The 111,521-nt window shown below is 74.4% G+C and carries 104 protein-coding genes and 5 pseudogenes (1 of these 109 running past the window's edge); 48 read left to right on the forward strand and 61 right to left on the reverse strand.

The annotated features are described in order from the left end of the window. Positions 1 to 238 precede the first annotated feature (238 nt). The 11 genes from AB0946_RS34620 to AB0946_RS34670 all read right to left on the reverse strand — a co-directional run bounded on the left by AB0946_RS34620 (position 239) and on the right by AB0946_RS34670 (position 12,354). Positions 239 to 1,180: a glycosyltransferase gene (locus tag AB0946_RS34620; protein WP_366764661.1), complete on the reverse strand. Its 942-nt coding sequence runs from the start codon at positions 1,178 to 1,180 to the stop codon at positions 239 to 241. Then, the gene (locus AB0946_RS34625; protein WP_366764662.1) at positions 1,170 to 2,174 is read right to left on the reverse strand and encodes a glycosyltransferase family 9 protein; all 1,005 of its coding nucleotides are present in this window, start codon (positions 2,172 to 2,174) and stop codon (positions 1,170 to 1,172) included. The genes AB0946_RS34620 and AB0946_RS34625 overlap by 11 nt, the downstream gene beginning before the upstream one ends. Positions 2,175 to 2,422: 248 nt before the next feature. Further along, positions 2,423 to 3,844 (reverse strand): D-glycero-beta-D-manno-heptose 1-phosphate adenylyltransferase, encoded by a 1,422-nt coding sequence (gene rfaE2 / locus AB0946_RS34630; protein WP_366764663.1) that lies wholly within the window; start codon positions 3,842 to 3,844, stop codon positions 2,423 to 2,425. After that, complete coding sequence (locus tag AB0946_RS34635; RefSeq protein ID WP_366764664.1) at positions 3,841 to 4,686, reverse strand: SIS domain-containing protein; 846 nt, start codon at positions 4,684 to 4,686, stop codon at positions 3,841 to 3,843. The genes rfaE2 and AB0946_RS34635 overlap by 4 nt, the downstream gene beginning before the upstream one ends. Next, positions 4,683 to 5,915 carry a glycosyltransferase gene (locus tag AB0946_RS34640; RefSeq protein WP_366764665.1) on the reverse strand — a complete coding sequence of 411 codons (1,233 nt, stop codon included), beginning with the start codon at positions 5,913 to 5,915 and terminating at the stop codon, positions 4,683 to 4,685. Before AB0946_RS34640 ends, AB0946_RS34635 begins: the two co-directional genes overlap by 4 nt. Continuing rightward, positions 5,912 to 6,874 carry a glycosyltransferase gene (locus AB0946_RS34645; protein WP_366764666.1) on the reverse strand — a complete coding sequence of 321 codons (963 nt, stop codon included), beginning with the start codon at positions 6,872 to 6,874 and terminating at the stop codon, positions 5,912 to 5,914. Before AB0946_RS34645 ends, AB0946_RS34640 begins: the two co-directional genes overlap by 4 nt. After that, positions 6,871 to 7,881, reverse strand: a complete 1,011-nt coding sequence (locus AB0946_RS34650; protein ID WP_366764667.1) for a glycosyltransferase family 9 protein — start codon at positions 7,879 to 7,881, stop codon at positions 6,871 to 6,873. Before AB0946_RS34650 ends, AB0946_RS34645 begins: the two co-directional genes overlap by 4 nt. Beyond that, positions 7,878 to 8,684 (reverse strand): HAD-IIIA family hydrolase, encoded by an 807-nt coding sequence (locus AB0946_RS34655; RefSeq protein ID WP_366764668.1) that lies wholly within the window; start codon positions 8,682 to 8,684, stop codon positions 7,878 to 7,880. The genes AB0946_RS34650 and AB0946_RS34655 overlap by 4 nt, the downstream gene beginning before the upstream one ends. Next, positions 8,681 to 9,676 carry a glycosyltransferase gene (locus AB0946_RS34660; RefSeq protein WP_366764669.1) on the reverse strand — a complete coding sequence of 332 codons (996 nt, stop codon included), beginning with the start codon at positions 9,674 to 9,676 and terminating at the stop codon, positions 8,681 to 8,683. Before AB0946_RS34660 ends, AB0946_RS34655 begins: the two co-directional genes overlap by 4 nt. Beyond that, entirely contained in the window at positions 9,673 to 11,307 is a 1,635-nt protein-coding gene (locus tag AB0946_RS34665) for a carbamoyltransferase C-terminal domain-containing protein (protein ID WP_366764670.1), read from the reverse strand. The genes AB0946_RS34660 and AB0946_RS34665 overlap by 4 nt, the downstream gene beginning before the upstream one ends. Positions 11,308 to 11,340: 33 nt before the next feature. Then, positions 11,341 to 12,354, reverse strand: a complete 1,014-nt coding sequence (locus tag AB0946_RS34670) for an NAD-dependent epimerase/dehydratase family protein (protein WP_366764671.1) — start codon at positions 12,352 to 12,354, stop codon at positions 11,341 to 11,343. 283 nt (positions 12,355 to 12,637) lie between these two features. Between AB0946_RS34670 and AB0946_RS34675 the strand changes: the two genes are divergently transcribed. After that, on the forward strand, positions 12,638 to 13,531 hold the full coding sequence (locus tag AB0946_RS34675) for a polysaccharide pyruvyl transferase family protein (protein ID WP_366764672.1): 894 nt from the start codon (positions 12,638 to 12,640) through the stop codon (positions 13,529 to 13,531). A gap of 101 nt (positions 13,532 to 13,632) precedes the next feature. Then, positions 13,633 to 14,196, forward strand: coding sequence for a hemerythrin domain-containing protein (locus AB0946_RS34680; RefSeq protein ID WP_366764673.1), 564 nt, complete (start codon positions 13,633 to 13,635; stop codon positions 14,194 to 14,196). Between the two features lie 192 nt (positions 14,197 to 14,388). On the opposite strand, the gene AB0946_RS34685 is transcribed toward AB0946_RS34680, so the two are convergent. Then, positions 14,389 to 14,739, reverse strand: a complete 351-nt coding sequence (locus tag AB0946_RS34685; protein ID WP_366764674.1) for a DUF3040 domain-containing protein — start codon at positions 14,737 to 14,739, stop codon at positions 14,389 to 14,391. Positions 14,740 to 14,987: 248 nt separating this feature from the next. Between AB0946_RS34685 and AB0946_RS34690 the strand changes: the two genes are divergently transcribed. The 7 genes from AB0946_RS34690 to AB0946_RS34720 all read left to right on the forward strand — a co-directional run bounded on the left by AB0946_RS34690 (position 14,988) and on the right by AB0946_RS34720 (position 22,213). Beyond that, a complete protein-coding gene (locus tag AB0946_RS34690; protein WP_366764675.1) occupies positions 14,988 to 15,143 on the forward strand; it encodes a hypothetical protein in 156 nt (51 codons plus the stop codon). A gap of 211 nt (positions 15,144 to 15,354) precedes the next feature. Next, positions 15,355 to 16,569 (forward strand): cytochrome P450, encoded by a 1,215-nt coding sequence (locus tag AB0946_RS34695; protein WP_366764676.1) that lies wholly within the window; start codon positions 15,355 to 15,357, stop codon positions 16,567 to 16,569. A 135-nt stretch (positions 16,570 to 16,704) separates the two neighbouring features. Next, the gene (locus AB0946_RS34700) at positions 16,705 to 17,448 is read left to right on the forward strand and encodes a beta-phosphoglucomutase family hydrolase (RefSeq protein ID WP_366764677.1); all 744 of its coding nucleotides are present in this window, start codon (positions 16,705 to 16,707) and stop codon (positions 17,446 to 17,448) included. Further along, positions 17,445 to 19,841, forward strand: a complete 2,397-nt coding sequence (locus AB0946_RS34705; RefSeq protein ID WP_366764678.1) for a glycoside hydrolase family 65 protein — start codon at positions 17,445 to 17,447, stop codon at positions 19,839 to 19,841. The genes AB0946_RS34700 and AB0946_RS34705 overlap by 4 nt, the downstream gene beginning before the upstream one ends. A 299-nt stretch (positions 19,842 to 20,140) precedes the next feature. Next, positions 20,141 to 21,133, forward strand: a complete 993-nt coding sequence (gene dhaK, locus AB0946_RS34710; protein ID WP_171158897.1) for a dihydroxyacetone kinase subunit DhaK — start codon at positions 20,141 to 20,143, stop codon at positions 21,131 to 21,133. 67 nt (positions 21,134 to 21,200) lie between these two features. Next, positions 21,201 to 21,806 carry a dihydroxyacetone kinase subunit DhaL gene (gene dhaL, locus AB0946_RS34715; protein WP_366764679.1) on the forward strand — a complete coding sequence of 202 codons (606 nt, stop codon included), beginning with the start codon at positions 21,201 to 21,203 and terminating at the stop codon, positions 21,804 to 21,806. Further along, positions 21,803 to 22,213, forward strand: a complete 411-nt coding sequence (locus tag AB0946_RS34720) for a PTS fructose transporter subunit IIA (RefSeq protein WP_366764680.1) — start codon at positions 21,803 to 21,805, stop codon at positions 22,211 to 22,213. The genes dhaL and AB0946_RS34720 overlap by 4 nt, the downstream gene beginning before the upstream one ends. A 40-nt stretch (positions 22,214 to 22,253) precedes the next feature. Here AB0946_RS34720 and AB0946_RS34725 read toward each other — a convergent pair whose 3' ends face one another. Further along, a complete protein-coding gene (locus AB0946_RS34725; RefSeq protein ID WP_366764755.1) occupies positions 22,254 to 23,027 on the reverse strand; it encodes a glycoside hydrolase family 75 protein in 774 nt (257 codons plus the stop codon). A 420-nt stretch (positions 23,028 to 23,447) separates the two neighbouring features. Here AB0946_RS34725 and AB0946_RS34730 point away from each other — a divergent pair, with 420 nt between their 5' ends. Both AB0946_RS34730 and AB0946_RS34735 read left to right on the forward strand, forming a co-directional pair. Next, a complete protein-coding gene (locus AB0946_RS34730) occupies positions 23,448 to 24,425 on the forward strand; it encodes a fibronectin type III domain-containing protein (RefSeq protein WP_366764681.1) in 978 nt (325 codons plus the stop codon). Between the two features lie 219 nt (positions 24,426 to 24,644). Continuing rightward, the gene (locus AB0946_RS34735; RefSeq protein WP_366764682.1) at positions 24,645 to 25,259 is read left to right on the forward strand and encodes a hypothetical protein; all 615 of its coding nucleotides are present in this window, start codon (positions 24,645 to 24,647) and stop codon (positions 25,257 to 25,259) included. 35 nt (positions 25,260 to 25,294) lie between these two features. On the opposite strand, the gene AB0946_RS34740 is transcribed toward AB0946_RS34735, so the two are convergent. The 4 genes from AB0946_RS34740 to AB0946_RS34755 all read right to left on the reverse strand — a co-directional run bounded on the left by AB0946_RS34740 (position 25,295) and on the right by AB0946_RS34755 (position 29,401). Continuing rightward, entirely contained in the window at positions 25,295 to 25,840 is a 546-nt protein-coding gene (locus tag AB0946_RS34740; protein ID WP_366764683.1) for a PadR family transcriptional regulator, read from the reverse strand. A gap of 31 nt (positions 25,841 to 25,871) precedes the next feature. Further along, complete coding sequence (locus AB0946_RS34745; RefSeq protein ID WP_366764684.1) at positions 25,872 to 27,887, reverse strand: NADPH-dependent 2,4-dienoyl-CoA reductase; 2,016 nt, start codon at positions 27,885 to 27,887, stop codon at positions 25,872 to 25,874. A 163-nt stretch (positions 27,888 to 28,050) separates the two neighbouring features. Next, the gene (locus AB0946_RS34750; protein ID WP_366764685.1) at positions 28,051 to 28,425 is read right to left on the reverse strand and encodes a hypothetical protein; all 375 of its coding nucleotides are present in this window, start codon (positions 28,423 to 28,425) and stop codon (positions 28,051 to 28,053) included. 94 nt (positions 28,426 to 28,519) lie between these two features. Beyond that, a complete protein-coding gene (locus AB0946_RS34755) occupies positions 28,520 to 29,401 on the reverse strand; it encodes a hypothetical protein (protein ID WP_366764686.1) in 882 nt (293 codons plus the stop codon). A 336-nt stretch (positions 29,402 to 29,737) separates the two neighbouring features. Between AB0946_RS34755 and AB0946_RS34760 the strand changes: the two genes are divergently transcribed. Then, positions 29,738 to 31,816 (forward strand): SpoIIE family protein phosphatase, encoded by a 2,079-nt coding sequence (locus tag AB0946_RS34760; protein WP_366764687.1) that lies wholly within the window; start codon positions 29,738 to 29,740, stop codon positions 31,814 to 31,816. A gap of 128 nt (positions 31,817 to 31,944) precedes the next feature. On the opposite strand, the gene AB0946_RS34765 is transcribed toward AB0946_RS34760, so the two are convergent. Next, a complete protein-coding gene (locus AB0946_RS34765) occupies positions 31,945 to 32,742 on the reverse strand; it encodes a putative protein N(5)-glutamine methyltransferase (RefSeq protein ID WP_366764688.1) in 798 nt (265 codons plus the stop codon). 208 nt (positions 32,743 to 32,950) lie between these two features. Next, positions 32,951 to 34,032 (reverse strand): annotated as a pseudogene (locus AB0946_RS34770) (hypothetical protein). A gap of 126 nt (positions 34,033 to 34,158) precedes the next feature. Between AB0946_RS34770 and AB0946_RS34775 the strand changes: the two are divergent. Continuing rightward, complete coding sequence (locus AB0946_RS34775) at positions 34,159 to 34,557, forward strand: MarR family winged helix-turn-helix transcriptional regulator (protein WP_366764756.1); 399 nt, start codon at positions 34,159 to 34,161, stop codon at positions 34,555 to 34,557. Positions 34,558 to 34,593: 36 nt separating this feature from the next. On the opposite strand, the gene AB0946_RS34780 is transcribed toward AB0946_RS34775, so the two are convergent. Next, a complete protein-coding gene (locus tag AB0946_RS34780; protein ID WP_366764689.1) occupies positions 34,594 to 35,355 on the reverse strand; it encodes a GNAT family N-acetyltransferase in 762 nt (253 codons plus the stop codon). A gap of 277 nt (positions 35,356 to 35,632) precedes the next feature. On the opposite strand from AB0946_RS34780, the gene AB0946_RS34785 reads away from it, so the two are divergent. The 6 genes from AB0946_RS34785 (at position 35,633) to AB0946_RS34810 (ending at position 41,343) form a co-directional block, all read left to right on the forward strand. Next, a complete protein-coding gene (locus tag AB0946_RS34785) occupies positions 35,633 to 36,238 on the forward strand; it encodes a sulfite oxidase-like oxidoreductase (protein ID WP_366764690.1) in 606 nt (201 codons plus the stop codon). Positions 36,239 to 36,275: 37 nt separating this feature from the next. Further along, on the forward strand, positions 36,276 to 36,995 hold the full coding sequence (locus AB0946_RS34790) for a ferredoxin reductase (RefSeq protein WP_366764757.1): 720 nt from the start codon (positions 36,276 to 36,278) through the stop codon (positions 36,993 to 36,995). 331 nt (positions 36,996 to 37,326) lie between these two features. Beyond that, positions 37,327 to 37,911: a hypothetical protein gene (locus AB0946_RS34795; protein WP_366764691.1), complete on the forward strand. Its 585-nt coding sequence runs from the start codon at positions 37,327 to 37,329 to the stop codon at positions 37,909 to 37,911. 257 nt (positions 37,912 to 38,168) lie between these two features. Continuing rightward, positions 38,169 to 39,137 (forward strand): acetylxylan esterase, encoded by a 969-nt coding sequence (locus AB0946_RS34800; protein ID WP_366764692.1) that lies wholly within the window; start codon positions 38,169 to 38,171, stop codon positions 39,135 to 39,137. Positions 39,138 to 39,246: 109 nt separating this feature from the next. Further along, a complete protein-coding gene (locus AB0946_RS34805; RefSeq protein WP_366764694.1) occupies positions 39,247 to 40,446 on the forward strand; it encodes a serine hydrolase domain-containing protein in 1,200 nt (399 codons plus the stop codon). 153 nt (positions 40,447 to 40,599) lie between these two features. After that, positions 40,600 to 41,343, forward strand: coding sequence for a GntR family transcriptional regulator (locus tag AB0946_RS34810; protein WP_366764695.1), 744 nt, complete (start codon positions 40,600 to 40,602; stop codon positions 41,341 to 41,343). Here AB0946_RS34810 and AB0946_RS34815 read toward each other — a convergent pair. The 3 genes from AB0946_RS34815 to AB0946_RS34825 all read right to left on the reverse strand — a co-directional run bounded on the left by AB0946_RS34815 (position 41,313) and on the right by AB0946_RS34825 (position 43,283). Then, positions 41,313 to 42,086 (reverse strand): class I SAM-dependent methyltransferase, encoded by a 774-nt coding sequence (locus tag AB0946_RS34815; RefSeq protein WP_366764696.1) that lies wholly within the window; start codon positions 42,084 to 42,086, stop codon positions 41,313 to 41,315. The two genes, AB0946_RS34810 and AB0946_RS34815, sit on opposite strands and share 31 nt — an antisense overlap. 90 nt (positions 42,087 to 42,176) lie before the next feature. Next, positions 42,177 to 42,641: a hypothetical protein gene (locus AB0946_RS34820; protein WP_366764697.1), complete on the reverse strand. Its 465-nt coding sequence runs from the start codon at positions 42,639 to 42,641 to the stop codon at positions 42,177 to 42,179. Between the two features lie 27 nt (positions 42,642 to 42,668). Further along, positions 42,669 to 43,283 carry a PadR family transcriptional regulator gene (locus tag AB0946_RS34825; RefSeq protein WP_366764698.1) on the reverse strand — a complete coding sequence of 205 codons (615 nt, stop codon included), beginning with the start codon at positions 43,281 to 43,283 and terminating at the stop codon, positions 42,669 to 42,671. Between the two features lie 75 nt (positions 43,284 to 43,358). Here AB0946_RS34825 and AB0946_RS34830 point away from each other — a divergent pair, with 75 nt between their 5' ends. After that, complete coding sequence (locus tag AB0946_RS34830; RefSeq protein ID WP_366764699.1) at positions 43,359 to 43,757, forward strand: nuclear transport factor 2 family protein; 399 nt, start codon at positions 43,359 to 43,361, stop codon at positions 43,755 to 43,757. A 30-nt stretch (positions 43,758 to 43,787) separates the two neighbouring features. On the opposite strand, the gene AB0946_RS34835 is transcribed toward AB0946_RS34830, so the two are convergent. Beyond that, positions 43,788 to 44,660 carry a hypothetical protein gene (locus AB0946_RS34835; protein ID WP_366764700.1) on the reverse strand — a complete coding sequence of 291 codons (873 nt, stop codon included), beginning with the start codon at positions 44,658 to 44,660 and terminating at the stop codon, positions 43,788 to 43,790. A gap of 117 nt (positions 44,661 to 44,777) precedes the next feature. After that, positions 44,778 to 46,028 carry a cytochrome P450 gene (locus AB0946_RS34840; protein WP_366764758.1) on the reverse strand — a complete coding sequence of 417 codons (1,251 nt, stop codon included), beginning with the start codon at positions 46,026 to 46,028 and terminating at the stop codon, positions 44,778 to 44,780. Between the two features lie 382 nt (positions 46,029 to 46,410). Between AB0946_RS34840 and rho the strand changes: the two genes are divergently transcribed. Together rho and AB0946_RS34850 are read left to right on the forward strand one after the other, a co-directional pair. Continuing rightward, the gene (gene rho, locus AB0946_RS34845; protein ID WP_366764701.1) at positions 46,411 to 47,559 is read left to right on the forward strand and encodes a transcription termination factor Rho; all 1,149 of its coding nucleotides are present in this window, start codon (positions 46,411 to 46,413) and stop codon (positions 47,557 to 47,559) included. A gap of 101 nt (positions 47,560 to 47,660) precedes the next feature. Further along, positions 47,661 to 48,554 (forward strand): annotated as a pseudogene (locus AB0946_RS34850) (serine hydrolase); the annotation flags it as partial. Between the two features lie 11 nt (positions 48,555 to 48,565). Here the strand turns inward: AB0946_RS34850 and AB0946_RS34855 are convergent. The 12 genes and pseudogenes from AB0946_RS34855 to AB0946_RS34910 form a co-directional block, all read right to left on the reverse strand. Further along, a complete protein-coding gene (locus tag AB0946_RS34855; protein WP_366764702.1) occupies positions 48,566 to 49,957 on the reverse strand; it encodes a glycosyltransferase family 87 protein in 1,392 nt (463 codons plus the stop codon). Then, entirely contained in the window at positions 49,954 to 51,357 is a 1,404-nt protein-coding gene (gene mptB, locus AB0946_RS34860) for a polyprenol phosphomannose-dependent alpha 1,6 mannosyltransferase MptB (RefSeq protein ID WP_366764759.1), read from the reverse strand. Before mptB ends, AB0946_RS34855 begins: the two co-directional genes overlap by 4 nt. Positions 51,358 to 51,461: 104 nt before the next feature. Then, positions 51,462 to 52,388 (reverse strand): glutaminase, encoded by a 927-nt coding sequence (locus AB0946_RS34865; protein ID WP_366764760.1) that lies wholly within the window; start codon positions 52,386 to 52,388, stop codon positions 51,462 to 51,464. Positions 52,389 to 52,535: 147 nt separating this feature from the next. Beyond that, the gene (gene aspA, locus AB0946_RS34870; protein WP_366764703.1) at positions 52,536 to 53,948 is read right to left on the reverse strand and encodes an aspartate ammonia-lyase; all 1,413 of its coding nucleotides are present in this window, start codon (positions 53,946 to 53,948) and stop codon (positions 52,536 to 52,538) included. A 114-nt stretch (positions 53,949 to 54,062) separates the two neighbouring features. After that, positions 54,063 to 55,079: an asparaginase gene (locus tag AB0946_RS34875; protein WP_366764761.1), complete on the reverse strand. Its 1,017-nt coding sequence runs from the start codon at positions 55,077 to 55,079 to the stop codon at positions 54,063 to 54,065. A 41-nt stretch (positions 55,080 to 55,120) separates the two neighbouring features. Beyond that, positions 55,121 to 56,560 carry an amino acid permease gene (locus AB0946_RS34880; RefSeq protein WP_366764704.1) on the reverse strand — a complete coding sequence of 480 codons (1,440 nt, stop codon included), beginning with the start codon at positions 56,558 to 56,560 and terminating at the stop codon, positions 55,121 to 55,123. Next, on the reverse strand, positions 56,557 to 57,288 hold the full coding sequence (locus AB0946_RS34885; RefSeq protein WP_366764705.1) for a FadR/GntR family transcriptional regulator: 732 nt from the start codon (positions 57,286 to 57,288) through the stop codon (positions 56,557 to 56,559). The genes AB0946_RS34880 and AB0946_RS34885 overlap by 4 nt, the downstream gene beginning before the upstream one ends. 131 nt (positions 57,289 to 57,419) lie before the next feature. Beyond that, on the reverse strand, positions 57,420 to 58,256 hold the full coding sequence (locus tag AB0946_RS34890; protein WP_366764706.1) for an undecaprenyl-diphosphate phosphatase: 837 nt from the start codon (positions 58,254 to 58,256) through the stop codon (positions 57,420 to 57,422). Between the two features lie 602 nt (positions 58,257 to 58,858). Further along, complete coding sequence (locus AB0946_RS34895) at positions 58,859 to 59,818, reverse strand: SMP-30/gluconolactonase/LRE family protein (RefSeq protein WP_366764707.1); 960 nt, start codon at positions 59,816 to 59,818, stop codon at positions 58,859 to 58,861. 54 nt (positions 59,819 to 59,872) lie between these two features. Next, positions 59,873 to 60,160 carry a helix-turn-helix domain-containing protein gene (locus AB0946_RS34900; RefSeq protein ID WP_366764708.1) on the reverse strand — a complete coding sequence of 96 codons (288 nt, stop codon included), beginning with the start codon at positions 60,158 to 60,160 and terminating at the stop codon, positions 59,873 to 59,875. Positions 60,161 to 60,347: 187 nt separating this feature from the next. Further along, positions 60,348 to 60,935, reverse strand: a pseudogene (locus AB0946_RS34905) (glycosyl hydrolase 53 family protein); the annotation flags it as partial. A 10-nt stretch (positions 60,936 to 60,945) separates the two neighbouring features. After that, a pseudogene (locus AB0946_RS34910) lies at positions 60,946 to 61,133 on the reverse strand (hypothetical protein); the annotation flags it as partial. 301 nt (positions 61,134 to 61,434) lie between these two features. Between AB0946_RS34910 and AB0946_RS34915 the strand changes: the two are divergent. Both AB0946_RS34915 and AB0946_RS34920 read left to right on the forward strand, forming a co-directional pair. Continuing rightward, positions 61,435 to 61,785 (forward strand): VOC family protein, encoded by a 351-nt coding sequence (locus AB0946_RS34915; protein ID WP_366752873.1) that lies wholly within the window; start codon positions 61,435 to 61,437, stop codon positions 61,783 to 61,785. Between the two features lie 74 nt (positions 61,786 to 61,859). Continuing rightward, positions 61,860 to 62,294: a MarR family transcriptional regulator gene (locus AB0946_RS34920; protein WP_366764709.1), complete on the forward strand. Its 435-nt coding sequence runs from the start codon at positions 61,860 to 61,862 to the stop codon at positions 62,292 to 62,294. A gap of 76 nt (positions 62,295 to 62,370) precedes the next feature. Here the strand turns inward: AB0946_RS34920 and pqqB are convergent, their stop codons facing one another. The 5 genes from pqqB to AB0946_RS34945 form a co-directional block, all read right to left on the reverse strand. After that, positions 62,371 to 63,267: a pyrroloquinoline quinone biosynthesis protein PqqB gene (gene pqqB / locus AB0946_RS34925; protein ID WP_366764710.1), complete on the reverse strand. Its 897-nt coding sequence runs from the start codon at positions 63,265 to 63,267 to the stop codon at positions 62,371 to 62,373. A 179-nt stretch (positions 63,268 to 63,446) separates the two neighbouring features. Next, entirely contained in the window at positions 63,447 to 63,845 is a 399-nt protein-coding gene (locus AB0946_RS34930) for an SseB family protein (RefSeq protein WP_366764711.1), read from the reverse strand. 597 nt (positions 63,846 to 64,442) lie between these two features. After that, entirely contained in the window at positions 64,443 to 65,996 is a 1,554-nt protein-coding gene (locus AB0946_RS34935) for a cytosine permease (RefSeq protein WP_366764713.1), read from the reverse strand. 88 nt (positions 65,997 to 66,084) lie between these two features. Beyond that, positions 66,085 to 66,408 carry a DUF2795 domain-containing protein gene (locus AB0946_RS34940; protein ID WP_366764714.1) on the reverse strand — a complete coding sequence of 108 codons (324 nt, stop codon included), beginning with the start codon at positions 66,406 to 66,408 and terminating at the stop codon, positions 66,085 to 66,087. A 9-nt stretch (positions 66,409 to 66,417) separates the two neighbouring features. After that, the gene (locus tag AB0946_RS34945; RefSeq protein WP_366764715.1) at positions 66,418 to 66,573 is read right to left on the reverse strand and encodes a hypothetical protein; all 156 of its coding nucleotides are present in this window, start codon (positions 66,571 to 66,573) and stop codon (positions 66,418 to 66,420) included. Positions 66,574 to 66,755: 182 nt separating this feature from the next. On the opposite strand from AB0946_RS34945, the gene AB0946_RS34950 reads away from it, so the two are divergent. Then, positions 66,756 to 66,950: a DUF2795 domain-containing protein gene (locus AB0946_RS34950; protein WP_366752867.1), complete on the forward strand. Its 195-nt coding sequence runs from the start codon at positions 66,756 to 66,758 to the stop codon at positions 66,948 to 66,950. A 518-nt stretch (positions 66,951 to 67,468) separates the two neighbouring features. Continuing rightward, complete coding sequence (locus AB0946_RS34955) at positions 67,469 to 68,326, forward strand: CAP domain-containing protein (protein ID WP_366764716.1); 858 nt, start codon at positions 67,469 to 67,471, stop codon at positions 68,324 to 68,326. Positions 68,327 to 68,416: 90 nt separating this feature from the next. Here AB0946_RS34955 and AB0946_RS34960 read toward each other — a convergent pair whose 3' ends face one another. Both AB0946_RS34960 and AB0946_RS34965 read right to left on the reverse strand, forming a co-directional pair. After that, on the reverse strand, positions 68,417 to 70,420 hold the full coding sequence (locus AB0946_RS34960) for a sigma-70 family RNA polymerase sigma factor (RefSeq protein WP_366764717.1): 2,004 nt from the start codon (positions 70,418 to 70,420) through the stop codon (positions 68,417 to 68,419). A 139-nt stretch (positions 70,421 to 70,559) separates the two neighbouring features. After that, positions 70,560 to 70,943 (reverse strand): helix-turn-helix domain-containing protein, encoded by a 384-nt coding sequence (locus AB0946_RS34965; RefSeq protein ID WP_366764762.1) that lies wholly within the window; start codon positions 70,941 to 70,943, stop codon positions 70,560 to 70,562. On the opposite strand from AB0946_RS34965, the gene AB0946_RS34970 reads away from it, so the two are divergent. Continuing rightward, positions 70,850 to 71,812 (forward strand): alpha/beta hydrolase, encoded by a 963-nt coding sequence (locus AB0946_RS34970; protein WP_366764718.1) that lies wholly within the window; start codon positions 70,850 to 70,852, stop codon positions 71,810 to 71,812. The genes AB0946_RS34965 and AB0946_RS34970 overlap by 94 nt on opposite strands. Here AB0946_RS34970 and AB0946_RS34975 read toward each other — a convergent pair. Continuing rightward, positions 71,775 to 72,356 (reverse strand): DUF4232 domain-containing protein, encoded by a 582-nt coding sequence (locus AB0946_RS34975; protein ID WP_366764719.1) that lies wholly within the window; start codon positions 72,354 to 72,356, stop codon positions 71,775 to 71,777. The genes AB0946_RS34970 and AB0946_RS34975 overlap by 38 nt on opposite strands. A gap of 383 nt (positions 72,357 to 72,739) precedes the next feature. Here AB0946_RS34975 and AB0946_RS34980 point away from each other — a divergent pair, with 383 nt between their 5' ends. Continuing rightward, positions 72,740 to 73,813, forward strand: a complete 1,074-nt coding sequence (locus tag AB0946_RS34980) for an NAD(+)/NADH kinase (protein WP_366764720.1) — start codon at positions 72,740 to 72,742, stop codon at positions 73,811 to 73,813. A gap of 121 nt (positions 73,814 to 73,934) precedes the next feature. Continuing rightward, positions 73,935 to 74,435 (forward strand): peptidylprolyl isomerase, encoded by a 501-nt coding sequence (locus tag AB0946_RS34985; protein WP_366764721.1) that lies wholly within the window; start codon positions 73,935 to 73,937, stop codon positions 74,433 to 74,435. Positions 74,436 to 74,507: 72 nt separating this feature from the next. Here AB0946_RS34985 and AB0946_RS34990 read toward each other — a convergent pair whose 3' ends face one another. Beyond that, entirely contained in the window at positions 74,508 to 75,287 is a 780-nt protein-coding gene (locus AB0946_RS34990) for an alpha/beta fold hydrolase (protein ID WP_366764722.1), read from the reverse strand. 137 nt (positions 75,288 to 75,424) lie between these two features. Here AB0946_RS34990 and AB0946_RS34995 point away from each other — a divergent pair, with 137 nt between their 5' ends. From AB0946_RS34995 to AB0946_RS35005, 3 genes are all read left to right on the forward strand, one after another. Further along, on the forward strand, positions 75,425 to 76,087 hold the full coding sequence (locus AB0946_RS34995) for a PAS domain-containing protein (protein WP_366764763.1): 663 nt from the start codon (positions 75,425 to 75,427) through the stop codon (positions 76,085 to 76,087). Between the two features lie 14 nt (positions 76,088 to 76,101). Then, positions 76,102 to 77,301: an alanine racemase gene (locus AB0946_RS35000; protein ID WP_366764723.1), complete on the forward strand. Its 1,200-nt coding sequence runs from the start codon at positions 76,102 to 76,104 to the stop codon at positions 77,299 to 77,301. A gap of 77 nt (positions 77,302 to 77,378) precedes the next feature. After that, a complete protein-coding gene (locus tag AB0946_RS35005) occupies positions 77,379 to 78,362 on the forward strand; it encodes a threo-3-hydroxy-L-aspartate ammonia-lyase (protein ID WP_366764724.1) in 984 nt (327 codons plus the stop codon). Positions 78,363 to 78,537: 175 nt separating this feature from the next. Here AB0946_RS35005 and AB0946_RS35010 read toward each other — a convergent pair whose 3' ends face one another. Next, entirely contained in the window at positions 78,538 to 79,044 is a 507-nt protein-coding gene (locus tag AB0946_RS35010) for an NUDIX hydrolase (protein ID WP_366764725.1), read from the reverse strand. 321 nt (positions 79,045 to 79,365) lie between these two features. Here AB0946_RS35010 and AB0946_RS35015 point away from each other — a divergent pair, with 321 nt between their 5' ends. Further along, entirely contained in the window at positions 79,366 to 80,385 is a 1,020-nt protein-coding gene (locus AB0946_RS35015; protein WP_366764726.1) for a sigma-70 family RNA polymerase sigma factor, read from the forward strand. Positions 80,386 to 80,389: 4 nt separating this feature from the next. Here AB0946_RS35015 and AB0946_RS35020 read toward each other — a convergent pair whose 3' ends face one another. Together AB0946_RS35020 and AB0946_RS35025 are read right to left on the reverse strand one after the other, a co-directional pair. Further along, positions 80,390 to 82,462: a SpoIIE family protein phosphatase gene (locus tag AB0946_RS35020; protein WP_366764727.1), complete on the reverse strand. Its 2,073-nt coding sequence runs from the start codon at positions 82,460 to 82,462 to the stop codon at positions 80,390 to 80,392. An 88-nt stretch (positions 82,463 to 82,550) separates the two neighbouring features. After that, positions 82,551 to 82,976: an ATP-binding protein gene (locus AB0946_RS35025; RefSeq protein ID WP_366764728.1), complete on the reverse strand. Its 426-nt coding sequence runs from the start codon at positions 82,974 to 82,976 to the stop codon at positions 82,551 to 82,553. 641 nt (positions 82,977 to 83,617) lie between these two features. Between AB0946_RS35025 and AB0946_RS35030 the strand changes: the two genes are divergently transcribed. Then, the gene (locus tag AB0946_RS35030) at positions 83,618 to 84,505 is read left to right on the forward strand and encodes an endonuclease/exonuclease/phosphatase family protein (RefSeq protein WP_366764729.1); all 888 of its coding nucleotides are present in this window, start codon (positions 83,618 to 83,620) and stop codon (positions 84,503 to 84,505) included. Between the two features lie 16 nt (positions 84,506 to 84,521). Here the strand turns inward: AB0946_RS35030 and AB0946_RS35035 are convergent, their stop codons facing one another. Beyond that, complete coding sequence (locus tag AB0946_RS35035; protein ID WP_366764730.1) at positions 84,522 to 85,778, reverse strand: MFS transporter; 1,257 nt, start codon at positions 85,776 to 85,778, stop codon at positions 84,522 to 84,524. Positions 85,779 to 85,932: 154 nt separating this feature from the next. On the opposite strand from AB0946_RS35035, the gene AB0946_RS35040 reads away from it, so the two are divergent. After that, positions 85,933 to 86,514, forward strand: a complete 582-nt coding sequence (locus AB0946_RS35040; RefSeq protein ID WP_366764731.1) for a histidine phosphatase family protein — start codon at positions 85,933 to 85,935, stop codon at positions 86,512 to 86,514. A gap of 334 nt (positions 86,515 to 86,848) precedes the next feature. Here AB0946_RS35040 and AB0946_RS35045 read toward each other — a convergent pair whose 3' ends face one another. Next, positions 86,849 to 87,247 carry a hypothetical protein gene (locus tag AB0946_RS35045; RefSeq protein ID WP_366764732.1) on the reverse strand — a complete coding sequence of 133 codons (399 nt, stop codon included), beginning with the start codon at positions 87,245 to 87,247 and terminating at the stop codon, positions 86,849 to 86,851. Between the two features lie 265 nt (positions 87,248 to 87,512). Between AB0946_RS35045 and AB0946_RS35050 the strand changes: the two genes are divergently transcribed. The 4 genes from AB0946_RS35050 to AB0946_RS35065 are packed head-to-tail and all read left to right on the forward strand — an operon-like array spanning position 87,513 to position 91,046. After that, positions 87,513 to 87,851, forward strand: a complete 339-nt coding sequence (locus tag AB0946_RS35050) for an antibiotic biosynthesis monooxygenase family protein (RefSeq protein WP_366764733.1) — start codon at positions 87,513 to 87,515, stop codon at positions 87,849 to 87,851. Beyond that, on the forward strand, positions 87,848 to 88,735 hold the full coding sequence (locus AB0946_RS35055; RefSeq protein ID WP_366764734.1) for an NAD(P)-dependent oxidoreductase: 888 nt from the start codon (positions 87,848 to 87,850) through the stop codon (positions 88,733 to 88,735). Before AB0946_RS35050 ends, AB0946_RS35055 begins: the two co-directional genes overlap by 4 nt. Then, the gene (locus tag AB0946_RS35060; protein ID WP_366764735.1) at positions 88,732 to 89,808 is read left to right on the forward strand and encodes an amidohydrolase family protein; all 1,077 of its coding nucleotides are present in this window, start codon (positions 88,732 to 88,734) and stop codon (positions 89,806 to 89,808) included. Before AB0946_RS35055 ends, AB0946_RS35060 begins: the two co-directional genes overlap by 4 nt. Continuing rightward, positions 89,805 to 91,046, forward strand: coding sequence for a cytochrome P450 (locus AB0946_RS35065; RefSeq protein WP_366764736.1), 1,242 nt, complete (start codon positions 89,805 to 89,807; stop codon positions 91,044 to 91,046). The genes AB0946_RS35060 and AB0946_RS35065 overlap by 4 nt, the downstream gene beginning before the upstream one ends. A 105-nt stretch (positions 91,047 to 91,151) precedes the next feature. On the opposite strand, the gene AB0946_RS35070 is transcribed toward AB0946_RS35065, so the two are convergent. After that, entirely contained in the window at positions 91,152 to 92,099 is a 948-nt protein-coding gene (locus AB0946_RS35070) for a LysR family transcriptional regulator (protein WP_366764737.1), read from the reverse strand. Between the two features lie 95 nt (positions 92,100 to 92,194). Between AB0946_RS35070 and mdlC the strand changes: the two genes are divergently transcribed. From mdlC to AB0946_RS35085, 3 genes are all read left to right on the forward strand, one after another. Further along, a complete protein-coding gene (gene mdlC / locus AB0946_RS35075; RefSeq protein ID WP_366764738.1) occupies positions 92,195 to 93,775 on the forward strand; it encodes a benzoylformate decarboxylase in 1,581 nt (526 codons plus the stop codon). 52 nt (positions 93,776 to 93,827) lie between these two features. Then, positions 93,828 to 95,282 (forward strand): aldehyde dehydrogenase family protein, encoded by a 1,455-nt coding sequence (locus AB0946_RS35080; protein ID WP_366764739.1) that lies wholly within the window; start codon positions 93,828 to 93,830, stop codon positions 95,280 to 95,282. Positions 95,283 to 95,363: 81 nt separating this feature from the next. Further along, positions 95,364 to 96,611 (forward strand): aromatic acid/H+ symport family MFS transporter, encoded by a 1,248-nt coding sequence (locus AB0946_RS35085; RefSeq protein WP_366764740.1) that lies wholly within the window; start codon positions 95,364 to 95,366, stop codon positions 96,609 to 96,611. Between the two features lie 15 nt (positions 96,612 to 96,626). On the opposite strand, the gene AB0946_RS35090 is transcribed toward AB0946_RS35085, so the two are convergent. From AB0946_RS35090 to AB0946_RS35105, 4 genes are all read right to left on the reverse strand, one after another. Continuing rightward, positions 96,627 to 97,271 (reverse strand): TMEM175 family protein, encoded by a 645-nt coding sequence (locus AB0946_RS35090; protein WP_366764741.1) that lies wholly within the window; start codon positions 97,269 to 97,271, stop codon positions 96,627 to 96,629. Positions 97,272 to 97,331: 60 nt separating this feature from the next. After that, positions 97,332 to 97,973 (reverse strand): DUF4232 domain-containing protein, encoded by a 642-nt coding sequence (locus AB0946_RS35095; RefSeq protein WP_366764742.1) that lies wholly within the window; start codon positions 97,971 to 97,973, stop codon positions 97,332 to 97,334. 94 nt (positions 97,974 to 98,067) lie between these two features. Beyond that, positions 98,068 to 98,916, reverse strand: a complete 849-nt coding sequence (locus AB0946_RS35100; RefSeq protein WP_366764743.1) for an alpha/beta hydrolase — start codon at positions 98,914 to 98,916, stop codon at positions 98,068 to 98,070. Between the two features lie 41 nt (positions 98,917 to 98,957). Next, positions 98,958 to 99,683, reverse strand: a complete 726-nt coding sequence (locus AB0946_RS35105; RefSeq protein ID WP_366764744.1) for an alpha/beta hydrolase family protein — start codon at positions 99,681 to 99,683, stop codon at positions 98,958 to 98,960. A gap of 454 nt (positions 99,684 to 100,137) precedes the next feature. Between AB0946_RS35105 and AB0946_RS35110 the strand changes: the two genes are divergently transcribed. Next, positions 100,138 to 100,734: an AraC family transcriptional regulator gene (locus AB0946_RS35110; RefSeq protein WP_366764745.1), complete on the forward strand. Its 597-nt coding sequence runs from the start codon at positions 100,138 to 100,140 to the stop codon at positions 100,732 to 100,734. A 41-nt stretch (positions 100,735 to 100,775) separates the two neighbouring features. On the opposite strand, the gene AB0946_RS35115 is transcribed toward AB0946_RS35110, so the two are convergent. Next, a complete protein-coding gene (locus tag AB0946_RS35115; RefSeq protein ID WP_366764746.1) occupies positions 100,776 to 101,753 on the reverse strand; it encodes an alpha/beta hydrolase in 978 nt (325 codons plus the stop codon). Between the two features lie 201 nt (positions 101,754 to 101,954). Further along, positions 101,955 to 102,080, reverse strand: a pseudogene (locus AB0946_RS35120) (AraC family transcriptional regulator); the annotation flags it as partial. A 334-nt stretch (positions 102,081 to 102,414) separates the two neighbouring features. Here AB0946_RS35120 and AB0946_RS35125 point away from each other — a divergent pair. The 3 genes from AB0946_RS35125 (at position 102,415) to AB0946_RS35135 (ending at position 105,750) form a co-directional block, all read left to right on the forward strand. After that, positions 102,415 to 103,653, forward strand: a complete 1,239-nt coding sequence (locus AB0946_RS35125; RefSeq protein ID WP_366764747.1) for an MFS transporter — start codon at positions 102,415 to 102,417, stop codon at positions 103,651 to 103,653. 134 nt (positions 103,654 to 103,787) lie between these two features. Then, positions 103,788 to 104,657 (forward strand): LysR family transcriptional regulator, encoded by an 870-nt coding sequence (locus AB0946_RS35130; RefSeq protein ID WP_366764748.1) that lies wholly within the window; start codon positions 103,788 to 103,790, stop codon positions 104,655 to 104,657. A 91-nt stretch (positions 104,658 to 104,748) separates the two neighbouring features. Continuing rightward, complete coding sequence (locus AB0946_RS35135; RefSeq protein WP_366764749.1) at positions 104,749 to 105,750, forward strand: helix-turn-helix domain-containing protein; 1,002 nt, start codon at positions 104,749 to 104,751, stop codon at positions 105,748 to 105,750. Here the strand turns inward: AB0946_RS35135 and AB0946_RS35140 are convergent. Further along, positions 105,743 to 108,067 carry a helix-turn-helix domain-containing protein gene (locus AB0946_RS35140; RefSeq protein WP_366764750.1) on the reverse strand — a complete coding sequence of 775 codons (2,325 nt, stop codon included), beginning with the start codon at positions 108,065 to 108,067 and terminating at the stop codon, positions 105,743 to 105,745. The genes AB0946_RS35135 and AB0946_RS35140 overlap by 8 nt on opposite strands. Positions 108,068 to 108,266: 199 nt before the next feature. On the opposite strand from AB0946_RS35140, the gene AB0946_RS35145 reads away from it, so the two are divergent. Next, positions 108,267 to 109,643: an alkaline phosphatase PhoX gene (locus AB0946_RS35145; RefSeq protein ID WP_366764751.1), complete on the forward strand. Its 1,377-nt coding sequence runs from the start codon at positions 108,267 to 108,269 to the stop codon at positions 109,641 to 109,643. A gap of 195 nt (positions 109,644 to 109,838) precedes the next feature. Beyond that, the gene (locus AB0946_RS35150) at positions 109,839 to 110,696 is read left to right on the forward strand and encodes an HAD family hydrolase (protein ID WP_366764752.1); all 858 of its coding nucleotides are present in this window, start codon (positions 109,839 to 109,841) and stop codon (positions 110,694 to 110,696) included. Between the two features lie 95 nt (positions 110,697 to 110,791). Here the strand turns inward: AB0946_RS35150 and AB0946_RS35155 are convergent, their stop codons facing one another. Further along, complete coding sequence (locus AB0946_RS35155) at positions 110,792 to 111,223, reverse strand: tetratricopeptide repeat protein (protein WP_366764753.1); 432 nt, start codon at positions 111,221 to 111,223, stop codon at positions 110,792 to 110,794. A gap of 45 nt (positions 111,224 to 111,268) precedes the next feature. Further along, on the reverse strand, positions 111,269 to 111,521 hold part of the coding region annotated (locus AB0946_RS35160) for an LLM class flavin-dependent oxidoreductase (protein ID WP_366764754.1) (this coding region is incomplete at its 5' end). Its footprint extends 333 nt past the window's final position; 253 of 586 annotated nt are visible.

Consider the following 111,521-nt stretch of genomic DNA (forward strand, 5'->3'; position numbering starts at 1 on the left):
GCCTGGGGGGCCGGCAACGGTCTCCCCCCGCCCGGGGGGGGGGGGCGGGGTTCGGGGGGCCCGGCGGCCCCCCCCCCCCCGGGGGGGGGGGCGGGGGGGGGGGGGGGCCGCCACCCCGGCGCCTTCCGCCGGGGTGGCGGCAGGTCGAGGGGGGCCCGCCGTCCGGCGCGAGGCCGGGGTGGCCCTCGTCCGGTCCCTGCCCGCGGGTCCCGGGTACGGGTGCCGGGATCGTCCCGGGTCATGGTCCGGTGCCTTCCGGGGGGTGGCCGGGCGGGTCGCGGTCGAGCAGGCGGGCGGCGTGCTCGACGCGCGGGGGCAGGGGCCGGCGGCGGGCGAGGGCGGCCGGGAACCGGACGACGGTCTCCTTCAGGGCGCGGCGCGCTCCGGGCCGGCCGGCCGCGGCGGCCAGTGCGAGGTCGGTGCCGGCGCGCAGGACGACCGGCCAGGGGCGGCGCAGGCAGGTGGTCAGCACGTGGTTGCGCCGGACCAGGAAGGAGCGGCCGGTGCGCTCGTGGTCGTCGGGGTGGTGGCGCGCGCGCAGGGAGGGTTCGTAGACGACACCCCAGCCCGCGGCGGCCAGGTCGTAGGCGAGCAGGGTCTCCTCGCCGCCGAAGAAGAGCAACGGGTGGTAGCCGCCGGCGCCGAGGAAGGCCTCGCGGCGGACCACGCAGGCGCAGCCGAGGAACCCGAGCACCGGGCGGCCCGGCAGATCCGGTTCCAGCGGCAGCGGAGAGGCCGCGAGCACCGCGTTGAGGGGGTCCTCTGCGGCCTCGTCCCCGACCAGGGTGCGGGCGGCGAGCAGGCCCAGCCGGGGGTGTGCGTCGAGGAGGCCGGCGGCGCGGGCGAGGCTCCCCGGCTCCCACCACGAGTCGTCGTCGCTGAAGGCCACGTAGGGGGTGTCGGCGTGCCGGACGGCCAGGTTGCGGCCGAGGGCACCGGTGTTGGCGGTGGGCCGCAGCAGCCGGGCGATGGCCGGGTGGCCGGCCACGGCGCGGCGGGTGGTGTCGTCGCGGGAGTTGTCCACGACGACGACCGGTGGCCGCTCGGGCAGCGCCGCCAGCGCGTCCAGGGTGCGCACGAGGCTGGCGCTGCGGTCGCGGGTGATGACGGCGACCGTGACGCGCGGGTCGCCGGGGGCCGTGGGCCCGTGCACGCGGGCCGGGGCCTGCTCAGTGGACATGCGACACCTCCGGTCCCGTCCGCCGCTGCCGGCCGCGCACGTCCCGCAGGAGCGTCAGACAGGCAGCGGCGACCTCACCGGCGCGGATGGACAGCAGCCGGGCGTCGGGGGTGCGGCCGTGCGGGTCGCCGGGCGGGCCGGGCTTCCACAGGGCGAGGTGGTCCGGGCTCGCGGGCGGCCCCCACAGCCGCGGCGAGACCGGTCCGAACAGGGTGACGGAACGGGTCCCGTGGGCCACGGCGAGGTGGGCGAGGCCGGTGTCGCCGCTGAGGACCAGGGACGCCCCGGCGACCAGCGCGGACAGCTCCTCGAACGGCAGGCCGCCGGTCAGCACGTCGCTGCCGCGCGCCCCGCCGCGTTCGGCGACCGAGCGGACCAGGGCGTCCTCGCCGGGGCCGCCGGTGAGGACCACGTGGTGGCCGGCGGCGCGCAGGGACCGTACGACGGCGGCGAACCGCTCCGCCGGCCAGCGGCGGGAGCCCGAGGCCGCGCCGGGGTGCACGACGACCGCGCCCGGCGCCGGGGACGGTGCGGTGGGCCGGGGCAGCCGCAGGTCCAAGGGGTCGGCCGCGATGCCGTAGTGGTGCAGGAAGGCGCACCAGCGGTCCCGTTCGTTCGCCCGGTCCGGCCACGGCGGGCCGTCCGGGCAGGCGTGGGCGAGCAGCCGGCGCGGGCGCAGGGCGGCCAGGGCGTCGCGGCTCTCGGGGCCGTTGCCGTGCAGGTCGACCGCCACGTCGGGGGGCGGGCCGGGCCAGTGGCCGAGGTCCGGCACCGCGCGCCCCGGCGCCTCGGCCGGGAACACGGCGTCGACCGCGCCGGTCTCCAGGGCGGGTCCGGTGAGCCCCGGCGGCTGGGCGAGGACGACCCGGTGGCCGGGGAAGGCCCGCCGGACGCCCCGCAGCGCGGGCACGCCGGCCAGCAGATCGCCCAGGCCCAGGGCGCGCAGGACCAGGACGGCCGGAAGGTCCGGAGCAGGGATCGGGGTGGGGGTCACCGAGTGGCTCCTCCGTTGTGTGCGGAAGCCGGGGACGGGCGGCGGGCCGGGCTCCGTGCGCCCGCACCGCCCACCCGGGCGGACGGGACGCCTCGGCCAGTGGTGCGGAGCGCGGAGGGGACGGTCGGACGGGGGCCGGGCCGGCGGCCGGTTCCGGCCGTGGGTACGGGGGCACGTCCCGGACGTCACCCCGCCTCCCGGCCCGAGACCCGCAGCGGACGCCCGGCGCCGAGGGGGTCGTGCCGTGCTCACCTGGTGTCCCCGCCCGCGGACGCCGGGGCCAGGGCCGCGCGGCGGGCGAGGCCGGTGGTGGAGCGGCCGTCGAGGTAGGGCAGCAGGAGGACCTGGCCGCCCCAGCTCTCCACGAGGGGCTGTTCGGGCAGCCGGGTCCGGGCGTAGTCGCCGCCCTTGGCCCAGATGTGCGGGCGCAGTTCGGCGAGGATGCGTTCGGGGGTGTCCTCGTCGAACACGGCCACGGCGTCCACGCACTCCAGGGCCCGCAGCACCCGCACCCGGTCCGCGGCCGGGACCAGCGGGCGGCTGTCGCCCTTGCGGCGGCGGACCGAGTCGTCCGAGTTGACGCACACGACGAGGCAGTCCCCGGCCCGGCGGGCGGCCTGGAGCAGGGTGACGTGCCCGGCGTGCAGCAGGTCGAAGCAGCCGCCCGCGGCGACCACGGTGCCGCCCGCCGCCCGCACCCGCGCGGCCGTGCGCACCGCGTCCGCCGTGGTGTCGCCGTCACCCGGCGCCTCCTCGGCCGTCTCCGGGCCGTCCGGGACGGCGACCGCGCGGGCGCCGCCCTCGGCGACGTAGCGGGTGGCGGCGTGGACGGCACCCTGTACGGCGGCCTCGGTGAGGGCGCCGTCGGCGAGCAGGCCGGCGGCGGCCGCGGCGAACCGGTCACCCGCCCCGCAGGGGTCGCCGGTGGCGGCGGCCGGCGTCGGCACGAGCAGCGGAGTCTCGCCGTGGGAGAGGAGGGCGCCGCGTTCGCCGAGGGTCACCGCGACGGCCTGGGCACCCCAGGCGCGCACGAGGGCGCGGGCGTCCCGGGCGGCGGTGCGCAGCCCGGCCGCGTCGCCGGGCTCGGCGTCCTCCAGCTGCCGGGCGAAGGCGCGGGCCTCCTGGGCCGAGGGCGTGGCCAGGCGGACGCCGGGGACCGGGGGCCGGCCGCGCACGTGCGGGTCCCAGACGACGGGGGCCGCCGTGTGCGTGAGGGCGTCCCGGAGGACGTCGGCGGTACCGCGGCCGTAGTCGGCGACGAGGACGCCCCCGGCCGCCGCGATCGTCGACACCGCCTCCTGCGTCGCCTCGCGGGCGCGGCCCTCGCCGTCGTCGAGGCGGAGCAGCGGCCTGTCCCCGGCCAGCACGCGGGTCTTGCTGCTCAGGGTGCCGTCCAGCGGCACCTCGACCAGGCCGACCCGGCCCGCCAGCAGTTCCCGGAGGGTGTCGCTGGCGGTGTCGGCGCCGAGGGCGGTGACCAGGGTGACGGGCCGTCCGTCGGCCGCCGCGAGGCAGGCGGCGAGGGCGGCGCCGCCCGGCCGGGAGCTGCGCCGGGTGCCGTGGACGACGGGGACGGGCGCGTCCGGGGCCAGCCGCTCGGCACGGCCGCACAGGTCGTGGTCGAGCAGGGCGTCGCCCACGACGACCAGGGGGGTCTGCGAGGCGGTCATGTCTGTCCCTTCCTGGGTGCCACGGGCGCGCCGGGTGCGGCCCGGCCGACGGTGCGGGCGCGGCCCACGAGCCGCCCCACGACACCGGGTCTGCCGTCGGCACCCGGTTCGCCCTCGGCATCCGGCTGGCCGTCGCGGCCCCGTCGGCCGTCGACGGCGCGCGCGTCCCCGGCGTGCGCGCGGCCGTCGGTGCCGGTGCCCGTCGCCCCGTGGTCGGCCTCCCCCCGCTCGACGGCCTGGTCGAAGGCCTCGCAGAGCATGTGGACGGCGACCAGGTGCAGTTCCTGGACGGTGGCGCCGAGGGGGGCGTCGACGCAGAGCGTGTCGTCCGCGCCGAGCTGCAACGGGTTGGGGGCCCGTCCGGTCAGCGCCCACACCGTCATGCCGAGCCGGTGGGCGCGGTCGGCGGCGGCCAGCAGGTTGGCGCTGGCGCCGCTGGTGGACATCAGGAGGAGCACGTCGCCGGGGCGGCCGTGCGCGGCGGTCTGCCGGGCGAACACCTCCTGGACACCGTAGTCGTTGGCGATCGCCGTGGTGGAGGAGGTGTCGGCGTGCAGGGCGACCGCGGAGAACGGCGGCCGGTCGTCGCGGTAGCGGCCGACGAGTTCGGCGGTGAGGTGCTGGGCCTGGGCCGCGCTGCCGCCGTTGCCCGCGACGAGCAGCCGGGCGCCCGCGCCCAGCCGCCGGGCGAGTTCGGTGCCCCAGCGCTCGATGAGCGGGCCGTGCTCGCGGAACGCCTCCAGGGCCTTGGCGAGGTCGTCGCAGTGCGCGGTGGCGGTGGCGGTGTCCCCGTGCGCCGTGCCGGTGACGGTCTTCGCCGGCCCCTTCGTCGGACTCTTCATCGGACGACTCCCGAGAGCGAGTGGATGGCGGACACCGCGCCGTACACCCCGGCCACGCCGTCGGCCACCCGGTCCCAGGTGTAGTGGCCGAGCACCCGGGCGCGGCCGGCGGCTCCGTACCGGGCGAGCCGGTCGGGGTCGGCGAGGAGGGCGCGGACGACCGCGCCGAGGTCGTGGTCGTCGTCGGCCGGGACCAGGACGCCCGTGATGCCGTCCACGACGGTGTCGAGCTGGCCGCCGACGGCGGTGGCGACGACCGGCGTGGCGCAGGCCATGGCCTCCAGCGGGACGATGCCGAACGGCTCGTACCGGGGCAGCGACAGCACCAGGTCGGCGCTGGACATCAGCCGGGGCATACGGGCCCTGCTGACCCCGCCGAGCAGGGTGACCCGGTCCTGGACGCCGTACTCGCCGGCGATGCCGTAGAGGCGTTCCGCCTCGGGTTCGGCGCCGAGCAGGTCGGCCTCGGGGCCGCCGGCGACGAGGAGTTCGGCGTCGGGCACGCCGGCCAGGGCGCGGATGGCGCGGTCGAAGCCCTTGCGGGGCACGAGGCGGCCGACGGCCAGCAGCCGCCTGCGGGCGCCGGACGGGCGGGGGCCGGCGACGGGGGCGAACTGGTCGGGGTCGACCCCGCACGGCACGACGCTGATCCGGTCCTCCGGCAGCCCCATGGCCTTCAGTTCGGCCACCTCGTCGCTGCACGTGGCGATGATCCGGGCGCACTCGTGGCCGATGGCCTCCTCGATGGCGAGGCGCTGCGGGGGGCTGGTGTCGGCGGTGCCCTGGTAGCGCCTCTTGACCGTCCCCAGCGCGTGGTAGGTCTGCACCACCGGGATGCCGAGGTCGCGGGCGCCTGCCAGGGCGGCCAGGCCGGACATCCAGAAGTGGGCGTGCACCACGTCGGGCGGGCTCTTGGCCCACTGCCGGGCCAGGAAGTTCCCGAAGTCGGTCATGTGGGGCAGGAGTTCGTCCTTGGGGACGGGTGCGGGCGGTCCGGCGGGCACGTGCACCACCTGGACGCCGTCGATGAGGGTCACCCGGTCCGGCAGGCCCGCCGAGTCCCGCCGGGTGTACACCGTGACGCGGTATCCCTTTCTGGCGAGCTGCCGGGCGACCTGCGCCACGTACACGTTCTGGCCGCCCGCGTCCGGCCCGCCGAGCGCGGCCAGCGGGCTGGCGTGCTCGGAGACCATGGCGACGCGCCCGGCGGTGTGCGGAATGCGGCTCATCGGGTGACCTCCTTGATCAGGCGCTCCCAGTCGTCCAGGAAGCGCCGCTCTCCGTAGCGGGCCTGGGCCGCGGCCCGGGCGGCGGCGCCGGTGCGGCGCGCCAGCCCGGGGTCGGCGAGGAAGGCGCGTACGGCGTCCTCCAGGACGTCGAGGCGGTTCGAGACCACCCCGGCGCCCCCGGGTATCGCCTCACGGGCCTCCGTGGTGTCCAGGGCGACCACGGGCATGCCGAGGAACATGGCCTCCAGCAGGGACAGACCGAGCGAGGTCCAGCGCACGGGGTGCAGGTAGACCCGGCAGCGGGCCATCTCCCGGTGCAGTTCGTGCTGCGGCAGGTCCCGGGTGCGGCAGCGCCCGGGCGGCAGGCCGAGGTGGCCGGCGAGTCCCTCGGTGCGCATGCCGAAGACGTCGAGGGGCGCGGAGCGGGCGAACCGGGGCAGCAGGTCGGTGCCGGTGGTACGGCCCCTGCGCACGGGCTCGTTGACCACGACGGCCGCGCGCCGCTCGGTGCCCGTGTAGAGGGGGCCGGGGTCGATGATGCCGTGCTCGACGACCTCGGTGGGGGCCCGGCCGTTGTCCCACATCAGCCGGTTGAAGTGGGTGACGTGCACGACGGGGATCCCGGACTGTCCGGCCAGCGGGTGGAGCTGGCGCTCCGGTGACTCGTCGGGGCTGTTGTGCTCGACGTACACGGCGGGCACGTCCACGCCGGGCCGGCGGCCGGTCCAGCGCTGGGCGAGGTCGAGTTCGTGCGGGCGTTGCAGGACCATCAGGTCGATGTCGCAGTCCCGCAGTTCCTCCGGTGTGCGTTCCCGGACGCTGTGGGGCCAGTCCCAGGTGACGGCGCGGCCGAGCCCGTCGGGTCCGCGGTCGCCGGTGACCGGGACGAGGTAGGTGTGCGGGCCCTGCACGAAGGCGGTGAGCCAGGATCCGTGCACGTGCCAGACGAGGATGTTCATGACTGCCGCTCCTGGATGAGCTTGTGCGCCGCGCGCACCACGTCCTGTCCGGTGACCTCGTCCAGACAGGGGTGGCCGGGCACCGGGCAGGTCAGGGCCCGGGTGTCCGCGCAGGGCGCCGACTGGTCGCCGAGCAGGATGACGGGGACGCCGTACGGCGCCCAGCGCCCGGCCGGTACGACGGGTGCGAACAGCGAGACGACCGGGGTGCCGACGGCGGCGGCGAGGTGGGCGGGGCCGGTGTTGGCGCTGATCACGACGTCGGCCATGCGCAGCACGCCGGCGAGGACGCGCGGGGAGGTCCGGCCGCCGAGGTCCACGGCCGTGTCCCCGCTGACCCGCCGGGTGAGCCCGGTCTCCTCCGGGCCCCCGGTGACGACCACGCGGTGGCCGGCGTCGGCGAGCAGCGCGACCGCCTCGGCGCAGCGGTGCGGGCTCCAGGCGCGGGCGGGGGCGCTGGCGCCGGGGTGCAGGACGACGTAGGGGCCGTGGCCGGTGAGGCTGCCGGTGTCGGGGGGCGGGAGGACGCGCAGCCGCCCGTCGTCGCCGGGCGGGGGCGGGAAGCCCAGGGCGGCGGCGGTGTCGGAGGCCGCCTCGGCCTCGTGCCGGCCCTCGCGCCGCCGGTGGCGTACGTCGAGGAGCCGGCCGGGGTGGTCGACGCTGTCGGCGCCGATCCGGCCGACGCCGGCCAGCCGGAGCAGCAGGGCGGTGGGGAGCGGGCTCTGGTGGAAGGAGGTGAGCACCAGCGCGGTGTCGTAGGCCCCGGCACGCAGCCGTGCCACCAGGGCGTCGACGTCCGCGGCGCTGACCGGCGGCGGGTCGAACCCCTCCCAGGGAGCCTCCCACACCAGTACCTCGTCCACCCCGGGCAGCATCCGGGCGGCGTCCGCGCCGCGCGGGCCGCACAACAGGGTGACGTGCGAGGACCGGGCGGCGACGGCACGCACGGCGGGGCCGGCGAGCAGGACGTCACCGAAACTGTCGAGCCGGACGACGAGCGACTTCACGCCGGCCACCTCCCGAACGCCCGGACCCCTCCCGGGGGCACGGCGCCCGACACGGACGAGCCGGTCGTCTCCCCCGGCGCGGACGACCGCCGGGTGTCGAAGACCAGGGGGGCGCGGTCGGACGGCGGTCGCGTCCCGGCAGGGCTCGCCGCGTTCCGCACGGAGGACCAGCGGCCTTCGGAGACCACCGCGCTGCCCTCGCGGGACCACCACATCCCGCCGGCGGCCGGTGCGGTCCGTGCGGGCGGGGTGTGCGGGGGTCGCCTCGGCGGGACGAGGCCCGCCTCCGTCAGGGCCGCGCGGACCGCGGTGAGGGGGTCGGGGGCGCTCTCCGTGGCGAAACGTTCCACCTCCGCCGGCGCGGTGGCCGTGTTCGGCACCAGGACGCCCCGCGCACCGGCCGCGCGGGCGGCCAGCACGTCCGCGGCGATGTCGCCGATCACCAGGCACTCGGCCGGCGGTACGCCCAGCCGGGCGGCGGCGGTGCGGATCAGGCCGGGGCGGGGCTTGCGGCAGGCGCAGCCGGCGTCGGGGCCGTGCGGGCAGAACACCCAGGTGTCCAAGCCGCCCAGCAGTTCGTCGGCGCGCTCGTTGACGCGGACCACCTGGTCCACGGTGAGCAGCCCGCGGCCGATGGCCGACTGGTTGCTGACCACCCCGGTCGGCAGCCCGGCGGACCGGGCCAGCGCCACGGCCGCGGCGGCGCACGGCATCAGCCGCACCCGGTCGGGGTCGCCGTTGTAGGGGACGTCCACGACGAGGGTGCCGTCACGGTCGAACAGGACGGCGGACAGCCTGTTCACCCGGCACCCCCCAGAGGCTCGGCGTGCCGGTGACGGACGGCCCCGCGCAGCCAGTGCCGGACGGCGAGCGGCGGGATGAGCACGCTGGTGCCGAGCATCCCGGCGATCTCGCGGGCGGTGCGCGGCCCGGGCAGGATGCGGGCGAGGGCGAACTCGGTGGTGCCGAGCGTCCACAGGGCGGCGCAGGCGGCCGCGGCCCGGCGCCGTCCGGCAAGGGCGCAGCCGGCGGCGGCGAGGGCGGCGCCGGTGACCGCCAGGTGGCGGGGCAGCCGGCCGCGCGGCGCCTGCGCGCGGTCCCACCAGTCGCGGCCGTGCAGCCGGTTCATCAGGGCGTCGTCGGCGTTGCCGCGCTGCGCGGGCAGCGAGGCCCACCAGTGGGCGGGGCGGACCGGGTGCCGGGTGACCCGGGTGCCCCGGATCAGGGACCAGCCCGCCCGCTGCACGCGCAGGGCGAGGTCGGCGTCCTCGCGGAAGGCCCGCGGGAAGCGTTCGTCGAAGCCGCCGGTCCGCTTCAGCGCCTCGGTGCGGTAGGCCATGTCGGCGGTGGCCCAGGCGGCGTTCTCCAGGCCCTTGGTGGTGCGTTCCCAGTCGGTGGGCCGGCGGTCCGGGGGCAGGGGGACACGCAGCCGCCCCTGGACACCGCCGACGTCGGGGCCGGCCTGCCGCAGGTCGTCGGCGAGCCGCCGGGACCAGTCCGGCAGTACCTGGACGTCGTCGTCCAGGAACACCGTCCACGGCGTGCGGACGGTCTGCCAGCCGGCGTTGCGGGCGGCGGCCGGTCCCCTGCCGCCGGTGCGCAGGGTGCGCACCCGGTCGAGGAGTTGTCCGGCCGGCTCCAAGGGCAGGTCGCCGTCGGGCGCGGGCCGGTCGTCCACGACGACCACCTCGTGCGGCGGATGGCCGTCGGCCGCGCCGAGCGCGCGCAGGCACTCGGCGAGGCAGGGGCGGCCGATCGTCGGGACGACGACGGTGTAGGCGGGGGCGTCGGTCATGCGAAGGCCTTCCCACGGCGGATCGCGAACGGGCCGAGCACCAGCAGGTCGACCGGGGCGGAGCCGAAGCACTCCAGGGCGTCCCGGGGGTCGTCGACCATGGGCCGTCCGGCGGTGTTGAGACTGGTGTTGACCACCACGGGCAGTCCGGTGCGCCGTTCGAAGCCCTCGATCATCCGGGCCACCAGTGGCTCCTGGGCGCGGTCCACGGTCTGGATGCGGGCCGTGCCGTCGACGTGCACCACGGCCGGGATGCGGGTCTTCCACTCGGCTGCCACGTCGTGCACGAACAGCATGTGCGGGCTGGGCAGCGGCCCGTCGAAGATCTCGCCCGCGCGCTCGGCGAGCACCATGGGCGCGACGGGCCGGAACTCCTCGCGTCCCTTGACCGCGTTGAGCCGCTCCAGGTTCTCCGCCCTGCCGGGGTGGGCGAGCAGCGAGCGGTGTCCGAGCGCGCGCGGCCCGTACTCGCTGCGCCCCTGGAACCAGGCCACGATCCCGTCGTCGGCCAGGGTCTGGGCGGCGGTCTCGGCGATGTCCGCGGGTTCCTCGTACGGTACGGCCGCCCGCTCCAGCCACGCGCGCAGTTCGGCGTCGCTCCAGCCCCGGCCGAGCGCGGCCGTCGGCATCGGTTCCAGGGTGTCCTTCTGCCCGGCGACGTACGCCGCCGCGCCCAGGGCCGTGCCGGCGTCGCCGGCGGCGGGCTGCACCCACACGTGCCGGAAGCCGCTCTCCCGCCACAGCCGGGTGTTGGCGACACAGTTCAGGGCGACGCCGCCGGCCATGGTGAGCGCGTCCTCGCCGGTGCGCTCGCGCAGCCACCGGGCGAGGGCCAGCATGGCCTCCTCCAGGCAGAGCTGGGCGCTCGCGGCGAGGTCGGCGTGGTCCTGGCTCCAGGCGCCGCCAGCCGGGCGCGGCGGGACGAGCTCGGCCCAGGGCACCGGGCGGGCCCGGAAGCCGCCGTCGTCGTCGGCGTGGACGTACGCGCGCAGCCGGCCGGCGAAGCGCGGGGTGCCGTAGGAGGCGAGGGCCATGACCTTGAACTCGTCGCTGCTGCGCAGGAATCCGAGGTGCTGGGTGAGGTCCTCGTAGAACAGGCCGAGGGAGTCCGGCAGCCGCTGGGTGCCGAGGACGGTCAGTTCGCGGTTGGCGCAGCGGCCGGCCAGGTGGGAGCCGCACTCGCCGCGGCCGTCCAGGACGAGGACGGCGCAGTCCGGGTACGGCGAGACGGGCCCGGCGGAGGCCGCGTGCGCGATGTGGTGCGGGACGAAGCGCACCCTCGCCGGGTCGAGTCCGGGCAGGGCCTCGGCGAGGAAGTCCGGTGCCTGGCGGGCGTACTCCTGGCGGAGGTGGTCCCAGGGGTCGTGCAGCCCCAGCTCCTCGGCGGGGCGGGCCAGCGCGGGGTCGTAGGAGTAGGCGACGGCGTCCAGGTCGGCCCCGGTGAGGCCGGCCTGCTCCAGGCACCAGCGGGCCGACTGTTCGGGCAGTTCCCAGGCCGAGAAGGGAACGGGCCGCTTGCCGTGCTTGCGGCGGGAGAACCGCTCCTCCTCCGCCGCCGCCACGACCCTGCCGTCGGTGACGAGGGCGGCGGCGGGGTCGTGGAAGAGTGCGTTGATACCGAGGACGTGCATGCGCTGTCTCCAGGGCCGGGGAACGTGCGGGGGTCAGGGGCGCGGGGCCGGTTCCTTCATGCGCGGGTCCGGGTCCGGGTCCGGGGGCAGGGCAGCGAAGTAGGCGATGGTCTGCTTCAGGCCCTCCTCCCAGGGGACCTGCGGTGACCAGCCGAGCAGTTCGCGTGCGAGGGTGGTGTCGGGGCGGCGCCGGCCGGGGTCGTCGACGGGCCGGTCGATGAACGCGATCGGGGAGCGGGAGCCGGTGAGGGCGACCACCCGGCGGGCCAGGTCGGCGACGGTGATCTCGTCGCTGCCGCCTATGTTGACCGGTCGTACGGACCGGCTCGCGGCCACCCGGAGGATGCCGTCGACCGTGTCGTCGACGTAGCACAGCGAGCGGGTCTGGCTGCCGTCGCCGGTGACCGTGAGGGGCTCGCCGGCCAGGGCCTGGCAGATGAAGGTGGGCACGGCGCGGCCGTCGTGCGCCCGCATCCGCGGGCCGTAGGTGTTGAACAGCCGGACGATCCCGGCGTTCGTCCCCCTGGTGCCTGCGTGCGCCGTCACCAGGGCCTCGGCGAACCGTTTCGACTCGTCGTAGACGCTGCGGGGCCCGACCGGGTTGACGTTGCCCCAGTAGCCCTCGTGCTGCGGGTGGACGAGCGGGTCGCCGTAGACCTCGGAGGTGGAGGCGAGCACGAAGCGGGCGCCGTCGCGTTCGGCGATCGCCAGGACGTTGCGGGTGCCGAGGCTGCCCACGTCCAGGGTCTGCAGGGGCATGCGGAGGTAGTCGGCGGGCGAGGCCGGGCAGGCGAAGTGCAGGACCAGGTCGTACGGGCCCGCCAGCCGCTCGGCGCAGTCGGGTGCGCAGACGTCGCCGTGCACGTACCGGAAACCGGGCCGCTCCTCCAGGTGCGCGATGTTCTCGCGCCGCCCGCAGGCCAGGTTGTCGGCACAGTCGACTTCGACACCTGAATCCAGCAGCCGTTCGCACAGATGGGAGCCGAGGAAGCCGGCGCCGCCGGTCACGAGGGCGCGCCGCCAGGAGAACGGGGTGTCACCAGTCATGGGGCTGTTCCTTCGTCCGCGTCGTCCGCGCCGGACAACGCCCCTGCCTGGGCGTTCGGCGCATACCGCGTCGTCGGGACCGATCTCGTCGGCCCGATGGAGGGAGAATGGGCCGGCCCGGGTCCCCGCTGATCGGGAGGACCGGCCTGGCACGCCGCCGCTTGCTGGACGGCACTGGCAGCTGAGTTCCCCTGCCAGTTGGGTTCACACGTTGGATTCTTATTCTCGGGTCTCAGGGGTACTCGCGCGACTCCTGCGCCCCTCTACCACGCTGGAGGCGCTGATGCACGACGATGCCGCCGAGGCGGTGCTGCGCGCGCTGCGCGGGCCCGGCCGGCCTCCCGAGCGGCTGCTGCTCACCGGCTGGTTCAGTTTCCGCGACGGGGAGGCGACGGCCGGGGACGTCCTGGCGCAGCAGCACATGTCGGCCGCGCTGACCAGGGCGGGCATCCGGCACGAGACGGCGTGGAGCCCCGGGTTCCGGCCCGGTGAGCTGTCGCTGGAGACGGCCGACCCGCGGATGTACGACACCCTGCTGTTCGTCTGCGGGCCGGTGCACGGGCCGCAAGTGGCCTCTCTGCATGAAAGGTTCGGGTTCTGCAGACGACTGGCGGCCGGGGTCTCGGTGGTCGATCCGGCGGACCCGGCGGTCACCGGTTTCGACGTGATCGTCGCGCGGGACGGCACCGCCGGCCCGGCCCGGCGCGACCTCGCGGCCGACGCCCCGGCGGGCCCGCTGCCGCCCGTGGCCGGAGTCGTCCTCTCCCACGGCCAGGGAGAGTACGGGGCACGCCGCCGGCACGCGGACGTGAACGAGCGGATCACCGGCTGGCTGGCCGGGAAGGACTGCGCGCGGGTGCCGGCCGACTCCCGGCTGGCCACCGGCGACTGGCGGCTGTGCGCGACGGCCGAGCAGTTCCTCTCCCTCGTGGCGCGCCTCGACGTGGTCGTCACCACCCGGCTGCACGGCCTGGTGCTGGGCCTGCGCACCGGCACCCCGGTGATCGCGGTCGACCCGGTGGCGGGCGGCGCGAAGGTCAGTGCCCAGGCCCGCGCCCTGCGGTGGCCGGCGCTGGTGGCGGCGGACGCGCTGGCGCCGGACATCCTGGACCACTGGTGGAAGTGGGCGCTGTCCGGGGCGGGCCGGACGGCCGCAGCCTGCCACTCGATGCGCTGACCGGCCGCCGCGGGCCGTGTAGCGCGCCCGGCGCGGGGCACTCGGCGCGGCGACGGCGGGCCGTTCACGGGCCGCCGCGTTCCACGCAGGAGGTAACGACCATGGGTCACGGCGGAAACGTCATCCAGGAGCTGACCACGGACCACCGCGAGGTCGAGGAGATCTTCGGCCGCATCGAGGCGCTGCCGCCCGGCTCCCAGGAGCGCAAGGACCTGTGCGACCAGGCCACGATCGAGCTGGTCCGCCACTCTGTCGCGGAGGAGGCCTACCTCTACCCGGCGGTGCGCCGGCACGTGACGGGCGGGGACGCCCTGGCCGACAAGGAACTGGAGGACCACGCCAAGGCCGAGCAGATCATGAAGGATCTGGAGGGCTGCCAGGCGGACGATCCGCAGTTCGACTCGCTGATGGCTCAGCTGATGAGCGAGATCCGGTCCCATGTGACGGACGAGGAGCAGAACCTCTTCCCGCAGCTGGAGGCGGCCTGTCCCCCGGACGCGCTGATGGACCTCGGCGACAAGGTGCGCCGGGCGAAGAAGATGGCGCCCACCCGTCCGCACCCGGCGGCACCGGACAAGCCCCCGGCCAACAAGCTGCTGGCGCCGGGAGCCGGTCTGGTCGACCGGATGCGGGACGCGCTGACGGGACGGGGCAAGGAGAGCTGAGACCGGGCCCGCAGAGCCAGGGCCGAGCAAGAACGGCGCCGTCCGGACCCGTGGGGGCCGGACGGCGCCGTTCCGCACTCACCCGTTCGGCTTACTCGGCCGTTCACGTCGCCCGGCCGTTCGAACTCACCCGTCCGGCTCACGCGTTCGCTCACGTCGGGCGTCCGGTGCCGGTGCCTGGGAGCCGTGGGTTCACAGCCACGGCTGCGTGCCACGGGCCGTCCTGACACCGGTGCGGGGGCGGGTGCGGGTCGCCCGGCACAGCAGCCGGAACGCCTGGAAGAGGGTCAGCGGCCACAGCAGCGCGAAGCACCACAGCAACGCGGGGTCCGAGGTGCGGATGCCCATGACGGCGACGAACACCGACGCGACCGTCAGCAGCAGCACCGCCACCGGCAGCCAGACCTCGCGCGGGCCGGCGCCCATCCGGCGCGCGAACCTCCTGTCCCGCCGCAGGTCCGCCTCGATCCGCAACAGCGCCAGCCGCTCCCGCGGTGACAGCCGTACCTCGTCACGCATCTCCCACATCTCCCAGTCGTCCACGGCAACGGCACCTCCTCCGCCCATCGGCGGCATCCGGGCCCCGGGCGACCGAGTTCCCCTCTCCGCCCGGCCGATGCGGTGCCGAGGCGGCCCGGGCGGAGCCGGGGGCGCAGAGGTGGGGTGGAGAAAACTCCACCCCGCCTCCGGTGGCCACCCTGACTGAGACGCGGACCCGCACGGTCCACGATGGAACCGGTAACAGCCCCCGTACGTCCGGCCGTGCGCCGTCCGCCCCGCGAGGAGCCACCGTGTCCGAGTCCACCGAGGTCAGGCCGACGGTCCGGCCGACGGTCCGGCCGGCGGTTCAGCCGGCCGAGGAGCACGCGATGTGGCCTTGGGTGGTCGTCGCGGCCGTCGTCGCGGCCGTGGTCATCGCCCTCGTCAACGTGCTGATGACGGTCTGAGCGGATTCGTCCCCCCGAGCGCCCGTGGTGCGGGACCGGCCGCGGTACCGCATAGTGAACACAGCTCTCGCACCAGGCCGGCCGGGGAGGACCGGGGCTGCCCGCACCACGCCTTCGCCCCCGGGGCCGCCCGCGACGACGCTGAGCGGCCGGCACGGGTAGGACCGGCCCCCCGGAAGCGACGCGCCCGGCGGCGCGCAAAGGAGGCTGTATGTCGTCCCACGACCCGGCGGTTCTCGACTGCCCCTTCGACTTCGCCGACGCACTGGAGTACGACCCCGCGCTGGACGCGCTGGCACGCCGAGGCCCGGTCAGCCGGATCCGGTTGCCCTACGGCGAGGCGGAGGCGTGGCTGGTGACCAGCTTCGCCGGAGTGCGTCAGGTGACGTGCGATCCCCGGTTCAGCCGGGCGGCGATCGTCGGACGCGACTATCCGCGGATGACGCCCGAGCCGATCGTGTCACCCGAGTCGATCAACGTGACGGACCCGCCGCACTCCACCCGGCTGCGGCACGTGGCGGCCCAGGCGTTCACCCGGGAGCGGGTGGCGGCCATGCGGCCGGCCGTGGACCGGGTGGTGGCCGGGCTGCTGACGGCGATGGACGAGGCCGGTCCGCCCGCGGACCTGGTCACCCATCTGTCCGTACCGCTGCCCCACCTGACGATCTGCGAGCTGCTCGCCGTCCCCGAGGCCGACCGCGACCAGCTGCGGGCGCACACCATGCGGCTGCTGGCCACCTCGCCGGACGCGCGGCAGGACGCGGCCGACGCCAAGGCCTGCCTGCGGGCGTACTTCGCCGAACTGGTCCCGGCCCGCCGGGACTCGCCGGGCGAGGACCTGCTCAGCACGCTGGCCACCGCCCCGGTGCCCGAGGGTGAGGAGCCGCTGAGTGACGACGAGTTGGCGGTCCTGGCGGTGACGCTCATCCTCAGCGGCAACGACACCGCGACCTGCCAGATCAGCGACATCGCCTATCTGCTGCTGACCCGGCCCGAGGAGACGGCCGCCCTCGCGCGCGACCCCGAGCGGTTCCCCGGCGCGCTGGAGGAGCTGCTGCGGTTCATCCCGTTCCGCAAGGGCGTGGGCATTCCGCGGATCGCGCTGGAGGACGCGGAGATCGAGGGCGTCCCGATCCGCGCGGGCGACTACGTGCACGTGTCCTACCTCGCGGCCAACCGCGACCCCGACGTCTTCCCCGACCCGCACAAGCTCGACCTGGAACGGCCCGTGCGCCCGCACATGACCTTCGGCTGGGGCGGGCACCACTGCCTCGCGGCGCCCCTGGCACGGGCGGAGCTGGACAGCGCGGTCTCGGGGCTGCTGACCCGCTTCCCCAAGCTGCGCCTCGACGTCCCCGCCGAGGACATCGAGTGGGACAACGGCACCATCCGCCGCTTCCCGCTGAGCCTGCCGGTCACCTGGTGAGGCCGGGCCGGGCCATCGCGGCGACGCGGTGGCCCGGCCCCGCCGCCGCGGCCGCCTCCACCGAGCGGGTGCCTTCCGGCCCGGCGCGCGGTGTCCTGCCGCGGCAGGCCGTGCCGGGCCCCTAGCCTCGGCGGCATGCTGGGGCTCCCTTCTCAAGTCCGTGCCTGTCTGTTCGACCTCGACGGGGTACTCACCCAGACCGCGAAAGTGCACGCGGCGGCCTGGAAGGAGATGTTCGACGGCTACCTCCGCGAACGCGCGGCCCGTGAGGGGACCGCGTTCGTCCCCTTCGACGCGGTCGACGACTACGACGCGTACGTGGACGGGCGGCCCCGGGAGGACGGGGTGCGCACGTTCCTCGCCGCGCGCGGGGTGCAGCTGCCGGAGGGGTCGCCGGACGACCCGCCGGAGGCGGAGACCGTGAACGGCCTGGGCAACCGGAAGAACGACCTGGTCCTGCGGCGGATCAGCGAGGACGGGGTGGAGCCGTACGAGGGCTCGGTCCGTTTCGTGCACGCGGTGCGGGAGGCCGGGCTGCGCTGCGCGGTGGTCTCCTCCAGCGCCAACTGCCGGGAGGTCCTGGTGGCGGCCGGGATCGAGGACCTGTTCGACGAGCGGATCGACGGCGTGGTGACACGCGAGCGTCATCTGCGCGGCAAGCCCGCCCCGGACACCTTCCTGGAGGCGGCCCGCGGGCTGGGCGTCCAGCCGGACGAGGCGGCCGTGTTCGAGGACGCCCTGGCCGGCGTCGAGGCGGGCCGGGCGGGACGGTTCGGCGTCGTCGTGGGCGTCGACCGGGTCGGCCAGGCGGAGCAGCTGCGCGAGCACGGGGCCGATGTGGTGGTCCGGGACCTGGCCGAGCTCCTGGAGTCGCGGTGATCACTCATCCCAGCTACACGGTAGAGCCCTGGTGCCTGCGCGAGACCGAGCTCAACCTGGATGTGCTCGCCCAGAGCGAGTCGGTGTTCGCGCTGTCCAACGGGCACGTCGGCTGGCGCGGCAACCTCGACGAGGGAGAGCCGCACGGGCTGCCCGGCGCCTACCTCAACGGTGTCTTCGAGCGGCACCCGCTGCCGTACGCGGAAGCGGGCTTCGGATATCCCGAGTCCGGCGAGACGATGATCAACGTCACCGACGGCAAGATCATCCGGCTGCTCGTGGACGACCACCCGTGCGATCTGCGCTACGGCCGGCTGCTGGCGCACGAGCGGGTCCTGGACTTCCGCTCCGGTGTGCTCAGCCGGACCGCGCGGTGGACCTCGCCCGGCGGCCGTACCGTCCGGATCACCTCCCACCGGCTCGTGTCCTTCACCCAGCGGGCGGTCGCCGCGGTCGTGTACGAGGTGGAGCCCGTCGACGGACCGACGACGGTCGCCGTGCAGTCCGAGCTGGTCGCCAACGAACAGCTGCCCAGCTTCCACGGCGATCCGCGCGTCGCCGCGGCGACCGAGTCCCCGCTGGTGACCGAGGAGCACTTCGCGCAGAACACCCAGCTGCGGCTCGTGCACCGCACCGGCAGCAGCGGGCTGCGCGTCGGTACGGCCGCCGACCACCTCGTCGAGGGACCCGAGAGCACGAAGTGGACGGCGCACAGCGAGCCCGACGTCAGCCGGCTGACGGTGACCGCGGACCTGGTGCCCGGACAGCCGCTGCGGCTGGTCAAGTTCGTCGCCCACGGCTGGTCCGCCGAGCGTTCGCTGCCGGCCGTGCACGACCAGGTGGACGGCGCGGTGGCGGCCGCCGTCAGTACCGGCTGGGAGGGACTGGTCGCCGCCCAGCGGGCGTACCTGGACCGCTTCTGGGGCGGCGCGGACGTCGAGGTGGAGGGAGACGCGCAGATCCAGCAGGCGGTGCGGTTCGCTCTCTTCCATGTGCTCCAGGCGGCGGCCCGCGGCGAGAACCGCGCGATCCCCGCGAAGGGCCTGACCGGCACCGGCTACGACGGGCACTCCTTCTGGGACACCGAGTCCTTCGTGCTGCCCGTGCTGACCTTCACCGCGCCGGAGGCCGTCGCGCCGGCGCTGCGCTGGCGGCACCGGACGCTGCCGGCGGCACGGGAGCGCGCGCGTCAGCTGGGGCTGTCCGGGGCGACGTTCCCCTGGCGGACCATCGACGGCGCCGAGTGCTCCGCCTACTGGCCCGCCGGCACGGCCGCCTTCCACGTCAACGCCGACATCGCCATGGCCGTCGTGCGGTACGTCATGGTGACCGGGGACGAGGAGTTCGAGCGCGCCGAGGGGCTCGAACTCCTCGTGGAGACCGCCCGGCTGTGGCGCTCCCTCGGTCACCACGACCCCGAAGGCGTCTTCCACATCGACGGTGTCACGGGCCCCGACGAGTACAGCGCCTTCGCCCGGGACAACCTGTACACGAACGTGATGGCCCGTCAGAACCTGCTCGCCGCCGCGGACGCGGCGGTACGCCATCCGGACCGGGCGGCGGAACTCGGCGTGGACGACGAGGAGGCCGCGGTGTGGCGGGACGCGGCGGCCCGCATGGCGCTTCCGTACAACGAATCCCTCGGAGTCCACGAGCAGTCGGCCGGATTCACGACCTTCCAGCGCTGGAACTTCGAGGCGACCCCGCCCGACAACTACCCGCTGCTGCTGCACTACCCCTACTTCGACCTGTACCGCAAACAGGTGGTGAAGCAGGCCGACCTGGTGCTGGCGATGATGGAGTGCCCGCACGCCTTCACCGAGGAGCAGAAGGCGCGCAACTTCGCCTACTACGAGGCGCTGACCGTCCGCGACTCCTCCCTCTCGGCGTGCTGCCAGGCGGTGCTCGCCGCCGAGACCGGTCATCTGCGGCTGGCCTACGCCTACCTCGGCGAGGCCGCGCTGATGGATCTGGACGACCTGGAACACAACACCCGTGACGGGCTGCACATCGCCTCCCTCGCCGGGACCTGGATCGCCCTCGTCGCCGGCTTCGGGGGGATGCGCCGGTACCTCGGCGAGGACGGGAGGCCGGGGGTGCTGTCGTTCACACCGCGGCTGCCGGAGGCGCTGTCCCGGGTGGCGTTCACCGTGCTGGTGTGCGGACGCAGGCTGAAGGTGGACATCGGCCGGTCCCACGTGCGCTACCAGCTGGTGGAGGGCGGACCACTGGACGTACTGCACCACGGGGAGCCGACGCACCTCACCACCGACGGCCCGGTCGAGCGCCCGATGCCCCACCCGCCCGCCCGCCCGGAACCCCAGCAGCCGCCGGGCCGCCGGCCGGTGGGCCTGCCCACCGGGGAGGAGGACCGGGCCGAGACGCCGGAGTAGCACGGCGCGACGGACGGGCGCGCTTACCCGGGACGCTGTTGCGGAACCTGCGCGCCGGCCACCCCTTCGACGAGCTCCCCGGCGCGCGACCGCGTCCACCGTGGCGCGACGGACACGCCGGGCGAGAAACCGCTACGCACCGTGAAGAGGCGCGGTCACAGGTGACCTTCGCCGCCGCAAGGTCGATACTTCCAGTAGACGGGACGGGCGGCCTCCCCCCTCGGGCGGCCGTCAGTGCACCGCTGACCTGCGAGGACACGGGTCTTGGGCGCAACCGCCGAGCTCACGAGGAGATACGCATGAAGATGCTGATCAACGTCCCGGAGACCGTCGTGGCGGACGCGCTGCGTGGTTTGGCGGCCGCGTATCCGGACCTGAACGTGGACGTGGAGAACCGGGTGATCGTCCGCCGGGACGCCCCCGTGTCCGGTCAGGTCGCGCTCGTCTCGGGCGGCGGCTCGGGACACGAGCCGCTGCACGGCGGGTTCGTCGGCCCGGGCATGCTCTCCGCCGCCTGCCCCGGAGAGGTGTTCACCTCGCCGGTGCCCGACCAGATGGCGCGGGCCGCGGCGGCCGTCGACAGCGGCGCGGGCGTGCTGTTCGTGGTGAAGAACTACACCGGCGACGTGCTCAACTTCGACATGGCGGCCGAGCTGGCCGAGGACGAGGGCATCCAGGTCGCCAAGGTGCTCGTCGACGACGACGTGGCCGTCACCGACAGTCTCTACACGGCCGGCCGGCGCGGCACCGGCGCGACGCTCTTCGTGGAGAAGATCGCCGGCGCCGCCGCGGCCGAGGGGCAGCCGCTGGAGCGCGTGGAGGCCATCGGCCGCCAGGTCAACGGGAACTCCCGCAGTTTCGGTGTGGCCCTGAGCGCCTGTACGACCCCGGCGAAGGGCAGCCCCACCTTCGATCTCCCGGACGGTGAACTGGAGTTGGGCATCGGCATCCACGGCGAGCCGGGCCGCGAACGGCGGCCGATGATGACCTCCGGGGAGATCGCCGACTTCGCGGTCAACGCCATCCTGGAGGACATGCCGCCGCGCAGCCCGGTCCTGGTGCTGGTCAACGGCATGGGCGCGACGCCGTTGCTGGAGCTGTACGGCTTCAACGCGGAGGTGCAGCGGGTGCTCCGGGAACGCGGGGTCGCCGTGGCCCGCACCCTGGTCGGCAACTACGTGACCTCGCTGGACATGGCGGGTGCCTCGGTGACGCTGTGCCAGGCCGACGAGGAGCTGCTGCGGCTGTGGGACGCGCCGGTGAAGACCCCGGCGCTGCGCTGGGGAATGTGATACGGCGGAGCAGACGGCGCACCGTCCCGGCCGCACGGCCGACAGCCCTACCACGCGAGGAGATCCAGTGCTCGACGCCGCATTCTTCCGCCGTTGGATGACGACGGCCGCCGCGTCCGTCAGCCGCGAGGCGGAACGGCTCACCGCTCTCGACTCGGCCATCGGGGACGCGGACCACGGCAGCAATCTGCAGCGCGGGTTCACCGCCGTGGCGGCCGCCCTGGAGAAGGACGCGCCGGACACCCCGGGGGCCGTGCTGACGCTGGCCGGGCGGCAGTTGATCTCGACGGTCGGCGGTGCGTCCGGACCGCTGTACGGCACTCTGCTGCGCCGGACCGGCAAGGCGCTCGGGGACGCCGCCGAGGTCGGCGAGGAGGAGCTGGCCGCGGCGCTGCGCGCGGGCGTGGACGGGGTGATGGCGCTCGGCGGGGCGGCACCGGGCGACAAGACCATGATCGACGCCCTGGTGCCGGCCGTGGACGCGCTCGGGGCCGGGTTCGGCGCCGCGCGGACCGCCGCGGAGGAGGGCGCGCTGGCCACCACGCCGTTGCAGGCGCGCAAGGGGCGGGCGAGCTATCTGGGCGAGCGCAGCATCGGCCACCAGGATCCGGGGGCGACCTCGTCGGCGCTGCTGATCGCCGCGCTGGCCGAAACGGCGGAGGCGGAGCAGTGAGCGAGCGGGAGCTGGTCGGGATCGTGCTGGTGTCGCACAGCGCGGAGGTGGCCGCCTCGGTCGCCGCACTGGCCAAGGGTCTGGCGGGCGGGGCGACCGCGGTGCCGGTGGCCCCGGCGGGCGGCACGGAGGGCGGCGGGCTCGGCACCAGCGCCGAGCTGATCTCCGCCGCGGCGGCCTCGGTGGACCGGGGGGCCGGGGTGGCGGTCCTCACCGACCTGGGCAGCGCGGTCCTCACGGTGAAGGCGCTGCTCGCCGAGGGCGACGAACTGCCGGACGGCACGCGTCTGGTGGACGCGCCGTTCGTGGAGGGCGCGGTGGCCGCCGTGGTCACCTCCGCCGCCGGCGCGGACCTGGACGCCGTGGAGGCCGCGGCGGCGGAGGCGTACAGCTACCGCAAGGTGTGACACGCCTTGGCACCCGGCAGGGCTGCCCCGGGCCGGCCGGTCAGTCGTTCGTCAGGAACTGTCTGGCCAGCCGCTCCCCCGTCGCCACCGCCTCCTCGTGGTCCTCGATGGGGGTGATCAGGGAGTTCCGGAAGAGGATGTAGGTCACGTCGGAGGGCGCCCCGCCGGTGAGCGGGTCGGGGTCGATGCCCAGGCCCTTGGCGGTGGCGTAGGAGGCCTCGCCGATGAGGTCGCCGGGGCCGGTGTCGCCGACGACCGCGTACTGCACCCGGTCGCCGTGGACGACGGCCGCCACGGAGCCGCCCCGGATGCCGTGTGCGCGGTAGTCCCAGCGGGAGCTCGGCGCGGGGACCACGATGTAGGGCAGGGTCTCGGCGTTCAGGTCCAGGCCGTCGGACTGCTGGAAGGCCGTGGTGGCGGCGAAGACCGGGTCGGTGGCGGAGTTGCAGTGGGTGGTGGGCCTGCCGTCGCAGTCGACGTCCAGGTCCGCCTTCCAGAACACGGCGTCGTCGGTGCCGCAGACGGGGACGGTCGCCGGGCTGTCGGCGTCGGTGCGGTACCGGCCCCGGGAGATTTCGGTGCACGTGCCGGTCCGGGCCAGCAGGTCGGAGGCGGTGACTCCGCCCTCGTCCCGGGCCGCGGACCCGGCGGCGGCCCCGCCCTCGTCCGGGGCCGTGGGCCCGGCGGTGACCACGCCCTCGTCCCGGGCCGCGGGCCGCTCGCGGGGCGGGACGGCAGTGGCCGGGGCGGGCAGCGCCGCGGGGGCGATCAGGGCGGCGCCGGCCGCGGCCAGGATCAGCGACGGGACACGCACGATGGGGGACCCTCTCGTCGGGGACGTGGCGGACATCGAGCACACTGTGGTGCCGCTCCGGGCCCGGGGCCACGGGAGCCGCCGCGAAGGGGCCGGATGGAGCACGCCGCTGACACCCCGTAAGGGGACTGTCGGGCGAGCCTTGGGGCTCGACGGGTGACAACAGGGGCCGGGGATCCGGACGGGTACCCACCCGGATCCCCCGGCCACCCGCGCCGGCGCGGGTTCGGCGACGACAGCGTGTCCGCGCCACAGGCATGAACTTCCCTGCCCTCTTGGGTAGTTCAGCCGTAGGAACGCTCAGCATACGTAACGTCCGGGGCTGCTCACCAACGCGGGCCCCTTGCCGCGGCCGCACCGGCCGGGCATATTGGTCCGGACCTTTAGGGATTGCCGAGGCCGTCCGGGGGAGGCAGAGCCGTGCGACGCGTTCCCGTTCCGCTCGTACTGGTCTGCGGCTCGCTGCTGCTGGTCGCGTCCTGCGGCTGGAGCCGGTCCGACGACGGTGGCGGCGAGGGCCGCGTGCCCGGGGCTCCGGCCGGGGTCACCGCCGCGGCGGGCAGCGCCAGGAGCGTCCATGTGATGTGGAACGCGGCACCGGACGGTTCCGGGGTCCGCGTCTACGAGGTCTATCGCGGCCACACCAAAGTGGCTGAAGTACCGGGTTCGCAGCACATGGTGGACGTCACCAGGCTCAGGCCGTCCACCATATATGCGTTCACCGTGCGGGCCCGGGACGGCTCGGGCCGGCTGGGCCCGCCCAGCCGGGCGGTGCGGGCCCGGACGCCGGCGGAGGCGGCGGCGGACCGCTCCGCACCCACCCGGCCGCCGGCAACCACCGGGCACGCCGTGGGCAGCCGCGCGGTCCAGCTGTCCTGGGGCGCGTCACGGGACGACCGGGGCGTGCTGTCGTACGACGTCTACCAGGGCGGAGTGAAGATCCACAGCGTCGGCGGCAACCAGACCGCCACCGTCGTCACCGGCCTGCGCCCCGGCAGCCGTTACGTCTTCACGGTCCGGGCCCGCGACGCCGCCGACAACCTCTCCCCCGCCGGCGCACCGGTCCGCCTCACCACGCCGGGCACCGACGACGGCCGCGGCACCGCGCCCACCGGGTTCACCGCCGCCACCCACCGCTCGGGCGGGGCCCACTACATCGACCTGGCCTGGGACCCGCCGCGCACGGACGGGGTGATCACCGAGTACCGGATCCAGCTGGACCGCACCACGGCCACCTCGCTCGTCTGGGGCGGCACGCCACCTCGCGGCCGGGCACGCTACAGCTTCTACGCCGGCACCGACGCCGGTGAGGCGCACCGCGTGCGGCTGCGGGCACGGCTGCCGGACGGCACCTGGGGCGGCTGGTCGGCGGAGCGGACGGTGACCACGGGCGGCTGACCGGCGCCTCGGGCCGGCGTGACCACGCAGGGCCCTCCGGCCGGCCGGGCCGGTGTGTCCCCGTCTGCGCCGGACGGCGGAACGCGTCACCCGGCCGGGTCCGCCCCGCATGCGGGTGGGTCCGGGGGCGCGTTGGCTGCGGTTGAGGCAGCACGGGCGTTTCCCGACCCCCGGCGGCGCATGGGACGTACCGCCGACCGTGCCGCCGGAGGGCAGCCCATGCACACCTCGCGACTTCCGCTCCGCCGCGGCCTGACCCTGGCGGCCGCCGCCGTCCTCCCGGCCGCGCTCGCCGGGCCGTCCGCCGCGGTCTCGGGCATCTCGGTCAGCACCACCGGCAGCACGGTCTCCGTCGTCACCAGCGCCTGCACCCTCATCAACGGCAGCTGGGGCACGGCGGCCCTGCTCACCGACCGGCAGGCGAACTTCGCCCAGGGCCGGCAGGTGGCCCTGTCCGGCACGACCGTCAGCCAGTCCGCGGCCTGGACGGGGGTGAGCCCGGGCACGTACACCGTGGCGGTGGTGTGCTCCAGCGGTCTCACGGCGGGCAGCCAGTCGGTGATCGTGTCCGCGTCCGCGCCCGCGTCCGTGAGGCCGGCGGTCCCCTCCACGAGACCGGCGGTCCCCTCGACGAGGCCGGCGGTCCCCTCGACGAGGCCGACGATCTCCTCGACGTCCAGCCCGGCACCGTCGCGGGGCGTGATGGGCGGGCTCGGCGGGGCCGCCCGCGACTACGGCCCGTTGACCCTGGGCCTCGGCGCGACCCTGGTCGGCGCCGGGGTCATCGCCACGGGCTGGGTGCTGCGCCGGCGCTCGAAGCCGTACCGGCTCTGAGCGGTCCGCACGGCGGTACCGGCTCACGCGCGCCCTCAGTCGGCGTCCGGCAGCCCGGCGAACTCCGCCAGGGCGTGGGTCAGCCACTGGGTCCAGAAGGTCTCCAGGTCGATGCCCGCCCGCAGCACCAGGTGGCGCAGGCGGTCCTGCGGGGCGTCCCGGTCCGGCGGGAAGTCGCGCTGCTCGATCTCCCGGTACTCGGCCAGCTGCCGCCGGTGCAGCTCCAGATGGCGGCGCAGATCGTCCTCCAGGCCCGCGGTGCCGACCACGGCCGCCGCGCGCAGCCGCAGCAGGAGCGGATCCCGCATGGCCCGGGGGTCCTGCGCGGCGGCGGTCCAGCGGGCCAGTTCGGCGCGGCCCGCGGGCAGGACCTCGTACCTCTTCTTCTGCCCGCGCGCCGGCTGCTCGGCCGGCAGGGTGCGGATGAGGCCCTCCGCCTCCAGCTTCCCCAGCTCGCGGTAGATCTGCTGGTGCGTCGCGGACCAGAAGTAGCCGATCGACTTGTCGAACCGGCGGGTCAGCTCCAGTCCCGACGACGGCTTTTCCAGCAGGGCGGTGAGGATCGCGTGCGGGAGTGACATGGAGTCATCCTAGGGAGGCGCGCGGACGCCCCTACAGCGCCGCCGCCAGTTCCGTGCCCTGCTTGATCGCCCGCTTGGCGTCCAGTTCGGCCGCGACGTCGGCGCCGCCGATCAGGTGCGCGCTGCGCCCGGCGGCCAGCAGTTCCTCGTACAGCTCCCGGCGCGGCTCCTGGCCGGTGCAGAGCACGACCGTGTCGACCTCCAGCACCGTGCTCTCGTCGCCGACGGTGATGTGCAGCCCGGCGTCGTCGATACGGTCGTAGCGCACGCCCGGCACCATGGTCACGCCGCGGTGCTTCAGCTCGGTGCGGTGGATCCAGCCGGTGGTCTTGCCGAGTCCCGCGCCGACCTTGCTGGTCTTGCGCTGGAGCAGGTGGACCTGGCGGGGCGGCGCGGGCCGCTCGGGGGCGGTGAGCCCGCCCGGCGCCCGGTAGTCCATGTCGACGCCCCAGTTCCGGAAGTACGTCTCCGGGTCCTCGCTCGCCTTGTCTCCGCCGTCGGTGAGGAACTCGGCGACGTCGAAGCCGATGCCGCCGGCGCCGAGGACCGCGACGCGCTCGCCGACGGGGGCGCCGTCGCGCAGCACGTCGAGGTAGCCGAGGACGCGGGGGTGGTCGACACCGGGGATGTCGGGGGTGCGCGGGGTGACGCCGGTGGCGACGACGACCTCGTCGAAGCCCTCCAGGTCGCCGGCCTCCACCCAGGTCTCCAGGCGGACGTCGACGCCGTGGGCCCGGAGCTGGTGGCGGAAGTAGCGCAGCGTCTCGTCGAACTCCTGCTTGCCGGGCACCTTGCGGGCGATGTTGAGCTGTCCGCCGATGTCGCCCGCCGCGTCGAACAGGGTGACGGCGTGGCCCCGTTCGGCGGCGGAGACCGCGCAGGCGAGGCCGGCGGGGCCGGCGCCGACGACGGCGACGCGCTTCTTCCGCCGGGTCGGCGCGAGGACCAGCTCGGTCTCGTGGCAGGCGCGCGGGTTCACCAGGCAGGAGGTGATCTGCCCGCTGAAGGTGTGGTCGAGGCAGGCCTGGTTGCAGCCGATGCAGGTGTTGATGGCCTCCGGGGTGCCGGCGGCGGCCTTGGCGACGAAGTCGGGGTCGGCCAGCATCGGGCGGGCCAGGGAGACCATGTCCGCGCAGCCGTCGGCCAGCAGTCGCTCGGCGAGTTCCGGGGTGTTGATGCGGTTGGTGGTCACCAGGGGCACGGACACCGCGCCCATGAGCTTCTTGGTGACCCAGGTGTAGGCGCCGCGCGGCACGGAGGTGGCGATGGTGGGGATGCGGGCCTCGTGCCAGCCGATGCCGGTGTTGATGATCGTGGCCCCGGCTGCCTCGACGGCCTTGCCGAGCGCGATCACCTCGTCCAGCGAGGAGCCGCCCGGGACCAGGTCCAGCATGGACAGCCGGTAGATGATGACGAAGTCCTCGCCGACGGCCTCGCGCACCCGCCGGACGATCTCGACGGGGAACCGCATCCGGTTCTCGTAGGTGCCGCCCCAGCGGTCCGTGCGCCGGTTCGTCGGCGCGGCGATGAACTCGTTGATCAGATAGCCCTCGGAGCCCATGATCTCGACACCGTCGTAGCCGGCCCGCCGGGCGAGGCGGGCGGCGCGGGCGTAGTCGTCGATGGTGCGCTCGACGTCGGCGTCGGTCAGCTCGCGGGGGACGAAGGGGCTGATGGGCGCCTGGAGGGGGCTCGGCGCGACGAGGTCCCGGTGGTAGGCGTAACGGCCGAAGTGCAGGATCTGCATCGCGATCCGGCCGCCCTCGCGGTGCACGGCCTCGGTGACGGTCCGGTGCCGTTCGGCCTCCGCCTCGGTGGTGAGCATGGCTCCGCCCTCGTACGGCCGCCCCTCCTCGTTGGGCGCGATGCCACCGGTGACGATGAGACCCACTCCCCCGCGCGCGCGGGCCGCGTAGAACGCCGCCATCCGCTCGAAGCCGTGCTCGGCCTCCTCCAGGCCGACGTGCATGGAGCCCATGAGCACGCGGTTGGGCAGCGTGGTGAAGCCCAGGTCGAGCGGGGTCATCAGGTGCGGGTAACGGCTCATCGGGCCCTCCGTGCGCGGTGTCGTCACCTCCTGTTGTAGAGGAAGCCCGAGCCTTTGTGCAACTAGTTGCACAAACGGCGGCGCGCGGGAACGGACGGTCCGACGCGACGACGCCCCGGCCGGCGGTGGGCCGGCCGGGGCGTCGCCCGGAACCTCGACGCGGTCAGCGGCTCTCCAGGCGCAGGTGCAGGTCCCGCTCCTGGTCGCCGGAGGCCGTGCAGGTCTCCTGCACGGTGAACATCGAGTCAAGGGTGCTGCGGAACCGCTCCACCGCCCAGTAACTGCCCTGCACGTCCGCCTGGACCGGCGAGTCGAGGTGGACCGGCGGGCAGCCCCCGCCGCGGGCGTCCGAGACGTCGTACGTGCCGAGCCATACCATCGGACGGGTCTCGTGGAGCTGCTGCGGTACCTCTTCCGGAGCCCGGTCGGAGGCGAAGCAGGCGCTGAGCGCTTCGAAGACGAGTCGGGCATCGTCCTTGGAATAGCCGCTGATCTCCACCGAGACGGTTTCCGGATGCGACCGCTCCGTGTCTGCCATGATCGCTCCTTTCGTGGCCGTGCTGCGATGGAACGGGGTACCCCGCCGAACCGCATCCATCCTCAGCAAAGCACCACCGGCCGCCCGGCACACCTCAGCCGCGGGAGAACTTGTACGTCTTGCTGTCCGTCAGCACGCAGAAGCCGGGCGAGACCACGATCACGCGCAGGGTGCCGGTCCGGCGGTCGTAGTCGATGCCCTCCGCCTCGAAGGTGCCCGAGCAGGAGCTGCGCAGGGGCAGCTGGCGCAGCGCCGTGACATGGCCGGAGACGTCCGCCGTGCCGTTCGGCGCGCCCGACAGGTCGATCCGGAGCAGCGGCTTGGTGAGGCCGAACAGGCTGCCCTCCGGGTCGTCGGAGGAGCACAGCAGGGTCGTGGGGCCGGAGAAGTCGCAGCCCTGCACGTCGCGGACCGCGTGGTCCAGGCGGACGGTGGAGACCTGCGGGAGGTTCGCCGAGGGGGAGGTGGCCGGGTTGACGCCCGGGGTCGGGAAGACCAGCAGCCGGGTCATCGTGCCCCACTCACCGGACAGCATCCACTGGCCGTCGGGCGAGATCGCGGCCCAGGAGTTGTTCACGGCCTCGCCCGCGCCCAGCGTGTGGACGTACTCCGACCAGGCGCCGCCGGGCGCCTGCACCCGGAACATCTTGGAGTTGCCGGAGTCCCGCTGGTACGGCTCGACGTAGTAGCCGTCGTACGAGGCGTCGGGGTCGCCGACGTGGTTCCAGCCGCGGCTGGAGACGCCGAGGGGGATGGTGCCGATGCCGGTGTAGCGGTTGGGGCTGTTCGCCGGGACCTCGACCGAGGTCAGGCCCTGGCTCTCGGTCAGCGGGTCGGCGCGGTCGGAGCCGGTCTCGGTCCAGGTGTCCGCCGCGTGGGCGGGCGCGGGCGCGGCGAGCGACACGACGGCGGCGGTGGCGAGGGTGACGAGTCCGGCGAGAACTGCGTGACAACGTTGCCGGGCGGACGCGGGCATGGCCGACTCCTCTGACGGGGCTGGGGCCCGGGGCGAGCGGGCGGGGTCACTCGGTCGGCGGACAGTCTGGCGTGGCGTCGTAGTCATGTACAGACCAACAGAGCAACATGAGCGTGAACTCTCACGGCCCGCCGGACCGCGCTGTACGGTCTCGGCAGGGGGTCCGGCACGACGCGCACCGCCGGCGCGACGGCTTCGGCGGACGACCGCGCCGTGTTGAGAGATGGTGGAGGTAGGCGGCGAAGGCGTCGGAGAGTCGGGTGTGAGCGCGGTAGAACCAGGGGATTCGGCACGGGGGACGGCGTGCCGTGCGGACGGGCGAAGGCGGTGCGTGGCATGAGTGCACCCGGGCCTCCGGTGACGGAGGGCGGCGAGCCGGCGCGCGGGCCGGTGCCTCCGGGCGGCCTGCTCGACGTCCTCGGCGTGGCGTCGGTGGTGCTGGACACCGACGGGCGGATCGTCCTGTGGAGCCCACAGGCGGAGGAGCTGTTCGGCTACACCGCGCAGGAGGCCCTCGGCCAGTACGCCGCCCGGCTGATGGTGCACGAACGGCACATCCAGCTGGTCGGCAAGCTCTTCGCCGACGTGATGCGCACCGGGCAGAGCTGGGCCGGCGGCTTCCCCGTCCGGCACAAGGACGGCAGCACCCGTCTGGTGGAGTTCCGCAACATGCGGCTGATGGACGACCAGGGGGACGTCTACGCGCTCGGGCTCGCCGCCGACCAGTCGACCGTGCGGCGGCTGGAGCAGGACGTGGCGCTGTCCGAGCGGATGGTGATGCAGTCACCGATCGGCTACGCCGTCCTGGACACCGGCCTGCGGTTCGTCTCGGTCAACCCGGCCCTGGAGAAGATGAACGGGGTGCCGGCCGCCGGGCACGTGGGCCGGTCGCTGCGCGAGGTGCTGCCGATGCTGGACACCGAAGCCCTGGAGGCCGCCGCCCGGCAGGTGCTGGGGACGGGGGTGCCGGTGATCGACGCCACGCTCGTCGGCCGCACGCCCGCCGACCCGGACGCGGACCACACCTGGTCGCACTCGCTGTACCGGCTGGAGGACGCGATGGGCAACGTGCTCGGGGTGGCGGTCTCGATGACCGACATCACCGAGCAGCACCGGGCCTCGGTGGAGCGGGAGGCCGCGCGGCGCCGGCTCGCGGTCATCGCGGACGCCTCCGCCCGGATCGGTACGACGCTGGAGCTCGAGCGCACCGCCTGCGAACTGGCCGACGTCGCCGTGCCGGAACTGGCGGACGTGGCGGCCGTGGACCTGCTGGAGGCGGTGGTCGAGGGCCGGCGCAGCGCCCTGGGCCCCTCGGAGGCGGCGCTCATCCGGGCCCTCGCGGTCCGTCCGGCGGAGGGTCCGGCGGCGGTGCTGGCCGCCGACCCGCCCGGCCGGGTCACCCGGTACGCGCCCGATCGCCTGGTCACCGAGTGCGTGCGCACCGCCGAGGCGGTCCTGGTGCCGCAGGTGAAGGACGAGGACCTGCCGCGCATCGCCCGCTCCCCCGAGGCGGCCGTGCTGCTGGGCCGGGCGGGCCTGCACTCGTACCTCGCGGTGCCGCTGATCGCGCGCGGCGAGGTGCTGGGCGCGCTCGACCTCAAACGCACCCGCAATCCGGCGCCCTTCGACGAGGACGACGTCCTGCTGGCGCGCGAGCTGGCCGCCCGCGCGGCCGTGCAGATCGACAACGCGCGCTGGTACCAGAACGCCCGCAACACCGCGCTGACCCTCCAGCGCAGCCTGCTGCCCAGCAATCCGCCGGTCACCACCGGCCTGGAGGTGGCCTCCCGGTACCAGCCGGCGGGCGCCACCAGCGAGGTCGGCGGGGACTGGTTCGACGTGATCCCGCTGGAGGGGGGCAAGACCGCGCTCGTCGTCGGTGATGTGATGGGCAGCGGCATCAGCGCCGCCGCCACGATGGGCCGGCTGCGCACCGCGACGACCACCCTGGCCGCGCTCGACCTCGATCCGGCGCGGCTGCTGGAGCACCTGGACAAGACGACCTCGGCCCTGGACCACTCGATCGCGACCTGTGTGTACGCCGTCCACGACCCGCATCTGCGGCAGTGTCGGATCGCCAACGCCGGCCACCTGCCGCCGGCGCGTGTGCGGCCCGGCCACCCGGCGGAGCTGCTCGACCTGCCCACCGGGGTGCCGCTGGGGGTGGGCGGGGTCGGCTTCTCCACCGTCACGGTCGACTTCGAACCCGGCGACGTGCTGGTGTTCTACACGGACGGGCTGGTGGAGACCCGCCGGCACTCGCTCGACGAGCGCCTGGCCTTTCTGCTGTCCTTGCTGGACGACCCGGCCCGCCCGCTGGAGGAGGCCTGCGACCTGCTGCTGCGGACGCTGCACCACCCGGACAACCACGACGACGTGGCCCTGCTCGTCGCCCGGGCGCAGGAACTGCCGTAGACCTGGCGGCGCACTCCCGTCCGCCGCGCGCTGCACCGGACGACGCGAGTTCGACGACAGGCCCTCGGGCTCCCGCGGCCGGGCGGCCGACGGCGGTTGGGGTGACCGGGGCCCGTGGCGGACCGGAGTCACCCTCGGGCCCGGGGCCGTACGCCGATCACGACATGCGCGTACAGCTCCTCGCTGACCGCCAGGCGGGTCGTCAGACCCGCGGCCTCGAAGGCCCGTACGGCGGCCGGGGCCTGGCGTTCGCTGGTCTCGGTGAGCAGGCAGCCGCCGGGGGCGAGCCACTCGGGGGCCCCGGCGGCCACCCGGCGCAGCACGGCGAGCCCGTCGTCCCCGCCGTCCAGCGCCACCAGCGGCTCGTGTTCACGGGCCTCCGCCGGCAGCAGGGCCACCTCGGCGGTGGGTACGTAGGGCACGTTGGCGGTCAGGACACCCACCCGGCCGCGCAGGCCGGCGGGCAGCGCGTCGTACAGGTCGCCCTGGTGCGCCCGGCCGCCGAACGCGGCGAGGTTGCGGCGGGCACAGCGCACGGCGGCCGGATCGATGTCGGCGGCGTGCACCTCCGCCCCGTCCAGGGCGGCGGCCAGTGCCGCGCCGAGCGCGCCGGAACCACAGCACAGGTCCACGACGACGGTCGCGTCCGGAGCGGCGGCCAGCGCCTGGTCGACCAGGAACTCGGTACGGCGGCGGGGGACGAACACGCCGGGTTCCAGGGCGACGCGCAGTCCGTGGAACGCGGCCCAGCCGAGGACCTGTTCGAGCGGCAGCCCGGCGGTGCGCCGGTCCACCATGCCGGCCGCCTCCTCGGGGGTGCGGGCGGTGGCGAGGATCAACTCGGCCTCGTCCTCGGCGAAGACGCACCCTGCGGCGCGCAACGCGGAGACGACGGTGGAGGGGGAGAACGGGACGGGAGTGGGCATGGAAGCCGGGAGCCTTTCGGGAGCGCGAAACCTTCAGGGCGCTCCCGCGGTCACCGGGGCCGGCGTACCGCGCCGTCACGAGGAGGGAGCACCCCAGCCGACACAGCGGTAATGGGTCTCACCTCCTCGTTCTCGAAGCCGCGGGGCGTCCGCGGCCGGACGGCCACCTTACCCCACGGCCCCCGACGGGCCCTCGGGGAGGCGGGGTTCAGACGCCGACCGTCTCCTCGGCCTCCTCCTCGGCCTCCTGCGCGGCCTCCTCCTCGGCGGCCCGCCCGGGCCCGGACCCGGCGGGTGCGGCCACGGCGCCGGGGACGGCCGCCCCCTGGCGGGCGGCACGGGTGCGCTCGTACAGGGCCGCCACCGCGGTCGCCAGGACACCGGCCAGCAGCCAGCCCACCAGGGTCCACACGGAACGGGACAGGCCGTCGCCGCCGAAGTAGAGCAGGCCGCGGGCGCCCTCGACGAAGCCGGCGCCGTTCCAGAAGGCGTGCAGGGTGCCGAAGAAGCCGTTCTGGAGTTCGGGCCGGAACAGGCCGCCGGAGCTGGTGAAGTTCAGCATCACGAACAGCACCATCATCGTGAGCGTGGTCCACCGCTTGAGGAACGTGTGCAGACCCACGCCGACGAGGAGGATGCCCGCCGAGTACAGCGAGGCCATGCCCCAGACGCCCGCGAGGTCGTGGTGGGCGAGGTGGAACACCGGCCCGGCGAGCAGCGCGCCGATGCCGCCGACCACGGCGGCGACGCCGAGCGCGAGCAGCGCCCGGACCGCATCGCGAGGGCGGCACCCGCGGCGCCGAGCGCGGCGACCGAGGCGTACGAGCCGATGCTGACCGCGACCAGCAGGAAGAACAGGCCCTGGCCGGTGGGGTCGTCGGCGACCGGGGCGGCCACGTCGGTCACCTTCAGCGGGGCGCCCTCCCGGGCGGCGACCGGTGTGAAGACCTTCTCCACGGCGGTGGCCCCCATGTCGGACGCGGCGGTCGCCACCAGCAGTTCGGGCGCCTTGGCGCTCGGCACATAGGCGCCGGTCACCTCGCGGGACGTGAGCAGGTGGACGGCGTCGGCCCGGGTGGCCACGGTGCGGACGTCGAGCCCGTCCCCCGCGGCGTCCTTGACGGTCTGCGCGAAGACCTTCGCCTTCGGGGCGGTGCCGACGACGGCGACCGGCAGGTGGTGCGGCTCGGGGGTGACGAACGCCCCCATGTACGCGAGCCCCATGCCGACGCACATCAGCAGCGGGGTGATCAGGTGCGTGAGCACATGGCGCAGTGCCGGTGACCTCATCGCGCGCGGCCCTCCAAAGGTTGGCTTATACAACTTCCAGTTCAAGTTGTACTATACAACTAGACCGTCGGAGGAGGTATTCCCGTGAGCGCAGCGGAGTCGGCCGTCGAGACGATCCAGCGCGAGATGACCATCTTCGCCCGCCGGGCCCGAGCCTCGGCGGGCCGCATGCACCCCGAGCTGTCCCTGGTGTCGTACACCCTGCTCGGCCACCTGGAGGAGCGCGGCGGCTGCCGGGCGACGGACCTGGCGGCGCACTACGCCCTGGACAAGTCCACGGTCAGCCGCCAGGTGGCGGCGCTGGAGCGGGCCGGGCTGATCGAGCGCCGGCTGGACCCGGAGGACCACCGGGTCCAGGTGCTGCATCTGACGGACGCCGGCCGGGAGATCCTGGCCCAGGTCACCCGCAGCCGCCGGGCCGCGTTCCGGGAACGGCTCGCGGACTGGCCGGAGGAGGACCTGGTGCGCTTCGCCGCCTACCTGGAGCGTTACAACGCCGGCCCGGGCGGCGCGGACCCGGACTGAGGCGGCGGCCCGGGTGCCGCAGGGAGCGGCATCCGGCTACGGCACCGGCACCGCCGCGAGGTCCTGTGCCGGCCGCTGCGGTGCCCTCGCCGCGAGGAACGCGGTGCGGCGGCGCAGCCGGAAGCCGAGGGACTCGTACAGCCGGATGGCGTTGGTGTTCTCGGCGCTCGTGTGCAGGAACGGGGTCTCGCCGCGCTCGCGGATGCCGTGCGCGACCGCGAGGATCAGGCGGGTGGCCAGGCCCTCGCCGCGGAAGGCGGGGTCGGTGCAGACCGCGCTGATCTCGGTCCAGCCCGGCGGATGCAGCCGCTCCCCCGCCATGGCGATCAGCGCGCCGTCGCGCCGGATGCCCAGGTAGGTGCCGAGTTCCACGGTGCGGGGCAGGAACGGTCCCGGCCGGGTCCGGGCCACCAGGTCGAGCATCTCGGGCACGTCCGCCGGGCCGAGGCGGACCGCCTCCGGGTCCGGCGCCGCGGCGAGGCCGTCGTCCACGAACTGCACGCCCTCGACCCGGAAGGTGATCTCCCAGCCCTCCGGCAGCTCCCCGCGGAAACCGGGCAGCGCCACCTCGGCGCCGGGACCGGCCAGCGCGGCGACGTCCGCCCAGTCCCGCGCGTCCGGGTCGTCGGGCAGGGCCAGCCAGGGGGAGACGTCGACCGGGTAGCGCAGCACCCGGCCGCGCCGCTCGGCGAAGCGGGCGTGCGGGCCGGTCAGCGAGGCGAGCGCCGGGTTGTCGAGGACGTGCGGGACGGCGGCGGCTGCCGGACCGGGGACGCCCGGGCTCGTCACGGCGCTCATCCGGCCACCTCGGTCACGGTGCTGGAGACATGGGCCTGGAGCATCCTCGTTCCCTCACTTCTCTCGTGCTGTCACCGGCGCACCGGCGCCGGCACTGATCGGCAAGGAGCGGTTCCGGGCCGGTATTCCCGGCCCGGGACAGAGTTCACACGGCCGCAATGACACGCGACGAGCCGGGACACGGTGCGACGCGGCACCGTGGGGCGCGAGGCCCCGTGGCGCGGCGGGGCCGCCGGCCGGGGCCGGAGCATCCCGGCCGACCACGTACGGTTTAACCATGAACGTCACGCGAGGCTTCACGGGTCGCCCGCGCGTCCACAACCCGGGACTGCCGCCCGGGCAGTACGACGCACGCGACGACTGGCCCGTCCTGTCCGCCGAGGTCACCCCCGACCTCTCCCCCGCCGACTGGTCCTTCCGCATCGACGGCCTGGTCGAGCGCCCGCACACCTGGGACTGGGACGCGGCGCACACACTGCCGGCGTCGGCGTACGACGGTGACATCCACTGTGTGACCGGCTGGTCGAAGTTCGGCGTGCGGTTCGGCGGCGTCTCGCTGGACGCCTTCTTGCACGTGGTGCGCCCCCATGGGTCCGCCACACATGCCGTCGCCCACTCCCACACGGGCTACACCACCAGCCTGCCGCTCGCCGACCTCACCGGCGGACGGGCTTGGATCGTCTGGGAGTACGACGGCGCTCCGCTGCCGCCCGAACACGGCGGACCGGCGCGGCTGGTGGTGCCCCACCTGTACTTCTGGAAGAGCGCCAAGTGGATCGCGGGCATCACGCTCCTGGACCACGACGAGCCGGGCTTCTGGGAGCGCAACGGCTACCACGCACGCGGCAACCCGTGGGAGGAACAGCGGTACTCCGGTGACTGACACGACGGACACGACGACTTCCGCGCAGCGGTTCGCGGTGCCAGGGCGGATCGCGGTGAGCGAGCAGGCGGCCTCGGTGTGGCGGACGGCCACCCTGACGGAGATCCGGCGCGAGACACCGCACGCGGCCACGTTCCGGCTGGCGGTGCCGCACTGGGCGGGGCACCTGCCGGGCCAGCACCTGCTGCTGCGGCTGACCGCGGCCGACGGCTATACGGCGCAGCGCCACTACTCGATCGCGTCCGCTCCGGACGGCTCCGGGCACATCGAGCTGACCCTCGACCGGGTGCCGGACGGCGAGGTCTCCGGCTGGTTCCACAGCGTGGCCCGGCCCGGTGACACGGTCGAGGTGCGGGGGCCGCTCAGCGGCTTCTTCGCCTGGCCGGGCGACCGGCCCGCGCTGCTGATCGGGGCCGGGTCCGGGGTCGTACCGCTGATGTCGATGATCCGGCACCACCGGGCGCGCGGTCTCACCGTCCCGCTGCGGATGCTGGTGTCGGCGCGCAGTCCGCAAGAGCTGATCTACGCGTCCGAGCTCGGCGCGGAGACGACGCCCGTGTTCACGCGCAGCGCTCCGCCCGGGGTTCCGGTGGGACGTATGACGACCGCACATGTGGCGCCGCTCCTGGCCGAACCGCCCGTCGGTGGGTGGGAAGCCTATGTGTGCGGGTCCAACGGTTTCGCCGAACACGCTTCCCGACTGCTGGTGGCGGCCGGGCAGCCGGTGGACCGCATCCGCATCGAACGCTTCGGCTGACGCCCCGGGACCGGCCGACGCGGTGACCCTGAGGGCGGCGGCCGGAACGGAACGGCTCCGTTGCCATGGGGTCGGTCTCCCGGGATCGAGGCGCCGGAGCCCGGCGGGGCGGCGCCCGGGTCGCGCCGGGGAGCGCCGCGCGGGATCGTGGGGCGCAGGGGGCGTGCCGTGCGCCACATGGGCCGGAACTGGCGGGTTCGCGGCGTGCGCGAGGTGGGCCGAACGGGGTACGAGACGGGTGTGGACGCTCGTGTCCGTGAGCGGTGGGGGCGGTGGACCGGCGACCCGGCTCCTCCCGCTCCCCGGCTCCGGCGGTGGCGAGGAGGTGGACATGCGTACCCGGGTGCGTGGCTGGCGCTGGCGGCGCAATCCGCTGCGACGCCGGTCGGACGTCGTGGAGGCGTGGACGGTGCTGGTGGTCGCCGTCCTGATGTCCGTGGTCGCGCCCCTGGCCGGGATGGCCGCGGGCCTGCACGCCCACGACCAGGCCCGGGCGCTCGCCGCTGCCCAGCGGGCCGAACGCCATCAGGTGCGCGCGGTGGTGGTCGGTGACACGCCCCGGCGGCTGACCCCGTCGCAGAGCGACCCCCGGCAGCCCTACCGCGCCCAGGTCCGCTGGACCGAGCCGGGCCAGGGCGTCCGGACGGCGTGGGCCCGGGTCCCGGCGGGGACCCGCCCCGGGGAGCCGGTGTCGGTGTGGTTCGACTCCCGGGGCCGCAGTGCCGGGCCGCCCGCGGACGACGTCGCGGTGTGGCAGCACACCGTGACCGTCGGGCTGTGCGCGGCGGGCGGCACGGCGACCGTCGTCCTCCTCGGCCACGTGATCGCGCGCCGGATCGCCCTGCGTCATCGGCTGGCCGAGTGGGAGCGGGAGTGGGCCCGGACGGGGCCCCGGTGGACCCAGCCGCGCACCTGACGGCCGGCCGCTCGCCCGCCCCGGGGCCGCGCCCGACGCCCGGCGGCCGGAGAGTCTCGTGTGACCCGACCACTCGGAGCGTCCTCCGCACTCGCCCGCGCCTCGGAGCACGCGTTCACCCGCCTCCGGACCAGCCACGATGACACGCGTGGGCGAGCGGCGGAACCCGGGCCGGGCGCCCCTGCGACCCTGGCGAGTCATCCGATCACCCACGTACGGTGAGGCGACGCAGTCCCCCTCCACGAAGGCGGTTGTTGATGGCCTTGTTCGACCTGCCCCTCGACGAACTCCGCGCGTACCGCAGCGAGTCCCCCGAGCCGGACGACTTCGACGCCTTCTGGGACAAGACGCTCCAGCAGGCCCGCGAGCACGAACTGGACGCGCGCTTCGAGCCGGTCGAGACCGGGCTGTCCACCGTCGAGGTGTACGACGTGACGTTCGCCGGGTTCGGCGGCCACCCGGTGAAGGGCTGGCTGCGGCTGCCGGCCGGGGCCGCACAGCCGCTGCCGCTGGTCGTGGAGTTCATCGGCTACGGCGGCGGGCGCGGCCTGCCGCACGAGAACCTGCTGTGGGCGTCGACGGGCCGGGCCCACTTCGCGATGGACACCCGGGGACAGGGCAGCGCCTGGGGCGGCGGAGGCGGCACCCCTGACCCGGTGGGCGCGGCGCCCGCGTACCCCGGCTTCATGACACGGGGCATCGACGCGCCGGAGGACTACTACTACCGCCGGGTGTTCACGGACGCCGTGCGCGCGGTCGAGGCCGCCCGTTCCCACCCGCTGGCCGACCCGGCGCGCACGGCGGTGACCGGCGGGAGCCAGGGCGGCGGCATCGCCCTGGCCGTCGGCGGACTGGTCCCGGACCTGGTGGCGGTCGCCCCGGACGTGCCGTTCCTGTGCGACTTCCCGCGCGCGACCACCCTGACGGACCGTCATCCGTACCGGGAGATCGGCCTGTTCCTGAAGACGCACCGCGGGCGCTCGGCGGACGTGCTGCGCACGCTGTCCTACTTCGACGGGGTGCACTTCGCGGCCCGGGGCCGGGCGCCGGCCCTGTTCTCGGCGGCCCTGGAGGACCAGACCTGCCCGCCGTCGACCGTGTTCGCGGCCTTCAACGCGTGGGCGCACGAGGACAAGGCGATCGAGGTGTACGACTTCAACGACCACGAGGGCGGCGGCCCCTTCCAGGAGGCCGAGCAGGTGCGCTGGCTGGGGTCGTACGCCTGAGACCCGCCGCCGGCGGCGCCGGTCTTTCCTCCGGTCCGACCAGTCGGTACGTTCGGAGCGCCCGGGCGGCAGTGCCGCGGCCCGGGATCCCGGCGACGAGGGAGGCCACATGTCCGCGCACGAAGCCCAGGAAAGACGGCAGACACCGCAGACGGACGCGCAGATCCACGGTCACTGCGATCCGCGGTTCACGGCGGTCCGGGAGGCGTTCGCGGAGAACTTCCGCGCACGCGGGGAACTCGGCGCCGCGGTCGCGGTGACCGTCGCCGGTGAGACGGTGGTGGACCTCTGGGGCGGCTGGGCGGACGCGGCCCGCACCCGGCCCTGGGCACGGGACACCGTGGTGAACGTGTGGTCGACCACCAAGGGGCCCGTGGCGCTGTGCGCGCACATCCTCGCCGACCGGGGCCTGCTCGACCTCGACGCTCCGGTCGCCGCCTACTGGCCGGAATTCGCCGCCGAAGGCAAGGACAAGGTGCTCGTGCGGCACCTGCTGTCCCACCGCGCCGGGCTGTCCGGGCTGCGCGAGCCGCACACCCTGGAGGACCTGTACGACTGGGAGCTGACCACCGCGCGACTCGCCGCGATGGCGCCCTGGTGGGAGCCGGGCACCCGGTCGGGCTACCACGCGCTGACATACGGCTTCCTGGTCGGGGAGGTCGTGCGGCGCGTGTCGGGACTGCGGCCGGGGGCCTTCCTGGAGCGGGAGGTGACCGGCCCGCTCGGGCTCGACTTCACGGTGGGCCTGCCGGAGCGGGACTCCGCCCGGGCGGCGCAGCTGGTACACCCGCCGGCCGCGTCGCGCACCGAACAAGCCGCGGTATTCAGCCAGTTGGCGCCGGCCGCGCTGGCGGCCCTGAACAATCCCCTTGTCGGAGCAGCGGAGGCGAACAGCCCGGCCTGGCGGGCGGCGGAGATCCCGGCGGCCAACGGTCACGGCACCGCCCGCGCGGTCGCGGCGCTGTACGGCGTCTTCGCCGGGCGCGGCTCGTACGGCGGCCGGCGGATCCTGTCACCACAGGCGGCGGAACGGGTGCGCGAGGGCCAGGGCAAGTGTCGCGACCTGGTGCTCGGCGCGGGCTTCGAGGGCGACACGGAGGTGGGGCTCGGGCTGTGGCTGAGCGGGCCCCAGGGGTCGTACGGCCCCGATCCGCGCGCTTTCGGCCACGACGGATTCGGCGGTTCCTGTGGGCTCGCCGATCCGGACGCGGGGGTGTCGCTGGGCTATGTCATGAACCGGATGGGGCCGCACATCGCCAATGATCCACGGAAAACAGCGCTGGTGGAGGCGCTCTACAGCGCCTTGTGACGGTGCGGCGCGGCGCCTGGCGAGCGCCGGGCGCGCGGGTGGGTTTCGGTCGAACCGACCGAGCGCTCTTCCCTCGTGGTTTAGACCAATGGTAGTCATGGTCGCGCACTGAACCCGTACGACTACCTTTTGTCACCGACAGGAGGGCGCGGCATGGCCCGCACCACCCCGCACGATCCCCCGACCGGCGACGACCGGCCCCTGTACGGGCGGATCGCGGCGCTGCTGCTCGACGAACTGCGCGCCGGCATCATCCCACCGGGTCAACGGCTCCCGGGCGAACGGCACCTGGCCGCGCACTACGGGGTCAGCCGGGAGACCGTCCGGCAGGCGCTGGAGGTGCTGCGCCGCAGCGGTGCGGTCGCCACCGACCGGCGGGGCAGCCACGCGACGCTGCCCGGCCGGCCCGTCGAGACGGCGGGATCGCTCACCTTCCCGGTGGGCGCGCGGCCGGTGGACCCGTACGCGGTCGACCGGGCCACCGTGACCTGGGAGGTACCGCCGCCGGAGCACGCGCGGGCCCTGGGTCTGGCCCCGCACCGGCCCACGCTGGTGCACCGCTACCGGTCGGTGACACCGGACGGCCGTTCGCTGCGCACGGCGGTGACGTCGTTCTCCGCGGTGGCGCTGGCCGAGGTGGCGGAGCTGGCCCGCTACCGGGACCGGGCCGACGGGACCACGCCCGCGCAGCTGCTGCGGGCCTACGACTGGATGCGCACGGCGGGCCTGACCCTGCACCACCAGGACGCCATCACCCAGGTCGGCGCCGCTTCCTCGGTGCGGGTGACCCGGCGCGTGCACGACCAGTACGCGCGCCCGCTGGAGATCACCGACCTGGTGGTGAACGCCGAACGCGACGCCCTGGTCTACGAGTTCACGCTGCCCGCCGCGGGCTGACCGCCGAGGGGCGCGGCGTCGGTCCGCCGGGCCACCACCAGCCGGGCGCGCGGGCCGCCGTCGGCCCGCCGGCCGAACCCGGGCAGGACGCCCAGCTCCACCGTCAGGCCCGTGCGCTCCAGCTCGCGCAGCACGGTGCTCAGCCGGAAGGTCCGGTAGTACATGACGAACGGCGGCCGCCACAGCGCGTTGCGCACCCGCATCACCGCGTCGAAGCCGAGCAGCGCCCAGAAGCCGGGGTGCGCCGGGCCGGGCGGCGCGAACACCGGGAAGACGAAGCGGCCACCCGGCCGCAGCACCCCGCGGACCTGGGTGAACAGGCCCGGCAGTTCGCGGGGCAGGAAGTGACCGAACGCGCCGAAGGAGACGACGAGGTCGAAGGCGGCCGTGAACGGCAGGGCCCGGGCGTCCCCGCGCACCCACGCGATCCCCGGCCCGTCGGCGGCCGGCGCCCGCCGCCGGGCGACGTCGAGCATGCCGGCGCTGAAGTCGACCCCGGTGACGCTGCGACGGCACAGTCCGGTCAGCAGCCGCGTGCCGGCGCCGGTGCCGCAGCACAGGTCCAGTCCGTCCGTGAAGGGGCCGAGCGGGGCGAGTGCCCGCGCCACGGAGTCCAGTACGACGTCGGGCGTCCGGAAGGGGGTGTGGTCGAACTTCGGCGCGAGCAGGTCGTAGCCGTGCTCGACGGACGACAGCGCCTGGACGGTCAGCTCGCGGAGCGTGGGGCCTTCGGGACCGAACATGACGTCACCCTATGACGCTGGTGCCGCGCTCCGGGCGGAAGCGCAGAGCGCGGGCTCCCGCCGTGGGCCCGGCCGGCTCCGGCACCGCGGTCAGCCGAAGGTGTCGTGGCACAGCCGCGCGATCTCCGGTGCGGTCACGCCGTCCGCCTGGCGGCACAGGTCGCGCATCCGGACGGCGGCGGGCGGCCGGGAGGCGGGGCGGGGGCGCCGGTCCGGGTGGCGTACCGGTCTGCGGCGCTCGGGGCGGGGGTGCCGGACCGGCGGGGCGGCCGGTGCCACCACCCGGGGAGGCACGGCGGGCACCGGTGCCCGGCCGGTCCCGGGGTTCCGGCGCGGTCCGGCCGACGCACGGGGTCCGTGGCCGGTGCGGACCAGCGCCGCGTACCCGGACGGCGTTCGGACCGGCTCCTGGAGCACCGAGGGCCGCACCGCCGTGCCGGGGGCGAGGGTGCGCCGGGCGCGGGCGGCGCCGGGCGCGGGACCGGGGTCGACGCTGGTGCAGCCGGCGACGGTCACCAGCGCCGCCACCAGCAGCGGAAGAAGTCGGCGAGGCACCCGCCCACTGTCCCGCACCTGTCGGGGTCACGACCCGTTCCGCTGGGGATCACCACCCTGATGAGCGATCCGCCGGGCCGGCGTGGCGTCACCGCGTCGCCGGAGCACCGCGAGGACCCGCTCGCACCAGCGCACGTTCTCCTCCTCGAATCCGATCCCGGCCAGGAGCGTGAGGTACGGCCCCACCCGGTCGGCGGTTCGGAGGAACTCCTCCTCCGTCCGCCCCGCGAGCAGGCGCTCGCGCACCCTCCGGTAGCGGTCGAGCTTGCCGCGCGCCCAGCCCATGCGCTCCTCGATCAGCGCACACGTGACCTCGGGGTCGCCCCCGTCCATGGCCTGGACCTTGATGAGGAGTTCGTCCCGGATGGCGGTGGGCCGCTTCGGCGGCTCGGCGGCGAACGCGCCCAGCTCGGCCCGGCCGGCCTCGGTGAGCGTGAACAGCCGCTTGTTGGGACGGCGTTCCTGCTGCACGGTGCGGGCCTCGACCAGGCCGTCCCCGGCGAGGCGCTCCAGCTCGCGGTAGAGCTGCTGGGGGGTCGCGGGCCAGAAGTTCGCGAACGAGACGTCGAAGACCTTCGACAGCTCGTAGCCCGAGGCCTCGCCCTCCAGCAGGGCGGCCAGGACGGCGTACTTGAGCGACATGTGGACAGGCTAGCAGTCAGTTGATTAATCTCACCCGCACCTATTCAATTAGTTGACTATTAGTGGGGTGAGCCGATGCGCGCGTTCCGCGAGGCGGTGGAGGCCGGGGACCTGGACGCCATCGAGGCACTGCTGGCCGAGGACGTCGTCTTCACCAGCCCGGTCGCCTTCAAGCCGTACCCGGGCAAGGCGATCACCGCGGCGGTGCTGCGCGCGGTGGTCCAGGTCTTCGAGGACTTCCGGTACGTCCGGGAGATCGGCGACCCGGACGGCCCGGACCACGCGCTGGTGTTCCAGGCCCGGGTCGGCGACCGGGAGCTGACCGGCTGCGACTTCCTGCACGTGAACGAGGACGGCCTGATCGACGACCTCATGGTCATGGTCCGTCCGCTGTCGGGTGCGCAGGCCCTCGGGGCGGCCATGGGCGCGCGGTTCGAGCAGATCGCGAAGGACGCCGAGGCCCGGTCGGCGTGAACCGCCGCGCTCACCGCGGCACGGCGCTGATCAGTCCTTCAGCTGCCGCAGCGTGGCCTTGGCGTCGGTCTTCAGCCAGTCGGTGACGTCGGTCAGCGCGGGCGGGTCCTTGTCCTCGTCGTACGAGGTGAGGTAGACGCTGTAGCTCATCGTGTACGTCACCCAGCCGTCGCGGACGGCGAGCGTGGCGTACCGGGAACCGCTGGAGGAGGAGCCGTTCGAGGTGTCCTGGCTGACCAGGTAGGCCTCGTCGCCGATGCCCTCGACCGGGTCGACGTCGTACCCGGTGTGGCTGTCCCCGTAGTTCTTCCAGGTGGCGGTGAACTCGGGCGCGGGGTCGGTCCTCTTGTGCAGGTCCAGCTGCATGGTCAGATAGGCGTCCGCGTAGGACGAGCCGGGCTTCTTCAGGCCCAGGCTGCAGTAACTCTCGTCCAGCGCCCCGTCCTTGAGCGAGGTACGGGTCGGCGAGGAGTCGTTCTGGGTGTACTCGTCCTTGAAGGAGGAGTAGTCGGCGCTGGAGCACATGTTGGAGGGCGCCGAGTAGCCGCGCAGGTCCGCGCTGTCGCCCCGTCCACCGACGAGGAGGACCCCGGCCGCCCACGCGGCGGACGCGACGACCGCGCCGACGGCGGCCCAGAGCACCGCACGGCCGGCCCCGCCGCCGGCCGGGGCGACGGGCGGCACGGGCCCGTACTGGGGTGCCTGCGCGTACGGGTTGCCCGGCTGCGCCTGCCCCGGCGCGGGCTGGCCGACCAGGGTGGGCTGCGCGTGGAACGCCCCCGGCGGGGGTGACTGCGGGTTCGGGTAGGGATAGGCCGTCGGCTGCGGCGGGACGGCCGGCTGCTGCGGGGGCTGCGGTGCGGGCTGGTCGGCCGGCTGCGGGGGGTGCGGTGGCGTGGACATGTCGCGAAGATAGTGGACGGTTGGTGGTCAAGTCCCCTGGTGTCCGGGATCGTTATGGTCTGGGGATGTCTGTTCCCCGACCCCGACGCTCCGGCCGGTTCGCGGCTCGGGGGCGGGTCACCCCGCGGCGAGCCGCACCGGCAGGGCGCGCACACTGTTGCCGACGAAGCCCGCGTGCGGCACCAAGTCGGCCTCGGGTACGGCGAGTCGCAGCGACGGGAACCGGGTGAACAGCCCCTCCAGGGCGACCGTGGCCTCCAGCCGGGCCAGTGGCGCGCCCAGGCAGTAGTGGGCGCCGTGCCCGAGGGACAGGTGCCGTACGGCACCGGGCCGGGCGGAGCGGGTGAGGTCGAAGCGGTCGGCGTCCGGACCGTGCGCCGCCGGGTCGCGGCCGGCTGCGGAGTAACCGGCCAGCACGGGGGTTCCGGCGGGGACGAGCGTGCCGGCGACGGTCAGGTCCCGTACGGGGTAGCGGAACGGGAAGTAGCTGACCGGTGCGTCCCAGCGCAGCGTCTCCTCCACCACGTCCGCCCAGCTCGCCCGGCCCGCGCGCACCAGGCCGAGCTGCTCGGGGTGGGCGCACAGGGCGCGCACGGCGTTGGTGATCAGGTTGAGCGTGGTCTCGTGCCCGGCGATGATCATCAGCAGCAGGGTGCCGATCAGCTCCTGCTCGCCGAGCCGGTCGCCGCCCTCGTCGCGGGCGGCGAGGAGCGCGCTCGTGAGGTCGTCGCCGGGCCGCGCGGCCTTCGCCGCGGCGATCTCCGCGAGGACCGCGAGGAGTTCGCGGTTGGCGGCGACGGCCTCGGCCGGTGCGGTGTCGGTGGCCACGACCAGGCTGCCGAGCCGGTGCAGGCGGTCCCGGAACTCCACGTCCACACCCAGGAGTTCGCAGATCACGCCCATCGGCAGGGGCAGGGCGAAGTGCCGCCGCAGATCGGCGACCCCGTCGCCCGAGGCGGCGGCGCGTGCCAGGCCGTCCAGCAGCGACTCCGTCAACTCCTCCACCCTCGGCCGCAGTTCCGCCACCCGGCGGGGCGTGAAGGCACGGGCCGCCAGGGACCGCAGCCGCCGGTGGTCGTCGCCGTCGGCGGTGGTCATGCCCGGCACGGTGGCGAACGTCAGCAACGGCCAGCCCGGACCGACCCTCCCCTCGCGCAGGGCGGTGAAGTGGCGTGCGTCCTTGGCGACTCCGGGGTGTTGCAGGAACTCCTTCAGCGCCTCGTGCCCGAGTACGGCCATGCCCTCGATCCCGCCGGGCAGCTCGACCGGGACCACGGCGCCCCGGGCCAGCAGGCGCGCGTTCACGGCGTGCGGGCAGCCTCCGGCGGGGTCCAGGCGGTACGCGGTGCGGGCGGCCGAGGTGTCCACCCGGTGCTCCTGGCGTTGCCCTGACAAGGCGAGTCCTCCCGACGTCCGCCCGAGAGGACGCCCGCCCCGGGGAATAGCCCGGTCCGCTGGTTCGTTGACCCGTTCACGGATGCGGTACTCCCCCGGGTGGTACCGTTCCCTCAGCACCCGTGCACGGCCACCATGGCCGCCGGTGCCAGTTTCCCTCCTTCACGCTGATCCGTCCGCCGTTTTCCGGATGTCCGGCTCCCGGCGCGTCAGCTTCCCGGCACCACCTCGTGACAGGCCTTCCATGCCGTACCCGAGGTGCCCGTCCCGCCGCCCGGAGGCAGTCCCGGACGCCTCCCTCTCGCGGCCCTGCCCCCTTCTCCTCTCTGATCCGTCCGCGAAAGGACCCCCTCCCATGACCACCACACTCGAACACCCGCCCACGGCCCGACAGGCCCCGGCCACCCCGCTCGTCACCGGTGTCCTCGACATCGACGCGCACGGAAAGGGATACCTGAGGGCCGCGAGCCTCCTGCCCTCCCCCGCCGATCCGCAGGTCGCACCGGCGCTGATCCGCCGCCACGGGCTGCGCAAGGGCGACCTGGTCGAAGGCGTCCGGGGCGCGCAGCGGGCCCTGACCGAGGTCGCGCGCGTCAACGGGCGCGCTCCCGGCGAGCCGGGCCCCCGGCCGCACTTCCGCGACCTCACCCCGCTCCACCCGCACCGGCGCATCCGCCTGGAACACCCCGCCGCCGGCCTGGCCGGGCGCGTCACCGATCTGCTCGCGCCGGTCGGCAAGGGCCAGCGGGGCCTCATCGTGGCCCCGCCCAAGACCGGCAAGACGGTGCTGCTCCAGCAGTTCGCCGCAGCCGTGGCCGGCAACCACCCCGAGTGCCGGCTGATGGTCCTCCTGCTCGACGAGCGGCCCGAGGAGGTCACCGAGATGCGCCGCTCGGTGCGCGGCGAGGTGTACGCCTCCACCTTCGACCGGCCGGCCAAGGAGCACATCGCCCTCGCCGACCTGGTCGTGGAGCGGGCCAAGCGCCTGGTGGAAGCCGGCGAGGACGTCGTCGTCCTGCTGGACTCGCTGACCCGGTTGTGCCGGGCCCACAACAACGCCTCCGCCGCCGGCGGCCGCACCCTGAGCGGCGGTGTCGACGCCGGCGCGCTGCTCGGCCCCAAGCGGTTCTTCGGCGCCGCCCGCCAGGCCGAGGAGGGCGGCTCGCTGACCATCCTCGCCACGGTCCTCGTGGACACGGGCTCCCGCGCCGACGGCTACTTCTTCGAGGAGCTGAAGAGCACGGGCAACATGGAACTGCGCCTGGACCGGGAACTCGCCGGCCGACGCGTCTTCCCCGCCGTCGACATCGACGCCAGTGGCACCCGCCGCGAGGAACTCCTCCTCAACCCCGAGGAGTTGACGGCCGTGCACGGTCTGCGCCGTGTCCTGCGCTCCCGGGAGGGCGGCCCCGTCGGGCTGGAGACCCTGCTGGAGCGGCTGCGCGCCACACCCGGCAACGCCGCGTTCCTGCGGCAGGTCAGGCCCACCCTGCCGGCCGCCTGACGCGCGGCCACGGGGCCGCCGGGTGCGGCATCCGGGTTGCCCCGGCAACCCGAACGGCCCGGCGGCGTGGTGCATACACGCCAATTTCGTACTTTGATCATATGATCACCGGATTCTCTTATCGCGCGGCGGTGTCGGCCTGCTCCCTCTGTGTGGCGGGCCTGCTGGCGCTCACGCCGGCCGCTGCCGCCGCCGGGCCCCGGGCCGCGCAGCCCGCCGGGGAGCCCGCCCCGCCCCGCCCCAGGGCGGCGGTACCGGGGCCGTCCCTGCTCTACAACTCCGGCATCCAGGTCCGGCCGCACCGGGACGCACCCGGGCTCCCGGACGTCTCGGCGCTCTCCTGGCTCGTCGCCGACGCGGGCAGCGGCGAGGTGCTGGCCGCGTACGACGCCCACCGCGAGCTCCCGCCCGCGAGCACCCTGAAGACCCTCTTCGCGCTCACCGTGCTGCCGGTGCTGCCCAGCGGCCAGCAGCACACCGTGCGGTACGGCGAACTGGACGACGTCGGCGAGGGCAGCAGCCTGGTCGGCGTCGAGGAAGGACACACCTACCAGGTGGCCGACCTGTGGCGCGGCGTCTTCCTCAGCTCCGGGAACGACGCCGTGCACGTGCTCGCCCGGATGGGCGGCGGCTGGGAGGCCACGGCCGCCCGCATGCAGGACAAGGCCCGCTCGCTCGGCGCCCTGGACACCCATGTGGTCTCCCCGGACGGCTACGACGCCCCCGGTCAGGTGTCCTCCGCCTACGACCTCGCGGTGTTCGGCCGGGCGGGCCTGCGCAACCCCGACTTCGCCCGGTACTGCGCCACCGCCGAGGCCCCCTTCCCCGGTGACGGGTCCCCGTACCCCATCGAGAACACCAACCGGCTGCTGACCGGCGAGGACGGCGTGGCGCCGTACCCCGGGCTCATCGGGATCAAGAACGGCTACACCAGCAACGCGGGCAACACCCTGGTGGCCGCGGCGCACCGGGGCGGACGCACCCTCGTGGTGACCGTGCTCAACCCTCAGGCCGGCGGCGGGTTCACCGTGTACGAGGAGGCCCGCTCCCTGCTCGACTGGGGCTTCGCGGCGGCCGGGCGGGTCGACCCGGTCGGCTCGCTCGACGGGCTGCGGCCGCCCACCTCCCGTCCCGCGGCGTCCGCGACACCGGTGGCGGCGGCGGTGGCGCCGGACGACGACTCGGACTGGTCCGGCACCGCCGTCGTCGCGGGGCTGTCCGGACTGGGCGCGGGGGCCGTGGCGCTGGTGCTGCGGGCCAAGGGCAGCCGGGGCCGCGACTGACCCACCGGCAGGCCGAGCAGCAGGCCCAGCGAGATCCACGTGTAGAGGCTGCCGCCCAGGAACCCGTCGAGGCCGGAGGCGTCGTCGAACCACAGCCACACCACACTGCTGCACAGCACCGCGTACAGCACGGCCGCGGTCCGCGGGCGCCCGGCGCGGACCAGCACCGCGAAGGAGGGCAGCAGCCAGACCAGGTGGTGCACCCAGGTGACCGGGCTGACCAGGCAGGCCGCCGCACCGGTGAGCGCGAACGCCGCCGGCGTGTCGCCGGCCGCGGCCGCCCGCCGGCCGCGCCACGCCCAGACGCAGAGAGTCAGCAGCACCACGGTCGCCCACAGCGGGCGGCCGGTCTCGCCGAGGCGGGCCAGCACCCCCTGCAACGACTGGTTCGACACGTAGTCGAGCCGGCCCACCCGGCGGGTGTCCCAGAGCGCCTCGGTCCAGTAGAAGCGGGAGGCCGCCGGATCCGCCCAGGCGGCCAGCGCGGTCGCGGCGACGGCCACGGCCGTCGCGGTGCCGGCCGCCCGCCGGCGCCCGGCGAGCAGCAGCAGGCCGACGAAGAGGGCGGGAGTGAGCTTCACGGCGGCGGCGAGCCCGATCCCCGCGCCCGCCCAGCGGCCCCGGCCGCTCGCCAGCAGCCAGGAGTCGCCGAGGACCAGGGCGAGCAGCACCAGGTTCACCTGGCCGAAGCCGACGGTGTCCCGCAGCGGCTCGAACAGGGCGAGCAGGCACAGGCACAGCGCCCACCGGTACCAGCCGTGGCCGCGCCCGTGCGGCCAGGCCAGGACGCGCAGGGCCACCACGAGCGCGGCCAGGTTCACCAGCAGGGACGCGGCGATCGCCGCGGTCCTGCCGAGCAGGGCCAGCGGCAGCATGGCGACGGCGGCGAACGGCGGGTACGTGAAGCCGTACGCGGTGCCCGGGACCCGGTAGTCGTAGATCCGGCCGCCGTGGTGCACCCAGGTGTGCACGGTGCCGTAGTACACCCGCAGGTCGAAGAAGCCGCGCAGCAGCGGCACGGTGGCCGTGAACACGGTCACGGCCGCCCCGAGGAGCAGGACGAGCACCAGCCGGCCCCGCCGGGTGCGCGGCCCCGCTCTCCACCGGCCCGTCATGCCACGCGCCCCGGAACCGGGCCCCGGGCCGTCCGGTGGGCGTGGTGGGCCTGCCACAGGACGACGACGCCGAGTGCCCCGCCGGAGACCGCGAGCACCAGCTGTCCGGGGTCGGCCGGACCGCCGCCGGGCAGCACGGCGAGGGAGAGCACCGCCGCCAGGGCGGCCACCCGGTGCCGTACCGGGGTGCTGGGCGCGGCGGCGGCGATGAGGAACAGGCCCCACAACGCGTACCAGGGGCGGATCGCCGGGCCGAGGACGGCCACCGCGAGCAGGCTCAGGCCCAGCGCGTACACCGGCCGGGGCCTCAGCCGCAGCCAGATCAGCAGGACGGCGACGGCGGTCGCCGCGAGTCCCAGCAGATGCCAGGCCGGGACGGCCAACGGGGCCAGAGAGCTGCCGAGGTGTTCGAGCACAGCGCCGGTAGCGCGGCCGAGCAGGCTGGTCAGCGCCCAGTTGTGCGGGGAGACCGGGGTGTCCAGGGCGCCGATCCAGCCGTAGCCGGTGCCGGCGACGGCCGTGGCGGCGACCGTCGTCGCGGCGGAGGCCGCCGCCGTGGTGAGCACGGCCGGCAGCGGACGGCCTCCGGAACGGACCCGCAGGGCCACGACGGCCGGCAGGCCGAGCATGGCCGGTGCCTTGACCAGCGCGGCGAGGGTGACGAGGACGGCGCCGGCGACGGGTCCGCGGCCCCGCGCGGCGACCAGGCCGAGCCCGAGCAGGCCGAGCATCAGGGCGTCGTTGTGGGCGCCCGCGACCAGGTGCAGCAGCACCAGCGGGTTCAGGGCGCCGAGCCAGAGGGCCGCGGCCGGGTCGGCTCCGCTGTGCCGGGCGAGCCGGGGCAGCGCCACCGCCATGAGGGCCACGCCGAGCAGGGCCAGCAGGCGCATGCCGAGCAGACCTGCGGGCACCGCGCCGCCGGTCAGTCCGGACAGCGCCGAGGCGACGGCCAGGAAGGCGGGTCCGTACGGGGCGCCGGTGTGCCGCCACATCGGGGCGACCTCGCCGGCGAGCGGGCCGCCGAGCCACGCCGGGCCGTGGGCGTAGACGTCCAGGTGGGCGTCGACCATGGCGCCCTGCGCGAGATAGCTGTACACGTCCCGGCTGAACAGCGGCGGGGCCGGCAGCAGCGGGGCCGCCCACACGGCAAGGACGAGCAGCAGGGCGCGCGGGCTGGGCGGTTCGGGGCCGCGGACCAGCCGGCCGAGGAGCACCCAGGCGGCGATCAGCAGCACGACCCCGAAGTACACCCCGACCAGGCCGAGCGCCGCCTGGACGGAGGAGGGCGCCAGGAGGTCCCGGACGGGGAGGGCGCCGGCCGTCTCACCGCCGAGCGCGAGACAGGCGGTGCCGGCCAGGCCCGTCACCTGGCAGCGGCGGAGATCGACGGGGAACGCCAGGGCCGACACCGGGTCAGCGTGGCGGCGCCGGGTGGCCGGAAGGCGACGGCGGCCCTGCCGGACGGGGGCCGGGGCGTGACCGGCGCGTGGGGTGTTGCGGCGCCTCAGAACACCGACAGCCCGGTCAGGGTCGTGAAACGGTCCAGGGCCGCCACACCGGTCACCGAGTTGCCGCGTTCGTCCAGGCCCGGGCTCCACACGCACAGCGTGCACCGGCCCGGTACGACGGCGATGATCCCGCCGCCGACCCCGCTCTTGCCGGGCAGGCCGACGCGGTAGGCGAAGTCGCCGGCGGCGTCGTACGTGCCGCAGGTCAGCATGACCGCGTTGACCTGCTTGGCCTGGCTGCGGCTGAGCAGCCGGCTGCCGTCGGCGCGGATGCCGTGCCGGGCGAGGAAGCCGGTGGCGAGGGCCAGGTCGGCGCAGGAGGCGGCGATGGAGCACTGCCGGAAGTACTGGTCGAGCAGGACCGGCACCTCGTTGTCGATGTTGCCGTAGGACGCCATGAAGTGGGCGAGGGCGGCGTTGCGGTCACCGTGGGCGGTCTCGGAGGCGGCGACCTCCTCGTCGAAGCCGAGCTCGGGGTTGCCGCTCTCGGCGCGCAGGAAGGACAGCAGCTCGCCGGCCGCGTCCCCGGTGCGGGTGTGCAGACGGTCGGTGACGACGAGGGCGCCCGCGTTGATGAACGGGTTGCGCGGGATGCCGTTCTCGTACTCCAGCTGGACCAGGGAGTTGAACGGGTTGCCGGAGGGCTCGCGGCCCACGTGCTCCCAGAGTTCGTCGCCCTCGCGGGCCAGGTCCAGGGCGAGTGTGAAGACCTTGGTGATCGACTGCGTGGAGAACGGCTGCCGCCACTCCCCCACCCCGTACACCGTGCCGTCGAGTTCGGCGACGGCCATGCCGAAGCGGCGCGGGTCGCGGGCGGCGAGGGCCGGGATGTAGTCGGCGGACCGGCCGCGCCCGGGAGTGCGATCGATCTCCGCCATGATGCGATCGAGGACCGGCTGGAACTGCGAGGACATGATCGTCATCATGCCGCACCCCTGGCACCGGGGCGCTCCGGGGCCGTCGGCGGCCTGCTCCCCGGCGGTGCCGTACCCCGACGGGGGACCCCGGTGCGACGGCACCCGCGGGCCGGCCGGGCGGACCGGGCCGGGCGGCACGCGGGTGCCGCGGGGTCAGACCGCCGGCGGGGTTCCGCTGCCCGCGAGCACCTCCGGCCGCAGGAGTCCCGTGAGCTGTTCGGCGGGCAGCAGGCCCTTCTCCAGGACCAGTTCGGCCACGCCACGGCCCGTCGCGAGGGCCTCCTTGGCGATGTCGGTGGCGGCGGTGTAGCCGATGTGCGGGTTGAGCGCGGTGACCAGGCCGATGGAGTTCTCGACGGTGGCGCGCAGCCGCTCGGTGTTGGCGGTGATGCCGGACACACAGCGCTCGGCCAGCGTCAGGCAGGCCGTCCGCAGGTGCGTGACGGACTCCGACAGGGAGTGCAGGATGATCGGCTCGAACGCGTTGAGCTGGAGCTGCCCCGCCTCCGCGGCCATGGTGATGGCGACGTCGTTGCCGATCACCTCGAAGGCGACCTGGTTGACCACCTCGGGGATGACCGGGTTGACCTTGCCCGGCATGATCGACGAACCGGCCTGCACCGGCGGCAGGTTGATCTCTCCGAGACCCGCGCGCGGACCGGAGGACAGCAGCCGCAGGTCGTTGCAGCTCTTGGAGAGCTTGACCGCGATGCGCTTGAGGACGCCGGACATCTGGACGAAGGCGCCGCAGTCCTGCGTGGCCTCCACCAGGTTGGCCGCCGTCACCAGCGGCAGGCCGGTGATGGCGGACAGGTGACGGCGGGCCGCCTCGGCGTAGCCGGCGGGAGCGTTGAGGCCGGTGCCGATGGCCGTGGCACCGAGGTTGATCTCGTGGATCAGCTCGACGGCCTCGGCGAGACGGCTGCGGTCCTCCTCGATCATGACGGCGAACGCGGAGAACTCCTGACCGAGCGTCATCGGTACCGCGTCCTGCAACTGGGTACGGCCCATCTTGAGCACGTCACGGAACTCGACGGCCTTGCGCGCGAACGCGTCCTGGAGTACGGACATCGCCTTGAGCAGTCCGCGTACCGCGAAGACCGTCGCCACCTTGACGGCCGTCGGGTAGACGTCATTGGTGGACTGGCCGAGGTTGACGTCCTCGTTGGGGTGCAGATGCGCGTACTGCCCCTTGGCGTGGCCGAGCAGTTCCAGCGCGCGGTTCGCCACGACCTCGTTGGCGTTCATGTTCGTGGACGTGCCGGCTCCGCCCTGGATGACGTCCACGACGAACTGGTCGTGCAGCTTCCCGGCCCGGATCTCCCGGCAGGCGGCGACGATCGCGGCCGCCTTGCGGGGCTCCAGCAGCCCGAGTTCCTCGTTGGCGAGGGCGGCGGCCTCCTTCACCGCGGCCAGGGCGTCGATCAGGTGCGGGTAGGCGGAGATCGGCGTGCCGGTGATGGGGAAGTTCTCCGTGGCGCGCAGGGTGTGGACACCCCAGTAGGCGTCGGCGGGCACATCGCGGTCCCCGAGCAGATCGTGTTCGCTGCGGGTGGCGGCGGTCATGAGGGTACGGTCCTCTTCCTGGGGTACGGAGGTCAGAGCGCCCTGAAGGGGGCGCGGGGAACTGCGCGATCGGCCACCACGGACCCGCGGATCCACGACGGCCGATCAGCTCGGCTACGCGCAGGCGGTGAGCGGAACGGGGTCCAGCGCGGGCACGGCCCGCACGCGTCCCACCGGCTTTCCGCCCCCGAGCAGCGGCTCCCCCGCGAACTCGGTGAGCAGGGCGGGGTCGACGCCCGCGCGGGCGAGCGCCGCCGCGGCGACCGGGATCCGCGCCCGGTTCGCGCCGTCGGCGATCTTCACCGCCACGGCCCGGCCGTCCGGCAGCGCGGCGACCTGCACGCCCTCGAAGCCGTCCTTGGCCAGCAGCCCCGGCACGGCCCGCATCAGCGCGGCCACGTCACGTCCCGAGCCGGAGGCCATCTCGGCGTGCTCGCGCATCGCGTCGGCGACCCGGGCCTCGGGCGTGCCGGGCGCGGCGGAGGTGATCCGGGCGAGGGCGCGGGCGAGTCCGTGCAGGGAGACGGCGAACAGCGGCGCGCCACAGCCGTCGACGGTGACCCGGGCGACGCGCTGGCCGGTCAGCTCCTCGACGGTCGCGGCGACGGCCTGCTGGAGCGGGTGCTCCGGGGCGAGGTAGTCGTCCAGGGACCAGCCGTTGAGCTTCGCGGTCCACAGCATGGCGGCGTGCTTGCCGGAGCAGTTCTGGGCGAGCCGGGAGGGCGGCCGGCCCTCCCGGACCCAGGCGTCCCGGACGACCGGGTCGAACGGCATGTCGGGCACGTTGCGCAGGTCGTCCTCGCCGAGTCCGGCGAGTTCGAGGATGCGCCGGGTGCCGGCGAGGTGGCGTTCCTCGCCGGAGTGGCTCGCGGCGGCCAGCGACAGCAGTTCGCCGTCGAGCGGCAGCCCGGCCCGCAGCATGGCCACGGCCTGGACGGGCTTGAGCGCGGAGCGCGGGTAGAAGGCCGCCTCGATGTCACCGAGCTGGAGGCGCACCTGGCCGTCGGCGCCGAGGACGACGACGGAGCCGTAGTGGACGCCCTCGACGACCCCGCCGCGGACGAGGTGGGCGACGGGGGCGTGGAGGGGTTCGCGGACGACGGGGGCGTCGGTGGGGGAACTGCTGTGCATCACTGCCTGGATCTCGGGGTCGGGGCCGGCCGGTACGCGGGTCACGCGTCGGCGCCGGTGGAGGTGCGGGTCATACGGGCGCGGACGGCGTACCAGCCCGCGACCAGTGCGGCGACGATCAGCGGCAGACAGAGCACGGTGGTGCGTCCGGCGCCGCCGTCGGCGTACATGAGGACCAGGACGGTGGCGAGGAACGCCAGCGTCACGAGTTCGGTCCAGGGGGAGCCCGGCAGACGGTACGACGGCCGGGTCAGCTCGCCGTCGCGGGTCTTCCGCCAGAACAACAGGTGACAGAGCATGATCATGCCCCAGGTCGCGAGGATGCCGATCGCCGCGAAGTTGAGGACGATCTCGAACGCGTCGGAGGGGACGACGTAGTTCAGGCCCACGCCGAGGACGCAGATGCCGCTGGTGAGCAGGATCCCGCCGTACGGCACCTGGCTGCGGCTCATCCGCCCGGTGAACCGCGGGGCCGAGCCGCTCATCGCCATGGAGCGCAGGATGCGGCCGGTGGAGTACAGGCCGGAGTTCAGCGACGACATGGCGGCGGTCAGGACGACGAGGTTCATCACGCCGCCGGCCGCCGGGACGCCGATGTGGGACAGGACCGTGACGAAGGGGCTCTGCCCGGCGGAGTACTTGTTCCAGGGGAGCAGCATCGAGAGCAGGACGACCGAGCCGACGTAGAACAGGCCCACGCGCCACATGATCGAGTTGATCGCCTTGGGCATGATCTTCTCGGGGCTCTCGGTCTCGCCGGCGGCGACGCCGACCAGCTCGACGGAGGCGTAGGCGAAGACGACGCCCTGGATGATCAGCAGCATGGGCAGCAGGCCGTTGGGGAAGACGCCGCCGTTGTCGGTGATCAGGGACGGCCCGGGGTGCCGGCCGTCGACGGGGTGCTGGGTGACCAGCAGGAAGATGCCGATGCACATGAACACGACGAGCGCGCCGACCTTGACGATCGCGAACCAGAACTCCAGCTCGCCGAAGATCTTGACCGAGATCAGATTGACGGTCAACACGACCGCGAGGGCGATCAATGCGATCAACCACTGCGGGATGTCCGAGAACATGCCCCAGTAGTGGGTGTAGGTCGCGACCGCCGTGATGTCGGCGATACCGGTGGTCGCCCAGTTCAGGAAGTACATCCAGCCCGCGGTGTACGCGCCCTTCTCGCCCAGGAACTCACGGGCGTACGACACGAAGGCACCGGAGGACGGGCGGTACAGGACGAGTTCGCCCAGGGCCCGGACGACCAGGAAGGCGAAGACGCCGCAGACGGCGTACGCGATGAAGAGGGAGGGGCCGGCGTCGGCGAGCCGGCCGCCCGCGCCGAGGAAGAGGCCGGTGCCTATGGCACCGCCGATGGCGATCATGTTGACGTGCCGGTGCTTGAGACCTTTGCTGTAGCCGGCGTCTCCGGCGTCGACATGGCCGGACGAGGGGCGCGTCTCGTCTTCGAGGTGCTGCTCGCTCACGCCTCGGGTCCGCCTTCCGTAGGGGGGTCCGTCCGCTGGGGACGCACGATGTCGGTGAGGGTCGTCTCGACGCGGTCCAGGTGGTGGCTCATGGCCTCCACGGCGTCGTGCTCGGAACCGTCGGTCAGCGCCTCGACGATCGCCCGGTGCTCGCGGTTGGACTGCTCGCGGCGCCCGCCCAGCTCGTTGAGGAAGGCCGACTGGCGCGCCAGTGCGTCGCGGATCTCCTCGATGACCCGGCGGAAGACCGGGTTCTGCGCGGCCTCGGCCACGGCGAGGTGGAAGAGCGTGTCCATCGCGACCCAGGCGGTGGTGTCCGTCTCCCGCTCCATGCGGTCGAGCAGGTGGGCCAGGTGGTCCAGGTTCTCCGGGGTGCGGCGCACGGCCGCGTACCCGGCGACCGGGATCTCGATGTGACGGCGCACTTCGAGCAGGTCGCTGGCGGCGTAGTCGCCGAAGGTGGGGTCCTCCACCGTGTTCGCGACGACGAAGGTGCCCTTGCCGGTCCGGGACACGGTGAGGCCCATCGTCTGGAGCGCGCGCAGCGCCTCGCGCAGCACGGGCCGGGACACCTCCAGCGTGCGGCAGAGCTCGGCCTCGGAGGGGAGCTTGTCGCCGATGGCGTACCGGCCGCGCTCGATGGCGTCGCGGAGGTGGGCGAGCACCGCTTCCATGGCGCTGACGCGCCGCGGGGCCGCTCCACCTGTCTGGCTGTCTGACAGGTTCACGGGAGCGATCCTGCGGGGTGCGTGCCGGGGCTGTCAAGGCATCGCGTAAGGAGACATTCACGGGGCGCGGCGCCTGAATGCAGGCATCCGCACCCCGTGGGTGATCAGCGGCGTTCGCCCGGCCGCCGGGCTCAGCTGCTGAGCACGCCGGTGGCCAGCAGGCCGAGGAGACCGACGCCGATGACGATCCGGTAGATCACGAAGGCGTTGAAGGAGTGCTTGGCGACGAACTTCAGCAGCCAGGCGATGGAGGCGTAGGCGACCACGAACGAGACGATCGTGCCGACGGCCAGCGGAGCGGCGCCGACCCCCGCGCCGAGGGCGTCCTTCAGCTCGTACAGGCCCGCGCCGGTCAGGGCCGGGATGCCGAGGAAGAAGGAGAGCCGGGTGGCGGCGACGCGGTCCAGGTCCAGGATGAGCGCGGTGGACATGGTGGCGCCGGAGCGGGAGAAGCCGGGGAAGAGCAGGGCGAGGATCTGGGAGCAGCCGACCCACATGGCGTCCTTGAAGGACGTGTCGTCCTCCCCGCGCTTGTGCCGGCCCATCTGGTCGGCCGCCCACATCACGCCCGAGCCGACGATCAGCGACCCGGCGACCACCCACAGCGAGGCGAGCGGGCCGTCGATCAGCGGCTTCGCCGCCAGGCCCACCACCACGATCGGGATGGTCGCGGCGATGACCCACCAGGCGAACTTGTAGTCGTGGTGGTAGCGCTCCTCGCGGTGGGTCAGACCGCGGAACCAGGCGGTGACGATCCGCTTGATGTCCTTGAAGAAGTACACGAGCACGGCGGCGATGGCGCCGACCTGGATGACGGCGGAGAAGCCGACGACGGACTTGTCGTCGACGGGGATGTTCATGAGCCCCTCGGCGATCTTCAGGTGGCCGGTGGAGGACACGGGGAGGAACTCGGTCACCCCCTCGACTACTCCGAGGACGACGGCCTGACCGACGGAGATGGCGCTCATGGGATCCAGTTCTGAGGAGAGTTGGTCGACATTGCTGTAGACAGTACTTGCTGCGCCCGGCCGTACGGCAAGCGCCCGGGGCGCCGCGCGGCCCGGACCCCGGCGGAGGCCGCGGCGGGACCCGCCGGCTCGCTCGCCGCGACGTCCAGGGCAGCGTAGAGGTCCGGGCCGGGCCCGGTCGGCCGCGGCCTCTCGCGGGGGGGAGGGCCGGGCGACGAGGGCGCCCCGCCGGAAGACCGGGTCGTGGCAGGCCCGCAGTGCATGGCCGGAGCGGGGGCGCGAGGGTGCGCCGACGAGGGCTCCGGTGAGGACGAGCGGCCGGTTCACAACGACTTCTTACCTCTACTGTCCGTTTTGTCCAGCGTGTTGTCCGGTGCGCCGGCCGGGGCGGGCGGAGGCCGGGGGCTCCCGGGTGCGGAGCGGGCCGCCGCACCGGGCGCGCCGCCGACCGCCGCGACGGGCTCCCGCGACGCCACGAGACCGCCGCCGTGGCCTGGGCCCCACGCCGTGGATCCCGGTCTCCGGGAGGGTCATGCCGGTACGTCTCCTGTCCGGCCCCCGCCTCGACGGGCGGTCAAGGCCCGGATCAGCGTACCGGCGCCTCAGCGGGCGGCGGGCCGGGTGCAGACCGCCATACCGGACTCCCAGAGGCTGCCGAGCACCAGGTGGTCACCGACGGCGCACACGCTGGTGACCATGCGGAACCCGGAGCGCCGGCGGGTCAGGCGGTGCACGGTCCGGCCCCGGTCGTCGACGGCGACGACGCCGACGGTCCCGCTCGGGCGGTACGGCGCGTGGACGGCGGCCCGTGCGGCGGCGCGGCGGACGGCCGGCGGGGTGCGGTGCAACACGTCGAGCGGGGGGACACGGGGGCTGGCCAGGGCGACCCAGAGCGGACCGTCGGGACCCTCGCGCCAGAGGTTGTCCGGCATCCCCGGGAGCTCGGCGAAGGGTTCGGCGTGTCCGGCGCGGGGGCCGGTGAGCCGGCAGCGGGTGAGCCGGCAGGAACCGGTCTCGGCGATCACCAGGAAGGAGCCGTCGGCGCTGAGAGCGAGCCCGTTGGCGAACTGAAGCCCCTCCAGCAGGACTTCGGGTTCCCGGTCGCCGGGGGCGAGCCGGAGCAGACGGCCGGTGCCGGTGTGTTCGACGATGTCACCGATCCACCGGCGCAGCGGGTGGCGGCGGCTGGAGACGGTGAAGTACACGGTGCCGTCGGGCACGGCGACGGCGTTGCTGCAGAACCGGAGGCGCTCCCCCGCCACCGCGTCCGCGAGGACGCGGACGGTGCCGTCGTGCGGGCCGACGCGCAGCAGGCCGCGTTCGGCGTCGCACACCACGAGGTCGCCGTCCGGCAGGAGTTCGAGCCCGAGGGGACGGCCGCCGGTCTCGGCCAGCACCTCGGTGCGGGCCTCGCGCGGGTCGCCGGGGTGGTGGACGCGCAGGATGCGCCCGTCCTCCACGCCGGTCAGCACCCGCCCGTGCGGATCGGCGACGACGTCCTCCGGGCCACGGGCGCGCAGGGAGACGTAGTGGAGCGGTACGAGTGCCGTCGATAGGTCCATGTGCGGTCCCTTCCGTCCGTGCCCCTGTCGGCAGCCGCCCCGTGACCGTCCTCGTCACCAGCCCTTTTCGAACATCCGGGCCACCTCGGCGATGCGGACCTCGTCGCGCCGGTAGTGCGTGCGGCCGTGGATCCGGCGGGTGCGCAGGACGCCGAGGCGGGTGAGGAACTCGAGGTGGGCGAGTGCGGTCCGGCGGGGCACGCCCAGCTTGGCGGCGACGGCCCGCGCGGTGACGCCGGTCTCGGCGAGATCGCGGCGGCGCGGGGCCGGGAAGTGGGCCGGCGGGTCCTTGAGCCACTCCAGGATGGTCTGCCGCATCCGGCCCGAGGGAGTCCCCGTCATCCGTCCGCCCTCCCGTCCCCGGCCTCCTCGTACGCAGTCTTCCCACTGTGGCGCGGGCGACGCGGGCACGTCCGGGACTCGGCGGCCGTTGTCCGGTACCGAACGGCCGTACGACCGGGGAGGGTTCCCGCCGCCCCGGATGGCGAGGGCCCGGCCGCCGCGCGCGGCCGACGCGTTCACGGACGGCTCAGCGGTGGCCGAACCACGTCATGGAGGACAGCGCCTTGTCGTCGTAACCGAACAGGGCCTGGTTCTCCCAGCCGTTGCCGGAGCCGGCGTCCGCGGGGTCCCAGCCGTTTCCGGTGACGGCGGTCCAGGTCGCCTCCCAGCAGAAGACGCCCAGACCACGGCCGTTGGGAACGGCCTCCACGATGCTCGCCACGTCGTTCATCCACTTGGTCTGGCCGGCCACGGTCGCCGGGTAGCCGGGGACCAGTTCGCCGGTGCTGTCGATCTGGTTGGTGAGCGCGTCGTCGCTGTCCAGCCGGAAGGGGGAGGCCGTCTCGGCGACGAACACCGGCTTGCCGTAGCGGGAGGCCGCGTCGTCCAGCGTGCTCTGGAAGTCCGACAGCGGGCCGTGCCAGTGGCCGTAGTACGACAGGCCGGTCGCGTCGAACCTGACGCCGTTCGCTACCGCGTTGTCGAACCACCACTCGGTGCCGGCCTTGTCCCCGCCCTTGGCCAGGTGCAGCGCGACCATGGTGGACGGGTCGACCGCCTTGACGGCGTCATAACCGGAGTTGATCAACCCGGCGAGCCGGCTCCAGTTGTCCGTGCCTCGTAGAGGAGTCGGCGCGCTCGCGCGTGTCCTGGTCCTCGCTGGGGCGCCTGGCCAGGTTCTGCGCCCACCAGGACTGCCAGTCCCACAGCTTGGCCGCGTCGGCCTCGGTGCGACTCCCCCGGATCTCTCCCAACGCGCGGATGGAGGCGCCCAGTTGAGTTCGACCACCTCACGCCGGACGCGGGTGTCGGTGTCGCGCCCCAGGAGCAACGCGCACAGGGCGAGCGGCACCGTGCGGCTGCCGACGCGGGCGAGCCGCGCGGGGCACGGGTGGTTGTGCTGGACAGTGGCCTCATGTCGGCAGTCCCGGGTGCGTGCGGCTCCCCGGCACGAGTACGGCTACTCCGGTACGGCTCCCGGGTCGCCGTACGGCGTCCCGGCGGGGACCGCCCGAAGCGGTCAGGATCGGAGAAGCCGCGGCGGGCGCTCCGGTCCTAACGTGGGAGCACCGGCGGGGAACCGCCGGGTCCCGCATCGCGAAGGAGTGACCACCATGACCGCCGGCCTGCAGACGATCATCTACCCCGTGAAGGACCTGGACCGCGCCAAGGCCGTGTTCGGCGCGCTGCTCGGTGTCGAGCCGTACGCGGACGAGCCGTACTACGTCGGCTACAAGGCCGCCGGCCAGGACGTCGGCCTGGACCCGAACGGGCACGCCAAGGGCATGACCGGGCCGGTGCCGTACTGGCACGTGACGGATCTGCGGGAGCGGCTCGCGGCGCTGCTGGCGGCGGGCGCCGAACTGCTCCAGGACGCGCAGGACGTCGGCGGCGGCCGGCTGATCGCCTTCGTGAAGGACCCCGACGGCAACCTCGTGGGGCTGCTCCAGGACCCGGCGGCCTGACATCGCCGCGGCCCTCCGCTCCGAGCACTAGTTGCACACTCAACGATTGGCCGGATCGGTGCTACCGTGCGGGTATGGCAGGCACGACGGCCGAGACACGGCTCGAAGAACGCTGGCGGGACATCCTCGCGGTGCACGCGCGCACGATGTGCGAGATCGACCGCGCCCTGCATCCGCACGGTCTGGGCGCCAGCGACTTCGAGGTGCTGGACATCCTGGCGGCGCAGTCGCCCCGGGAGGGTGACCAGTGCCGGGTGCAGAACCTGGTCGGCCGGGTGCACCTCAGCCAGAGCGCGCTGTCCCGGCTCATCGGCCGGCTGGAGAAGGACGGCCTGGTGGAGCGCTCGGTGTGCGCGGAGGACCGGCGCGGGGTGTGGGTGGCGCTCACCCCGAAGGGCCGGGCGCTGCACGCCGAGGTGCTGCCGGTGCAGCGGACGGTGCTGCGGCGGATGCTGGCCGGGCAGGAAGGCCGGCCGCGCGTGGCCCACTCCGGGGAACCGGCCGTCTAGGACCTCTCATGCGGATCATGCCGGGCCGCGGGCCCTGGCACCGCGCCCTGATCCGGCCTGATCCGAACGAAAGTCCCTAGAGCACCAGCTCCGCCCCGTCCGGCAGGATCTCGGCACCGTACTCGGCCACGCGCGCGCGTGCGGGTGAGGCCGGGTCGAGGAGCGGGTTGGTGTTGTTGAGGTGGGTGTAGATCCGGCGCGCGCCGGGATGCCGGGCCAGGGCGGCCAGGGAGCCTCGCGGGCCGGTGACCGGCAGGTGGCCCATGGCGGCCTGACCGGCGCCGGAGCGCACCGCGGTGCCCATCTCGTCGGCCGCGAAGAAGGTGCCGTCCAGCAGTACGCAGTCGGCCTCGGCGCACAGCCCGTCCAGGACGGGACTCCAGGCGCCGACGCAGGGCGCGTACACCAGAACTCCCCCGGTGGCCAGGTCCTCGACGCGGTACGCCGTCACCCAGGGCCCCGGTGTCGTGGACGTCCGGTCCGGTACGAACTTCGGGACCTTCACCCCGGTCTGGTGGGCGGTCACCACCAGTCCCCCGGCCAGCACGAAGCCGCCGGCGGCCAGGCTGTCGGCCCACTCCCAGGGGGCGTAGCGGTCCAGCGCTGCGCGGGCGGGGGCGAGGGCGGCGCGGACCGGGGGCGCGGCGTAGATCTTCAGGTCCGGCGCCCCGCGCAGCTCGGCCAGGCCGGTCACATGGTCGGCCTCGGCGTCGGTGAGCAGCACTCCGCGCAAGGGGGTGTCGCGTGGCCCGGGGCCCGGCCACAGGGCTCGGGTGGCGGCGAGCTGCGTCCGCAGGTCGGGGGACGCGTTCAGCAGCCACCAGTCGCGGCCGTTGCCGGTGACGGCGGCGCACTCCTGTGTGCGGGAGGGCAGACGGCCGTCCCGGGCTGCGGCGCAGAGCGCGCAGGCGCAGTTCCACTGCGGGAAGCCGCCCCCGGCGGCAGTGCCCAGCAGGACGACCTTCACGACCATCGGCTCCTTCGCGCTCGCCCGACTCGTCTCCCGTTGGGATCTTCCCGCGGGAAGGCCGGTGACCACCGGCGCCGGGGAGCACTTCCGGCCGTCCTGGACCCGGACGCCCGGGTACGCGCGCCCGGGGCGCCCGGTGCGTCGACGTGAGCCGGGCTTCCGCGCCCCTCAGAAGCGCCGGATCACCGGACCAGCAGGGTGCGCACTCCTTGTGAGGTGAGGGTCAGCCCGTGCGCGGAACTGCCGTCGATGGCCAGGGAGAGGTCCCCTTCGGGCCACTGGGCGGCGAGCGCGCCGAGCGGGATCAGCCGGTAGCGCGAGACGAACGGCAGCAGCTCGGCCATCTCGCCCTCCGTGGTGAACACCGGGACGACCGGGTCGCCCCCGGGCTGTTCCAGGACGGGCAGCGCCACCGTCGAGGCGTCGGCGCCCTCTCCGTCCACCGCGTCGTCCGGTACGGGGACGAGCACGTCGCTGTGGGCGAGGGTGTCCAGGGCGGCCTGGTCCTCGGCGTTCTCGGCCAGCGCGTCCAGTGCCTGCTGGGCCGGCGTCGGCTGGGTGTCGTGTGCGGGTGTCTCCATGGCTGGTCCCCAGGTAGCGGCGGTCGTACGGGCCGTCCGGGCGGACTGCCGCCCGGTCGGGCTCCCGCCTCGCGTACCCGGTGGGGTCCCCGCCATGCGTGGGGATCGGCGGGAGGTCCGGTGACGGGGCGGTGGAGCGGGCGACGGGCGCGGAACGGCCAGGTGAGCGCCGCAGAGCCCGTACGAAGGGGCTCCTGACCGATGCGGAGGAGCGCCCGCCCGGGTGCTCGCGGAGCAGCCGTTCACCTGCCGGTGTCCGGGCGGGACGCCGGTCACGGCCCGGCCTCCGCGGGCAGGTGCCGGTACGGCGCCGTGGCCGCAGGGCCTTGCCGCAGGCGTCGTCGTCCACGCCGGCGCGGACGTCCGCCACGGCCAGCGTCCGCGGCGGCGAGGGCGGGTGAGAGCACGCGGCAGTCGGCACTGACGCCGGTCACGGCCGTCCGGGCCGGTCCGGACGGCGAGATCGCGGGCGTCCGCCTGCCGAAGGGGGTGGCGTCCACGAGGTGGTCCGCGAGTCGGCGAAGACGCGCCGCGTGTCACTGACGGCGAGACGGCCGGGACGTTGGCGGGCGGCCAGGGCGCCGGGGTGTGCCGCGCTCACGTGTTCAGCACCCCTTCGTCGAGCGCCGGGCTCGGTTCCCGGGCCTCCTGGGAGCGGATCCGGGCCCGGCCCAGGAGCAGTGTGCCGAGGAAGGCGACGGCCAGGGCTGCGAGGACGCCCAGGTTGGCGTAGGCCCAGGCGCCGGTCCTGCCACCGAGACCGAACGGCTCCAGCAGGTAGCCCTGCCAGGTCAGCCAGTCCGCGGCGCTGTTGGTGACCAGGCCCCAGCCGACGGCCGTGGCGGCGAGGGTGAGGACCAGCGGGCGGAGGGGGGCGTCGCCGTAGCGGCCGTGCGGGCGGAACAGGTCGCCGTCGTCGTAGTCGCGGCGGCGCAGGGCCAGGTCGGCGAGCATGATGCCGGCCCAGGCCGCGATGGGCACGCCGAGGGTGGTGAGGATTCCTTTGAACTGGCCGAGGAAGGTGCCGGCGAAGAACACGATGTAGATCGCGCCGGCGATCATCAGCACACCGTCGAAGAGCGCGGCCAGATAGCGGGGCACCCGCAGGCCGGCGGAGAGCAGGGCCAGGCCGGAGGAGTAGATGTCGAGGACGGCGCCGCCGACCAGGCCGAGGACCGCGACCACGGCGAACGGCACCAGGAACCAGGTCGGCAGGAGCGTCGCCAGCGCCCCGATCGGGTCGGCCGCGATGGCCTTGCTCAGCTCCGCGGAGGAACCGGCCAGCAGCAGGCCGAAGACCAGCAGGACGAGCGGGGCCAGGGAGCCTCCGAAGGCGGTCCAGCCGATCACGCCCCGGCTGGAGGAGTCGCGGGGCAGATAGCGGGAGTAGTCGGCGGCTGCGTTGACCCAGCCGAGACCGAAGCCGGTCATCATGAACACCAGCGCGCCGATGAACTGCTGCGCCGAGCCCGCCGGGATGGCGCCGACGGTGCTCCAGTGGATGTGGTCGGCGACCAGGATGACGTAGACGACCGTGAGCACGCCGGTGATTACGGTGATCCAGGTCTGCAGCCGCATGATCAGGTCGAAGCCCATGACGCCGCCGACCACGGTCAGCGCGGCCACCACCATGAGGGCGACCGCCTTGGTCTCGGTGCCGCCGCCCCAGCCCAGGCTGTCGAAGACGGTCGCGGTCGCCAGCGTGGCGAGCGCGGTGAGGACGGTTTCCCAGCCGACGGTCAGCGTCCAGGAGATGACCGACGGCAGCCGGTTGCCGCGCACGCCGTAGGCGGCCCGGCTGAGCACCATGGTGGGGGCCGAGCCGCGTTTCCCGGCGACCGCGATGAAGCCGCAGAGCAGGAACGAGACGGCGATGCCGAGCACGCCGGAGACGAGGGCCTGCCAGAAGGAGATGCCGAAGCCGAACGCGAACGCTCCGTAGCTGAGTCCCAGGACGGACACGTTGGCCCCGAACCAGGGCCAGAACAGGGAGCGCGGGACGCCCCGGCGCTCCGAGTCCGCGATCACGTCGAGCCCGTGCGTCTCCACCTGGAGGGGACGGCTGGTGGCTCGGCCGTCCAGGGGGCCGTCGGCTCCTGCGTCCAGGGGGCCGGTGGCTCCGCCGTCGAGAGGGTCGTGCGGATGCGTCATCGCCGAGCCACCTGCCCTGCCTGTCCGGACGTTTTCGATCACGCTAGGTGTGCCCTCGGGGGCGTCGGGGCAAGCCAGGTTCGACCGGTCAGCGGTCGAACTCCTCCTGGATCGGGGTCTTCGGCTCCTCCCGCAAGTGCTGGGAGAGTCCCGGCTTGCCGCCCTGCCGTGCCTGTTCCGCCCGCTGGGTGGCGTTGATGCCGAGGTCCGAGTCCGGGTCCACCCGGACCGACCTCGCCACGTCCGCGCGGTTGGTGTACTCCTCGGCGGGGATGCCGCGCAGGGCCTTGACGACCTCCTCGGAGGCTCCCGCCTGCCGCGCGGCCGAGACCAGCCGTTCCTTGTCGGCCGGGTAGGTCACGTCCTTCAGCGCGTCCAGCACCTCGGGAACACTGGTGTGTGCCATGCTCATGACGCCTCCCTACGCGTCGTCGCTCTCATCCGTGACCCCGTCCCTCTCCTCGTCCTCGGGGTCCGCTCCTTCCGCCTGTGACGGAGTGGTGCGGGGCGGCTGTCCGGCCTCGGGGGCGCCCGGCTCCGGTTCACCCTCGGCCTGGGAAGGGGTGTTCTCGCTCATCGGATGTCCTTGGTCCTCTCACGCGTGCGGGCCATTCCGGCGCCCCGGGTACCCGTACGCCGCCGGACCCATCACCCGCGGAATCTCTGAATCCGCTTCCGCCGGATGGGTACCTGACCAGTCCGGTGCAGCATGCGGCGCCGGCCCGATGATCCTGAACCAACTCACCGCCTGGAGGAGCCATGGCGGGTATCACCCCACCTGACCTGCAGAAAGCCCTGTCGGGCGCGGATTACCCGGCCACTTCCGACCAGCTTCGGAAGGTCGCCGAGAACAACCACGCGCCCAAGGAGATCACCGAACGGATCTCCCACCTCGGGAAGAAGGAGTTCGAGAACCCCGCCGAGGTCAGCAAGGCCGTCTTCCAGAACGAGTGACGGCGACCGGACACGGGTGCGCGGCGGCCGGAGACTTCTCCTCCGGCCGCCGCGCGCCGTCGCTGTGCCCACGCGGCCGGTGCGCGACCAGCGACGGCGCGACGCCCGCGCCCGACCCCGCACAACGGCTCGTCTCCGTCACGCCCCCCTTCGCCTTCACGACACGACGACCCGGCCTGAAGTGACATCCATCACAGGCGGGTCGTCGACTAGGCGGGACGGATAGTAGCCGGGGCTCCCGCGACATATGGGATTTGTCCGGCTTGCCGTGGGCATGCGCGATGGACCGAGCGATGGCGCGCGCACCGCTCGACGCGTCGCCGCATCCCCCGTCGACTGTGCGCTTCTGACGGCCCGACAGCGCCGCGCAAACGTCGCGGTCGCGAAGTCGGCATCTCTCGGCCCGTCTGACAAGGGCCGCTTCAGCCTACGAGACACGATAGTAGAAGGGCCCTTTGCACTCGGTGTGACGCCGTCTTGAGAATGAGCGCTCCGCGATCACCGAGTGAGGTTGACGTATGGGCCAGCACCGCAAGACCAAGCACTACCGGCGAATAGTCGTCACTGCCGCCGCCATCGGCGCCGTGGGCGTGCCATCCGTCGCCCTGGCCTGTTCCGAGTGGCCGTCCGGCACGGACGGCCCGGCGCAGACCACCGCGACGAGCGCACCCGTGCGGCAGTGGCAGAGCGCGTCCGGAGATCACGACAGCAACGTGTACGCCACCGGAGCGCCGCAGACCACAGCCCCGGAGACCAGCGCGCCGTCCGCGGCCCGGGCCACGGCGCGTGCGAAGACCCGGCCGAGCACGCCCTGGCACGCCAAGAAGCACGCGCCGCCGCACAAGAAGAAGGTCTCGGCCCACAAGATCTGGCGGACCGCCGCGCCCAGCGCTCCCGCCGCCCCCGCGGCGACCGCCCCCGCTCCCGCCGCGACCCCGACCGCCCCCGCTTCCGCGGCCCCCGCCGCCCCGAGCAGCCCCGCGCCCACCGCCACGGCGTCCGGCGTCACCGCGGAGATCGTGCGGCTCGTGAACGCCGAGCGCGCCAAGGCCGGTTGCCAGCCCCTGACCCCCAACTCGACGCTGACCAAGGCCGCGCAGGCCCACAGCGACGACATGGCGGCCCACCGGAACATGTCGCACACCGGCTCCGACGGCTCGTCCCCGGGCGACCGCATCACGCGAGCCGGGTACACCTGGAGCAGCTACGGCGAGAACGTCGCCTACGGCTACAGCACGGCGCAGCAGGTCATGGACGGCTGGATGTCCAGCCCGGGGCACCGGGCCAACATCCTCAACTGCGGCTTCAAGGAGATCGGCGTCGGTCTCGCGCAGCCCGGCAGCTACTGGACCCAGGACTTCGGCACCTCCCGCTGACCGTCGGCCCGCCGGTCCCGGCCCGCTGACCGTCGGCGGCCGGCGTGCCGAGGCCGGCGCCAGGGGAGACCGGGCGGCACACCCCGGGGCTCAGAGCCTGGCGCCGAATGCCTGGGTCCACCAGGGGCCGCCCGAGCCGTCGTGGACGCCCACGCCGATGTTCTTGAACGCGCAGTTGAGGATGTTGGCGCGGTGGCCCGGACTGTTCATCCAGGAGTCCATCACCGCCTGCGGGGTCTGCTGGCCCTTCGCGATGTTCTCTCCGTACGTGGACCAGCGGTAGCCCGCCGCGGTGATGCGCTCGCCGGGGCCGGCTCCGTCCGGATCGGTGTGGTCGAAGAAGCCGCGGGCGGCCATGTCGTCGGAGTGGCCCTGGGCGGCCTTGTCCAGTTGGGGGTCCTCGGTGACCGGGCCGCAGCCGGCGGCCGCGCGCTCCTTGTTCACGAGCGCGACCACCTGGGCCACCGTGCCGGCGGGCGCCGGCTGTGCCTGCGGGGCACGGGAGGCACGCGGAGTCGAGGGCGCGGCCGGCTCGGCCCGGGGCGTGATGCTCTCCCGCGTGGGACGGGGGCTCTTGGAGGCACCCGGCTTCTTCTTCTTCGCGGATGGGGAGGGGGACGGCGACGCGGACGCCGAGGGCGACGGGGAGGTCGCGACGGCGCTGGGTTCCGCGGGTTCCGCGAGGTCCACGGCGGGGGCACCGGGGGTCTGCGCGGCGGTCGCCTGCCTGGTGTCCGCCGGTCCGGAACCGGTACCGAAGTACCAGATGCCGCCGCCCGCCACACAGGCGGCCACCACGGCGCCCCCGACGGCCCGGCGCCGGGCCCGCCGCCGTCGCCGCGCCTCGCCGCGCCCGCTCGTACGACGACGGGAGGCCCCCCGGAGTCCGACCGGGGCGGCGGGGTCGCTGCCGCCGACGCCCCCTCCGCTGCCGCCGGCGTCCGCCTGGACCGCACCCGGCTCCGACCCGGTGGCGGTGGGGTGGTCCGGCCCTGTGGGTCCGTGACCGGATTCCGAGGGCCCGCCGGCGGAGCCAAAGGCTCCGCAATCCGGCGGCCCGAAGGCCCCGTGACCCGAGGCAACTGCCCCGTGGTCCGGCCCGAAGGCACCCTGGTCCGGCCCCAGGGCGCCATGCCCCGCCCCGGCGGTGCCGTCACCCGATCCCGTCGCCCCCTCAGCCCATCCGGCCGCGCCCCCGTCCGACCCGGTGGTGCCGTGACCCGGCCCGCCGGCACCCGCGTTCGTGCCCAGCCCCCCGTGGGCCGGCTGGGAGGCGGCCGCGGTGGGCGCGGTCAGGGTGGCCGTCGCCGAGCGCGTCGTCGCGAGGAGCGTCGACGACACCGCGACCAGCGCCAGTCCGGCCAGCAGCCCCTCCGCCGGCAGCAGGCCGCTCCACAGACCGCCGCAGCGCGTGCACGCGCGGGCGTGCCGGGCTATTCGCTTGCGCCACAGGGCGGAGGGCAGACCGTCCCAGGAGGCCAGCACGGCGCGCAGTTCCTCGCAGGCGGGCCGCGTGTCCAGCGCCCGTACCACCACCCGGGCCGCCTCCAGCCGCGCCTTCATCCGCTGCACCCGTACCGCCGTGTGCTGCGGGGACACCTCGAGGGCGGCGGCGACCTCCGCCCGGGTCAGCTCACCGGCGCACTCCAGCCACCACAGCGAGAGCACCTCCCGGTCGTCCGGCTCCAGCCAGCGCGTGGCCCGCGCGGTCTCCTGGCGCTGGCCGGACAACTGGAGGCGGACGATGGTCAGGCCGACGAAGTCGGCGCCGGGGTCGGCGACGTCGCCGCTCTCCTCCACGGCGTCCGGGGCGAGCCGGCGGTCATGCCAGTGCGCCCGGACCCGGTTCATCGCGATGGCCACGATCCAGGAGCGGAAGCTCTCCGGGTTCCGCAGGTCGCCGAGCGAGCCGAGGGCCCGGAGCATGGTCTCCTGGACCACGTCGTCGACGTCGACGGAACCGTTCAGGGCGCGCCCCACGATGTTGTACACCAGCGGCAGGTAGGCGCTGACCAGGGCGTCCTGGGCCGCCGGGTCCCCCGCTCGGGCGGCGTTCACCAGTGCCGCCGGATCCACCGTGTGCTGTGTCCTCATCAGAGCTTCCCTGTCCTCGACGCCGAACGATGCTGTCCGTTACCCGGGAGACCACTCGGTGCGGTGCCGATAACAGTTCTTCGGAGAATCGTTCGACGGGAGACTCACAGGAGCGGCGCTGCGGCCGCAAGGGAGGAGATCACATCGCGGCGGACCCCGGCCCGGTCCACGCTTCCTGAGCGTCGGTCAGTTCGTTCGCGCGGTCGACCTCCGCCATGTGCTCCTCGGCCCAGTTCCGGACGGCGGCGAGCACGGTCTCGAGGGACAGTCCGAGTTCGGTGAGCCGGTAGTGCACGCCGGGCGGCACGGTGGGTTCCACCCTGCGTGCGACCAGACCGTCCCGCACCAGGTTCCGCAGGGTCACGGACAGCATCTTCTGGGAGACGCCGGGCATCCGGCGCAGCAGTTCGGCGAAGCGCACCTCCCCCGGTGCCGCCTCCGCCAGCACCTTCACCGCCATCGACGTCCATTTCGTACCGATGCGGTCGAGCAGTCGACGGGTCGGGCACGCGGGATCGAACAGGTCGCCGCGCGGGGCGGTCGCGTCAGGGTCCGGCCGTCCTGCTGCTGCACGGCTTCCCGCACACCTGGCGGCTGTGGTCCGGGGTCATCGGCCCGCTGGCCCGCCGGCACCGGGTGATCGCGCCGGACCTGCGGGGGTTCGGCGACAGCGAGCGACCCACCGGCGGATACGACGCAGGGACGCTCGCCGCCGACGCCGCGGGCCTGCTGGAGGCGCTCGGCGCCGGTCCGGCCGCCGTGGTCGGCATCGACCTGGGCACGCCGCCCGCCTTCCTGCTGGCCATGCGGCGGCCCGGACTGGTACGGCGGCTGGTGGTGATGGAGTCGGTGCTGGGCGACCTGCCGGGCGCCGAGGATTTCCTCGCCGGCGGTCCGCCCTGGTGGTTCGGCTTCCACGCGGAGCCCGGCCTGGCGGAGACCGTGCTCGCCGGGCACGAGGAGGCGTACATCGGCTGGTTCCTGGACCGCGGCACGCTCGGCCGGGGCGTGCCGCCGGACGTCCGGGCGGAGTTCGTCCGCGCGTACACCGGTACCGGGGCGCTGCGTGCCGCGTTCGGCGCGTACCGGGCGCTCCCCGCCGGCGCGCGGCAGATCCGGGAGGCCGTGGCCGGCGCACGCCTCACCGTGCCCGCGCTGACGATCGGCGCCCACCCGGTGGGCCGCGCGCTGGAACGGCAACTGCGGCCGTACGCCGACCGGGTGGCCGGACACGTGATCCCGGACTGCGGCCACATCATCCCGCTGGACCGCCCGGACGCGCTGCTGGGCCTGTTGGAACCGTTCCTCGGCGCGGACGAGGGGCCCTACGGCCGGCCGGCCGGCGAGAGCGGGCTCAGGAGGGGCGCGTCGCCGACACCGCCGTCACCGTGACCTTGTTGTCGCACTCGGCGATCTCGCCGTCCACGAGGGCGACTTGGTGCTTCCCGGCGCCGGGCAGGCCGACCACCAGCGTCGGGAAGACGGCGGGCGTGGCGCCGGAGACGCAGTACCCGTCCGCCTCGCCCTGCACCTGGACGAAGGTCAGCTTCACCCAGGCCGTGCCGCCCGGCGCGACCCGCACCGGGGCCGCGACCCCCGTGCGGGTCACGTGCAGCGGGAGGTTGCGGTCCGGTGAGCCGTTGCCGGCCACGGCCACCGTCGGGTGGCCCCGCACCACGCACGCCCGCCCGGAGACGTTGGTGAACTGGACGACAGCCGCCCCGGTGCCCGTGCCCGGGGGCCGGTGGGCGGCCCGGTACGCGGCGGCCTCCAGCGACTCGGGTGTGCAGGCCGGCGCCCTCGAAGCGGGGGCCGTGCCGGTCGGGGCCGCCTCCGCCGAGGCGGCGCCCGCCGTCCGGGCGGCCGCCGGTGACAGGGTCGCGGCGACGGCGGCCAGAGCCGCCGCGGTGACGCGGGTGCTGTGTCGGTCGCGCATGGCATGTCCCCGGTTGTCCTCGGTACGCGGTCGGGGCGTCCGCCGGGGCCCCGTGCCCACCGGTGAGAACGCGGCGCCGGGCTCGTCGGCACGGACGGACGCCGGACACCGGGTTCCCCCCTGTGTCGCGGGTGACACCTGTGGCATGAGTGCACGGGCAGCGCACGGACAGTCAGGGCACGCACGGAAAGTCACGGGGTACGCGGAAACCGGAGGAGGTACACGGACGGCTCAGGAGGTACACGGAAGGCCGGACGCGGGACCGGCGCCGGACGGGCGCGGACGGGCGTGGGCCGGCTCCGGCGGCGTGGCGTCCGCCGGGCCGGCGCGGTCCGCGGTGAGATGGCGCCCGGCAGCAACCGGCTGGGAGGCGGTGGGCGGATATGACGGTGAACCGTGTCGGCCTGGTCGTGCACGGCGGACGCCCCGAGGCGGATACCGCCGCGCGGGCCGTGCGCGCGTGGTGCGACGAGCACGCGGTGGGATGCGTGGACATCGACGTGTGGCAGGAGGGCGCGCGGCACAGCGCCCGCGAGGAGGTCGACAGTGCGGGCGACCCCGACCTGATCGTCACCCTGGGCGGTGACGGCACGTTCCTGCGCGGGGCGCGGCTCGCGGCCGAGAACGACGCCCTGGTGCTCGGTGTCGACCTCGGCCGGGTCGGCTTCCTCACGGAGGTCCCCGCCACGGCGGTGCGGGAGGCGCTGGACGCGGTACAGGAGGAGCGGATCAACGTCGAGAGCCGGATGCTCCTGACCATGCGGGCGTCGTGCCGGCTGGAGGTGCCGGCGCAGATGGAGACGCTGCTGCGGTACGGGCGGGGGCCGCTGCTGCCCCCGCCGCAGGTGCGCGGGGAGTGCGAGGCGGGCGACGACTGGGGTGTCGCCCTGCACGTCACCGCGCTGAACGACGTGGTCCTGGAGAAGCTGGCCCGGGACCGGCAGGTGTCGGTCGGGGTCTATCTGGCGGGCCGGCTGCTCGCCTCCTACTCGGCCGACGCCCTGCTGGTGGCCACGCCCACCGGGTCCACGGCCTACAGCTTCGCGGCGGGCGGTCCGGTGGTGTCACCGCGGGCGGACGCGCTGGTGTTCACCCCGGTCGCACCGCACATGGTGTTCAACCGGTCGGTGGTGGCCGCACCGGACGAGCCCATCGCGCTGCGGGTGCTGGAACGGTCGGGCCAGGCCGCGGTCAGCATCGACGGCCAGTTGCGCGGGGTGCTGAGCCCCGGCGACTGGATCGGCGTGTACGCCGCCCCACGCCGGCTCAAGGCGGTCCGGCTCGGTCCGATGGACTTCTACGGGCGGCTGCGTCAGCGCATGAACCTCACCGACGCGCCGGCCGCGCTCGCCGACGGGAAGGCCGCTCCGCTGTGGCCGGTGACGAGTCCGCGGCCGGGCGATCTGGCCCACCTGGCCCTGCCTCCGGCCCCTGGGGACACACCCCGGCTGTCCTGAGACATGACCCGGACGGATGGCCGTGCGCACCACGGGGTGCTGCGGCGCGTCCGGGTGCCCCGTGGTCGTGTATTCCGTAGCGTGAACGGGGGCAGGCCCCGCCGGAACAAGGAGATGTCCGATGTCGACAGTCGAGCTGAACACCAACGTCGGCCGGATCGTGCTGGAACTGAACGACGCCGAGGCGCCCAGGACCGTCGAGAACTTCCTGTCGTACGTGCGGGCCGGCCACTACGATGGCACGATCTTCCACCGGGTGATCAACGGCTTCATGATCCAGGGCGGCGGCTTCACTCCGGACATGGACCAGAAGCCCACCCGGGCGCCCGTTCAGAACGAGGCCGACAACGGACTGAAGAACGACAACTACACCGTGGCGATGGCGCGGACGAACGACCCGCATTCCGCGACGGCGCAGTTCTTCATCAACGTGTCGGACAACGCCTTCCTCGACTACTCGGCGAAGAGCCCGGCAGGATGGGGCTACGCGGTGTTCGGCAAGGTCACCGAGGGCCGGGACGTCGTCGACTCCATCAAGGCGGTGAAGACGGGCAGCCGCCACGGCCACCAGGACGTCCCCACCGAACCCGTGGTCATCGAGTCCGCCAAGGTACTCGGCTGACGCACACCCGCCGCGGGGCGGCGCCGGCCCACCGGTACCGCCCCGCGCCCCTCGGTGCCTACGGCCGCGGGATCAGGACACCGCTCCGCCGCCGGGACCGAGCCGCCGCAGCGTCGCCTCGATCCGGGCCACCACGGCCTGCTGCTGCGGCGTCAGGTAGAAGTGGCCGCCGGGGTACACGTGCAGCTCGAACGGGCCGTCGGTCTCCTGGTCCCAGGCCCGGGCCTCCTCGGGGGTCACGCGGGGGTCGGCGTCGCCGGTCAGCACGACGAAGGGGCAGTGCAGCCGCGGTCCGGGGGCGCGCCGGTAGGTCTCCACCGCGCGGTAGTCGGCCCGCAGCGCGGGCAGGATCATCTCCAGCAGCTCCTTGTCCTCGAACAGGGCGGTGTCGGTGCCGTCGAGCCTGCCGACCTCCTCGATCAGCCGTGCGTCGCCGCCCTCGTGGACGGTCTCGGTCCGGTGCAGGGACGGGCCCCGGCGGCCGGAGAGGAAGACCACCGCGGGAGGCCGCCCGGCCGCCTCCAGCAGCCGGGCCAGCTCGAAGCCGACCAGGGCGCCCATGCTGTGCCCGAACAGCGCCAGAGGCGTGCCGTCCCCCTCGCCCAGCGCGCGGAACACCCCTTCGGCGAGTTCCTGCACGGACCGCGCCGGGGTTTCCGCGAGGCGGTCCTGCCGGCCGGGGTACTGCGCCGCGAGCACGTCGACCGCGGGCGACAGCGCCTTGGAGACGGGGAAGTAGAAGCTCGCGGAGCCGCCGGCGTGCGGCAGGCAGAGCAGCCTGGGCGCGCCCGGTGCCGCCTGGTGGAAGCTGCGCAGCCACAACCGGTGTGCCGCGCCGTACCGGTCGGTCATGTATCCCCCTCGGTGGAACGGAAGCTGGTGCCGTCCTCGGCCTCTCCATCCGATCACGAGCGATCACGGTTGACCCGCCACATCCACCTCCTTAGACTCCCGTTCCAGAGATGGACAGTGAGTCTACGGAGGATGGCATGGTCGAGGGGGGCGCGCACGGGGACGGCGCGGACGGGGACGGCGCGGACGAACACCTCATCCGGGAGGCCGAGAAGATCGCCGTCGCGCTCGGCCGCATGTTCCCCGGCCTGTGCGAGGTGGTGCTGCACGACCTGAGGCGTCCGGACCACGCGGTCCGCGTGATCGAGAACAACCTGTCGGGCCGTCAGGTGGGTGACTCCGCGACCGAGCTGGGCCTGGCCCGCATCGCCGATCCGCGGTACCCCAGCGTCATCCAGAACTATCCCAACCAGTTCCCGGACGGCCGGCCGGCGAAGAGCACCTCCATCGGGATCAAGAACGCGGCCGGCGAGTACATCGCGGCACTGTGCCTGAACCTGGACGTGTCCGTCCTGTCCCCGGTCACCCTGGCCTTGTCCAACCTGGTGGCCACGGACACCGAGCACCGCGACCGGCCCCTGGAGTCCCTGCGGGACCGTACCGCGCGCGAGCTGCGCCAGGCGGTGGAGGCCCGGGCCGCCGAGCGCGCCGCCGCGCCCCGCTCGCTGAGCCGGGAGGACAAGAAGGCCCTCGTACGGCAGCTGCAGCGGGACGGCTACTTCGGCTCGCGCGACGCCGCCCAGACCATCGCGGACCTGCTGGGCGTGTCCCGGGCCACGGTCTACAACTACGCGAAGTGAGAGGTCACCCGCCCATGACGACCGGGTCCGTCCCCGCTCCGTCCGCCCTCGCCGGGCCCTTCCCCGCCGCCAGGAGCCTGGCGGACCCCGACACCCCGTTCGCCGTGGTCGACGTGCACCGGGTGCGGCGCAACGCCGCCCGTCTGCGGGCGCGGGCGGACCGCCTCGGGGTCGCCCTGCGCCCTCATGTGAAGACCGCCAAGAGCCTGGACGCCGCCGCCCTCCTGCACGACGGCGCCCCCGGCCCCGTCACGGTCTCCACGCTCGCCGAGGCCGAGGCGTTCGCCGGCGCCGGTTGTCGCAACATCACCTACGCCGTCGGCATCGAACCGCACAAACTCCCGCGCGTCGTCGCCCTGTCGCGCCGCGGTGTCACCCTGCGCGTCCTGCTGGACAGCACCGAGCAGGCGACGTTCGTCGCCGCCGCCGCGCGGGAGGCCGGCATCGTCCTCCCCGCCCAGATCGAGATCGACTGCGACGGCCACCGCGGCGGCCTCAGGCCCGATGCCCCGGAGCTCACCGGCATCGCCGGCATCCTGCACGACGCGGGCTGTCTGGACGGCGTACTGACCCACGCGGGCGAGTCGTACTTCTGCTACACCGCCGAGGAACGGCGCGAGGCGGCGCGGAACGAACGCGATGCCGCGGTCGCCGCGGCCGAACGGCTCCGCGCGGCGGGTCTGCCCGTGCGGACCGTCAGCGTGGGCTCCACTCCCACCGCTCACGCCGCCGAGGACCTGACCGGAGTCACCGAACTCCGCGCCGGCAACTACGTCTTCTTCGACCTGGTGATGGCCGGGCTCGGCGTCTGCGACCTGGACGACCTCGCCCTGTCGGTCGTGGTCACCGTGATCGGCCACCGTCCCGAGTACGGCTGGATCGTCACCGACGGCGGCTGGATGGCCATGTCCCGGGACCGCGGCACCGCCGTCCAGCCACAGGACCAGGGCTACGGCCTGGTGACCGACCTGTCCGGCACGCCGGTCCCGGGCCTGGTCATGACGGCCGCCAGCCAGGAACACGGCACCCTCACCGCCCGCGACGGCGCCGCCCTGCCCGACCTGCCCATCGGCACCCGTCTGCGCGTCCTGCCCAACCACGCCTGCGCCACCGCCGCCCAGCACCAGGGCTACCACGTCGTCGACGGCTCCGGTGGCACACCGGCGCGCGCGCCCGGCATCGAGGCGTACTGGCCGCGCGTCACCGGCTGGTGACCCCGCCCGCCGCCGGTCCGTCCGCCCCGCACGTCTCCCCCCTCCCCCCGCCCGTCAAGGACACTCCGAGGACGCCCATGGCCGCCGCCGTTCCGCCCGTCACGTTCGCCGATGTCCGCGAGGCCGCCGCCCGCCTCGAAGGCATCGCCCACCGCACCCCGGTGCTCACCTCCCGCACGCTGAACTCCCTGGTCGGGGCGGAGGTGTTCATCAAGGCGGAGAACTTCCAGCGGATCGGCGCCTTCAAGTTCCGCGGCGCCTACAACGCCGCCGCCCAGCTGCCCCCGGACCAGTTGGCCAAGGGCGTCGCGGCCTACTCCTCCGGCAACCACGCCCAGGCCGTCGCACTGGCCGCCCGGGAACTGGGCACCACCGCCGTCATCCTGATGCCCGAGGACGCCCCCCGCTCCAAGAGGGAGGCGACCGCCGGATACGGGGCGGAGGTCGTCACCTACGACCGCTACACCCAGGACCGCACAGCGCTCGGCCACGCCCTGGCCGAGGACCGCGGTCTCGCCCTGATCCCGCCCTACGACCACCCCCACGTCATCGCCGGACAGGGCACCGCCGCACTGGAACTCCTGGAGGAAACCGGCCCGTTGGACGCCCTCCTCGTGCCCGTGGGCGGTGGCGGTCTCATCGCCGGCAGCGCCACCGCCGCCAAGGCGCTGCACCCGGGCACGCGCGTCATCGGCGTCGAGCCGGAGGCCGGTGACGACACCAAACGCTCCCTGGAGGCCGGCACGCGGGTCACCGTCCCGGTCCCGCGCACCATCGCCGACGGACAGGCCCTGGCCACCCCGGGCGAGATCACCTTCCCCCTCAACCAGCGCCTGGTCGACGCCATCGCCCTCGTCAGCGACGCCGAGATCGTCACCGCGATGCGCTTCGCCTTCGAACGTCTGAAGATCGTCCTGGAGCCGAGCGGCGCGACGCCCCTGGCCGCCCTGCTGGCCGGACGCCTCGACGGCCCACCCCCGCGGATCGGCGTCATCGCGTCCGGCGGCAACATCGACGTGGACCGCTTCACCACGCTCACGGGACGGCCGGTCCGAGGCTGACGCGGGGGCACAGCCGGGCATCCGGGGCGGCTCCCGGACATCCAGGGCCGTCACCGAGTCGCCGGGTCCGACCGCGCGCGGACCGCCGGGCGCCCGCGTGCCCGTGACGACGGCGGAGAGCAGACCGGCCGGCACGGCCCCCGCCCGGTGGGTCCGGCCGCCTCCCGGACCCAGCTCACGCCTCCCCCCAGTCCCAGGTGTCGAAGTACTCGGCGACGCCCGTGCGGCGGGCCCTCGTCACGGCGTCCAGACGAGCGAAGTCCTGGGCCGGCATCAGCGGTCGCCACGCCTCCAGCGGCAGCACGCGGAACTCGTCGTGCTCCTCCGGGTCGAGAGTGATGCCCTGGATCTGCGCGTCGCTGAGGCGGCCACCGTCGAAGACCAGGCCCATGGTGCTGTACGGCCACTCCTGCCCGGGCAGTCCGTAGACCGCGGCCAGCAGCCGTGGCGGGCCGGAGACCGTGATGCCGGTTTCCTCCTGGCACTCCCGCACAGCCGTCTCCCAGGGCCGCTCACCGGGCTCCATCGTGCCGCCGGCCATCTGCCACGGATGGGCGGGGCTGTACAGGGAACGGAGCTGGACGGGCCGGTCCCGCTCGTCGGTGAAGTGGACGCAGGCGAATCCGGTGGCCTTCATCAACTGCTCGGCGTACTGCTCGGGCGGGAGCCAGACACGGCTCACGGCGTCTCCTCTCCCCCGGTCCGCGACGGCTGGTCGTCCGGGTGCGTCGCCGGGTTCAACGACCGGTCCGCGATATCGAACACACGTGTTTCGGACGGACCGCGAACCGCCGTACGGAGCGGGTCCCGGAACATGTGGGGTGCACGGACCCTTGTCCGGCAAGGGACGCGCCGGGGACCGGGTTGGCCGAAACGCCGCTGTCGCCCGGCGGCGGGCCGGCCGCCGCCGCGCCCCCTGTGTCGTGGCCTTCCGCCCGGGTACCCGGCACCCGCTGGACGTCCTGAAGAGAGCAAGAGAGCGACAGAGTCGGAGGCCGGAACCATGCCTGCGCCGGCACGATCCGCCGCGGCGGATCCCCGAGAGCGCCGTCGTGCCACCGCCCGCTCCGCACGTGCGCGGAGCAGGGTGCCCGAGACCGGGGACGAACCCGATCTGCTGGGCCAGTACCTGGCCCAGATCGCCGCGACCCCACTGTTCACCGCCGAGGACGAGGTGCGGCTGGCCCGGCGCATCGAGGCGGGTGTGCACGCCACAGGGGAACTGGAACGGGCCGACGCCGGCGGGCGCGGCCCCGCCCCGCACCGGCGCCGGGAGCTGGAGGCCGCGGTACGGGAGGGCCTGCACGCCAAGGACCACATGATCCGGGCGAACCTGCGGCTCGTGGTGTCGATCGCCAAGCGGCACGCCCACCGCGGCGTCCCCCTGCTCGACGTGATCCAGGAGGGCAACCTCGGACTCATCCGGGCCGTGGAGAAGTTCGACCACACCAAGGGCTTCAAGTTCTCCACGTACGCCACCTGGTGGATCCGCCAGGCGATACAACGGGGCCTGGCCCAGCACGCCCGCACCGTGCGGCTGCCCATGCACGTCGTGGAGGAGCTGCAGAAGCTCGCGAAGGCCGAACGGCGGCTGTACCTGCGCCTCGGTCACGAGCCGACGGACGACGAGGTCGCCCGGGAGAGCGGATTCGGCGAGGAGCGGGTCGCCTGGCTGCGCCGTGTCGGGCGGCACACCCTCAGTCTCGACACGCCCGTGGACGACACCGGCGAGACCGTGGTCGGCGATCTCATCCCCGCCGCCGACGTGCTCCAGGCTCCGGAGGTGGCCGAGTACCGGGCGCTCGCCGAGGAGCTGAGGGACGCGCTGGGCACGCTGGCACCCCGTGACTCCATGATCCTCAGTCTGCGGTACGGGCTGCACGACGGGCAGCCCCGCACCCTGCAGCAGGTCGCCGACCAGGTGGGACTCACCCGGGAGCGGGTCCGCCAGCTGGAGAAGGAGTCCCTCGGCCGGCTGCGGGCACCGGAGGCGGGCGAGCGCCTGCTGGCGTGGGCCGGCTGACGGTTCAGCCCTCGGCGCGGGCCACGAGCAGGGCCACGTCGTCGTCGCCCCCCGGGGTCCGTAGCCTCTCCAGGACGCTGTCGCAGGTCTGTGCGAGATCCTGGCCGGCCGTCGCGGTCAGGGCCTCGAGGAGGGTGCCGAGACGCGCGTCGATGGGGTCGCAGCGGGTTTCGACCAGTCCATCGGTGTAGAGCGCGAGCTGGTCGCCGGGGCGGAAGTCGAACGCCGTCGTCTCGAAGTCCGTGCCGCCGACGCCCAGCGGCACACCGGACGGGAGGTCGAGGAGCTGTGCCGGCCGGCCCGCCGGGACGAGGGCCGGGGGCAGATGACCGGCGAGGCTGATGCGGCACTGGCCCCGCTCGGGGTCGTACCGGCAGTAGGCGCAGGTGGCGATGGTGTGCTCGACGTCCTCGGTGAGGCGGTCGAGCTGCTGGAGCACTTCCGCGGGGTCGAGGTCGAGCCCGGCGAACGCGCGGGTGGCGCTGCGCAGTTGCCCCATGCTGGCGGCGGCGTTGATGCCGCTGCCCATCACGTCCCCGACGACCAGCGCGGTCCTGTCCCCCTGGAGGTGCATGGCGTCGAACCAGTCGCCGCCGATCTCGCTGACGGCTCCGGCCGGCAGGTAGCGGCAGGCGATCGTCAGGCCGGGCAGGCGCGCCGGCAGCTGCGGGAGCAGACGGCGCTGGAGGGTGAGGGCGGTGTCGCGCGCGCTCTGGTACCAGCGTGCGTTGTCGATGCAGGTCGCGGCGCGGCCGGCCAGCTCGCAGGCGAGCAGCGTGTCGTCCTCGTCGAAGGGCGCGGGGGTGCTCACACGCGCGAGGCTGAGCGCTCCCAGGACCTCTCCGCGGGCCAGCAACGGCACGGCGAGGTAGGAGTGCACCCCGGTGGTCTCCAGCAGGAAGGCGGCCTCACTGGTGCGGGCGATCCGCCGCAGGTCCTGCCGGGTGGTCTCGGCCACCCGTACGGGCCGGCGGGTGCGCACGCACCGGGTGAGCAGGCGGTCACTGTCGTAGGCGGCGATCCTCCCGGTCGGTTCGGCCGTGTGCACGGCTTCGGAGGCATGGACCCCCGCGGTGGCCACGGCCCGGAAGCGGGCGGGACCGGTGAGGGACGGGGCGCGCCCGCGCAGGACGCTGTCGAGGACGTGCACGGAGGCGATGTCCGCCAGGTCCGGGACGACGACCCGGGCCAGCTCGTGCGCCGTCTGCTCCACGTCGAGGGTCGTACCGATGGAGGCGGAGGCGTTCGCGATCAGGGCCAGCCGGTTCCGGGCCCGGCTCACGTCGACGGCCGCCTCGTGCCGCTCGGTGATGTCGATGACGGACGTGACCACGCCGAGCACCCGGCCCGAGGCGTCCTCCAGCCGGTGGTACGACGCCGACCAGGCGTGCTCACGGTGCGGGTCGGCTGCGGGGCGGCCGGCGACGTGCTGGTCGGTCACCGGCTCCCCGGTTTCCAGGACGTGGCGCAGACAGTTCTCGATGGCCTCGGCGTCCAGGAAGGTCAGGACGTCGCGGACCCGCCGGCCGACCTGTTCGGCGGCGGAGAGGCCGTGCATGCGTTCGAGGGCGGGGTTCACGGTCAGGTAGCGCAGGTCGGTGTCGAGGATGGCAAGGCCGATCGGGGACTGGGTGACCAGGCGTGCCGAGAGGGCGACGCCCCGCTCCACCCGCGCCACGGTCGCCTGGTCCACGGCCAGGCCCAGGGCGTAGGTGTCGCCGAGGTCGTCGAGCAGGCGCATGTTGCGGAACTCCACCAGCCGCGTGCTGCCGTCCTTGTGCCGGATCGGGAAGGCCCCCGCCCAGTCGGTGCCGGACTCCATGACCTCGGCGAAGAGCGTGATGACCTCGTCCCAGTGCTCCTCGTGGACCAGCAGGCGCGCCGCGAACCGGCCCAGCGCCTCGTCCGCGGTGTAACCGAAGAGCTCCTCCGCCTGGGGACTCCAGAAGACCACGCGCCCGTTCGTGTCCAGCACCACCGCGGCGACGCTGAGCAGGTCGAGCAGGCTGGTGGGCGACGAGCCGGCACCGGCCAGGGGCTGGCCCCGGCCAGGGCGGGAGACGTCCGTTTCACCCATACGCCGCTTCTCCTCTGCCAGTCGGTCGGAGCGCGCGCCGTGGCCCGCGGGAGCCGCCGGGTGGGAGGCGGCGGCCGGGCACCGGCCGTCACACCGGGGCGCGGCCGGCCACGTCTCCCCCGGGGTCGTCGGCCAGCGTCACGGACGCGGTGATCCGCTTGCCGACCGGTTCCCGGTGCGCCTCGAAGCCCTGGCACACGGCCATCACGATCTCAAGCCCATGCTGCCCCACCCGGCCCGGATCGGCGGCCTTGGCGACGGGCAGCACCGGCGCGGTGTCCCAGACCGTGATCCCGACGCCGCCCCCCGACAGCTCCAGATCGACCAGGCACGGCCCGGGCGCGTGTTTGCAAGCGTTGGTGACCAGCTCGCTGACCACCAGCTGGACCACGCCCATCACCCGCTCCGACACCGGCAGGCCGTAGTCGTCCTGCACCCGGCTCAGGAAGGCGCGCGCCAGCTCACGGGCCGCCGCGATGTCGGCGGGGCTGCCCTCGTACGCGGCCGAGGCCATGACGGGTCCCGCTCGGTCCGTCCGCCGATCCCCGTTCCGGGCGACCTCGTCCATGCCAACCGCCCTCTGCCTGAGCGCCTGCTCCCTACCTTGCGTGTACCCAGAAAAGGCCGGTATCCGGCCTTGCCGGGGACGGCGAAGGCACGGGCGGGCCGGTGCGGGCCCCGCCGTCCGGTGTGACCACCGACGGCTCGGTGGTCAAGCGGCCCCCGGGCGGGCATCATGCGGGGACGTGGCGGGCGGGCGGCGGGGGGCCGATGGTCGGCGGGGTACGGCGGGACGGGGACGGCGGCGCGGCGGTGGCGCACGGCTGCGGGAGCCGGCCGAAGCGCTCCAGGAGGCTCACCGGCTGTCGTACGCGGCGGGCCTCGTGCCCGGGATGCGCGGCCTGCGTCAGGGGCGGGCACGCGTCGTCCGGCCGCGGCGGGCGGGAGCGGGCGAAGGCGTCGCAGCGCCCGCGGCGGGCGGATCGGAGCGGGCCGGCGGGCGACCTGATGGCCCTGCGGGCCGGCCGGCTGTGCCCAGAACACGTTCACCACGGGCGGCCCTCGCCCATCGGGGCGACCCGGCGCCCGTGCCGACGGGTTGGGCAGGCGTACCGCCGCCCAGCCGACCGACAAGGATCACCTCGGGAGGACTCAGTGGACCGCAAGCCCCGACGCACCGCTCCGCGCCTGCTGGCCGCCGCCGTGCTCGCCGCCACCGCCGCGCTCGGCGCCACGCCGCCCGGCGCGGCCGCGGCGGACGGTGTGCCCGGCGCGGAACCGGCCGCCGACCGTGTGCCGTTGCGCGTGGCCACGTACAACATCCATGCCGGGGCCGGGCAGGACGGCGTCTTCGACCTCGACCGCACGGCGGCGGCGATCCGGGACCTGGACGCCGACGTGATCGGCCTGGAGGAGGTGGACGTGCACTGGGGTGCCCGCAGCGGCTTCACGGACGAGGCCCGGGAGCTGGCCGGAAGGCTGGGGATGCGGGTCTTCTTCGCGCCGATCTACGACCTGCCGCCGGCCGCGCCCGGCGGGCGACGGCGGCAGTACGGCGTCGCGATCCTGAGCCGCGGTCCGGTGCGGGGTGCGTGGAACCACGAGATCACCCGGCTGTCCACCCAGACTCCCGACCCGGTGCCGGCCCCCGCGCCGGGCTTCGCCGAGGTGGCGGTCAGGGTCCGGGGCATCCTGGTGCACGTGTACGCGACCCACCTGGACTACCGCACGGACCCCTCGGTCCGGCGCGCCCAGGTCGACGACATGCTGGGCGTCCTGGCCGCGGACCGCGGCCCGAAGGTGCTCCTCGGCGACTTCAACGCCGAGCCGGACGCCCCTGAACTGGCCCGGCTGTGGGGCCCCTTGGCCGACGCGGCGCCGGGCGGCGGCAAGACCTACCCGGCGGTGGACCCGGTCAGGCGCATCGATCTCGTGACGGTCTCGCCGGACGTCGCCGTCACGGGCACGCACGAGTCGGACACCACGGCCTCCGACCACCGCCCGGTGGTCGCCGATCTCCTGCTGCACCGCCGGGGCCGCTGACCGCGCCGCGAACGGTCTAGCGTGCCGCCCGCACCTCATGGTCACCGTGGCGCCGTGCCCCGCGCGTCACGGCGAGCAGCACGAGCGCGGCGGCCTGGATCGCGGTGACCACCGTGATCAGAAGCGGGATGGAGTAGCCGTACAGGGCCCCGGTCAGCGCGCCGCCCGCCAGGGTCGCGCCGCCCACCACCCCGGCGAAGACGCCGTACGCCGTCGCCCGGCGCGGCGAGGGCACCAGGTCCGCGACGGTCGCCCGCAACGTGGACTCCTGGATGCCCGTCGCCGCGCCCCACACCAGCACACCGGCCACGGCGGGCGCGACGGTGCGCGTGAATCCCAGTGCCGGCACCGCGGCGGCCAGCACGGGCAGGACCGCCAGCACCCGCGGGCCGGTCCGGTCGTACAGCCAGCCGGTGGCCAGGGCGGCCACCGCGTCCACGGCCATCGCCGCCGCGTACAGCACCGGCACCCACGCCGTCGTCATCAGGTGCTGTCGGACGAGGTGGTACGAGAGCACGCCGAAGGTGGTGAAGCCGGCCGTCGTGACGGCGGTGAACGCCGCGTACGTCCAGAAGGCGGCGGGCAGACGGCCAGGGGGCGGAGCGCCGTCCGGCGCCGGGTCACCCGGCGGGGCCGTCGCCTGACGCTCGTACGCCTCCGGGTCCGGTACCCGTGCCCGGAGCCGGAACAGGAGCACCAGCACCGCGGCGCCGGGCATGGCGAGCACCCCGAGCGCGGGGCCGTAGGCGTCCCCGCTCAGCGCGAGCACGCCCGCCACGGTCAGCGGACCGATCAGCGCGCCCACCTGGTCCATCGCCTCGTGGACGGCGAACCCCCGGCCGCGTCCGGTCGCGGCCGTGGCGTGCGAGAGGAGGGTGTCCTTCGCCGGGGAGCGCACCGCTTTGCCCACCCGTTCGGCGATCACCAGGGCGCAGGCGACCCACAACACGCCGGCCACGCCCAGCGGGGGCACGGACAGCACGGTCAGGGCGTAGCCGCCGATCGACAGGCCCCAGAAGCGGCGCGTGCGGTCGGCCAGCGGTCCGGACACCAGGCGCAGACCCAGCGCCGCCGCCTCACCGGCGCCGGTGACCACACCGACGACCAGGGAGGAGGCGCCGAGGGACGCCAGCAGCGGGCCGGTGACCGAGCGGGCCCCTTCGTACACGAAGTCGGCGAGGAGGCTGACCACGCCGAACCACACGATGAAGTGCCACGGCCCCATCCCGACCGGCCGCCCGGCTTCCGGCCCCTCGGTCCGCGCTGCCCGCACGCCCGCACCACCTCCGCGACTGCCCAGCCCAGCATGCCCCGCGGCGCCAGGCGGGCGCGAGACACTCCCCCCGGAACACCGCGCCCCGCGTCCCCGGACGCGCCACGGTTACCCTTCGGCATCGAGTCCCCCACGGCACGGCAGGAGCGTCCGCGTGACCAGTCGAGTCCTTCTCGTCTCGCCCGCGATGAGCGTCTCGCTGCGGCAGGCCCGTTTCGACGACGGCGGCCCGCTCGACGGCAGCGGGGCCGCGCGGGCCCGTTCGGCGGCCGGGTCGCTGCCCTCCGCGGTCCGTGTGCTGGTCTCCCCCAGCGTGCGGTGCCTGGAGACGGCCGCGGCACTGGGCCTGGAGGGGGTGTTGGCTCCCGAGTTGGCGGGGCTGGATGTGGGCCGCTGGCGGGGCCGCACCCTGGACGAGGTGGAGGCGGCCGAACGGGACGCGGTGGGCCGCTGGCTCACCGACCCCGCGTACGCGCCGCACGACGGTGAGTCGGTCGAGGAGTTGTGCGGGCGGGTCGGACGCCGACTGGCCGGAGCCCCGGACCTGGAGGGTCGTACCGTCGCCGTGGTCGAGCCGGAGGTGGTACGCGCGGCGGTGGTGACGGCGCTGGGCATGCCCGTCGCGGCCTTCTGGCGCCTCGACGTACCGCCCCTGACCGTCACCGAACTCAGCGGCCGGGCCGGGCGGTGGAACCTGCGGCTGGGGCGTCCGCTGTCCGCGCCGGAGAACGGATGACCGCCCGCCGAACGGGGGTCGCGCCGAAAAGGGACGGCCCCGGGGACCCGCCGGGAACGGTCCCGAGGGGCCCTTCGGCGACCGGCGGGGCCGGTGTGCGGCCGGGACCGCTCGCCCCTGCGCGCTCGTGGCGGCCGGGGAGTCGGCAGCCGCTCGGCCAACTCGCCGAAGGCCGGGCGGAATCCGGGGGTGCCCGCATACGGTGGCGCGACCGTGCCGGGTTCCCACCGGCTTCCGTCGTGCCGATCCGGGCAGGCCGTACCGCCTGACCGGCACCCCGCCAGGACCGTCCTCGCGTACGCCCGCCGGGGCCGGAGCCGGCACGGACCGGGGCTCAGGGAGCCGCGCGCCGCCGGGGTGGTGTGAAGGCGTACAGACCGAGGATGTCCGGCAGGGGGGCCACGCCCGGGCCGCCCGCGCGCACCCAGGTCACGATGTCCTCGGTCGCGTCCGGGTCGTTGACGAGCCCCAGCCAGACCGGGCGCGCCCCGGCGGCCCGCCCGGCGGCGGACGGCTGTACGACGATGACGTTGGCCTGCTCGCAGACGTCGAGGCAGTCGGAGACACGCATGGGCACCCCGGCCCGCAGCCGCGCGGTCTGCGCCGCGTGGTCGACGCCGGTCACCTTGGGGCTGCCGCAGCAGCAGTCCCGGCACACCACGACCCGGCACGGTGCCGCACCGGTCCCCTTCGCCGTCTCGCCTGCCGCTTCTTCCGCCGGCCTGTCGGGCACGCCGCGCCACTCCCCTCCCGGGGAGCCCGCCCCGGTGTCACCTCGAAGGGTGATCATCCTTCCATCTCCGGCGACGAGCCGTCACCCGGTCGCCGTACGGCGGGTCACCCGCGGGGCCGACCCCCGCCAGTCACTCGAAATGACTAATGACGGATCGTGCACCCCTTGTGCCGACGGGCCCCTCCCCCATTCGGAGTTGCGGCCGTACGAGGGACATGAGTCCGTTGATGTCGTGTCCTGCCGGATCTCACTCAGGAGGAGAGACATGGGCACCAACCACAACGGCCTGCCGGCCGAGAAGCTGAACGTCGTCTTCGCGGTCCGCGTGGTCGAGGGCGGCGAGCAGGGCTTCCTGGACCTGTACGAGCACCTCCGGAAGTCCGTGTCCAACACCCCCGGCCACATCGTCGAGCGGCTCGGAGAGCCCGTCGACGACTCCCGCCAGTGGGTGATCACCAGCGAGTGGCGGTCGGCCGAGGACTTCTTCGCCTGGCAGCAGAGCGAGGAGCACCAGGAGTTGGTGGCCCCGCTGCGCCAGTGGGTCGACCAGCGCCAGTCGATGCGGTTCCGCGTCGTCAAGGAGACCAAGGGGGTGTCCGCATGACGCGCACCGTCAACGGCCCCGTCGCCGTCCTCGGCCTGGGCACGATGGGCGCCGGCCTGGCCGGCCGCCTCCTCGAACAGGGGGTGCCGGTCCGGGTCTGGAACCGTGACCCGCACCGCGCCGCACCGCTCGCCGAGGCGGGCGCCCACGTCGCAGAGCACCCCGCCGACGCCGTCGCGGGCACGAGCGCCGCGCTCTGCGTCGTCTCCGACGGCGAGGCCCTCGGCGCCGTACTGCACGGGCCGCACGGCGTGCTGGCCGACGGCCCGTACCCCGGCGTGCTGATCTGCGCCAGCACCGTCGCCCCCGACGAGGTCACGCAGATCGCCGGTGACGCGCGCTCGGTCCTGGACGTCGGCATGCTCGGCAACCGTGACCACGCCCGCGACGGGGAGCTGCGGTTGTTCGCCGGCGGCGACAAGCGCGTCTTCGACGCGGCCCGCCCGCTGCTGGAGACGCTGGGCAAGGAGGTCGTCCATCTGGGCGCACTCGGGTCCGGCATGCGGATGAAACTGCTCCTCAACCTGCTGATGGGCATAGAGGTGCAGGCCCTGGCCGAGGCCACCGAACTGGCAACCGCCTGCGGCCTGGACCGGCAGCTGGTCCTCAAGACCATCGCGGGCAGCGGTTTCGCCTCGCCGGTCATGGCGTTCAAGTCCCGGCGCCTGGCCGCCGGCCGCTTCGACGAGCCGGACTTCAGGCTGCGGCTGATGGCGAAAGACCTCATGCTCGCTTCCAAGCAGGCAGCGACAGTCGGCCTGAGTCTGCCGTTGGCGACCGCCGCGGCGGAGACCCACGTCCGTGCCACCGAGCAGGGACTGGGCGACCAGGACTGTGCCGCGGTCACCCGCGCACTCGCACCGAAACCGGAAACCGACACGTGATCATCGACATCCACGGGCATCTGTCCCCACCGGAAGCGGCCGAACGCTTCCCCATGCCCCCGAGCCTGACCGACGTCGACGGCATGCTCGCCGCCCGCGCCGAGGCCGGGATCGACCTCACGATCATCGGCAGCCCCGTCGGGGCCGGCGCCATGGCGCGGGTGCCGGGCGTCGACAACTACGCCCAGCCCCGCGACCGGCTGCGCCGCTTCCACGACTGGATGTCGGGGCTGATCCGCAGGTTCCCGGACCAGTTGCGCGGCTACGTGTACGCCAACCCGTTCGGCGACGACGACCACCTCGAAGGCGTCCGGGAGACCCTCGCGGACCCGGCCTTCGTCGGTCTGATCACCACGTCCAGCGTGCACGGCGAGCTGCTCGGCTCGCCTCGCGCCGACTCCTTCTTCGCGCTGGCCGCGGAGACGGGGGTGCCGGTGCTGGTGCACGCCCCGGCCGAGCCGGCCGGCACCGAACGGGTGGACGAGACCGGGTTCGTCGAGCAGATCGGCCGCTTCGGCGACGTCACGATGGGCATGGCCATGATCGCGTTCGCGGGGTGGCTGGACAAGTACCCGGGTCTGCGGTTGATCGGCGCGACCGGCGGCGGCGCGATGGCGCTGCTGCCGGAGCGCCTGCGGACGGCGGCGCGCCCCCGGCACTGGGCCGGGGGCGCGCCGCCCTCCGGGCGGTCCGGGGCCGGGGCGTCCGACGCCGCTCGCCCGGAGGCCAAGGGCCGGGCGGCCGAGGAACGGGCGGCCCAGGACCATGCCGCCGAGGACCGGACGGCCGGCCGGCCGGTGGTCACGGCGGGCCCGCGGCCCTCGGCCGACCCGGCCGCCGCCCTGCGGCGCATGTACGTCGACACCAGCCCGTTCAGCGCCGCGCACCTGAGTCTGAACGCCGAAGTGCTGGGTCCCGAACGGATGTTGTTCGGCACCGACTCGCCGCCGATGGCCGCGCCGCTGGAGGACTTCGTCCACATGATCGAGAAGTTGCCGGTCGACGAGGCGGCCCAGCGGCTCATCCTCGGCGGCAACGCCCAGACCCTCTTCGACCTCGGGAGCCGTCCGTGACCACCACGCAAGAGGCCGTCGCCGCGGCGGAGCGGTGCACCCCGGAGTTCCGCCGCGATCCGCACGCGGTCTACGCCCGGCTCCGCGACGCGGCGCCCGTCTGCCCCATGCACCCCCCGCACGGCAACGAGACGTACCTGATCACCCGGTACGACGACGCGCGGGCCGCCCTGGCGGATCCGCGGCTGAGCAAGGACATGTACGGGGCCATGGACGCCTACCGGAGGATCTTCGGTGACTCCTCCGTCGCGCTGGACGACAACATGCTCAACTCCGACGCGCCGAAGCACACCCGGCTGCGCCGGCTGGTCAACTCGGCGTTCACCCCGCGGCGCGTGGCGGCGCTGCGGCCGCGGATCGAGGAGATCGTCCGGGACCTGCTGGACGGGTGCCCCACCCGGGAACCCCTCGACCTGCTGCCCGTGTTCGCGTTCCCGCTGCCGATCATCGTGATCTGCGATCTGCTCGGCGTGCCGCCCGAGGACCGGACCCGGATGCAGCACCTGTCCACCACGGTGGCGCAGACCGGCTTCGGCGAGGAGGCCAAGCGGGCCCAGCAGCAGGCGGAGGAGGACCTGCACGCCTACTTCACGGACCTCATCACCGCCAAGCGGGAACGTCCGGCCGACGATCTGCTCAGCGCGCTCATCGCGGCCCGCGACAACGACGGCGGCCTGACGGAGAGCGAGCTGGTCTCCACGGCGTTCCTGCTGATGTTCGCGGGTCACAAGACGACCGCGTACCTCATCGGCAACGCAGTCCACCACCTGCTGTCGCATCCCGCCCAGCTGCGGGCCGTACGGGAGGACCCGGAGCTGATCCGTGCGGCGGTCGAGGAACTGGTGCGCTACGACGGCTCGGTGGAGAGCGCGACGTTCCGCTACGCGACCGAGGACGTGGAGTACGGCGGGACCCCTATCCCCAAGGGGGCCCTGGTCCAGATCGCGCTCAGCGCGGCCAACCGCGACCCGCGGAAGTTCGACGCGCCGGACGAGCTGGACGTGCGGCGGCCGGGCAACGCCCAGGACGCCCATCTCGGTTTCGGGCACGGCAGCCACTACTGCCTGGGGGCCCCGCTGGCGCGGCTGGAGACGCAGCTGGCCCTCACCCGCCTGTTCGACCGGTTCCCCCGGATGGCCCTGGCCGACCCCGCCGGTGGGCCGCGGTGGCTGGAGGTGCCGTTCCCGGCCTTCCGGGGCCTGGCGGAGCTTCCGGTCGTCCTCGATCCCGCGGGGTGAGCGGCGGCGCGACGTGACAGGCCCCCACCGCCCGGCCGGCGTGACCGGCCGGGCGGTGGCACGCCGGTGCGCGACCGGGGCTCGTCTCCGCATCCCCGGGGCTCCTCATCCGAGCGAAGGACCCTGGGCGCTGGGCGGCAGTTGGGCCGGGCTGACCCGTTCGCCCAGCACGTCCGCCATGAACTGCACGAGCCAGCGCTGGGACGGGCTGCGGGAGGCCTCGTGCCGGGCGTAGAGGGCGACCTCGATCGGCTCGGTCTCGAACGGCAGGCGGACCAGGCGCAGGCGGTGGGAGGCGGTGAAGACCTCCCCGACGTACTCGGGGACGATCGCGACCAGGTCGGTGCGTTCCAGCAGGTACGGCAGCATCGAGAAACGGGTGGCGTCCACGGCCGCCCGGTCCAGGAGCCCGTGGGTGGCGAGCACGGACCGGGGGACGACGTGCCCGCTGGGGCCGTACACCGTGGCGTGGTGCTCGGCCGCCAGCTCGGCCAGGGTGACGGACGCGCCCCGCACGCGCGGGTGGTCGGCGGCGACCATGCCGACGTAGCGCTCGTGGAAGAGCGGGATGCGCACGGTGCGGTGGGAGGTCAGGACGGGGGTGGCGACGAACGCGTCGAGTTCGCCGCGGCGCAGCTGGGCCTCGGCGTCGTCGACGTCCAGGGCGCGGACGGTGAAGGACACCCGGGGAGCGCGTGCGCGGGCGGCCGCCACGAGACGGGGCAGCAGGGTCACCTCGCCGAGGTCGGACAGGGCGACGGTGAAGCGGCCCGCCATGGTCGCGGGATCGAAGTCGTCGCCCTGGCGGATCGCCCCGTCGATGTCGGCCAGGGCGCGTTGCAGCGGCTCGTAGAGGCGGCGGGCGCCGGCGGTCGGGGTCAGGCCGCGGCCGGTGCGGCGGAAGAGGTCGTCGTCGAAGTGCCGGCGGAGTTTGGCGAGGCTGTAGCTGACCGTCGGCTGGGTGACGTGGAGGGTCTCGGCGGTGGCCGTGACGCTGCCGGTCTCGTAGAGCAGCACGAAGACCCGGGCGAGGTTGAGGTCGAAGCTGCTCATATCGATCGACTCTATATCCCGGCGCGCCAACATTTATTGGTCGCCGGGTCGCGTGCTCCCTAGCGTGTGCTGCGTCACTTCGGAGAGGAACGCCTGTGCCGTCCGTGCGCCGCATCGCCCATGAATTCCTGGAGCGCCAGGGGCTGACCACCGTCTTCGGCAACCCCGGCTCGAACGAGCTGCCCTTCCTCACCGGCCTCCCGGACGGGTTCCGGTACGTGCTGGGCCTGCACGAGGGTGCCGTCGTGGGCATGGCCGACGGCTACGCCCAGGCGACGGGCCGGCCGGTGCTGGTCAATCTGCACGCCGCCTCCGGCTCCGGCAACGCGATGGGCGCGCTGACGAACGCCGTGGCCTCGCGGACGCCCCTGGTGATCGTGGCCGGACAGCAGGTGCGGCCGGCCATCGGGCCGGAGGCCAACCTCGCCAACGTCGACGCCCCGGCGCTGATGAGGCCGCTCGTCGGCTGGGCCGCGGAACCGGCGTGCGCCCAGGACGTGCCGCGGGCGCTCGCCCAGGCCGTCTTCGAGGCGCGGTTGCAGCGCCGGCCGTCCTACCTCTCCGTCCCCTACGACGACTGGGCGGCCGGCGCGGGCGAGAACGCCCCGGCCGTGCTGGACCGGCGGGTGGAGCGCGCGGGGGTGCCGGGCGGCGAACAGGGCCGACGGCTGGCCGAGGCGGTGGCCGGCGCCCGGCGCCCCGCGCTCGTCCTGGGCGGTGACATCGACACGGCCGGACGCTTCGACGACGCGGTCCGGCTGGCCGAGCGGCTCGGCGGCCCGGTGTGGGCGGCGCCCTCGCTCTTCCGGCTGCCCTTCCCCAACCGCCACCCGCTGTTCCGCGGGGTGCTCCCCGCCGGCATCGAGCCGGTCTGCCGGGCCTTCGAGGGCCACGACCTGGTGCTGGTGCTCGGCGCCCCCGTGTTCCGCTACCACGAACACCTGCCCGGGCGGTATCTGCCGGCGGGCACCCGGCTGATCCAGGTGACGGAGGACGCCTCCGCCGCCGCGCGGGCGCCGGTGGGCGAGGCGCTGGTCGCCGACCCCGGCGCGGTGATCGAACTGCTGACGGAGACGCTCGGTGCGTCCGGGGAGCCCGTGGGCGACCACCGGCCCGTACCGGCGCCACGCCGCGCGGAGGGCCCGCGCCTGCACCCGGAGGAGGTCTTCGCGGCCCTGCGGGACGAACTGCCCGCCGACACCGCGTACGTGGTGGAGTCGACGTCGACCACCTCCTCGTGGTGGCGCCAGATGGATCTGCGCCGGCCCGGCTCCTACTACTTCCCGGCGGCGGGCGGTCTCGGTTTCGGTCTGCCCGGCGCGGTCGGGGTCGCCATGGCGCAACCCGGCCGGCCGGTCGTGGGCGTGATCGGGGACGGCTCGGCCAACTACGGCATCACCGCGCTGTGGACGGCCGCCCGGCACCGGGTTCCGCTCACCGTGGTGCTGCTGCGCAACGGCACCTACGGCGCGCTGCGCTGGTTCGGCGGCCTCCTCGGCGTGCCGGACGCGCCGGGCCTGGACATCCCCGGGCTGGACTTCACCCGTATCGCGGAGGGGTACGGGGTGCCCGCCCTGCACGCGGACGGCGTGGACGAGTTGCGGGCCGTCCTCGCCGACCACCCGGACGGCCCCCGGCTCGTCCAGGTGGACACGGCGCTCACCGCACCCTCCTGAGCACGTTCCGCGCGCGTTCCCGTTTCCACGGCAGCTCCACGAAGGGAATCAGATGGCACTCCTGGACGACGACGTCTGGAGCAAGAGGCTTTTCGGCGACGGCTGGAGGGACGCCACCCGCGAACGGCCGGTCGTCGAACCGGCGACCGGGGCACGGCTCGGCACCGTGGGCCTGGCCACGGCCGGGGAGGTGGCCACCGCCGCCGCCCGCGCCGCCGAGGCGCAGCGCGCCTGGGCGGCCACCGCTCCCCAGGCGCGGGCGGCCGTACTGCGCCGCGCGGGCGAGCTGTTCGCCGAGCACGCCGCCGAGATCGAGGACTGGCTGGTGCGGGAGGCGGGCTCCGTCCGGGCCAAGGCGGGTGCCGAGGTGGGGCTGGCCCGGGGCGAGTGCTTCGAGTGCGCGGCGCTGCCGACGCATCCGCAGGGCCAGGTGCTGGCGTCCGAGGACCCCCGCTGGTCGTTCGCCCGCCGCCGCCCGGCCGGGGTGGTGAGCGTGATCGCGCCGTTCAACTTCCCGCTGATCCTGGGGCTGCGCTCGGTGGCTCCCGCGCTGGCGCTGGGCAACGCGGTGCTGCTCAAGCCGGATCCGCGTACGGCGGTGAGCGGCGGTGTCGTCATCGCGCGGGTCTTCGAGGAGGCCGGACTGCCCTCCGGTGTGCTCCATCTGCTCCCGGGCGACGGCTCGGTCGGCGAGGCGGTGGTGGAGGCCCCCGAGGTGCGGGTCGTCTCGTTCACCGGGTCCACGCCGGTGGGGCGGGCCATCGGCGAGCGGGCCGGCCGTCTGCTCAAGCGGGCCCATCTCGAACTCGGCGGGAACAACGCCCTGGTGGTGCTGCCCGGCGCCGATGTGGGCAAGGCGGCCTCGGCCGGTGCGTTCGGCTCGTACCTGCACCAGGGGCAGATCTGCATGACGACGGGCCGGCACCTGGTGCACGAGTCCCTGCTGGAGGAGTACACCGCCGCGCTCGCCGCGAAGGCCCGTGCGCTGCCCGTCGGTGATCCCGCCCGGGAGGACGTGGCGCTCGGCCCGGTCATCGACCGGCGGCAACTGGAGCGGGTGCACGGCATCGTGACCGGGAGCGTCGCGGCGGGCGCGACGCTGGCCGCGGGCGGCGAGATCGTGGGCGCCGGATACCGCGCCACCGTCCTGACCGGCCTGACGACCGACATGCCCGCGTGGCGCGAGGAGATCTTCGGACCCGTCGCACCCGTCATGGGCTTCTCCACGCCGGAGGAGGCCGCGCGGATCGTGAACGACTGCGAGTACGGGCTGTCCACCGGCATCCTCGGTGACGTCGGTACGGCGATGAGGCTCGCCGACCGGATCGACTCCGGCAAGGTCCACATCAACGAACAGACCGTCGGCGACGAGCCCCACGCGCCCTTCGGAGGGGTCAAGGCGTCGGGCACCGGGTCCCGGTTCGGCGGAGCGGCCGCCAACATCGAGGCGTTCACCGAGACGCAGTGGCTCACCGTTCGGCCGGACATCGCCGACTACCCGTTCTGAACCGGGACCCGGCACCACCGCCAGGCACTCTCCCCACCTCCGTCTCCGTCTCCCGCAGCCGCTCACAGGGGGAACATCGCCATGTCATCCATCGCCTCGTCCGGCACGTCCGGCACCACCGCGGGGACCGGCACCGCCGGACGCGACCCGTGGACGGTGGTCCTGTGCTGGATCACCGTCCTGCTGGAGGGCTACGACCTCGTCGTCCTCGGCGCCATCATCCCGACCCTGCTCAAGACGCGTCACCTGGGCATGACCGCGGGGGACGCGACCACCGTCGCCACGCTGTCGCTCGTCGGCGTCGCCATCGGCGCGGTGCTGGTCGGCCCGCTGGCCGACCGGCTCGGCCGCCGCCTGCTGCTCATCGGTTCGGTCGTGCTGTTCTCGGTCTTCACCCTGCTGGTGCCGCTCGCCGGCTCGGTCACGGTGTTCGCCGCGCTCCGCCTCGTCGCCGGTCTCGGGCTCGGCGCGTGCATGCCGGTGTCCCTGACGATGATGGCCGAACACATGCCGGCCGACCGGCGGGCGCGCGCCAGCACGCTGACCATGACCGGCTACCACACCGGCGCCGTGATCACCTCGCTGCTGGCGCTGCGGGTGACCGGCGACTGGGAGGTCCTCTTCTACGTCCTGGGCGCCGCCGGACTGGTCGTCGCGGTCGTCCAGTGGTTCCGCCTGCCGGAGTCGGAGGCGTTCGTCCGCGCCAAGGAGGCACCCGGCACCGGGCGCGTCCCCGTCACCGCACTGCTCAAGCCCGCCTACCTCCGCGCCGGCATCGGGATCTGGGTCGCTTCCTTCATGGGCCTGTTGCTGGTCTACGGCCTCAACACCTGGCTGCCCAAGCTCATGAACGACGCCGGATACCCCGTCCCCACGGCCGTCACCCAGCTCCTCATACTGAACGCCGGCGGTGTGGCCGGACTGGTGCTGGGCGGTTTCGTGGCCGACCGGCGCGGCATCAAGCTCACCACGCTGGGCTGGTTCGCGGTCTCGGTGGGCATGCTGGCCTGTCTCAGCGTGAAGATGGACAGCGACCTGCTGCTCGACACCGTCGTCTTCCTCACCGGCGTGTTCGTCTTCTCGGCGCAGGTGCTCGTCTACGCCTACGTCACGCAGTTCTACCCGGCCTCCGTCCGCGGCACCGCGCTCGGCTCCGCGTCCGGCATCGGCCGCATCGGTTCCATCGTCGGGCCGTCGGTCACCGGCGCCCTGGTCTCCGCCGGGGTCGGTCATCCGTGGGGCTTCTACTTCTTCGCCACGGTGGCCGTCCTGGCCTTCCTGGCCGTGCTCACCCTCCCGGCCCGGCCTCCGCGGGAACCCGGCGCCTGACGCGGCCGCGTCCGCTCACCGTTCCTCGGGGAAACCGTCGCTGGTGATGAAGTAGAACACCGGCAGCACGACGAAGACGGCGACGGCCACCAGCGGCGCGACGAGCACCCCGAGGAGCCCCGCGGCGCCGTACGCCAGGGCTCCCGCCCAGGAGCGCAGGCGGCCGTGCCGTACGTACGTGCTCTCCACGTCCGGGGTCAACAGCTCGGGCCGGCGGGCCAGTTGGTGGTAGAAGGCCACCCAGCTCAGGCACATCACCGCCGCCAGACCGGCGTAGAGGGCCACGGCGACCCGGGCGTCGGAGCCGTCGGGGTCCGCCTGGAGCGCGTCCGCGACGACCGCGGTCGGGAACGACAGCGCCGCGGTGCTGAACAACAGCAGCAGGTTCGCGGCGTGCAGCCCCCGGTCCATCACGCGGACCCGCACGAAGGCCTGGTGGTGGTTGAGCCAGATGACCGACACGTATCCGAAGGAGGCCAGATAGCCGAGGTAGGCGGGCCACTGGGCCAGCAGGGCGTGGCCGAGGCCGCCCGGCCGGTGCGGTGGATCGGCGAGACCGAGGGCCAGCAGCGTGACGGCGATGGCCAGCACGCCGTCGCTGAAGGCCTCCGCGCGGGTGGTGTCGGACCGGGAGAATCCGCGGAGGCGGGTGCGGGACACACTGGCTCCTGAGCGCTGGTTCATGGCGGGGCGGGACAGGACGGGGCCGGGGCGGGTGTCTCAGGCCCCGCTGCCCGCCCTGAGGGGGCTCACCCGGGGAACGGACGCCTTCCCCGTGTTGGAGACCTGGCCGCCGGTCCAGCGGACGGAGAGCGGGGCGGTCTCGTCGGGCGGAGTGACCAGCAGGGCCCGCGGGGTGACGGTGGTGACGCCGGTGATCGCCGGATCGGTGTAGCTCAGCGCCGACCAGGCGTCGGCGCCCGGGGCGAGCGTCACCCGCTGTGGCGGCTGGTCGGTGGTCCGCTCGGGGTCCGGGGTGACCGCGTCGCCCGCTGCGTCGACGAACGCCACGCCCGGAAAGCCGTACAGGCTGCACGCGCGCGGGGACCGGTTGGTCAGCACGAGCGCGAAGTCCCTCTGCCCGGCCCCGGGGTGGTCGGGCCCGAGGGACGCCTTCAGGTCGGAGGTGCGGCAGCGTTTCGGCGCCGGCGCGGCGGGCGAGGCCACCGCCGTGCCGGTGCCGGCCGGCTCGGCGGGGCTCGGGGCGTCGCCGCCGGCGGGCCCCGAGGCGGTCGCCGACGGCGTACCGGTGGCGGACGCGGGCGGGGTGCTCCCCGGGGTGCCGTCCGCGCCGTGGCTCGTGCACGCGGTCAGCACGGCGCAGCAGGCGAGTGCGGCGGGCAGGATGTGACGGTACGTCATGGTACTTCTTCCTCGGGGCTCCCCCGGCTCGCGGGCGCCGTGGCAGGTGTGTGCGCCGGCCCGGGGCCGGCGCGGTGACGGGCGGCGGGCCGGGTCAGTGGCCGGTGCGGACGGACCGGACGGCGCGCAGGATCAGGTCGGTGACGGGGCCGGGGTCGCTCACGGACACCGCGTGCGGGGCGCGGACGGCGACGGTGTGGGCGCGGGCGCGCTCGGCCATCCAGCGTTCGGCGGCCGGCGGGATGTTGCGGTCCTCGGTGGCCACCAGGTACCAGCTGGGGATCTTCTTCCACGCGGCGGCGGTGGCCGGTTCCTGGAGCGCGGCGAGGGTGATCGGGCGCTGGCCGGCGGCCATGACCTGGGCGGTCGGCACGGGGACGCCGGCGGCGAACTGGTCGCGGAAGAGGTCCTTCCTGATGACCAGTTCGTCGCCCTGGCCGCCGTCGGGCAGCGGGTAGTGCTGGGTGACGGTCGCCTCGCCCAGGGTGCTGCCGGGGAACTTGCCGGTGAGCTGGAGCGCGCTCTCCCCGGCCTCGGGGACGAAGGCGGCGATGTAGACCAGCGCCTTGACGCTCGGGAGACCGGCCGCGGCCTGGCTGATGACGGCGCCGCCGTAGGAGTGCCCGACCAGCACGACCGGGCCGCTGACGCTCTCCAGGACGCTGCGGATGTAGGCGGCGTCGCTCGCCAGTCCGCGCAGGGGCAGGGCGGGCACCAGGACGCGGTGGCCCTGCCGCAGCAGGCGCTGGACGACGGCGCGCCAGCTGGAGCCGTCGGCGAACGCGCCGTGGATCAGGACGACGGTGGGGTCGGCCGGGCGGCCGTGTCCGGTGGCCGGACGGCCGGCGGCCGGCGCGGCGTGCGCGATGCCGGCGGTGCCCAGGGCGGCGGCGCCGGCCAGGAGGGACGTGGTCACGGTACGGCGCGAGATCGGTGGGTTCATCGTTCGCTCTCTGTCAGGGGTGGAGGGGGTGCGGGCCGAGGTCAGCGGGAGATGGCCCGGACGGCGTCCTCGATGAGGCGCACGACCCGCTCGGGGTGGGCGAGCATGACCAGGTGGGAGGAGTCCACCTCGACGGTGGTCATGCCGGCCCGCCGGTAGCCGAAGCGCTCCACGTCGGGGTTGATGGTGTGGTCGGCGGAGGCGACCAGGCCCCAGGACGGCTTGGTCTTCCAGGCCGCGGCCGGGGCCGCCTCGGTGAAGGCCCGTGCGGCCAGCGGGCGCTGGGACACGGCGAGGGCGGAGGCGAGGCGGGGGTCGACGTCGGCGGCGAAGATGGCCGGGAACCTGTCCGGCCGGACCGACACGTCGGTTCCGGGCTGGTCCGAGCCCTCGTCCGGGAACGGGGTGTAGACGAGGGCGTCGGCCAGGTCGGAGTCGGGGAAGCGGCCCTGCAACTCGCCGAGGCTCTCGCCCTCCTCCAGGGCGTAGCCGGCCAGGTAGACGAGGGCGCCGACGTTGTCCTCGGTCCCGGCGACCGTGATGACGGCACCACCGTAGGAGTGGCCCACCAGGACGACGGGGCCGGGGATCTGGCGGACGATCCCGGCGACGTAGGCGGCGTCACCGACGAGGCTGCGGTTGGGCACGGCCGGGGCGACGACGTCGAGGCCACGGGCGATCAGCCGGGGGATCACCTCGGCGTAGCTGGAGGCGTCGGCGAAGGCTCCGTGGACGAGGACGACGGTCGGTCCGTCGGTACGGGACATGGGGAACTCCCTGGTCGCTGGGGTGGGTGCCGGCCCGCGCCCGGCTGCCGGGCGGGCGGGTGACCCATGGGTGGTGCCGGGGCCGCGGGACGTCCGGACGGGTCGGTCGTCCGGTTCGTGCGCGAGGAGCGCGCCACCACGCCGTGGGCGGAACCACCGGTACGTCCCAGACCCTAGGGCGGCCCCGAGCGGGCGGATTGACTGTCTGTGCACCATCTGTGGCCTGTGGGCGCTCAGCGGCCACCGGCCCCTTCGGAGGCGCCGAATCGTCGGGATCCCGGCATCCGGGACGTCGATTCGGAGGGTTGTGTGCTGCTGCTCGATCTCGCCACCGTGGTGCGTCTCTTCACCACCCGTAACTCCGGCTTCGAGGTCCGGCGCACGCAACGGCAGGTCCGGCACCACCGCAGCACCCCGGTCGTCTCCGTCTCGCTCCAGCCCCTCCCGGTCGACGATGTTCGACACGCACCGGCTCGGCCTGCCGGTGGACGTGGTGGTGCGCGCGGCGGAACGGCTGCGTGCCGGCCCGCTGCACGACCTGGTCCTGACGCATCTGCGCGGGGTGTGGCGCGACCCGGACGGCCTGGAGGCCGACCCCGGCGCGCGCCACGTGGCGTCCGCGACGACCGACCTGGTGCGCGCGCTGCTCGTGCCCGCCGCGCACGCCGAGGAGGCCGCCGCGGTCCGGTCCGTCATGGACGAGACCCTGCTCACCCGGATCATGACCTACGCCCGGCGCCACCTCGCGGACCGCGGTCTGACGCCCGAACGGATCGCGGCGGAGCACGCGGTCTCCGTGCGCCGGCTCTACGTGCTGCTCAGTGGGGCGGGGCTCAGCCTGGAGCAGTGGCTGATCACCGAGCGTCTCGGCAAGGCACGGGAGATGCCGGCCTCCGCCCGGTACGACCGGCTCACCGTGGCGGCGATCGCCGCCCGCTGCGGGTTCGGCAGCCCCGGCCACTTCAGCCGGCGCTTCCAGGCGGCGCACGGGGTGGCGCCGAGCGAGTGGCGGCGGCTCCGGCGCGAGGAGGCGAGGGGCGCGGCCGGCTGATCCGGACCCCGCCGTACGCGTCGGCGCGCCCCGGTGACGGGTCAGGCGGCGTGCAGCGCGGTGTGCAGGGTGTCCGTCACCTGGATCCGGGCCGCCCGGGAGGCGTCGGTGCCGCGGAGGGAGTCGAAGAGCACGAAGCCGTGGATCGTCCCGTGGTAGCGGATCGACACCACGGGGACGTCCGCCTCCCGCAGGCGGGAGGCGTAGGCCTCGCCCTCGTCGCGGAGGACGTCCGCCTCCGCGGTGAGGACGAGTGTCGGCGGCAGGCCGCGCAGCGACCGGGTGGGTGCGCGCAGCGGGGAGACGGTGTCGTGCGCCCGGATCCGCGGGTCGGGCGCGTACTGCTCCCAGTAGTCGCGCATGGCCGCGCGGCTCAGGAAATAGCCGTCGGCGAACTGCGCGTAGGAAGGGGTGTCCATCGCGGCGTCGGTCACCGGGCAGAGCAGCACCTGGTGCCGCAGGGCCGGGCCGCCGCGCCGCCGCGCCAGGAGGGCGAGCGAGGCGGCGTGCTGGGCGCCCGCGCTGGCGCCGACGACGGCCATCCTGCTCCCGTCCAGCCGGCATCCCGGGCCGTGCCGGGCGATCCACCGGGCCACGGTGTACGCCCGCTCGACGGCGCCGGGATAGCGGACGTCCTCCGGCGCGTCGTACTCCGGGATGACCACGGCGGCGTCCGCTCCGAGGACGAGGTCCGTGACCAGGTGCCGGTGCGCGTACGCGTCGGTCAGCATCCAGCCGAGGCCGTGCAGGTAGAGCACCACCGGCAGCTCTTCGTCACTGCCGGCGGGGCGGAGGATACGCACCCGGACGCGGTGGCCGTCGCCGCCCGGCAGGGCCAGCCACTCCTCCTCGATGTCCGGCTCGTCACCGTCGTCACCGGTCCACAGGGACGCCATCCGCGCCCTGGCGCCGACCGTGTCGGGGTCCGAGGACGCGGGCAGTGCGTGCCTCTCGACGAAGGCGCGTGCCAGCCGCTCCAGGACGGGCGCGGCCCCGGGGGCCGGAACGTCATCGTGCAAGAGAACTCCTGCGAGGGGGCCCGGCCGTTCGCGGGGCCGGGCCGTCGGAAAGGGTGCCGGCCCCTCCCCCGCGGCCGGGCAGGCAGGCGTGCGGCGCCGGAGACGGCTCCACCGGCACGACTGCCCAGCCTAGGCCGCGGTGAACGTGATACGGGCGGCACCGTGCCATGGATACTTGCCGCTGCGTGCACAGTTCCGGCGTCAGCCGTCTCCGCCCGCGGTGTCCTCGGGCGGCCGGGCACGATCGCGCCACGCGCGGGGCGACACGCCGTAGGCCGCGCGGAAACTCCGGCTGAAGTGGGTGGCGTTGGCGAAGCCCCACCGCTTGCATGGGATCCCCTGGTGGAAACGGTGGTTCCGCGCCGGGACGGTCCGGCGGTGGACGTCCGGTGAGGAGCCCACGCGGGTCAGCCTGGCGCGCCCGGGCAGCGCGCGGGTGGCCGTCCGGCGCTGCGTGCGGACAGGGGCATGAGCCGTGCGCGGTGAGGCATCGCCGCGTGCGCCACCCGGCAAAAAGCACCGTCCCCCCGCCTCTATGGTCGACGCCCGGCGCTCACACGGTCATCTCCGCGTGAGATGACTGACATCCGGAACGATCGCGTCGGGTGAGGAAGCCGGCCGGCGGTCAGGTCGTTGTGCTGCATGACGAAAGAAGGTGCACATGTCCACACCGCTCGATCACCGCCGTGGGACCGGCTCCGGGCGTCAGACCCAGGGCGTGTCCGGCTGGCTGGTCGCTCTCCTGGCCGTCGCGTCCGGGATGACGGTCGCCAACCTCTACTACGCCCAGCCGCTGCTGTCGTCGTTGAGCGACGTGTTCGGGATCAGCGAGGCCACCGCCGGCACGCTGATCACTCTGACCCAGATCGGCTACGTCCTCGGCATGGTCTTCCTGGTGCCGCTCGGCGACCGGCTGGAGAAGCGCAACCTGGTCTCCGTCCTGCTGATCGTCACGACGGCCGCCCTCGTGGTGGCGGGACTGGCCCCGAACTTCCCCGTGCTGCTGATCGCGGCGCTGGTCAGTGGGGCCACCTCGGTCGTGGCCCAGATCCTCGTGCCCTTCGCCGCCGGCCTCGCCCCTGACCATGCCAGGGGGCGGGTCGTCGGCCGGGTCATGAGCGGTCTGCTCACCGGCATCCTGCTCTCCCGCACGCTCAGCAGCCTGGTCTCCGACGTCGCCGGCTGGCGGGTGGTCTTCCTCGGCTCCGCCGCCCTGATGGCCGTGCTCGCGGTGGCGCTGCGCATCGCTCTCCCGGACCACGCCCCCACCACCTCCGTCCCGTACCACCACGTGCTGCGGTCCACGGCCCGGCTGGTGCGCAGCCATCCGGCGCTGCTGCGCCGCGGGCTGTACCAGGCGGCGATGTTCGGAGCCTTCAGCGCCTTCTGGACCACGGTCTCCTTCGTCCTGACCGGTCCCCGCTTCCACTACTCGCCGGTCGGCGTCGGCGTCTTCGCGCTCGTGGGCGCGGCGGGCGCGGCGGTGGCCCCGTTCGCCGGCCACTGGGCGGACCGGGGGCTCACGCGGCCCATGACCGGTGCCGCGTTCGTGGTCGCCGCGCTGGCCTTCGTGCTCGCGGGTCTGGGCGGACACAGCATCGTGCTGATAGCCCTGGCCGCGATCCTGATCGACATGGCCGTACAGGCGACGCTCATCCTCGGGCAGCACACCATCTACGCCCTCGACCCCGGCGCCCGGGCCCGTCTGAACAGCGCATTCATCGCCATGTTCTTCGTCGGCGGCGCGGCCGGCTCCCAGCTCGGCTCCACGGTCTACCACGCCGGAGGCTGGGCCGCCCTCAGCGTCCTGGGCGCGGTGCTCCCGCTGGCCGCGCTGGTCTACTGGGCCTTCGAGCCCCGGACGGCCCGGCCGGCCCCGGCCGCGGAGACCCGCGACTGAGGACTCCCGGCCCGTGCGGCCGGCACACCGTTCACAGGCGCCTGACGGACCGCCCCGCCGTCAGGCGCACCCCGACGACGCGGCACGGGTCCCGTCCCGCGGCACCCGGCCCGCACCACCCGGAGGAGCACACGATGGATCTGCGGCAGATGGAGGTCGTCGTCGCGGTGGCCGACGCGGGCGGCTTCACCGCGGCGGCGCGACAGCTGCACGTGGTGCAGTCGGCGGTGTCGGGCACGGTCCGCGCGCTCGAACGCGAGCTGGGCACGCCCCTCTTCGACCGCACCACGCACCGGGTCGCGCTGACGCCGGTGGGCGAGGCGTTCGTGCCGGCGGCGCGCGCCGCCCTGCGCGCCGCGGAAGCCGCCCGGGAGGCGGTCGACGCGGTGCGGGGGCAGCTACGGGGCCGGATCACGGTGGGCACGATGCAGGGGGTCTGGGCCGGGCTCCACCACGCCCTGGCCGCGCTGCGGGCGGAGCACCCCGGGCTCGGCGTGCAACTGCGGCAGGCGGCGGTCGCCGACATCCGGCAGGCGCTGCGCGAGGGCACGGTCGACCTGGCCGTGGTGGCGCTGGACCGCCAGCAGCAGCGCGGGCTGACCACCCGGCTGCTGTCCGCGGAGGAGATGGTGCTGGTCGCGTCGCCGCGCCGGGTGCTGGGGGCCACGACGCCCCAGGGCGAGGTGGAACTCGCCGATGCCGCCCGGCTGCCGCTGGTGGACTTCAGCCCGGGCTGGGCGATCCGGCACTCGGTGGACCGGGCCTTCCGGGCCGCGGGCGTCGACCGCACCACGACCTTCGAGGTGAACGACATCGTGGCGGCGGCCGAGCTGGTCCGTAACGATCTCGGGATCTGCATCCTGCCCCGGTCGATCGCGGACCGCTTCCCCGACCTGATCACGTATGGTTTCCGGCACCACGCGCCCCACTGGAAGATCATGCTGGTGCGCCCTCCGGGTGAGGCGTCACCCGCGGTCGCCGCGCTGTGGCGGCACTTCGGCTGATCATTTCTGCCTGCTTTGTTCCTGGTGGTCCCCGGTTGCCGCTGCTTGGCTGGGCGGGGAACACAACCAGTACGGCGCCCCGGTGCCACGCATGCCAAGGGAGAGCCAGTTGAGCCTGGTGCTGACGACCGACACGGTGCCGGACCAGGAGAAGGTCGCGTACTGGAACGACGCGGTGAGCAGGGCGCTGGTGCCGGTCACCGTGGCCCCCCGCGACAGCCGGCGGTTCGACGGCAGGATCGCCAGCGACTGCCTGGGGTACCTGCGGGTCTCGCGCATGGAGGCCGACGCCGGGCGGGTCAGCCGCACGCCGGCCCTGATCGAGCGCTCACCCGAGGCACTCGTGGCGGTCGGCCTGCTGGTGTCGGGCACCGCCACCTTCCTCCAGGACGGCCGGCGGGCCGAGATGGGCGGCGGTGACCTGGTGTTCTACGACACCGCGCGGCCGTTCTCCTTCACCTATCCGGAGCGGTTCGCCACCCATGTCTTCCAGCTGCCGCGCCATGTGCTGGGTGTCTCGGACGGCGACATCAAGCGGGTCACGGGTACCGCGATCGGCACGGCACACGGCCTGGGCTCGGTGCTGCGGCCCTTCCTCGCCACCCTGGCCGACGCGGCCCCCTCCTACCCGGCGGCCGTCGGGCACCGGCTGGCCGGCCACGTCGTCGACCTGTTCGCCACCCTCATCACCGATCAGACCCTGCGGGACCCGGACGACGGCCGCGACCACCTCGTGCTGAGCGTGCGGGCCCACATCGACCGCAAGCTCGGCGACCCCTCCCTCTCGCCGGAGTCCATCGCCCGCGCGCACCACATATCCGTCCGCTATCTGCACCGGCTCTTCGAGGGCGAGGGCATCACCGTCAGCCGTCTCATCCAGCAGCGGCGACTGGAGGCGTGCGGGCGTGAACTGGCCCGTCGCGGGCGGGTGACGCCGACCGTGTCGGCGGTGGCCCGGCGCTGGGGGTTCGTCAATCCCGCCCACTTCAGCCGGGCGTTCCGCGCCGCGTACGGGCTCTCCCCCCGCGAGTGGCGCACCCTGCACCTGGAGCGGGGCGCGGACGAGCAGCCGGCGGGCCCCGCCCTCATCTGACGCCCACGCCGGGCGGCGGGTGCCGGCGGTCGCCGTCGAGGCGGGCGAGCCGGGAGCGGGCCTCGGCGACCCGTCGCGGGTCCGCGTCGCCGCCGAGGGCGACGCACCGCGTGAACGCCTCGCGGGCCTCGGCCGGACGGCCGGCTCCGAGGAGGACGTCGCCGAGCACCAGGAGGTAGCGGCTCTCCAGGGCGATGTTGCCGTCCGTGCGGGACAGGGCGACCGAGGCCCGCAGGTACTCCACCGCTTCCTCCCAGCGCCCCAGGCGGCTGTAGGCGCCCCCGAGGCCCGCGAGTGCGTTGACCCGGGTGAAGGCGGCGATGTGCGGTTCGACGCGGTCGCCGACCTCGTCCAGCCGGGTCAGCACCTGCCGGTAGGCGTCGACCGCTTCCTCGTCGCGCCCGGCCCCCTTCAGGTCCAGGGCGCGTGAGACGAGGGCCTGGAGCATGCCGTGCAGGTCGCCGGCGGCCTCGAACAGCGCGACGGCCTGGGCGCTGTGCTCGGCGGCCGGGTCCTCTTCACGCAGCACGCGGTGGGCCCAGGCGGCGTACGCGTGCGCCCACGCCTGCTGCTCGGCGTCACCCGCCCGCCGGGCCGCGGCGAGCGCACGGGCGGCGTGCGGGAGGCTGTCCCGGGGCCGGCCCTCGCAGATCAGCACGGCCCAGGCGTAGTAGTTGAGCTGGGTCGCTTCGAGCAGGGGGTCGCCGAGTGCCTCGGCGGAGCGGACGGCGGTGCCGAAGACCTCCGGCCAGTGCCCCCAGAACATCCACTGGTCGGAGAACCAGTGCAGCGACTCGGCCACCTCGACGACGGTGGCGTGGTCGCCGTCCGCCGCGGCGGCGTGCAGGGCCGCCAGCCAGTTGGCGGCCTCGGCCTGGAGCCACTCCCGGGCCCTGTCGGCGCCGGAGAGGTCCACCGTGCCGCGCCAGGAGGCGGGTGGGGCTCCGTGGCCGGGTTCGTACCACCGCCCCGCCACGACGGCCGTCTCCAGCAGCCAGCCGAACATCGACCGGCGGGCCCGTTCGACGTCGGCCTCGCCGTCCTCGGCGGTGAGGCGGCAGCGGCCGTACAGGCACAGCAGGTCGTGGAGCCGGTAGCGGTCCTCGGCGCTGCCGACCAGGCCGGCCTCCACCAGTTCCTCCAGGGTGTCCTCGGCGTCGTGGACGTCCTGGCCGGTGAGCCGGGCGGCGCAGGCGGCGCTCACGTCCGGGCCGGGGACCAGGGACAGGCGCCGGAACAGGCGGGCGGCCGTGGGCGTGAGCTGCCGGTAGGACAGGTCGAAGGCGGTCGTGACGCGTACGTCCCCGGCGGACAGCGCGTCCAGCCGGCGTTCCTCGCTCGCCAGCCGGTCCGCGAGCCGGCGCACGGTCCATCCCGTGCGGGTCGCCAGCCAGTTGCCCGCGATCCGGAGGGCCAGCGGCAGGTGCCCGCACAGCCGGGCGACCTCCTCCAGGGCCTCGGGTTCGGCCGTCGCGCGCGCCCCGCCGACGAGGGAGGTCAGGAAGGCGGCCGACTCGGCGGGTTCGAGTCCGCCGAGGGGCAGCCGGTGCACGTCGTCCAGCCCGGTGAGCATGCGGCGGCTGGTCACCAGGACCAGGGTCCCGCCCGAGCCCGGCAGCAGCGGGCGCACCTGCGCCTCGTCACGGGCGTTGTCCAGCACCAGCAGACACCGTCGGTCGGCGAGGACCTGCCGGTAGAGGGCGGGGTGGGTCTGCGGGCCCGTCCTGGCCAGGTCGCGGTCGGGCACGCCGAAGGCCTTGAGCACCCGGACCATCAGTTCGGAGGGGGCGGGCGGGCTGTCGTCGGTGCCGTTGAGGTCGACGATGAGCTGGCCGTCCGGGAAGCGGTCCGCGAGGTGGCGGGCGGCGCGCAGCGCGAGGGTGGTCTTTCCGGTGCCGGGCGGTCCGTGGATGACGACCACGACGGGCTGGCCGTCCGCGGCACCACCGCCCTCTGCGGGGGCGCGGCCCTGCGGGGGCCGTGCGGCCAGAGCCTCCAGGCCGGCCAGTTCGTCGGCGCGCCCGACGAAGTCGTCGATGCCGCGCGGGAAGGAGCGGACGCCGACGGGACTGTATCCGGGGGCGCGTCCGGCGCGGGCGGCGGCGAGCAGCCGTTCCCGGTCGGCGTCGTCCAGGCCGAGGCCGTCCGCGAGCGCGGCCACCGTCCGTCGTTGCGGTGCGGCCCGCCGTCCGCGTTCCAGGTCGCCGATGCCCCGCTCGCTGACCCCGGAGGCCTCCGCCAGGGCTTCGATGGTCAGTGATTTCGCCCGTCGCATCGAGCGCAGCAACGGCCCGAACGCGACTTCCTGTCCGGACATGTCCGCCCTTTCCCCCGGCTACGCTTGAATATTGTAGTACTTGGTGCTCGGCCACAAGAGCCGTCGCAGGGGGGCCGGCCGTCCAGGCGTACGTCACGACACGTGACACATGGTTCACACGTGGTTCCCGCGGTCCGCGGCAGGTGATAGACACAGCGGGATCACTGTTCCTGTCCGCCAGCAGGAAGGTTGCCGCCACATGTCTGCAACGCGCCGTCAGGTCCTGGCCGGAGCGAGCGCCCTGGGAGCGGGTATCGCCTTCACCGGGGCCCTGTCCGAGCTCTTCGCGGGCACCGCCGCCGCACAGCCCCTCGGCCACACCGGCTACGGCCCGCTCGTCTCCGATCCGAACGGCCTGCTCGATCTGCCGAAAGGTTTCCGCTACACCGTGCTCTCCCGCGAGGGCGACCAGCTCCGCTCCGGGGAGGGCAAGGTCCCCTCGAACCACGACGGCATGGCCGCCTTCGCCGGAAGCGGGGGCCGCACCCACCTCGTCCGCAACCACGAGAACCGCGTCACCGCGCCGATCCCGGTCCCGACCGTCAGCGGCCTCACCTACGACCCCGCCGGCAAGGGCGGCTGCACGGCGCTCACGCTCGACGCGCACCAGCACGTGCTGTCCGAGCGGGTCGCCATCGCCGGTACGGCCGTCAACTGCGCGGGGGGCCGCACCCCCTGGGGCACCTGGCTGACCTGTGAGGAGACCGAGGACAGGGCGGGCACCAACGGCTACACGAAGGACCACGGCTTCATCTTCGAGGTCCACCCCACCGACCCGCGCCGCACCGGTGCGGTCCCGCTGACCGCGATGGGCCGCTTCCAGCACGAGGCGGTCGCGATCGATCCGCGCTCCGGCGTCGTCTACGAGACCGAGGACGCCTTCCAGAAGCCCTTCGGCCTCTTCTACCGCTTCCTGCCGGACAAGCCGCTCGGCGGCGTCGGTTCGCTGCGCGCCGGCGGCCGGCTCCAGGCCATGCGGGTGCCCGGCGTGCCGGACCTGTCCCCGGTCCAGGAGCCGGGGACGCGTTTCGACCGCATCGAGTGGGTGGACGTGCCCGACCCGCTGGCCGCCGCCACTCCCACCCGGTTGCAGGACTACGGCCCCGGCGGCATCACCCACGCGCAGAAGCTGGAGGGCTGCTACTGGGGCGGCAGCTGTGTGTACTTCGTGTCGTCCTTCGCCCGCAGCGCGGACGGCTCCGCGGCCGACCACTACGGCCAGATCTGGCGCTACGACCCGGCGCACCGCCGGCTGACCCTGGTCGTCGTGTTCGGCCCGGACACCGACGTGCGGCTGCCCGGCGAGTCACCGGACAACATCTGCCTCGCCCCCGGCGGCGGACTGATGGTGTGCGAGGACGGCAACGGGGCCCAGCACGTCTTCGGCGTGACCCGCGGGGGCGAGGTGTACCCGATGGCCCGCAACCGCCAGGTCCTCACGGCGGGCGGTACGGCCCAGGAGCCGGAGTGGGGCGAGTTCGCGGGGGTCACCTTCTCCGCCGACGGCGGGACGATGTACGTCAACTGCTACACGCCCGGCACCACGTTCGCGGTGACCGGCCCCTGGCGCGGCTAGGGTCTTTCGTTTGGATCAGGGACGTGGGGCGAACCCTCCCGGAGGGTCAGCCCCACGGCCCGCCCGAGCCCGGCGCGCGCCCCACCGCCCGCCGGACTCGGGCGGTGTGTCCACAAGCCGGTGAGGGGGCGCCCGCGGCGTCGGCGCTGTCGAGGGCCGATACTTCATCGGAGAGTACGGGAGGTACCGGCACCCATGACATCCACGCCCGCCCCACCGCTGGTCACGCCGCCGAAGCTGGTGGCGACCGACCTGGACGGCACACTCCTGCGAAGCGACGGCACGCTGTCGCGGCGCACCCGAGCGGCCCTGGCGTCGGCCGAGGCAGCCGGCATACGCGTCGTGCTCGTCACGGGCCGTCCGCCACGCAGCGTGCCGGACCTGCTGGAGCGCGTCGGGCCGCACGCCGTCATCGCGGCCAACGGCGCCGCGGTCCACTCACCGGACGGCACCGTCGCCCACACCTTCCCCCTCACGGTCCCCGAGGCCGCCCGTCTCGTGGAGCACGTACGCGCCGCGATCCCGGGCGTCTCGTTCGCGGTCGAGTTCGACGGCGCCTTCGGCCATGAACCGGCGTACCCGGCCTGGTCGTTCGGGGACAAGGCCGTCGAACTGATCGGCACGGCGGAGGAGATCCTCGCCCCCGGCTCCGGCCGGCGTCCGCTGAAGATCCTCGCCCACCATCCGGCGCTCCCGCTCGACGCCTTCTACGAGCGGGCGCGCCACGCCGCCGGCCCGGACGCCGAGACCACCCACTCCACCGGGCTGTCGCTGGTGGAGTTCAGCGCGCCCGGCGTCACGAAGGCCACCACCCTGGTCACCTGGAGCGGCCGGCTCGGCATCGGCGCCCAGGAGATCGCCGCCTTCGGTGACATGCCCAACGACCTGCCCATGCTCGGCGCGGTGGGGAACTCCTACGCCATGGCCAACGCCCACCCGGACGTCCTGGCGGCCGCGCGTCACCATGCGCCCTCCAACGACGAGGACGGGGTGGCGCAGGTGCTGGAGGCGTTCGTCGACACGATCGCACGCCGAGCGCCCCTGACCGCCTGAGCCCCGACGGGTCACCCCGAGCCGCCGGGGTGCCCGGGGCCACGCCCTGGACACCCCGGTCCCGGACCACGGGACGGGTCTGTCCGCCGCGTCGCTCAGTCGTCTTCCGGGAACTCGCCCGACCACGCGGCGGCCATGCGCAGCAGGGGCCCGGCCTCGTCCTGCCGCCCCTGGCGCTGCAAGGTGCGGCCCAGCATCAGGTGGGCGTAGTGCTCCACCGGATCGCGCTCGATGATCGCGCGGAGCTGTTCCTCGGCGCGCCGCAGCTGAGCCGAGTGGTAGTAGGCACGGGCGAGCAGCAGCCGGGGGCCGGTCTGTTCCGGAGCCTCCTCGACGACGAGGGCGAGCAGCCGCGCGGCCCCGATGTAGTCCTTGGCCTCGAAGAGCAGCTGCGCGCGCTCCCAGCGCTCCGTGGTGGTCTCCTCGCGCGGCGCGCCGGCGCCGTTGTCGAACAGGTGCAGGGCGCTCGCCCAGCGGTCGGGCGCCACTCCGTCGCCCGCCGTGTACCGCGTGAAGTCGTCGGTCATCGTTCCTCGTTCTCCTCTGCCGTGGGGGCTGCGTGTGCCGCGGTCTCAGGCCGCCGGTCCGGTGGTGCGCGCGCGTTCCGCGTCGCGGGCCGCGCGCAGGGACGCGTGGGTGGGCGCGTCGGGCACGCCGGCCGGCCGGTTCTTCGCGAACTCGGCGCGCAGCACCGGTACGACGTCCGCACCGAGCGTCTCGATCTGCTCCAGCGCGGTCTCGAGCGGTATGCCGGCGCCGTCCACCATGAACAGCTGACGCTGGTAGTCCCCGAAGTGCTCACGGAAGGTGAGCGTCTTCTCGATG

Origin of the sequence: Streptomyces sp. NPDC046870 (genome assembly GCF_040704595.1) — a bacterium.
Lineage (GTDB): Bacteria > Actinomycetota > Actinomycetes > Streptomycetales > Streptomycetaceae > Streptomyces > Streptomyces argyrophylli.

Coding starts and splice junctions, on each gene's coding strand:
- AB0946_RS34620 (WP_366764661.1), bottom strand. CDS start 1,180: ATGTCCACTGAGCAGGCCCCGGCCCGCGTGCACGGGCCCACGGCCCCC.
- rfaE2 (WP_366764663.1), bottom strand. CDS start 3,844: ATGACCGCCTCGCAGACCCCCCTGGTCGTCGTGGGCGACGCCCTGCTC.
- AB0946_RS34635 (WP_366764664.1), bottom strand. CDS start 4,686: ATGAAGAGTCCGACGAAGGGGCCGGCGAAGACCGTCACCGGCACGGCG.
- AB0946_RS34640 (WP_366764665.1), bottom strand. CDS start 5,915: ATGAGCCGCATTCCGCACACCGCCGGGCGCGTCGCCATGGTCTCCGAG.
- AB0946_RS34645 (WP_366764666.1), bottom strand. CDS start 6,874: ATGAACATCCTCGTCTGGCACGTGCACGGATCCTGGCTCACCGCCTTC.
- AB0946_RS34660 (WP_366764669.1), bottom strand. CDS start 9,676: ATGACCGACGCCCCCGCCTACACCGTCGTCGTCCCGACGATCGGCCGC.
- AB0946_RS34665 (WP_366764670.1), bottom strand. CDS start 11,307: ATGCACGTCCTCGGTATCAACGCACTCTTCCACGACCCCGCCGCCGCC.
- AB0946_RS34670 (WP_366764671.1), bottom strand. CDS start 12,354: ATGACTGGTGACACCCCGTTCTCCTGGCGGCGCGCCCTCGTGACCGGC.
- AB0946_RS34675 (WP_366764672.1), top strand. CDS start 12,638: ATGCACGACGATGCCGCCGAGGCGGTGCTGCGCGCGCTGCGCGGGCCC.
- AB0946_RS34680 (WP_366764673.1), top strand. CDS start 13,633: ATGGGTCACGGCGGAAACGTCATCCAGGAGCTGACCACGGACCACCGC.
- AB0946_RS34695 (WP_366764676.1), top strand. CDS start 15,355: ATGTCGTCCCACGACCCGGCGGTTCTCGACTGCCCCTTCGACTTCGCC.
- AB0946_RS34700 (WP_366764677.1), top strand. CDS start 16,705: ATGCTGGGGCTCCCTTCTCAAGTCCGTGCCTGTCTGTTCGACCTCGAC.
- dhaK (WP_171158897.1), top strand. CDS start 20,141: ATGAAGATGCTGATCAACGTCCCGGAGACCGTCGTGGCGGACGCGCTG.
- AB0946_RS34735 (WP_366764682.1), top strand. CDS start 24,645: ATGCACACCTCGCGACTTCCGCTCCGCCGCGGCCTGACCCTGGCGGCC.
- AB0946_RS34740 (WP_366764683.1), bottom strand. CDS start 25,840: ATGTCACTCCCGCACGCGATCCTCACCGCCCTGCTGGAAAAGCCGTCG.
- AB0946_RS34745 (WP_366764684.1), bottom strand. CDS start 27,887: ATGAGCCGTTACCCGCACCTGATGACCCCGCTCGACCTGGGCTTCACC.
- AB0946_RS34750 (WP_366764685.1), bottom strand. CDS start 28,425: ATGGCAGACACGGAGCGGTCGCATCCGGAAACCGTCTCGGTGGAGATC.
- AB0946_RS34755 (WP_366764686.1), bottom strand. CDS start 29,401: ATGCCCGCGTCCGCCCGGCAACGTTGTCACGCAGTTCTCGCCGGACTC.
- AB0946_RS34760 (WP_366764687.1), top strand. CDS start 29,738: ATGAGTGCACCCGGGCCTCCGGTGACGGAGGGCGGCGAGCCGGCGCGC.
- AB0946_RS34765 (WP_366764688.1), bottom strand. CDS start 32,742: ATGCCCACTCCCGTCCCGTTCTCCCCCTCCACCGTCGTCTCCGCGTTG.
- AB0946_RS34775 (WP_366764756.1), top strand. CDS start 34,159: ATGACCATCTTCGCCCGCCGGGCCCGAGCCTCGGCGGGCCGCATGCAC.
- AB0946_RS34780 (WP_366764689.1), bottom strand. CDS start 35,355: ATGAGCGCCGTGACGAGCCCGGGCGTCCCCGGTCCGGCAGCCGCCGCC.
- AB0946_RS34785 (WP_366764690.1), top strand. CDS start 35,633: ATGAACGTCACGCGAGGCTTCACGGGTCGCCCGCGCGTCCACAACCCG.
- AB0946_RS34795 (WP_366764691.1), top strand. CDS start 37,327: ATGCGTACCCGGGTGCGTGGCTGGCGCTGGCGGCGCAATCCGCTGCGA.
- AB0946_RS34800 (WP_366764692.1), top strand. CDS start 38,169: ATGGCCTTGTTCGACCTGCCCCTCGACGAACTCCGCGCGTACCGCAGC.
- AB0946_RS34805 (WP_366764694.1), top strand. CDS start 39,247: ATGTCCGCGCACGAAGCCCAGGAAAGACGGCAGACACCGCAGACGGAC.
- AB0946_RS34810 (WP_366764695.1), top strand. CDS start 40,600: ATGGCCCGCACCACCCCGCACGATCCCCCGACCGGCGACGACCGGCCC.
- AB0946_RS34815 (WP_366764696.1), bottom strand. CDS start 42,086: ATGTTCGGTCCCGAAGGCCCCACGCTCCGCGAGCTGACCGTCCAGGCG.
- AB0946_RS34825 (WP_366764698.1), bottom strand. CDS start 43,283: ATGTCGCTCAAGTACGCCGTCCTGGCCGCCCTGCTGGAGGGCGAGGCC.
- AB0946_RS34830 (WP_366764699.1), top strand. CDS start 43,359: ATGCGCGCGTTCCGCGAGGCGGTGGAGGCCGGGGACCTGGACGCCATC.
- AB0946_RS34835 (WP_366764700.1), bottom strand. CDS start 44,660: ATGTCCACGCCACCGCACCCCCCGCAGCCGGCCGACCAGCCCGCACCG.
- rho (WP_366764701.1), top strand. CDS start 46,411: ATGACCACCACACTCGAACACCCGCCCACGGCCCGACAGGCCCCGGCC.
- AB0946_RS34855 (WP_366764702.1), bottom strand. CDS start 49,957: ATGACGGGCCGGTGGAGAGCGGGGCCGCGCACCCGGCGGGGCCGGCTG.
- AB0946_RS34865 (WP_366764760.1), bottom strand. CDS start 52,388: ATGACGATCATGTCCTCGCAGTTCCAGCCGGTCCTCGATCGCATCATG.
- aspA (WP_366764703.1), bottom strand. CDS start 53,948: ATGACCGCCGCCACCCGCAGCGAACACGATCTGCTCGGGGACCGCGAT.
- AB0946_RS34875 (WP_366764761.1), bottom strand. CDS start 55,079: ATGCACAGCAGTTCCCCCACCGACGCCCCCGTCGTCCGCGAACCCCTC.
- AB0946_RS34890 (WP_366764706.1), bottom strand. CDS start 58,256: ATGAGCGCCATCTCCGTCGGTCAGGCCGTCGTCCTCGGAGTAGTCGAG.
- AB0946_RS34895 (WP_366764707.1), bottom strand. CDS start 59,818: ATGGACCTATCGACGGCACTCGTACCGCTCCACTACGTCTCCCTGCGC.
- AB0946_RS34900 (WP_366764708.1), bottom strand. CDS start 60,160: ATGACGGGGACTCCCTCGGGCCGGATGCGGCAGACCATCCTGGAGTGG.
- AB0946_RS34915 (WP_366752873.1), top strand. CDS start 61,435: ATGACCGCCGGCCTGCAGACGATCATCTACCCCGTGAAGGACCTGGAC.
- AB0946_RS34920 (WP_366764709.1), top strand. CDS start 61,860: ATGGCAGGCACGACGGCCGAGACACGGCTCGAAGAACGCTGGCGGGAC.
- pqqB (WP_366764710.1), bottom strand. CDS start 63,267: ATGGTCGTGAAGGTCGTCCTGCTGGGCACTGCCGCCGGGGGCGGCTTC.
- AB0946_RS34930 (WP_366764711.1), bottom strand. CDS start 63,845: ATGGAGACACCCGCACACGACACCCAGCCGACGCCGGCCCAGCAGGCA.
- AB0946_RS34935 (WP_366764713.1), bottom strand. CDS start 65,996: ATGACGCATCCGCACGACCCTCTCGACGGCGGAGCCACCGGCCCCCTG.
- AB0946_RS34940 (WP_366764714.1), bottom strand. CDS start 66,408: ATGAGCATGGCACACACCAGTGTTCCCGAGGTGCTGGACGCGCTGAAG.
- AB0946_RS34945 (WP_366764715.1), bottom strand. CDS start 66,573: ATGAGCGAGAACACCCCTTCCCAGGCCGAGGGTGAACCGGAGCCGGGC.
- AB0946_RS34950 (WP_366752867.1), top strand. CDS start 66,756: ATGGCGGGTATCACCCCACCTGACCTGCAGAAAGCCCTGTCGGGCGCG.
- AB0946_RS34955 (WP_366764716.1), top strand. CDS start 67,469: ATGGGCCAGCACCGCAAGACCAAGCACTACCGGCGAATAGTCGTCACT.
- AB0946_RS34960 (WP_366764717.1), bottom strand. CDS start 70,420: ATGAGGACACAGCACACGGTGGATCCGGCGGCACTGGTGAACGCCGCC.
- AB0946_RS34975 (WP_366764719.1), bottom strand. CDS start 72,356: ATGCGCGACCGACACAGCACCCGCGTCACCGCGGCGGCTCTGGCCGCC.
- AB0946_RS34980 (WP_366764720.1), top strand. CDS start 72,740: ATGACGGTGAACCGTGTCGGCCTGGTCGTGCACGGCGGACGCCCCGAG.
- AB0946_RS34985 (WP_366764721.1), top strand. CDS start 73,935: ATGTCGACAGTCGAGCTGAACACCAACGTCGGCCGGATCGTGCTGGAA.
- AB0946_RS34990 (WP_366764722.1), bottom strand. CDS start 75,287: ATGACCGACCGGTACGGCGCGGCACACCGGTTGTGGCTGCGCAGCTTC.
- AB0946_RS34995 (WP_366764763.1), top strand. CDS start 75,425: ATGGTCGAGGGGGGCGCGCACGGGGACGGCGCGGACGGGGACGGCGCG.
- AB0946_RS35000 (WP_366764723.1), top strand. CDS start 76,102: ATGACGACCGGGTCCGTCCCCGCTCCGTCCGCCCTCGCCGGGCCCTTC.
- AB0946_RS35005 (WP_366764724.1), top strand. CDS start 77,379: ATGGCCGCCGCCGTTCCGCCCGTCACGTTCGCCGATGTCCGCGAGGCC.
- AB0946_RS35015 (WP_366764726.1), top strand. CDS start 79,366: ATGCCTGCGCCGGCACGATCCGCCGCGGCGGATCCCCGAGAGCGCCGT.
- AB0946_RS35020 (WP_366764727.1), bottom strand. CDS start 82,462: ATGGGTGAAACGGACGTCTCCCGCCCTGGCCGGGGCCAGCCCCTGGCC.
- AB0946_RS35025 (WP_366764728.1), bottom strand. CDS start 82,976: ATGGCCTCGGCCGCGTACGAGGGCAGCCCCGCCGACATCGCGGCGGCC.
- AB0946_RS35050 (WP_366764733.1), top strand. CDS start 87,513: ATGGGCACCAACCACAACGGCCTGCCGGCCGAGAAGCTGAACGTCGTC.
- AB0946_RS35055 (WP_366764734.1), top strand. CDS start 87,848: ATGACGCGCACCGTCAACGGCCCCGTCGCCGTCCTCGGCCTGGGCACG.
- AB0946_RS35070 (WP_366764737.1), bottom strand. CDS start 92,099: ATGAGCAGCTTCGACCTCAACCTCGCCCGGGTCTTCGTGCTGCTCTAC.
- AB0946_RS35080 (WP_366764739.1), top strand. CDS start 93,828: ATGGCACTCCTGGACGACGACGTCTGGAGCAAGAGGCTTTTCGGCGAC.
- AB0946_RS35085 (WP_366764740.1), top strand. CDS start 95,364: ATGTCATCCATCGCCTCGTCCGGCACGTCCGGCACCACCGCGGGGACC.
- AB0946_RS35095 (WP_366764742.1), bottom strand. CDS start 97,973: ATGACGTACCGTCACATCCTGCCCGCCGCACTCGCCTGCTGCGCCGTG.
- AB0946_RS35100 (WP_366764743.1), bottom strand. CDS start 98,916: ATGAACCCACCGATCTCGCGCCGTACCGTGACCACGTCCCTCCTGGCC.
- AB0946_RS35105 (WP_366764744.1), bottom strand. CDS start 99,683: ATGTCCCGTACCGACGGACCGACCGTCGTCCTCGTCCACGGAGCCTTC.
- AB0946_RS35110 (WP_366764745.1), top strand. CDS start 100,138: ATGTTCGACACGCACCGGCTCGGCCTGCCGGTGGACGTGGTGGTGCGC.
- AB0946_RS35125 (WP_366764747.1), top strand. CDS start 102,415: ATGTCCACACCGCTCGATCACCGCCGTGGGACCGGCTCCGGGCGTCAG.
- AB0946_RS35130 (WP_366764748.1), top strand. CDS start 103,788: ATGGATCTGCGGCAGATGGAGGTCGTCGTCGCGGTGGCCGACGCGGGC.
- AB0946_RS35135 (WP_366764749.1), top strand. CDS start 104,749: ATGCCAAGGGAGAGCCAGTTGAGCCTGGTGCTGACGACCGACACGGTG.
- AB0946_RS35140 (WP_366764750.1), bottom strand. CDS start 108,067: ATGTCCGGACAGGAAGTCGCGTTCGGGCCGTTGCTGCGCTCGATGCGA.
- AB0946_RS35145 (WP_366764751.1), top strand. CDS start 108,267: ATGTCTGCAACGCGCCGTCAGGTCCTGGCCGGAGCGAGCGCCCTGGGA.
- AB0946_RS35150 (WP_366764752.1), top strand. CDS start 109,839: ATGACATCCACGCCCGCCCCACCGCTGGTCACGCCGCCGAAGCTGGTG.
- AB0946_RS35155 (WP_366764753.1), bottom strand. CDS start 111,223: ATGACCGACGACTTCACGCGGTACACGGCGGGCGACGGAGTGGCGCCC.